This window comes from Prevotellamassilia timonensis (genome assembly GCF_021531665.1).
Lineage (GTDB): Bacteria > Bacteroidota > Bacteroidia > Bacteroidales > Bacteroidaceae > Alloprevotella.
Genome location: NZ_JADYUH010000004.1, coordinates 1 through 100,359 on the forward strand (window position 1 = coordinate 1; position 100,359 = coordinate 100,359).

General features: G+C 53.0%; 74 protein-coding genes, 4 tRNA genes and 1 pseudogene. 52 read left to right on the forward strand and 27 right to left on the reverse strand.

Annotation, left to right across the window (positions count from 1 at the left end):
* The first annotated feature begins 338 nt into the window (after positions 1-338).
* From I6E40_RS01795 to I6E40_RS01815, 5 genes are all read left to right on the forward strand, one after another.
* Positions 339-1,034: a 5'-methylthioadenosine/adenosylhomocysteine nucleosidase gene (locus I6E40_RS01795; RefSeq protein WP_235385143.1), complete on the forward strand. Its 696-nt coding sequence runs from the start codon at positions 339-341 to the stop codon at positions 1,032-1,034.
* Between the two features lie 61 nt (positions 1,035-1,095).
* Positions 1,096-1,575, forward strand: a complete 480-nt coding sequence (locus tag I6E40_RS01800) for an S-ribosylhomocysteine lyase (protein WP_235385144.1) — start codon at positions 1,096-1,098, stop codon at positions 1,573-1,575.
* A 69-nt stretch (positions 1,576-1,644) separates the two neighbouring features.
* The gene (locus tag I6E40_RS01805; RefSeq protein ID WP_235385145.1) at positions 1,645-3,168 is read left to right on the forward strand and encodes an alpha-L-fucosidase; all 1,524 of its coding nucleotides are present in this window, start codon (positions 1,645-1,647) and stop codon (positions 3,166-3,168) included.
* A 19-nt stretch (positions 3,169-3,187) separates the two neighbouring features.
* The gene (locus I6E40_RS01810) at positions 3,188-6,547 is read left to right on the forward strand and encodes a glycoside hydrolase family 16 protein (protein ID WP_235385146.1); all 3,360 of its coding nucleotides are present in this window, start codon (positions 3,188-3,190) and stop codon (positions 6,545-6,547) included.
* Positions 6,548-6,819: 272 nt separating this feature from the next.
* Positions 6,820-8,298, forward strand: coding sequence for a sodium:solute symporter (locus I6E40_RS01815; protein WP_235385147.1), 1,479 nt, complete (start codon positions 6,820-6,822; stop codon positions 8,296-8,298).
* Here the strand turns inward: I6E40_RS01815 and I6E40_RS01820 are convergent.
* Positions 8,205-9,320, reverse strand: coding sequence for a DUF4435 domain-containing protein (locus I6E40_RS01820; RefSeq protein ID WP_235385148.1), 1,116 nt, complete (start codon positions 9,318-9,320; stop codon positions 8,205-8,207). The genes I6E40_RS01815 and I6E40_RS01820 overlap by 94 nt on opposite strands.
* Before the next feature lie 115 nt (positions 9,321-9,435).
* Positions 9,436-10,263 carry an AAA family ATPase gene (locus I6E40_RS01825; protein ID WP_235385149.1) on the reverse strand — a complete coding sequence of 276 codons (828 nt, stop codon included), beginning with the start codon at positions 10,261-10,263 and terminating at the stop codon, positions 9,436-9,438.
* Positions 10,264-10,729: 466 nt separating this feature from the next.
* Between I6E40_RS01825 and I6E40_RS01830 the strand changes: the two genes are divergently transcribed.
* The 15 genes from I6E40_RS01830 to I6E40_RS01900 all read left to right on the forward strand — a co-directional run bounded on the left by I6E40_RS01830 (position 10,730) and on the right by I6E40_RS01900 (position 35,029).
* Positions 10,730-13,927 (forward strand): outer membrane beta-barrel protein, encoded by a 3,198-nt coding sequence (locus tag I6E40_RS01830; RefSeq protein WP_235385150.1) that lies wholly within the window; start codon positions 10,730-10,732, stop codon positions 13,925-13,927.
* 189 nt (positions 13,928-14,116) lie between these two features.
* Positions 14,117-14,365, forward strand: coding sequence for a hypothetical protein (locus I6E40_RS01835; protein ID WP_235385151.1), 249 nt, complete (start codon positions 14,117-14,119; stop codon positions 14,363-14,365).
* Complete coding sequence (locus I6E40_RS01840) at positions 14,332-15,258, forward strand: magnesium transporter CorA family protein (protein ID WP_235385152.1); 927 nt, start codon at positions 14,332-14,334, stop codon at positions 15,256-15,258. The genes I6E40_RS01835 and I6E40_RS01840 overlap by 34 nt, the downstream gene beginning before the upstream one ends.
* Before the next feature lie 375 nt (positions 15,259-15,633).
* Positions 15,634-17,667, forward strand: coding sequence for a DUF349 domain-containing protein (locus I6E40_RS01845; protein WP_235385153.1), 2,034 nt, complete (start codon positions 15,634-15,636; stop codon positions 17,665-17,667).
* A 63-nt stretch (positions 17,668-17,730) separates the two neighbouring features.
* A complete protein-coding gene (gene gpmI / locus I6E40_RS01850) occupies positions 17,731-19,260 on the forward strand; it encodes a 2,3-bisphosphoglycerate-independent phosphoglycerate mutase (protein WP_235385154.1) in 1,530 nt (509 codons plus the stop codon).
* Positions 19,261-20,034: 774 nt separating this feature from the next.
* Positions 20,035-20,997, forward strand: coding sequence for an agmatine deiminase family protein (locus I6E40_RS01855; protein WP_235385155.1), 963 nt, complete (start codon positions 20,035-20,037; stop codon positions 20,995-20,997).
* A 57-nt stretch (positions 20,998-21,054) separates the two neighbouring features.
* Positions 21,055-21,603, forward strand: a complete 549-nt coding sequence (locus I6E40_RS01860) for a hypothetical protein (RefSeq protein WP_235385156.1) — start codon at positions 21,055-21,057, stop codon at positions 21,601-21,603.
* Entirely contained in the window at positions 21,600-21,992 is a 393-nt protein-coding gene (locus tag I6E40_RS01865; protein WP_235385157.1) for a 4Fe-4S cluster-binding domain-containing protein, read from the forward strand. The genes I6E40_RS01860 and I6E40_RS01865 overlap by 4 nt, the downstream gene beginning before the upstream one ends.
* Positions 21,993-22,100: 108 nt before the next feature.
* Complete coding sequence (locus tag I6E40_RS01870) at positions 22,101-23,507, forward strand: MATE family efflux transporter (protein WP_235385158.1); 1,407 nt, start codon at positions 22,101-22,103, stop codon at positions 23,505-23,507.
* Between the two features lie 59 nt (positions 23,508-23,566).
* Positions 23,567-24,193 (forward strand): AAA family ATPase, encoded by a 627-nt coding sequence (locus I6E40_RS01875; RefSeq protein ID WP_235385159.1) that lies wholly within the window; start codon positions 23,567-23,569, stop codon positions 24,191-24,193.
* 187 nt (positions 24,194-24,380) lie between these two features.
* Positions 24,381-25,052: a hypothetical protein gene (locus tag I6E40_RS01880; protein ID WP_235385160.1), complete on the forward strand. Its 672-nt coding sequence runs from the start codon at positions 24,381-24,383 to the stop codon at positions 25,050-25,052.
* 58 nt (positions 25,053-25,110) lie between these two features.
* A complete protein-coding gene (menA, locus tag I6E40_RS01885) occupies positions 25,111-25,983 on the forward strand; it encodes a 1,4-dihydroxy-2-naphthoate octaprenyltransferase (RefSeq protein ID WP_235385161.1) in 873 nt (290 codons plus the stop codon).
* A gap of 136 nt (positions 25,984-26,119) precedes the next feature.
* On the forward strand, positions 26,120-26,806 hold the full coding sequence (locus tag I6E40_RS01890) for a zinc metallopeptidase (protein ID WP_235385162.1): 687 nt from the start codon (positions 26,120-26,122) through the stop codon (positions 26,804-26,806).
* 441 nt (positions 26,807-27,247) lie between these two features.
* On the forward strand, positions 27,248-31,081 hold the full coding sequence (locus I6E40_RS01895; RefSeq protein ID WP_235385163.1) for a beta-N-acetylhexosaminidase: 3,834 nt from the start codon (positions 27,248-27,250) through the stop codon (positions 31,079-31,081).
* A 66-nt stretch (positions 31,082-31,147) separates the two neighbouring features.
* Positions 31,148-35,029: a TIM-barrel domain-containing protein gene (locus I6E40_RS01900; RefSeq protein ID WP_235385164.1), complete on the forward strand. Its 3,882-nt coding sequence runs from the start codon at positions 31,148-31,150 to the stop codon at positions 35,027-35,029.
* A gap of 1,079 nt (positions 35,030-36,108) precedes the next feature.
* Here I6E40_RS01900 and I6E40_RS01905 read toward each other — a convergent pair.
* Positions 36,109-36,179 (reverse strand) — tRNA-Gln (locus I6E40_RS01905).
* A gap of 229 nt (positions 36,180-36,408) precedes the next feature.
* On the opposite strand from I6E40_RS01905, the gene rsfS reads away from it, so the two are divergent.
* Genes rsfS through I6E40_RS01920 form a run of 3 tightly spaced genes read left to right on the forward strand, consistent with a single transcriptional unit; the run spans position 36,409 to position 39,727 of the window.
* Positions 36,409-36,768: a ribosome silencing factor gene (rsfS, locus tag I6E40_RS01910; protein ID WP_235385165.1), complete on the forward strand. Its 360-nt coding sequence runs from the start codon at positions 36,409-36,411 to the stop codon at positions 36,766-36,768.
* A gap of 17 nt (positions 36,769-36,785) precedes the next feature.
* Positions 36,786-38,882 carry an ATP-dependent zinc metalloprotease FtsH gene (gene ftsH / locus I6E40_RS01915; protein WP_410897025.1) on the forward strand — a complete coding sequence of 699 codons (2,097 nt, stop codon included), beginning with the start codon at positions 36,786-36,788 and terminating at the stop codon, positions 38,880-38,882.
* A complete protein-coding gene (locus tag I6E40_RS01920) occupies positions 38,879-39,727 on the forward strand; it encodes a phosphatidate cytidylyltransferase (RefSeq protein ID WP_235385166.1) in 849 nt (282 codons plus the stop codon). Before ftsH ends, I6E40_RS01920 begins: the two co-directional genes overlap by 4 nt.
* A 187-nt stretch (positions 39,728-39,914) precedes the next feature.
* Here I6E40_RS01920 and I6E40_RS01925 read toward each other — a convergent pair whose 3' ends face one another.
* From I6E40_RS01925 to I6E40_RS01985, 13 genes are all read right to left on the reverse strand, one after another.
* On the reverse strand, positions 39,915-41,825 hold the full coding sequence (locus tag I6E40_RS01925; protein ID WP_235385167.1) for a PspC domain-containing protein: 1,911 nt from the start codon (positions 41,823-41,825) through the stop codon (positions 39,915-39,917).
* Between the two features lie 55 nt (positions 41,826-41,880).
* The gene (locus I6E40_RS01930) at positions 41,881-42,279 is read right to left on the reverse strand and encodes a PadR family transcriptional regulator (RefSeq protein ID WP_235385168.1); all 399 of its coding nucleotides are present in this window, start codon (positions 42,277-42,279) and stop codon (positions 41,881-41,883) included.
* Between the two features lie 355 nt (positions 42,280-42,634).
* The gene (locus I6E40_RS01935) at positions 42,635-42,997 is read right to left on the reverse strand and encodes a hypothetical protein (RefSeq protein ID WP_235385169.1); all 363 of its coding nucleotides are present in this window, start codon (positions 42,995-42,997) and stop codon (positions 42,635-42,637) included.
* The gene (gene tilS, locus I6E40_RS01940) at positions 42,994-44,310 is read right to left on the reverse strand and encodes a tRNA lysidine(34) synthetase TilS (protein ID WP_235385170.1); all 1,317 of its coding nucleotides are present in this window, start codon (positions 44,308-44,310) and stop codon (positions 42,994-42,996) included. Before tilS ends, I6E40_RS01935 begins: the two co-directional genes overlap by 4 nt.
* A 28-nt stretch (positions 44,311-44,338) precedes the next feature.
* Positions 44,339-45,112, reverse strand: a complete 774-nt coding sequence (locus tag I6E40_RS01945) for a radical SAM protein (protein WP_235385214.1) — start codon at positions 45,110-45,112, stop codon at positions 44,339-44,341.
* Positions 45,113-45,217: 105 nt separating this feature from the next.
* Positions 45,218-45,583 (reverse strand): 50S ribosomal protein L19, encoded by a 366-nt coding sequence (gene rplS, locus I6E40_RS01950; protein WP_235385171.1) that lies wholly within the window; start codon positions 45,581-45,583, stop codon positions 45,218-45,220.
* A 131-nt stretch (positions 45,584-45,714) separates the two neighbouring features.
* The gene (locus tag I6E40_RS01955; protein ID WP_235385172.1) at positions 45,715-46,347 is read right to left on the reverse strand and encodes a thymidine kinase; all 633 of its coding nucleotides are present in this window, start codon (positions 46,345-46,347) and stop codon (positions 45,715-45,717) included.
* A gap of 304 nt (positions 46,348-46,651) precedes the next feature.
* Positions 46,652-46,876 (reverse strand): hypothetical protein, encoded by a 225-nt coding sequence (locus tag I6E40_RS01960; protein WP_235385173.1) that lies wholly within the window; start codon positions 46,874-46,876, stop codon positions 46,652-46,654.
* Between the two features lie 220 nt (positions 46,877-47,096).
* Positions 47,097-48,368 (reverse strand): O-acetylhomoserine aminocarboxypropyltransferase/cysteine synthase family protein, encoded by a 1,272-nt coding sequence (locus I6E40_RS01965; protein WP_235385174.1) that lies wholly within the window; start codon positions 48,366-48,368, stop codon positions 47,097-47,099.
* 46 nt (positions 48,369-48,414) lie between these two features.
* Positions 48,415-49,524 carry an acyltransferase family protein gene (locus I6E40_RS01970; protein ID WP_235385175.1) on the reverse strand — a complete coding sequence of 370 codons (1,110 nt, stop codon included), beginning with the start codon at positions 49,522-49,524 and terminating at the stop codon, positions 48,415-48,417.
* Positions 49,525-49,540: 16 nt separating this feature from the next.
* Complete coding sequence (locus I6E40_RS01975; RefSeq protein WP_235385176.1) at positions 49,541-49,987, reverse strand: biotin/lipoyl-containing protein; 447 nt, start codon at positions 49,985-49,987, stop codon at positions 49,541-49,543.
* Between the two features lie 59 nt (positions 49,988-50,046).
* A complete protein-coding gene (locus tag I6E40_RS01980; RefSeq protein ID WP_235385216.1) occupies positions 50,047-50,319 on the reverse strand; it encodes a hypothetical protein in 273 nt (90 codons plus the stop codon).
* A 100-nt stretch (positions 50,320-50,419) separates the two neighbouring features.
* Positions 50,420-51,973, reverse strand: coding sequence for an acyl-CoA carboxylase subunit beta (locus I6E40_RS01985; protein WP_235385177.1), 1,554 nt, complete (start codon positions 51,971-51,973; stop codon positions 50,420-50,422).
* 2,097 nt (positions 51,974-54,070) lie between these two features.
* Here I6E40_RS01985 and I6E40_RS01990 point away from each other — a divergent pair.
* The 10 genes and pseudogenes from I6E40_RS01990 to I6E40_RS02035 all read left to right on the forward strand — a co-directional run bounded on the left by I6E40_RS01990 (position 54,071) and on the right by I6E40_RS02035 (position 66,029).
* Positions 54,071-55,513: an amidophosphoribosyltransferase gene (locus I6E40_RS01990; RefSeq protein ID WP_235385178.1), complete on the forward strand. Its 1,443-nt coding sequence runs from the start codon at positions 54,071-54,073 to the stop codon at positions 55,511-55,513.
* Positions 55,514-55,573: 60 nt separating this feature from the next.
* Positions 55,574-56,341, forward strand: a complete 768-nt coding sequence (locus I6E40_RS01995; RefSeq protein ID WP_235385179.1) for an ABC transporter ATP-binding protein — start codon at positions 55,574-55,576, stop codon at positions 56,339-56,341.
* A 63-nt stretch (positions 56,342-56,404) separates the two neighbouring features.
* Positions 56,405-58,477 (forward strand): DNA topoisomerase 3, encoded by a 2,073-nt coding sequence (locus I6E40_RS02000; RefSeq protein ID WP_235385180.1) that lies wholly within the window; start codon positions 56,405-56,407, stop codon positions 58,475-58,477.
* 239 nt (positions 58,478-58,716) lie between these two features.
* Complete coding sequence (locus I6E40_RS02005) at positions 58,717-59,556, forward strand: SGNH/GDSL hydrolase family protein (protein WP_235385181.1); 840 nt, start codon at positions 58,717-58,719, stop codon at positions 59,554-59,556.
* A gap of 67 nt (positions 59,557-59,623) precedes the next feature.
* Positions 59,624-61,075 carry an MBOAT family O-acyltransferase gene (locus I6E40_RS02010; protein ID WP_235385182.1) on the forward strand — a complete coding sequence of 484 codons (1,452 nt, stop codon included), beginning with the start codon at positions 59,624-59,626 and terminating at the stop codon, positions 61,073-61,075.
* A gap of 32 nt (positions 61,076-61,107) precedes the next feature.
* Complete coding sequence (locus I6E40_RS02015; protein WP_235385183.1) at positions 61,108-62,577, forward strand: DHHW family protein; 1,470 nt, start codon at positions 61,108-61,110, stop codon at positions 62,575-62,577.
* 20 nt (positions 62,578-62,597) lie between these two features.
* Positions 62,598-63,401, forward strand: a complete 804-nt coding sequence (locus I6E40_RS02020; protein WP_235385184.1) for a TrmH family RNA methyltransferase — start codon at positions 62,598-62,600, stop codon at positions 63,399-63,401.
* 49 nt (positions 63,402-63,450) lie between these two features.
* Positions 63,451-64,674: pseudogene (locus I6E40_RS02025) on the forward strand (S-adenosylmethionine:tRNA ribosyltransferase-isomerase); the annotation flags it as partial.
* A 99-nt stretch (positions 64,675-64,773) separates the two neighbouring features.
* Positions 64,774-65,169 carry an NUDIX hydrolase gene (locus I6E40_RS02030; protein ID WP_317207391.1) on the forward strand — a complete coding sequence of 132 codons (396 nt, stop codon included), beginning with the start codon at positions 64,774-64,776 and terminating at the stop codon, positions 65,167-65,169.
* On the forward strand, positions 65,166-66,029 hold the full coding sequence (locus tag I6E40_RS02035) for a DNA/RNA non-specific endonuclease (RefSeq protein WP_235385185.1): 864 nt from the start codon (positions 65,166-65,168) through the stop codon (positions 66,027-66,029). Before I6E40_RS02030 ends, I6E40_RS02035 begins: the two co-directional genes overlap by 4 nt.
* 100 nt (positions 66,030-66,129) lie before the next feature.
* Here I6E40_RS02035 and I6E40_RS02040 read toward each other — a convergent pair whose 3' ends face one another.
* Both I6E40_RS02040 and ung read right to left on the reverse strand, forming a co-directional pair.
* On the reverse strand, positions 66,130-66,714 hold the full coding sequence (locus I6E40_RS02040) for a DUF3109 family protein (RefSeq protein ID WP_235385186.1): 585 nt from the start codon (positions 66,712-66,714) through the stop codon (positions 66,130-66,132).
* 11 nt (positions 66,715-66,725) lie between these two features.
* A complete protein-coding gene (gene ung / locus I6E40_RS02045; protein ID WP_235385187.1) occupies positions 66,726-67,388 on the reverse strand; it encodes a uracil-DNA glycosylase in 663 nt (220 codons plus the stop codon).
* 260 nt (positions 67,389-67,648) lie between these two features.
* Here ung and I6E40_RS02050 point away from each other — a divergent pair, with 260 nt between their 5' ends.
* From I6E40_RS02050 to rpsU, 4 genes are all read left to right on the forward strand, one after another.
* Positions 67,649-68,506, forward strand: a complete 858-nt coding sequence (locus I6E40_RS02050) for a L,D-transpeptidase (RefSeq protein ID WP_235385188.1) — start codon at positions 67,649-67,651, stop codon at positions 68,504-68,506.
* A gap of 236 nt (positions 68,507-68,742) precedes the next feature.
* Positions 68,743-69,351, forward strand: coding sequence for a C40 family peptidase (locus I6E40_RS02055; RefSeq protein WP_235385189.1), 609 nt, complete (start codon positions 68,743-68,745; stop codon positions 69,349-69,351).
* Positions 69,352-69,847: 496 nt separating this feature from the next.
* Positions 69,848-70,711 carry a mechanosensitive ion channel family protein gene (locus I6E40_RS02060; protein ID WP_235385190.1) on the forward strand — a complete coding sequence of 288 codons (864 nt, stop codon included), beginning with the start codon at positions 69,848-69,850 and terminating at the stop codon, positions 70,709-70,711.
* A 135-nt stretch (positions 70,712-70,846) separates the two neighbouring features.
* A complete protein-coding gene (rpsU, locus tag I6E40_RS02065; RefSeq protein WP_235385191.1) occupies positions 70,847-71,041 on the forward strand; it encodes a 30S ribosomal protein S21 in 195 nt (64 codons plus the stop codon).
* A 104-nt stretch (positions 71,042-71,145) separates the two neighbouring features.
* Here the strand turns inward: rpsU and I6E40_RS02070 are convergent, their stop codons facing one another.
* Positions 71,146-73,044 (reverse strand): right-handed parallel beta-helix repeat-containing protein, encoded by a 1,899-nt coding sequence (locus tag I6E40_RS02070; RefSeq protein ID WP_235385192.1) that lies wholly within the window; start codon positions 73,042-73,044, stop codon positions 71,146-71,148.
* Positions 73,045-73,239: 195 nt separating this feature from the next.
* On the opposite strand from I6E40_RS02070, the gene I6E40_RS02075 reads away from it, so the two are divergent.
* Positions 73,240-73,313 (forward strand) — tRNA-Asp (locus I6E40_RS02075).
* A gap of 279 nt (positions 73,314-73,592) precedes the next feature.
* Here the strand turns inward: I6E40_RS02075 and I6E40_RS02080 are convergent.
* The 3 genes from I6E40_RS02080 to I6E40_RS02090 all read right to left on the reverse strand — a co-directional run bounded on the left by I6E40_RS02080 (position 73,593) and on the right by I6E40_RS02090 (position 75,188).
* Positions 73,593-73,665, reverse strand: a tRNA-Lys gene (locus I6E40_RS02080).
* Between the two features lie 267 nt (positions 73,666-73,932).
* A tRNA-Pro gene (locus I6E40_RS02085) sits at positions 73,933-74,005 on the reverse strand.
* A 121-nt stretch (positions 74,006-74,126) separates the two neighbouring features.
* Positions 74,127-75,188 (reverse strand): DUF1573 domain-containing protein, encoded by a 1,062-nt coding sequence (locus I6E40_RS02090; RefSeq protein WP_235385193.1) that lies wholly within the window; start codon positions 75,186-75,188, stop codon positions 74,127-74,129.
* A gap of 220 nt (positions 75,189-75,408) precedes the next feature.
* Between I6E40_RS02090 and I6E40_RS02095 the strand changes: the two genes are divergently transcribed.
* The 12 genes from I6E40_RS02095 to I6E40_RS02150 all read left to right on the forward strand — a co-directional run bounded on the left by I6E40_RS02095 (position 75,409) and on the right by I6E40_RS02150 (position 88,387).
* The gene (locus tag I6E40_RS02095) at positions 75,409-76,167 is read left to right on the forward strand and encodes an exodeoxyribonuclease III (protein ID WP_235385194.1); all 759 of its coding nucleotides are present in this window, start codon (positions 75,409-75,411) and stop codon (positions 76,165-76,167) included.
* A gap of 95 nt (positions 76,168-76,262) precedes the next feature.
* Complete coding sequence (gene sppA, locus I6E40_RS02100; protein WP_235385195.1) at positions 76,263-78,032, forward strand: signal peptide peptidase SppA; 1,770 nt, start codon at positions 76,263-76,265, stop codon at positions 78,030-78,032.
* A 5-nt stretch (positions 78,033-78,037) separates the two neighbouring features.
* On the forward strand, positions 78,038-79,090 hold the full coding sequence (gene lpxK, locus I6E40_RS02105) for a tetraacyldisaccharide 4'-kinase (protein WP_235385196.1): 1,053 nt from the start codon (positions 78,038-78,040) through the stop codon (positions 79,088-79,090).
* Positions 79,062-79,871, forward strand: a complete 810-nt coding sequence (locus I6E40_RS02110) for a purine-nucleoside phosphorylase (RefSeq protein ID WP_235385197.1) — start codon at positions 79,062-79,064, stop codon at positions 79,869-79,871. The genes lpxK and I6E40_RS02110 overlap by 29 nt, the downstream gene beginning before the upstream one ends.
* A 200-nt stretch (positions 79,872-80,071) precedes the next feature.
* Positions 80,072-80,947 (forward strand): electron transfer flavoprotein subunit beta/FixA family protein, encoded by an 876-nt coding sequence (locus I6E40_RS02115; RefSeq protein WP_235385198.1) that lies wholly within the window; start codon positions 80,072-80,074, stop codon positions 80,945-80,947.
* 3 nt (positions 80,948-80,950) lie between these two features.
* Positions 80,951-81,973 carry an electron transfer flavoprotein subunit alpha/FixB family protein gene (locus tag I6E40_RS02120; protein WP_235385199.1) on the forward strand — a complete coding sequence of 341 codons (1,023 nt, stop codon included), beginning with the start codon at positions 80,951-80,953 and terminating at the stop codon, positions 81,971-81,973.
* Positions 81,974-81,983: 10 nt separating this feature from the next.
* Positions 81,984-83,693, forward strand: a complete 1,710-nt coding sequence (locus I6E40_RS02125; protein WP_235385200.1) for an acyl-CoA dehydrogenase family protein — start codon at positions 81,984-81,986, stop codon at positions 83,691-83,693.
* Between the two features lie 74 nt (positions 83,694-83,767).
* Positions 83,768-84,052 carry a hypothetical protein gene (locus I6E40_RS02130; protein WP_235385201.1) on the forward strand — a complete coding sequence of 95 codons (285 nt, stop codon included), beginning with the start codon at positions 83,768-83,770 and terminating at the stop codon, positions 84,050-84,052.
* 36 nt (positions 84,053-84,088) lie between these two features.
* Positions 84,089-84,508 (forward strand): acyl-CoA thioesterase, encoded by a 420-nt coding sequence (locus I6E40_RS02135; RefSeq protein WP_235385202.1) that lies wholly within the window; start codon positions 84,089-84,091, stop codon positions 84,506-84,508.
* 56 nt (positions 84,509-84,564) lie between these two features.
* Entirely contained in the window at positions 84,565-85,614 is a 1,050-nt protein-coding gene (gene aroB / locus I6E40_RS02140) for a 3-dehydroquinate synthase (RefSeq protein WP_235385203.1), read from the forward strand.
* Positions 85,615-86,035: 421 nt separating this feature from the next.
* Entirely contained in the window at positions 86,036-87,214 is a 1,179-nt protein-coding gene (locus I6E40_RS02145; RefSeq protein WP_235385204.1) for an FMN-binding protein, read from the forward strand.
* A gap of 279 nt (positions 87,215-87,493) precedes the next feature.
* Positions 87,494-88,387, forward strand: coding sequence for a DMT family transporter (locus I6E40_RS02150; protein WP_235385205.1), 894 nt, complete (start codon positions 87,494-87,496; stop codon positions 88,385-88,387).
* Between the two features lie 191 nt (positions 88,388-88,578).
* Here I6E40_RS02150 and I6E40_RS02155 read toward each other — a convergent pair whose 3' ends face one another.
* From I6E40_RS02155 to I6E40_RS02170, 4 genes are all read right to left on the reverse strand, one after another.
* On the reverse strand, positions 88,579-89,463 hold the full coding sequence (locus tag I6E40_RS02155; protein ID WP_235385206.1) for a carbohydrate kinase family protein: 885 nt from the start codon (positions 89,461-89,463) through the stop codon (positions 88,579-88,581).
* A gap of 17 nt (positions 89,464-89,480) precedes the next feature.
* Positions 89,481-90,635, reverse strand: coding sequence for an MFS transporter (locus I6E40_RS02160; protein ID WP_235385207.1), 1,155 nt, complete (start codon positions 90,633-90,635; stop codon positions 89,481-89,483).
* A gap of 263 nt (positions 90,636-90,898) precedes the next feature.
* Positions 90,899-92,791 carry a GH32 C-terminal domain-containing protein gene (locus tag I6E40_RS02165; RefSeq protein ID WP_235385208.1) on the reverse strand — a complete coding sequence of 631 codons (1,893 nt, stop codon included), beginning with the start codon at positions 92,789-92,791 and terminating at the stop codon, positions 90,899-90,901.
* A 28-nt stretch (positions 92,792-92,819) separates the two neighbouring features.
* A complete protein-coding gene (locus I6E40_RS02170) occupies positions 92,820-95,153 on the reverse strand; it encodes a TonB-dependent receptor (protein ID WP_235385209.1) in 2,334 nt (777 codons plus the stop codon).
* Positions 95,154-95,488: 335 nt separating this feature from the next.
* Here I6E40_RS02170 and I6E40_RS02175 point away from each other — a divergent pair, with 335 nt between their 5' ends.
* Positions 95,489-98,257: a substrate-binding domain-containing protein gene (locus tag I6E40_RS02175; protein ID WP_235385210.1), complete on the forward strand. Its 2,769-nt coding sequence runs from the start codon at positions 95,489-95,491 to the stop codon at positions 98,255-98,257.
* Positions 98,258-99,092: 835 nt separating this feature from the next.
* Here the strand turns inward: I6E40_RS02175 and I6E40_RS02180 are convergent.
* Positions 99,093-99,368, reverse strand: coding sequence for a hypothetical protein (locus I6E40_RS02180; RefSeq protein WP_235385211.1), 276 nt, complete (start codon positions 99,366-99,368; stop codon positions 99,093-99,095).
* Between the two features lie 618 nt (positions 99,369-99,986).
* Here I6E40_RS02180 and I6E40_RS02185 point away from each other — a divergent pair.
* On the forward strand, positions 99,987-100,359 hold a 373-nt coding region (locus tag I6E40_RS02185), incomplete at its 3' end, for a hypothetical protein (protein ID WP_235385212.1).

The window sequence follows — 100,359 nt, forward strand, 5'->3', positions numbered from 1 at the left end:
GTGTAGGGTTTGAAGGAAATGCATGTACCCTTGAAAAACGTATAGGTTTGAAAGGTGAAAACGCGCGCCTCGCGCGCGGAGCCTATTTCATATTTTTTCCTGCGTTCCTTTTTGAGAGCATTCTGGCACAGTTTTTGCTGTAAGCCGCCATCAAGTCGGCGCGCGGGAGTGACGAAGCGCCTTGCCGGACTGCCTTCACTTCATCCCAAGACCACACTTCTTGCGATAATAATTAAATTTTCAAGCACAAAGCGCAACAAACATAAATTAGACTCAAATAATTTCCTATCTTTGCTGCGCAGAATGATGCACTTTCTCAACGAGCCCATCCAACAACCATGACCTTTGCCTTCATCAACGCCATGCACAAAGAGCACGAACAACTCGTGCAACTGCTTTCCAACACCAAAGAAAAGGAACTCGGACCGTTCCGAGTGGTGGAGGGAAAATATGGGGCGTGTGACGTGGTTCTGATGGAAAGCGGCATCGGAAAGGTGAACGCAGCCATCGGAGCGGCAGAGCTGCTCCACAACTACCGACTGAACGCCATCATCAACACCGGCGTCGCCGGCGGCATTGACCCGACGGTCGGTGTGATGGACGTGGTGGTCGGAAAGTCTGTGGCTTATCATGACGTGGACTGTGGTCCCGAAAACAAACCCGGACAAGTGCAGGGTTTGCCGCTCTTCTTTCCCGCTAGTCTTCGCCTCCTCCAAATTGCCACGGAACTGTCCGCACCGGAAACGAAGATTCACAGCGGACTCATCTGCAGCGGCGACCAGTTCATCACCGACCCCGCAACACTGCAAACCATCAAACAACGTTTCCCCGAGGCTTTGGCAGTTGACATGGAAAGCGGGGCTCTGGCACAGGTCTGCCACCTCTACCACATCCCCTTCCTGAGTTTCCGCATCATCAGCGACACACCGGGCGTGGAGAACCACTTTGACCAATATCTCAACTTCTGGGACACCATGGCGGACCGCTCCTTCAGCGTGACAAAAGCACTTCTGGAAGCCGTCTCCAAATTCTGACCTCTCCACGATGGCACCCGCCCAAACAGTTCTAAGACCCTCAAACACCATTCATCAACCCTTGGAAAAGATTGCAAGTTTCACCATCGATCATCTCCGCCTGAACCGCGGTATCTATGTCTCCCGCAAAGACAAAGTGGGCGAAGAGACCATCACGACCTTTGACATCCGAATGAAACTCCCCAACCGCGAGCCGGTGCTGGGACAAGGCGCAATTCACACCATCGAACACCTCGCCGCCACCTATCTCCGCAACCGCCCCGACTGGAAAGACCGCATCGTCTATTGGGGTCCCATGGGTTGTCTGACGGGAAACTATCTGCTCATGCGCGGCGACCTCTCTCCGCGAGACATTCTCCCACTGCTCTGCGACACCTTCGCCTTCATCGCTGATTTTGAAGGAGAAATCCCGGGAGCCACCGCAAAAGACTGCGGCACATGGCTGCTGCACGACCTGCCCATGGCGCGCCTCGAAAGCCGAAAATTCCTTGAAGAAACCCTGCTGAAGGCAACGGAAGAAAACCTGAACTATCCGGAGTGAACCAGTAAGGCTACATATATAAGTATTGTCTAACTCATAGAAATCTCATATAATCTAAAAATCCAAACTATGAAAAAACTTTTCCTCTACGCTTCTGCCCTCGCCTTGACAATGGCATTGCCGGGCACCGTCATGGCGCAAGGGCTAACGATGACGAACGAGGTTCTTCCGAATCCGGAAAACGAACCGCGCCCCGTCTTCCCCGTTCCCACCGCACGACAGATTGCTTGGAACCAAACCGAGTTCTACGGTTTCTTCCACTACGGCATGAACACCTACACCGGTCTGGAATGGGGCAACGGCAACGAAGCTGAAACTCGCTTCGCACCCACCGCAGCACCGAACCCTCGTCAATGGCTCGAAGCCATCAAAGCCGCAGGAATGCGCGGCGGCATCGCAGTCGTGAAACACCATGACGGCTTCTGCCTCTGGCCCACCGCCACCACCACACACAACGTCACAAACTCAGGCAACGAGTTCGGACGCAACACCAACATCCCCCGAGACTTCGCTGCCGCTGCCAAAGACCTCGGCATGAAATATGGCTTCTACATCTCTCCCTGGGACCGCAACTCTGCCTACTGGGGCACAAAAGGAGCCGACGGTTTCTACACTTCGGACTATGCCGAGAAGGTTTTCCTCCCGCAGTGTGCCGAAATTGCGAAATATGGCAACGACCAGTTTGAAATGTGGTTCGACGGTGCCACCGGCGCCAGCGGCTACTACGGCGGCGCCAATGAAAACCGCACCATCGACAACGCCACACGCTACTATGACATCCCCAACCTCCGCGACTCCATCCACAACGCTTGCCCGCACATCATCATGTGGGGCGTAGGCGGCGAAGCACGCTGGATTGGCAACGAAGCCGGCTGGGCAGGCGAAACCTGCTGGTCCTACGGCAACGGCACCTCCGGCGATGAAAACGCTTGGCAATGGTTCCCCGGCGAGAGCGACGCAAAAGCCACCACTGCCGGATGGTTCTGGCACGAGGGAGAAAGCGTGAAATCCGCCGAGACGCTCTTCAAAATGTATCTCGAAACAGTCGGACGCAACGCCACTCTCATCCTCAACTTCCCGCCCGACAAGAGCGGAAGTCTCCCGCAGGCTGACGTGGACGAACTGAAGAAACTCGGCGACATGCTCCGCGCACGCCTCGGCACAGACTTCGCACGCCTCGAAGGCACCACCATCACTGCCAACGTCACTCGCAGCAACGGTGCCACACGAACCTACAACGCCTCCAACATGATTGACGGAGATTCCACCACCTACTGGGCGGCTCCCGACGAAAACAACACAGCCTCCTTCACCATCACCCTGCCCGAAGTGAAAACCATTCACTATGTCGCTCTGCAAGAGTACATCCACCTCGGACAACGAATCAAAGGCTTCGAAATCGAAATCAGCACCGACGGAACCACTTGGACCAAGAAGGGCACAAACACCATGACCACCGTGGGCTACAAGCGCATCATCCCGCTCAACGGAAGTACCTCAAACTACGGTGACGGCTTCTCTGCAAAATACGTCAGAATCAACATCACCGACAGCAAGGCTTGCCCCACACTGCACACCGTTTCTGTTTTCTAACCTCTAACACGTCAATCTCATGAAACTACATACTCTTCTCGGTCTCGCCGCACTGGCGCTCCCGCTCACAGCCAACGCGCAAGCCACCGTCAGCATTGACTTCGAGACCGCCGACTCCTACAAGTCCATCGGAGTCTATGACACCTGGGAAAACTCTCCCTTCCAAACCGGAGCACTCACCGGCAACGTCGCCGTCGTGGACAACCCCTACAAGGTCTCCGACGACCTCCTCGGCGACATCAACAGTTCCGACAAAGTGCTCGGCTTCCAGCGCTCACGCTATGGCAGCAACACCTTCGGCGCACGCATCGAACTCAACACTCCCCTCGATCTCACTCCGAAGACGGTCTATGCACACGTCAAACTCTACCGTCCCAAAACAGGACGCGTCATGCTCATCGGACTCGGCAAACGCGTGGATCGTCCCAGCCAGCCGGAAACAGTCGTGCAGTTCAACCAAATCTCCACAAATGCCATTGGCACAGACAAATGGTATGACGCCGTCTTCCCCATCAGCGCTGCAAAAGGCGTGCAAATTCACAGCTTCGTCGTCGTCACCGACTGCGAATCCACCCACAACCTCAACGCAGACTATGTCGCCTACATCGACGACATCGAAGTCAGCAACTCTTCCCTGCCCCGCGTGCAGTATGAAGACTATCCCTATAACTACAACGAAAGTTCAACCATCACACACGAAACCCGCTCCACCTCTGCCGTCAAACTCACCGATTCCAAAGGCGTGGTGCAGCAGGTGACCACCAACCAGGCAAGCAGCCGCAGACTCTATTTCGCCAAATTAGCTGACCAACTCCAAGCCATGGCAGGCGAAGTGGTGACACCGGGTCTCACCAGCTCTTTCTCCAACTGGATGCACACCTATGTCTATCTCGACCGCAACCAGGACGGACGCTTCAACATGGGTATCAACGAAAACGGAACGCCCACGGACGAGAGCGACATCATGGCATATTCCTACTACAACGGAAAGAACAGCAAGGGACAGAACGCCGGAGAATCCAACTCCCTGACGCCTCCCTCCTTCACCGTCCCCGCCGACCTCGCACCGGGCTTCTATCGCATCCGCTACAAAGTCGATTGGGATGACCTCGACGCCGGCGGCAGCGTGGTGGAAGGCAACACGATTCTCAAGAACGGCGGTATCATCGTGGACACTCGCTTGAACGTTCACGGCAGCAAAGTCACCGTCACTCGCGGACAAAACGCGGAAGGAACCAACGGTGAAATCCTCGATGCAAACGGCGTGGCACTCGACAACACGCAAGCCGACTTCGGCAAACCCTTCACCATCAAGGCAAAACCGGGCGACGGATTCTTCCTCAAACAAATCACCATCCGCCACGGCTATCTGGACAAAGATTCACTCGTTCACTCCACCCCGCAGTATGAAGACGTCGTGGTGCCCGCCATCCAGTTCAACGATGACCTCACCTACACCATTCCCGCCAAATGGATGGACGGCGACGTGCGCATCACTCCGGTCTTCGTGGACCGTGACCCCTCCGACGAAGCACACGGCTATGCCCTCAACTTCGCCGAAGACCTCAAAATCACACGAAACGACAGAAACCTCAACAGCTTCACCGTCACCGGTGCACAAAGCGGCGAGAAAGTTTTCACCCTCACCGGTACAAACTACGTGTTTCGCAACCTCACGGACCAAACCAAAGGCGTCATCGCCGGTGAAAACATCAACATCGCGGTGAACTACACCGGACGTGCCATGCACACCTACTTCTACATCGACCGCAACCACGACGGCGTCTTTGACTGCCTCCTCGGCGACAATGGCATTCCCACCGCAGCAAGCGAACTCATGGCATACTCCTGCTACAACAACAAGAACAGCCTCGGAGAAGCCATCAGCGCTCCGGGAAATGTGCCCGTGAATGCAGTGCCTCAGTTCACACTCCCCGCAGACATGCAGCCCGGTGTCTATCGCGCACGCTTCAAAATTGACTGGAACAACATCGACCCCGCCGGACAGTGGTCAGAGAACGGCAGCAACAAGATTAATGAAAATGCAGGCTACGTCGTGGACTTCATGCTCAACGTCTATGACGGCGAGGGCAAACTCGAAGTGCTCACTTCCAACGGTTCCGTGGTCGGCAACGGCGTGGCAGGTCTTCCCAAGACCGTCCCCTTCGGACAGGCTCTGACCGTACGCCCCATTGCTGCTGCTGACGGCTATGCCGCCGAACAGGTCATCATTCGCCACGGCCACAACCTTGACGGCAAGCAATACTACAACGGCAACCGCCAATGGAGTGAATATGCCGTAGCAGCCGATGCCTCCATCACCATCCCCGCCGACAGCATTGACGGCGACATCCGCATCTCCGCAGACTTTGAACCTTCCAACCCCGACTATCAGCTCGTGTGGTTCGATGAATTCGACGGCGAAGACGGCACACAGCCCGACGCCGCCAAATGGCGTCGCGACAGTCGCGCCAACCCCACTTGGAAACGATTCATCGCACAGAGTGAAGACGGAAAAGCTGCCACCGGCTACATCCAAGACGGCAAGTTCGTCGCACGCTGCATCGCCACTCCCGCCGCCATGGCAGAAGCGGAAGGAAATGTCGCCATGATTTCCGGTGCCATCAACTCCTCCAACCTCTTCAGCTGGACCTACGGCAAGGTGGAAGGACGTCTCCTCACCCTGCCCCACACCGGCAACTTCCCCGCTTTCTGGATGATGCCGCAGGACAACTCAAAGGGCTGGCCCTACGCCGGAGAGATTGACATCTGGGAACAAATCGACGCACAAAACACCTCCTTCCACACCATCCACTCCGGTTGGGCGAACGGTGCCGGCGACGGAGGATTGGGCAACTCCAACAACCCGACCAAGGGCGGCACTAAATCCGGTGTCACCAATGGCTACTACCACACCTTCGGACTCGAATGGGAGGAAGACCTCCTCTCATGGTATGTGGATGGCGAGAAAGTCTTCTCCTACGCCAAACTGAAGAACAACGCCGACGCACTCTCCAAAGGTCAGTGGCCCTTCGACGCTCCCTTCTACATCATCCTCAATCAGAGTGTGGGCAACGGAAGTTGGGCTGCCAACGCCGACACCAACTTCGCCTACGAAACCCTCTTTGACTGGGTACGTGTCTATCAGAAAGAAGGACAAATCCACCAAACGGGCATTGGCACTGTCAGCAAGAAACTTCGCCTTGACTTCTTCGCCGCCCCCGGCAGACTCACCATCGTGGTGCCCGACGCCACTCAGGTGCAACTCCACGACGCTACCGGTCGCCTCGTACTCAACCAACGTCTCCAAGGCAACAAAACGGTTCACCTTCCCGCCGGAGTCTATGTCCTCAACGGTCAGAAGGTTCTCGTGCCGTGATGCACGCCTCCGCTCCTGAGGTCTGCGGTCTCAAAGAGTTCAACACCGCGCCCCTCTCCTGAGCGAACCCACCACACCCGCGGGACTGTGTCTTGAAAACGACGCAGTCCCGCGCTGCGTGAAAAGGATTCGTTTCTTCTCGCTCAGCTTCCGCTGATTGGTTTTGAAGAAATATGCCGCAAGTTTTTGCGCCGCTCGGAAATACGTTTGCTACGTGAATACGTTTTGACTGCACGCCACTACTCACTCCTCACTCCTCACTATTTATATATATGCTGACTTTCGGAATGCCTGCCACTCTGCTGGTTTACTTTTTCATTCTCCTTCTCATCTCCCGCCACACCTCCCGCCGTGGGGGCACCGGAAACGACGCGTTTTTCAATGCGAAGCGGAGTTCGCCATGGTGGCTCGTGGCGTTCGGTATGATTGGCGCCAGCATCAGCGGCGTGACGTTCATCAGCGTGCCGGGATGGGCGGGCGCAACAGGAATGACCTATCTGCAGATGTGCTTGGGATTTATTCCGGGCTATGCAATTGTGGCTTTCCTTCTGCTGCCACTCTACTATCGCCTCAAACTGACGAGCATCTACTCCTGGCTCGGGATGCGTTTCGACCGCACGACACACCACACGGGCAGCACGTTCTTCATCGTGAGCAAAATCCTCGGCGCTGCGGCACGCCTCTACATCATCTGTGTCGTACTGGAAATGTTTGTCGTGACACCGCTGCTTCACCTTGAGGGCGTCGCGGCATTCGCCCTGACTGCCGGCACGGTGCTGGCACTCATCTGGCTCTACACCCGCCGAAGCGGCATCATGACCATCGTTCGCACCGATGCCCTGCAAACGCTCTGCCTTCTGCTGGCTGCGGTGGGCATTCTGTTCGCTGCCATGGAGCAGCTCCGCCTTGACTTCCCGGGATTGATGAATCTCGTGAAAGAAAGTGACATGGGAAGAGTGTGGGAATGGGATGCTTCAAGCCGACAAGCTTTCTGGCGACAGTTCATCAGCGGCGCGTTCATCGTCGTGGTCATGACGGGACTGGACCAGGACATGATGCAAAAGAACCTCACCTGCCGCACGCTGAAAGACGCACAGAAGAACATGATGGGCTACGGGCTCTGCTTCCTTCCGGTCAACGCACTGTTCCTCATTTTGGGCATCGTGCTCTACACGCTCTGTGCACAACAGGGCATTGCCGCCTCCGGCGACCGTCTCCTGCCGACACTCGTGCAGAGCGGCTGCCTGGGAGAATGGGTGGTCATTCCCTTCACGATTGGCATCGTGGCTGCCGCTTTCTCCAGCGCGGACTCAGCACTGACGGCGCTGACCACCACCATCTGCATCGACCTGCTCCACACCGACCAAGTTCCGGACGCTGAAGCGGAGCGAAAAAGACGACGCATTCACTTGGCACTGATTCCGGTCTTCATGGTCTGCCTCATCGCCCTACGGCTGGCGGGCGGCGACAACATTTTGAACACCATCTACGTGATGGCGTCCTACACCTACGGTCCCTTGCTCGGACTCTTCGCGTTCGGGTTGTTCACCCGCAGAAAATGTGGAGGGAGAAAAGTGTGGCTGGCGTGTCTCGCCGCACCTGCCATCTGCGGCGCACTGGACTTTCTTGCGCCGCGTCTGTGGAACTACACTTTCGGCTATGAATTACTCTTGCTCAACGGCACACTGACCTTTGCCGGACTCTGGCTGCCGGGCTGCTCCGGAGTCGATTTGCCCAAGAAGAAATCCTGACGCTGTGGCACCGCCGGTGCGTTGCCGTGGTCAATGCGGTCCAAAAGTCGGGCGACATCATCGATGATGCGTTGATAGAGCGGTGCGGAAACATAGTTCGTGTGTCTCCGAAGCATTTCTTCGACGGTAGAAACAGCGTGCTGATAGGCGGCGAGTTCGTTCTGCATTTGCACCTGATGATTGGCGAGACGTCTGATTTCTCGCTCCCGCTCCCTGTGGAGCACCTCGCAAACACTGTTCAGAAGCGGTACCACGACACCGTCGAATAGGTCGTGGCCACGCATGAAAAGATAGGTCGTTTCGGGGGTGACGCCCAACGTTTGAAGTTCTTCGCGCAACGGCTTGTAAGTTTTCTTTGCCGCAGGAAAGGTCTTCTGCAAACGCGCCATTTTTGCATTGACCAAATGGCGGAGAGAATCCAGCGTGCGCTCGGGATGCCGAAGATCCACCTGCTCAAGCCGCACGAAGTGATAGAAGTCAAGCATGGAGAAATTCTTGTATTCTCCAAAACGATAGCACCAAACGTTCCAGATGAAAAGAGGGTAAATGACGGAGGAATATTGGGCAAGAAAAGTCTCAAAGTCAAAAATGCTGCGGTCGTTGAGCGTCGTCATCACGCAGACATTATGGAGCGCCGGGGCGTAGCATTGAAAGTTCTCGATGGCGTAGGCGTAGGTGTGAAAGATATAAGGGTTCTTGCACACCGCTTCCGACAAAGGCGTGACGCCTTGCAGCAAATAGTCATAGTCCGCATCGACACAGGCAATCATGCAACTGCCCAAACGCGCCCCGAGCGAATTGGATAGCGCAATCTTCTTCCCCTTTGACAACGTGGTGCGCGAAGGGAGCATCACCTCAAAATAGCGCGACGGTGTCTCCAACGTGCGCAACAGGGTGCTCCAGAAAAAAATGTCCTCATAACTTTCCACATACGCCACCACACGCTGACGCCCGTTCTTTCCGCTGAGACGATTCATCGCCTCAACATAACGGGAATCTGCATTTCGAACCAGTTGTTTCATATCTGTGGTGCTAAAGAAACGGATTCATTTTCAACTTATTGGGCAAAAGGAAAGTAAAAACTTTACGCCTTCCCCCTACCCTGCTATTCACAGCCGGCGTCGCTTCCCCTCTTCTTTACACCGTAATCTCGCTCACCTCCGTCACGGCATCTTCCCAACCGTCCATGATGAGAGCCGGAGAGTGGGTCGTCAGCACGAGTTGCGCATTGGGATTCAGTTCGCGAATAAGAGTGATGAGTTTCTGCTGCCACTCGAAATGAAGGCTCGCCTCGGGTTCATCCATGAAGATGATGTAGGGTTGCAGATCTTCTGTCAAGACGGTGAGCAGGATGAGCAACATTTGTTTTTCGCCGCTGGAGAGGAGGTAGGGCGAGAGCGGTTCGCCATATTGAATGAAGGAAAGTTCGTTGCTCTGTCGGTCAATCTTCTTGCCGGTTTCGGCGAAGAGAGAATCCACCATGTCCAAGAAACGATTTTTGAGATTAGCCGCCTCCGTGGCTTTCTCCTTCCCTTCGGGGTCGCCGCTGGTGAGCAAAGCAATCATGCGGTTACCAATATTGACCTGATAGTCCAAATATCTCCGCTGCACCAAATAGAGTTGCCAGTCCAGCTCCGTCACGATGCGTGCGTCGCCACTCACCCCTTCTGAGCCGGTCACCACCATCTTGCGGTCAAAACTCCGCAACACGTCATAGCGAATGCCGGTGGCGTCACACGGGCTGAACTCCACCTTCACACCGAAATGCGTGACGGCGGAAAGTTCGCCGGTGGTGGGCAGCGAACGCAGGTGGTGAATGAGTTTGTTGAGAATGGTGGATTTGCCTTCCCCGTTTCGTCCGCTCAGGACGTTCACGTCGGGACGTAAGTTCCAAACAATGTGCTTGTGTCCGCTCCACAAACTTGAAATCTCGATGCGGTTGATTCGTTCTGCTAACTTCATCATGGTCGTTTATCCGCAAGGGTATGGTTGCTATTTGAGACTAGAAAGCAGGTGCTCGCTTATAGAACACGCCTAAAGTCTTGTTCAAAAGAGACATGGCGAAGGTAGCAATAAAACCAAAGATACTCACCGCCTGCAGCAAAATATTTTGTGGCTGCCGCTAAAAGTATGAAGATTGAACCGCAGATAACCGTCAAAACAAAGTCAGAGACTGCCGGAAAGTTTCACTGGAAAAGCGAGTGAACCGAGGCGTAGAGAAGCCGTTCGTGGGCAAAATCAGCAAGTTTATCAATAAAATCACACAAAGATGATGGTCATGTTAAACCTTTGTCGGACATTTGCATCAAAATAGATGAAAAAACGGGAAAACGATGCCGAACTCGCCGGCAACACCGTCAAAGACTTTGGCAACTACACGCAACCCTCCGCCTTCCCGAATATCTATTTACTCCTTTTATATTAAATGTACATGAGCACTTCACTCTTCCGCTTGCAACGTTTCGCACTCATTCTGCTTCTTCTGTGCGGAAACTTCTCCCTCATGCAAGCGCAGCGCTTTCTCATCACCGGCACAGCCCAAGAAGAGAAGACAAACGCAGCAGTCGAATTTGCCAGTGTGGCACTCCTCCGTCCGGACAGCACGGGAATCAGTGCCGTCACCACCGACGAAAACGGAAAATTCACCATCAAAGCTCGCGAGGCTGGAAAATATCTCGTGAAACTTTCCTTCGTGGGCTTCACTCCGGTCGTCAAAGCGGTGGAACTGACTGCTGAAAATGACTCCGTCGGTCTCGGCACCATTGTCATGAAAAGTTCTGACAACATTCTGAAGGGTGCCACCGTTTCTGCCGTTGCAGCCAAAGTGGAGCAGAAAGACGACACGACGATGTTCAACGCCTCTGCCTACAGAGTGCCGGAAGGTTCCACCCTTGAATCACTCGTCAAACAACTGCCGGGTGTGGAGGTGGACGACGACGGAACCATCAAGTGGAACGGAAAAACCGTCACCGAGTTCCTCATCAACGGCAAAGACTTCTTCAAAGGCGACACGCAGACTGCCATGAAGAACCTGCCGACGGATTTGGTGAATAAGATTAAGGCGTATGACAAGAAGAGTGACTACGCCGAACAGACCGGCATCGACGACGGCGAAGAGACCACAGTGCTCGACATCACAACAAAGCGCGAGCTGAATGAGTCATGGATTACGAACGTGGATTTGGCTTATGGTAACAAAGACCGCTACTCCGGTCGTATCTTTGCCACCCGCTTCACGGATCGCACCCGCGTCACCGTCTTCGGCGCTGCCAACAACACAAACGACCAGGGTTTCGGAGGTCCGAGAGGCTTCGGACGTGGACAAGGCGGACTGACCGCTACCAAGAACGCAGGACTTGATTTCTCTTGGGAAAGCAAAAAAACAAAAAAGGAAAACGGACACATCGAAGTGGGCGGAAACGTGCGCTACAATCACTCGGACAACGACCTCATTTCCACTTCCAACTCGGAAACCTTCCTGACCTCGGGCAGCACCAGCTCGTTCTCCAACAGCCGCAATTTTAGCTCCAGCGCGAGAACCAACGTGTACTCAGCATTCCGTCTGCAATGGAATCCCGACACGATGACGACCATCACGTTCCGTCCCTCCTATACCTACTCCAAGAGCCGCAACAACGGCAACAACAGTTCTGCGACGTTCAGCGATGACCCCTACACGAAAACCACGGGCGACCCGCTTGAAGAAATCTTCAGAGAAAATGTCATTCAGAACAATCCCGAACTCTACGCACTCCTCGTGAACACCAACGAGCGTCAGTCACTCGGCGAAAGCGAAAATCACAGCCTCAGCGGAACACTCAACATCGTGCGCAAACTGAACTCCAAAGGTCGTAACGTCTCTTTGAGAGCACGCGCCGGCTGGGGCAAGAGCGAATCTGAATCGTTTTCCATTTCCAGCATCAATTTCAACGAATCAACGGGCAAACCTTCCTCCTTCCTGAATCAATATAGTAACACGCCGGGCAAGAACTGGAACCTTAGCACCCGCCTGGGATATGTTGAACCCCTCGGAAAGAACTGGTACGGGGAACTGCGCTATCAGTACAGCTACAAATACACAGACTCAAACCGCTCGCGCTACAATCTCAACGAACTTGCCTCCGACGCTTTCCGCCAGGAACATGCAGACCTCTTCGCTGAAGACCCCGAACTGGAAGAAGAACTCGCCGGCTTTGGCTCCACCAACAGCTATCCCATCGGAACGCTGCCCACACGAAACGACTTGCTGAATTATGTTCGCGACCTGAACAACTCTCAGTATGCTACCTATAAATACTTTGAGCACACAGCCACGGCAGGCGTGCGCTACAATTCCGAGAAAATCCGCTTCAACGCCGGCGTGGATTTCAATCCTGAGAAGACAAAGATGCGCTACAACCGCCCCGGTCAGCACATTGACACGCTCATCACTCGCGACGTCTTCATGGTTTCACCGCAAGTGCGCTTCCGCTATAAATTCTCAAAGACAGCGAACCTTGACATCAACTATCGCGGCTCCGCTTCTCAGCCTTCCATGACTGACCTCCTCGCCGTGGTCGATGACTCCGACCCGCTGAACATCTCCATGGGTAACCCGGGGCTGAAACCTTCTTGGAACAACAACCTCTTTGTGCGCTACAACGGCTACAACCCCACTCGCCAACGCACCATCATGGCAGGCATGCACGCAACACAGACCATCAACTCCGTGTCTAACAACATGGTCTATGACCCCGCAACCGGTGTGCGCTACGTTCGCCCCGAGAACATCAACGGCAACTGGAACGCCCGAGCCATGTTCATGTTCAACTCTGCACTCGGCGCCAAGAAACTGTTCAACATCAACAACTTCCTGGCATTCAGATATGACAACTCCGTGGGCTACATTTCCACGAAGACCGCTTCCGCAACGCCCACACCCACCCCCGTGAACATGATTCTGAAAGAAGCAGCCGTGAGCGGGCCTGAAAACGAAGAAGGTTCCTACAACTACTACAACCGACTCTTCAACGCTGCCAGCGCAGCCTCTGAAAAGAACACCACTCGCACACTCGGCTTCGACGAGAACTTGAACCTGACCTATCGCGCCACTTGGTTCGACGTCAGTCTGCTCGGTCGCCTCAACTACCAACACGCCCGCGCCACCATCCAGGAAAACGCCAACATGGACACGTGGAACTTTGCCTACGGCGCTTCGACCAACGTGAACCTGCCCTGGGGCATGAGCATCTCAACCGACATCCGCATGACGTCACGTCGCGGCTACTCCGACCAGTCCATGAACACCAACGAACTGGTTTGGAACGCCCAGATTGCTCAGTCTTTCCTCAAGAAAAAGGCTGCCACCATCAGCATTCAGTTCTATGACATTCTCCACCGTCAGAGCAACGTGAGCAGAACGCTGACCGCCACGCAGAGAACCGATACTTGGAGCAACGCCATCAACTCCTACTTCATGGTGCACTTCATCTACAAACTCAACATCTTCAACGGCTCCGCCGGCAACAAATCCGGCGAGAAAGAAGGAGTACGAATGGGACCTCCCAACATGCAGGGTCCCGGTGGAATGCCGGCAAGACCTATGGGACCGCCGATGGGCGGAGGCATGGGAGGCGGCAGATACTTCTGAGAAACCATGCACTCAAGAATGAATCACACACTCATTTTATAAATAGAAATCTTTCTACTGACAAAAAAGACACATTGTTCTCTCTCTATACATCTGTTTGGAAGGTCTTCGCAGGGATGCGCGGACCTTCCGCTTTTTATGGAATAAGCCCAAAACATGGCTCCATCCGAAAACATTAGGCACACTTGAATGACTGTGCCTACTCCCGCAGAGAGAAGAACAAAGCGGCAAGAGAGAAAAACAAAGCAGGGAAAGAGAGAAAAACAAAGCGGCAAGAGAGAAAAACGGAGCGGCAAAAAGCAAAAAGAAGAAAATATTTGTACTTTTGCCGCGGTTTCAAGACATCTCCCCCTCGGAGAAGCCAAATTGAACGCTCAGAACGCACTCAAAAAAGATTCGGTTCGATGCGCACCTACTGGAGTTACAACAAATCTTTGAGAACACTCGAAACCTGGCAGCCAGATTGCTGGGTGCAAGTCACATGTCCCACTCCGGAGGACGAAAAGTTCCTGCTGGAAGAGCTCAAAGTGCCGGACTACTTCCTTGACGACATCCGAGACAAAGACGAACGCTCCCGCTACGAATACGACGAGGGGTGGTCGCTCATCATCCTTCGCATCCCCTATGTTAAAGAAGTCGCCAGCCGTACGCCCCACACCACCATCCCGATGGGCATCATTCTCAACAAAGGGGTTTGCATCACAGTCTGCAACTACGAGACGAACATGATGATTGACTTCGTCTCCTATCAGCAAAAGCGAAACCAAGGATTCACCGACTCCGTGGACCTCGTCTTCCGACTCTTCCTTTCCTCTGCAGTGTGGTATCTGAAACGCCTGAAACAAATCAACGTCTTGATTGAAGAGGCAAAAAGGAACCTCGACCGACAAATCGACAACGAAGACCTCATCGGACTCTCACGTCTGCAAGACAGCCTGACCTATTTCATCACCTCCATCCGCGGCAACGAAACCCTGCTTTCCAAACTGAAGTTCAAACTGCCCGTCGATGAACTGGACGCCGACCTCATCGAAGACGTCACGATTGAGATGAACCAGGCAAGAGAGACCACCAACATCTACGCCAACATCCTTGACTCCACAATGGAAACCTACGCCAGCATCATCAACAACAACATGGCGGGTGTCATGAAACAAATGACGAGCGTTTCCATCATCCTCATGTTCCCCACACTCATCGCGAGCATCTTCGGAATGAATCTCATCAACGGCATGGAATCCTCTTGGTGGGGCTTCCCCGTGGTGATTGTGCTCTCCGTCATAGTCACCGGACTCTTCTATGGCGTCTTCCGATGGAAAACCTGGATTTGACAGCGCTTTTTCAAGAAAGAAGACCCCAAAACACGACTCAAATCAGCAAAAACATACGGAATGACTAAGTTTTCGCCCCGAAAACTTGGTCATTTTTCTTAAAAGCACTTCATTTGCGTGATTTAAAGTGCGTCATCTCTCCCCAAAAGAGGGATTCTATAAATTAGCTGGAGTGGAGTTTTCTTAAAGATGCACCTTTGTCACTAAAGGAAGGAGCATAGCGAACTATGTGACTGACGAGACTGACAAAAGGGCGCGCGAAGAAACTAACCAAAACATAAACTTTCTTTTGAGCGCTCCTTATTCCATAATTTATAGGTCCCAAAAAACTCTTCGGGAGAGAAAATGACATAGACCCTCATCCAAAAACCTGTTATGGACGAAATCAAGAACCTCGCCGGAGCGGCAGACGCAACAGCCTCTGCCCCCGAAGCTGCGCCTGCCCCCGCAGAAGCAGAAGAAAAGTTGGAAAATGCCGTTGCTGCCGAAGCACCCGAAACCAGCGCACCCGAACCGGAAGTAAAAGAAACTTCCGCTGAAGAAGTGCCCGAAAAAGAGGCAGCACCGGCTGAAGAAGTGAAATGCGAAGCCGCCACACCCGAAACTGCTGAAGAAGCAGCACCGGCTGAAGACGCTCCCGCCACTCTCGAAGCGGAAGGCGCCGAAGAAGCTGAAGAAATGGGAGAAGGTGCCGATGCCTCCGCCCCGCTTCCTGCCAACAAACAAGAAGTCATCGAAAGACTGAAAAACATTGTCTATGATAAAGAAAACGTGGAGCGCCAAGAGTTGGAACGCTTGAAAATGCTCTACTATCGCTACCACAACGCCGAAGTGCTCGCCGCTCGCGAAGCATTCCTCGAAGGCGGAGGCGAAGCCGAAGCTTTCATGCCGCCCGCAGACCCCACCGAAGAGGACTTCAAGGCGCAATATGCGCTCATCCGAGAAATGCGAAACCAAGCCGCACGCGAACTGGAAGCTGAAAAACAAAAGAATCTGGAACGCAAACAGCAAATCATTGAGCGTCTGAAAGAACTCGCCGCTTCACCCGAAGCAGCCGACAAAGGCTTTGAAGAGTTCAGCAACCTCCGAAACGAATGGAAAGAAATCAAAGTCGTGCCGGCTGAAAACGCCACCGAACTTTGGAAGAACTATCAACTCTACGTCGAACAGTTCTACGACCAGCTCCACCTCAACCACGAGATGAGAGCCTATGATTTCAAAAAGAACCTTGAAATCAAAACCCACCTCTGCGAAGCCGCCGAGAAACTCGCTGACACGGAGGACGTCATCTCTGCCTTCCACCAACTCCAAAAACTTCATCAGGAGTTCCGTGAGACAGGTCCCGTTTCCAAAGAACTGAGAGAAGAAATCTGGAAACGCTTCAAAGAAGCTTCCACCGTGGTGAACAAACGTCACCAAGAACACTTTGAAAACCTGAAAGCACGCGAAGAAGAAAACCTGCGTCTCAAGACCGCACTCTGCGAAAAGGCTGAAGCCATTGACTTGGAAGCCTACAGCAATCACGCCGCTTGGGAACAGGGAACACGCGAAGTCATGGACTTGCAGAGCGAATGGAAAACCATCGGCTTCACTCCTCGAAAAGTGAACGCGGAGATTTTCGAACGCTTCCGCACTGCCTGCGACCGCTTCTTCCAAGCAAAAACTGCCTGGTTCAAAGCAAACCGAGAGAAACTCGCCGCCAACCTCGCTGCCAAAACCGCACTCATCGAAAAAGCGGAAGCACTGAAGGAGAGCACAGACTGGGGTGCCACCACCGCAAAGTTTGTGGAACTCCAGAAGGAATGGAAAACCATCGGTCCCGTGGCTCACAAAGTCTCCGACAACATCTGGAAACGTTTCAACGAGGCTTGTAACTTCTTCTTCGAGAAAAAGAACGAAGCCACTGCCGGACAACGCAAGGAAGAAGAAGCCAACCTTGAACTGAAAAAAGCCGTCATCTCCGAACTCGCACAAATCGCAGAAGAACCCGTCGAAAACCAACTGCAAGCCGTGCGCGACTTACAAGCACGCTGGAGTGAAATCGGTCACGTCCCCTACAACAAGAAGGAGAAAATGTACCGCCGCTATCGCGAACTCTGCGACAAAATCTACGATGCGCTCCACGAGACTGCCGGACGACGCCGCATGGATTCCTTCCGCAAGAAGGCTGCCGAGAAAGAAGGCTCTGAACTTGCACGCGAACTCACACGTCTGCAAAACGCACTCGAGGCTAAGAAGCAGGAAGTCAAGAACTACGAGACCAACCTCACCTTCTTCCGCTCCTCTTCCAAAAAAGGAAACTCCATCGTGGCTGACATTGAAAAGAAGATTGAGCGACTGAAACAGGAAGCCGCTGAAATCATTGAAAAGATGAAAGCAGTCAAAGAGGCTGCCGCCGGACAAGAATGAAAAAGCGTTGAGTTTACACATTAATATATATATCGTTTCAACACAAAACACAGTATTAGAAAAATGAAAGCACTTCTCATGATACTTGACGGCTGGGGAATCGGCAATCATTCCCACAGCGATGTCATCTTTGAGACTCCCACTCCGTTCATGGACAAGCTTGAAGCCGAATATCCCAACTCTCAACTCCTCGCCTGCGGCGAAAACGTCGGACTCCCCGACGGTCAGATGGGAAACTCGGAAGTCGGTCACCTCAACATCGGTGCCGGACGCATCGTCTATCAAGACCTCGTCAAAATCAACCGCGCCTGCGCCGACGGCTCCATCCTCACGAACCCCGAAATCGTCGCTGCCTACACCTACGCCAAACAAAACGGCAAAAAACTCCACCTCATGGGACTCACCTCCACCGGCGGCGTACACTCTTCCTTGGACCATCTCTTCAAACTCGTGGAGATTGCAAAGGAATATGGCATTGCTGACAACACCTTCGTACACTGTTTCATGGACGGCCGCGACACCGACCCGAAAAGCGGAAAAGGATTCATCGCTGACCTCCAAAAAGTCTGTGACGAGAACGGCGCACACATCGCCTCCATCATTGGACGATTCTACGCCATGGACCGCGACAAACGATGGAACAGAGTCAAGATTGCCTACGATCAACTCGTCCACGGAAAGGGAAAGGAAGTCGCTGACATGGTGGAAGGCGTGCAAGGATGCTATGACTCTGACAGCGAGGACCACAAAAACACCGACGAATTCATGGAGCCGCTCGTCAATGCCAACGTGGACGGACGCATCGGCGAAGGAGACGCCGTCATTTTCTTCAACTATCGAAATGACCGTGCCAAAGAGCTCACCGTGGTGCTCACCCAGCAAGACATGCCGGAAGAAGGCATGACCACCATCCCGGGGCTGCACTACTGCTGCATGACGCCCTACGATGCTTCCTTCACCGGAGTACACATCCTCTTCCCGAAAGAAAACGTGGACAACACGCTCGGCGAGTATCTCTCCTCAAAAGGTCTCAAACAACTCCACACTGCTGAGACGGAGAAATACGCCCACGTCACCTTCTTCTTCAACGGAGGACGCGAAGCACCCTACGAAGGCGAAGACCGAATCCTCGTGGCATCACCCAAGGTCGCTACCTACGATCTCCAGCCCGAAATGTCCGCCTTTGAAGTGAAAGACAAACTCGTTGCAGCCATCAAAGAGGACAAATATGACTTCATCGTCGTGAACTTTGCCAACGGCGACATGGTCGGTCACACCGGAGTCTATGAAGCCATTGAGAAGGCGGTCGCAGCAGTGGACAAGTGTGTCGAAGAAGTCGTCACCGCAGCCAACGCCACAGGCTATGAGACCATCATCATCGCCGACCACGGCAACGCCGACAATGCGGTGAACCCCGACGGAACGCCGAACACCGCCCACTCACTCAACCCCGTGCCCTTCATCTATGTCACCGCGAACAAAAACGCCAAGGTGAAGGACGGCGTCCTCGCCGACGTGGCACCCTCCATTCTCCACATCATGGGACTGCCGCAGCCGAAGGAGATGACGGGCAACAACCTCATCACCGACTGAAAAAACAAGGCGCTGTGTCATAATGCACATTTTGGATACACCGCCTTGAAGGTGCGTCAGAATGGCTAAGATGCAAGGCGCTGAGAATGAGGGCGCAGGGAGTGTACTGAAATACATGACCAAGCCCGAATCCGATAGCAACGAAGCAGATTGGCTATTATGATACACCGCCACAAGATTTTTGGGAAAGGCTTCGGAAATCCAAACCCCTAAGACTTCTTCCCTTCCCCACCCTTCATGAAAACCCGCTCGTACCGTTTTGGTGCGAGCGGTTTCTTTTGGATTTCGTCGCAATCCGGTATATGAGTCTTTTGAAGTTCATTGCTGTTCGGTATATGTCTTTTGAAGTTCATTGCTGTTCGGTAAAGTTTTGTTTGTCTCAGCCAAACTTCCACCGGACAGCAATCGTTGTTTGAGGACACACCTTGACACTGCACTATACGTAAATTAAAGGGGGCCAAACTTCACAACTCCAACCACAAAGACACGCGTGTTCAGCGCGCCCACCCCTAATTTTCAACAAATTATATTTGGCAAACTTTGATTTAAACAGATGACTCTTGAATCTCTCAACCATCTGACTCCCAAGGTTCTAAAAAGCAACAATAAAATACAATAAAAACATAATATAATATATTGATAATCAGTAAATAAATACTCAGAAAATCTTAACCCGATTTAACGAAAAAATTTTGTTTTTGAGAGGCAACGGGAAGTACCTTTGCACCGTGATTAGTCGACGAATCATCATATTTAATTTTAATAAAAAACAATATGATTATTCCAGAAAAAGATAAGACCAATGTGATTTTCTCAAGTCTGTTCATTTCACATTATCCAGAGTTGTACAAACAACTTAGCGATATTATGTGGAATTACCACAAGGGCTATGGTGCTGTATGCCACACAAAAGACTATTGGGTAAGAGATTTCATGCCTGTACAGGTGGATGAAGATGTGTTCGTTAAGTTCATTTTTTACCCTGACTACCTTCAAGACAAGAAGAAATATATAACAGACGTGGACAAGGTAATTAAACATTGTCCTTTCGCGCAAGAATACAAGATAGTAAACCTACCTATAATACTTGATGGTGGCAACTTGGTGTTCTGTATAAGATATGACTGTCTGGATGAAACGGCATTCGTCGTTATGACCGAAAAGGTGTTAGCTGAGAATCCACGACTCTGTAAAAAGCAGATAGAAAAGCTTTTCAAAGACGCATTTCTGGAACCCAATCTGATTATTGTATGGCTCCCTTGGGACATGGAAGACACTTTCGGACATACAGATGGTATCGTTAGATACGTTGGCTACAATACGTTGGGACGACCCAAAGTCTTGGTTAACCTTGAATTGTATGACGAGGAAATTGCAGAACAGATGTACGATGCTCTCAGTGAACATTTTGATGTTATCGAACTGGAGATTAGTGAATATGACGATTTGAGCTGGGCTTATATCAACTGCCTACAGACGCAAGACTTTATCATCATTCCTGGCATAGGCAATACCATCACGGACGCAGAAGCCTTGAAGCAATACAAGGAGTTATTCCCTGAATACAATGGTCATATCTATCAGGTGCAGATGCGTGAGTTCATTAAGGAACATGGAGGTGCATTGAATTGTCTGACATGGACGATCAGGGAGAACTACCAGAAGAATCTTTGCAAGGGTGCACAAATACCATTAGCTGGTCTTGAAGACAATAAGGATTGTCCTCATTATCAGTAAGAGAAAGATGACATACTCAGAGAAAACTTTTAGGAAAAATAAAAACATATTACAGCAATGAAAGAATTAATGAAAAGACTCATTGAAGTCCACAAATTATTGAATGAATCTGAACTTGATGCCTTGTTCCCAAATTTGGCAAAGTTCTTTATGGGTAACTATTGCATCAAAAGTAAGGGCAACAAGTATTTCATAAACGAGATTGAGTTTTACTTCTATGGTGCTAATTATGATGATCTTAGAATAAACAAAAAATCGATCATTACCTACCCAAGAAATGCTAATGCTGGTTGTTGGTACATACATGATTATGGCGTTGACTTGACTTTTGAAAGTAATGAGAAACAGAAATTTGGTGGTGGCATTCTCATAAGAACAGTTGAAGACAATTATGGCAATGTCTTTGACGGTCCTGTGAAATGCGTCAATGAAATATGGGAAGAAGCTGTTTGCGCATTTACGGAAACTGCCCCAAACCCTGTAGTTATTCCAGAGAAACGAATAATAGAACTTGACGAACCTACACTTCGCATAGCTGTTGGTAAAGATGACTCTCACAAAAAACTTTGGCGTTTCACAGTAAAAGGAAAGAAAGTAAGCAAGTGAAATCATCTGTTCTCATAGGACTTAGCAGGCATCGAATCGGCGTGGATGACGAAGGTGTGACAACACTTGTGGCATTCCACGGATGCCCTTTACGATGTCAGTATTGCCTGAATCCTAAGGCTCTATCTCCAAATGGGGTATGGAAGAGATATACTCCCGAAGAACTGTACAATCATGTGAAGCAGGATGATCTCTATTTCCGTGCAACTGGAGGCGGAGTGACATTCGGTGGTGGTGAGCCATTGATTTCATGCAAAAAGTCTGAGCTGCGTTACCTGATGGAATCCATTAACCAACGGAAGCAGGAAGGGAAACCTGTTGTTGTAGATGGAATGATGAGTGAAGCGGAACTGCCTCAAGCATTTGACATCGAACCAAAATTGGGATAAAACGGGCGGAGCAGACTTAAAAGATGTAACAACCACGGCGCGTAAACGGCGGGGCAACAGACGAGAACAGAATAAATTCGTAAATTTGCCCTTGAAAACCAACAGAACATGTCATCTGAAACCAATCAATTTAACGTGCTTGCAGAGAAGCCCGTGGGGAGTCTGCTCTTGCACTACGCCATTCCCGCCATCGTTGCGATGGCTGCCTCGAGCGTTTACAACATCATCGACGGCATCTTCATCGGTCAGGGCGTGGGCGCGGAAGCCATCATGGGATTGGCGCTCACCATGCCCATCATGTCGCTGACCGCAGCGTTCGGCGCGATGGTTGGCGTGGGCGCAGCCACTCTCATGAGCGTGAAACTGGGACAGAAGGACTATGACACAGCCAAGTCCATCCTCGGCAACGTGGTCATCATGAATTGCGTGCTCGGCGTGGGGCTCGGTCTGCTTCTTTTGCTCTTCATCAACCCGATTCTTCGTTTCTTCGGCGCAAGCAACGAGACGCTGCCGTTCGCCCGAGACTTCATGACCGTCATTCTGCTCGGAAACGTCGTGACTCACCTCTATCTCGGACTGAACGCGATGTTGCGCTCCACAAACCGTCCGCAAAAAGCGATGATGGCAACGATTGGAACGGTGGTTTTGAACTGCATCCTTGCGCCCATCTTCATCTTCGTCCTCAACTGGGGAATTCAAGGGGCTGCCCTGGCGACCATCACGGCTCAGGCGGTGATGCTGCTCTGGCAAATCCATCTTTTCTCCGACAAGCGGGAATTCATCCATCTGAACCGCAACATCCTGCACTTGAAATGGAAAATTGTGTCGGAATCCCTGCTCGTCGGTCTGCCGCAGTTTCTCATCAACCTTTGTGCCTGTCTGGTGGCTGCGCTGATGACCCGTAGTCTGACGACCTACGGCGGCGACACTGCCGTGGGGGCGTTCGGCATCTCGAATCGCCTGATTTTGTTTGTCGTCATGGTCGTCATCGGACTGAACCAAGGCATGCAACCCATTGCGGGCTACAATTTCGGGGCTCGACACTACGACCGCGTCATCGGTGTTTTGAAAATCGCCTTGGTGGCAGGCACAGCCATCACGATGATTGGCTTCTGCGTCGGAACGTTCTTTTCCACTCCGTTTGCCACCCTCTTTGCCAAAGGTTCTCCGGAACTGATTGAGATGTCTTCCCACGCACTGAATTGTTTGGTGATGATGTTCCCCATCGTCGGAATGCAAATCGTTTCCACCGCTTTCTTTCAGAGCATTGGCTATGCGGGCAAGAGCATTTTCCTTTCCTTGACACGTCAGCTGATTTTCCTCGTGCCTTCCATCCTCATCCTGCCACATCTTTGGAACGAACCGCTGGAAGGACTCTGGCACGCCGCACCGCTGGCAGACGGTCTCGCCTCGGTGCTGGCGGGAGTCTTACTCTTCAAACAGGTGAAGAAATTCCGCACACTCACCGCCAAGACGCCTTTGGCAGGACCTAAAGAAAACAACGTCGGGAACTGATTCCCACACCCATCCCCCCTTAAGTACTCTTCCCCTTTTCCAAACTAAACTCCGCCAAAATGGAACCTTTTGTCATCAACATCGGACGCTCTCTGGGCAGCGGCGGACGCGCCATCGGCAGACTGCTGCAAAAAGAACTGAACATCGCATACTATGACCGGGAAATTCTCAATCTCGCCGCAAAAGAAAGCGGACTCTGTGCCGAGGTTTTCGAACACGCCGACGAAAAAAACCGATTCCTCCGCACGCTCGGAAACATGATTCCCTTCATCGGCGGGAGCGAAAGTTTCTATCCCGGTGAACTCTCGGAAGAGAATCTGTTCCGCATCCAAGCCGACGCCATCAGAAAAGCGGCTGCGGACCACTCCTGCATCTTCATCGGACGCGGAGCGGACTACGTTCTGAGAGACTTCCCGCGCTGCGTGAACGTCTTCGTCACCGCTGACATGAACGACAGAATCCGGGCAGTTTGCCAACATGAGAACGTCAACGAACAGAAAGCACGAGAAAGAATCGAACAAGTGGACAAGGAAAGAGCCCGCTTCTACAACTTCTTCACCTCCGGCACCTGGGGAGCAGCCGCCACCTACGACCTCTGCATCAACTCCTCCATCCTCGGAATGGAAGGCTCAGCGGACTTCATCAAACAATTCGCACTGAAAAAGCTTGAAGGCGGTGCTCCATGAATGAGGCTGAGTTGGTTTTGATTTCTTAGATATGAGATATTGTCCGTGAAGTGAGTTGTGTGACTGACGAAACCTACAAAAGCACACGCTAAGAAACGAATTACTCATAAAGACTCTGCGACCAAAACGTAATCACTTCCTTTTGAGCACTCCTTATTCCATAATTTATAGAACCCTCTCCATAATAATGAAAAAGAAAGTTCTCAGCAAAATGGCGAGACTCCTGATCTGTCTGTTCCTGATCTTCACAACGGGACTGCCGGCAGCCGCACAACAAGCGCAACAACTGAAACGCAGCAAAACGGTCTTCGTCTTTCCGGAATTTCAAGACGCAAAAATCAAACAATCCTTCGGACGCTTCGCAAAAGCCAAAGCCAACATCTTCCTCAAAGACGGCTCGCTCTGCTACATGGATGGAGACAAGGTCATGAAAGCCTACACGGAGGGAATCTTCGGCGTGATCTTCAACGACACCATTGAATATATGAAAGTGGACTCCGCCATGGCGCGCGTCGTGGCAAGAAAGGACTACAACACCCTGCTCCGGCTGACCACGGTCGATATGGCGCGCTACAGAGAAGAAACGGAGGGCGGAGCCAACCTGCCTTTCTTCGAGATTTCCGAAATGAGGCTCTTCCTCCACACGGACAGCGAAACCACCGACGAAGACACGGGGCTACCGCTGCAGGACAAATATTTCTTCAACGTCAGGGGAACAGTGATTCCCGCAAACGAAAGCAGTTTCAAGAAGATTCTCAAGCCTGAGCAAAGACAGCCGTTCAAAGTGCTCATGCAAAACCACTTCTGGAGCTGGAAGGACGAAGAATCGCTGAAAATGCTCCTGGACTTCCTGCCCTGAGAAGGAGGAAGAAGTGAACGACAAACCATTCTACTCACCTAAAAATTCAGTCTTAACTTTGATACGCTACTGGTTCCTTGCCGCCCGTCCCAAGACACTTGCCGCCGCCGTGCTCCCCGTCGGGTGCGCCACGGCGCTCGCCTTCGCCGAAGGAGGAGGCGACTGGGGGGCTGCCCTGCTCTGCTTCCTCTTTGCGGGCATCATGCAGATTGCTGCCAATTTCATCAACGACCTCTTTGACTTCAAAAAAGGAACGGACGGAGAAGACCGACTCGGACCGGAGCGAGCCTGTGCGCAAGGATGGATTTCACCCAAAGCCATGACGGTCGGCATCGCGGTCACCCTCTCCATCGCCGCCTTCACGGGACTCGCCCTGTTGCCCTACGGAGGATGGCAGCTGCTGATTCTCGGAGGCGCATGCTTCGCGGGGGCGTTCCTCTACACCACCCTGCTTTCCTACATGGCTCTCGGCGACCTCCTCGTTTGGCTCTTCTTCGGCTTCGTGCCCGTCGCCGGCACCTTCTACGTTCAAAACCACACCTTCACGCCCTCCGTCTGGCTCTTGGCAGCCGCCTGCGGTTTGGTCACGGACACGCTGCTCGTGCTCAACAACTTCAGAGACCGCGAACAAGACGCGCGAAACGGGAAACGAACGCTCGTCGTCGTGGGCGGAGAGCGTTTCGGCTCTGCACTCTATCTGGGACAAGGCATTCTGGGCTACGTGCTCATCGCGCTGACGGCTCTCAACGGTCATCTCTGGTGCGCCATCCTGCCCCTGCTCTATCTGCTCCCGCACTATCTGACTTGGCGGAAAATGATGGAAATCAACCGCGGACGCGCCCTGAACCGAGTGTTGGGCTTCACGGCTCGCAACATCCTGACTTTCGCCCTGCTGGTCATCATCGCACTTTGCATTGAGGGGGGACTATAAATTACGGGATAAGGAACGTTCAAAAGAAAGTGCTTACGTTTTCAACCTCATTTATAGAACACCCCTAAAAAAGCGGCTGGGGAAACTAAACGCCGCAATTTTCTTCTTCTTTCACACCCCTAAAACTCATCAAGCCATGCCACTCTATCTTTTCATCTTTCTCTTGTTTGTCATCCTCAGTTACATCGTACAAAACAACTTGAGCCGGAAGTTCAAAGCCTATGCAAAAATACCCCTCGTCTCCGGCATGACAGGGCGCGAGGTGGCGGAGAAAATGTTGCGCGAACACGGCATCACGAACGTGCAAGTGACGTGCACAGAAGGCTTCCTCACAGACCACTACAATCCCGCCAACGGCACAGTGAACCTCTCAAAAGCCGTCTATTTCGGGAACTCCGTGGCGGCAGCCGCCGTGGCAGCCCACGAATGCGGACACGCCGTGCAACACGCCACAGCCTACGGACCACTGACCCTCCGCACCGCCCTCGTGCCTACAGTGCAGATCGCCTCAAACTGGATGCAGTGGGTGCTCCTTGCGGGCATACTCCTCATTGAGGTTTTTCCCACCATCCTCCTCATCGGCATCATCCTCTTTGCCCTGACCACGCTCTTCAGTTTTGTCACGCTTCCCGTTGAAATCGATGCCTCCCAGCGCGCCTGCCGATGGCTTTGCGCAGCACGCATCACCTCTCCGCAAGACCAGCCCAAAGCGGAAGCGGCTCTTCGCGCCGCAGCCTACACCTACGTCGTGGCAGCACTCGGCTCCCTCGCCACTTTGCTCTACTACGTGATGATATTTCTCGGCAGTTCCAACGATGACTAAGGAAAGCCTATGGTTTATGGCATAAGCAGCGTTCAAAACGAAGTGCTTACGTTTGGGGCGCATTTCGCCTTTTGTAAGTCTTTTTGTAAGTCTCTGAGAGATAAAAATCGGCTCACCCAACTTTACAAAACACCTCTAAAAGACATGATAACGGAGAAATACTTTGTCCGAAAGCGCGTATGTGCTATCTTTGCCCAATCAATGGACGGAAACAAACGGCGAGAAGTCACACGACACGCCACCGTCTGACTAAGTAATCCTCAAAAAATAACCTGCATCATCTTTGAAAATCTTTTCGGTCCATATTTCCTCCCTCATCAGTCACATAACTACGGCTATGCTCCTTCTTCGGGTGAAAATCTGACCTCGAAAATCTAATTTAAATCTGACGCAACTTATTATTTTCATATTACTAAGAAACAAACCTAAAAATCTAATATTATGCAAAGCAAACTGATTCGATTACTCCTACTGGCTCTGCTTCTTCCGCTTCAAGGAGCGGCGCAGACTTTCGTTAACCTCACACCGCGTCCCAAAACCATGACGGTCGCTCCGGGAAGCGTGGCTCTTCCCACTGACTTCAAAATCAGTTCCGTCGAACTCGACGACGAAATGAAGGCAGAAATCAACCGCTTCGCAGCAGACTTCAACGCCGCCACCGGCTACACCGTTTCAGCCGTTGAAAACGATGCCGAAGCGCTGATGAAGGTGACACTCGCCACACGAAACGACCTCCGCGAAGATGGCTACACCATCTCCTCCACCGACGGCGTTTCCATCCAAATCACGGCGAAAACGGCACTCGGACTCTACTATGCCTTCCAAAGCGTCAAGAAAATTCTGCCGGCGAACGTCATGGCGGGAGTCAGAGACGAAGCCATCACCACCTACTCCTTCCCGAAACTCTTCATCCTCGACGAGCCGCGCTATGACTATCGAGGTTTCATGCTCGACGTCTCACGTCACTTCTTCACAGTCGAAGAGGTGAAAAGAATGATTGACGTGATGGCGTACTACAAGATGAACCGCTTCCACTGGCACCTCAGCGACGACCAAGGCTGGCGCGTGGAAATCAAAAAGTATCCGCGACTCACCACCGTCGGAAGCATCGCCCCGAACTCACGCTTCACCGACATGTACACTTGTTCGCAATATTGGATTAACAAGCCCTACGGTCCCTACTTCTACACCCAGGAAGAAATCAAAGACGTCGTGGCTTACGCCAAGAAGCAACACATCGAAATCGTTCCCGAAATCGACATGCCGGGACACTTCGTCGCCGCCATGGCTGCCTATCCGGAATATAGCTGCAGCCCGAACGCCACTCACACGATTTGGTCAGACGGAGGCATCTCCTCAGACGTCATGAACGTGGCTAATCCCGAAGCCGTTCAATTTGCAAAAGACATTCTCGCTGAACTCATCGAAATCTTCCCCTACGAAGTCATTCACATCGGTGGCGACGAATGCCCGACCACGGCTTGGGAAGGCAACGCACTCTGCCAGGCAAAGTATGCTGAACTCGGCTTGACAAACTACCGTCAACTCCAAAGTCACTTCATCAAAGAAATGGCGGACTTCGTGCAATCCAAAGGACGCAAACTCGCCGTCTGGAACGAAGCCATCACAGCCGGAAATGCGGACACGGAAACCGTGAAATCCACCGACGCACTCGTCTATTGCTGGACAGGACCCGAAGCTGCCGCCGCAAAAGCGCAACAACTCGGACTGAAAAACATCTACACGCCCTGGGGACCCTACTACATCAACCGCAAACAGGGCAACTCGGCACAAGACCCGCCCGGAGCCGGCGACGGAACTGACAACGTGAAGAAAACCTACAACCAAACCGTTCCCGCAGCCACAGACTACGGCGTGCAAGCCACTTTCTGGTGTGAACACGTCAGCGACCGAGACTACATGGAATGGCTCGCACTGCCCCGACTCCTCGCAGTCGCCGAAGCAGGCTGGACACCGGCGGAACGCAAAAACTGGGCGGACTTCCAACTCCGCATGACCGCTGACACCGTGCTGCTGAACTACAACGACTACAAGTATTGTAAGTATTTCATGACCGAAGAAGAAACCATGGTCATGCCGCACGTCAATACGGCTGAGGACAAATACTACTATCGCATCGTCTCCGGTTGCACCGACGGGCGAAGTGGACGCTGCTGGGAACTCCTCTCCGCCACTTCTCCGCTCCTGGCCACTTACTCCGCCAACGGAGCGCTGGAAGGCAGAGTCTGGACCAACGCACAGGCTGCCGAAACCGATGAGAACTACGACTACCAGTGGTGGAGTCTGGAGGAAGACCCCGCCAACCCCGGAAAATATGCGCTCGTCTGCAAAGCCGTTCCCGAAGGCTCGGTGAACCCCTCTCCCACCGCAAACGGCACCGGAGGACGATGGTCCTACGACAACACGGGAAAACACTATAACTTCATCCTCGGAAGCAATGGCTACGGCCCCGTAAACGAAAACTATTACTACTCCATCACTTCCGATGCACTCACCAACCTCTATGCGAACTCCTCACAGAACGGACAGGGCTATGCCGTGAACGTTTACGGAAATCCGGCTGACGGACGAGGCGGACTCTGGGAGTTCTCGCCGAAAGAGAACTACGACCCCGTTGCGCCACCCGTTGAATTCGTGAAAATGGAAGTCGGAAAGACCTACCTCATCACCAACAACGTGGAAGGATATGAAGCCACCGCACTCGCCGATGACGGCACGCAACGCTATCTCCAACACTCCACCGACCCGTTCGCCAACAACGCGTGGACGGTGACCGAAGTCGCAGACAACGAAGACGGAACGCAAAACGTCAAACTCAAAAACGTTGCCACCAACCGCTTCATCGGAACCGCACTGACCTACACTTCAAGAATCGGACGACGCGTCCAGATGAACGCAAGCACCGCCGCAGCTCTCACACTGACCTATAATCCCGCAGAAGAATGCTACCGATTCAAACAAAGCGGCACCTACAGCCTCAGCCCCACGACTGACGGGACCATCGTCGCCGGCTCTAACGTCACTGCTGACGACTATGACGCACCGCGTCTCCAAGGCGCTGAATGGAACTTCAGGGAAGCGCGCGTCGTCACTCTCGTCTGCATGGACAACGAAAACCACGAACTCGGAACCTTTACTCGCACCGTACCTGCCGACGTGACAGAAATCACAGAAGAACTCTGCCCGACCTTCAAAAACATGTCTTTCTTCTCAAGCGAAGAAATGGGCGAAGAGAATCAATATCTCATCGTTTACACTCGTTCTTCCTACAACGTCATGCTGCGCTGCGTGGATGAAAAAGGAGCCATCCTGGCAGAAATCGACAACGCCGTGCCCGTTGGAGAAAGATTCACCATGTACACACCCGAAATCCCGCACTACACCAAAGAAAGTGCAGAAATGGCAGACGGTGTCAGCTACACTCCTTCTTCTGACTTTGAGTTTTATGTGTACTACGCGACCAACGCCTACACGGGCATCAAAAAGTTGGGAAGACTTGTGACGAAGTTGAACGACGAAAGAAGCTACGCTCTCTACGACGCCAGCACCGCCGACAACGGCTCGCGAGCCGGTTTCCGCCGCATCGTGCCCGGAACCTACAACATCAACCGACTCACTTCCGCTGAGAACGCTGATCCCGGCGCCGTCTGGATGCTCGAAAAGTCCGGAGATAAATACAAGGTGAAGAATGAATACTACGGACTCTACGTACCCGCTCTTGCTCGTTCTGCGGCAACCACCGCTTCCGCCACGGGAGACGCCTTCAACTTCTCACTCAACAGCGACGGTGAAAGTTTCAAAGTGACAGGCACCAACGGAATGTTCTGGGACGGCGTCGCCAACGGAGACCTCGTGGGCTGGAACTCCGGCAACGGTCACCCCATCAAAGTCTATGAAATCTGGGCATCACCCTTCTTCAAACTCCAGATTCGCTGCATAGACCAAGACGGAAACGTGCTCCGCACCTCCGAAAAACTCTTCCCCGCCGGAGAAGCCTACCCCCTCATCACACCGGTCATTGAGGGCTACGACATTCAGAACATCAGCGGAGCTGAGAACTTGGACGGATTCATCAACGATAACTACGAAGTGGTCATCACCTACATCAACGAATCAAGCGGCATCGGAGAAGTCACCACGAATCCCGATGAAAGCAAGAAGAGTGGCATCTATGACCTGATGGGACGCCGACTCTCTCGCATCACTACGCCCGGTCTCTACATCGTGAACGGCAAAAAAGTCTTGAAGAAATAAATCCCAGTGTGGAAAGGTTCGCCTCCAAACGAATCTTTCCACACATTATTTTTATTAAAAGTAATCATGAAGAAACATCTTTTCCATGAGAAAAGCAGACTCTCACAACTGGCTTGCGCGCTCCCGCTGATGGCTGCCGCAGCCGGTTTTTTGATGGCTCCGCTTCCCTCCCACGCTCAAGCGACCCAAGCGGTCACCACAAGCAGCACACCCCAAGCCGCTTCCATCGCCCGGGCAAAACTCATCAATCCGACGACCGTCCAGGTGGACTACTCCGACGGGCACATCCTCTACATCGATTTCTACGGAGACAACATCTTCCGCCTCTTCCGCGACGACAACGGAGGCATCATCCGTGACCCCGAAGCCACACCGCCAGCCAAAATCCTCGTCAGCTCGGCGCGCCGAGCCACGCTCGGAGTGAAAGTGAGGGAGGACAACAGCAACGTGGTCATCGAAACGCCGAAAGTGGAAATCGTCTTCCAAAAGGAAAGCGGTCTCTTCAATGTGAACGACAAAAAGAACGGCACGCAGCCGCTCCGGAGTCTCTCCCAAGTGCGCTTCGACAGTGAGGGCACCACACTCACCTTCAAAGCAGAAGACAACGAATACTTCTTTGGCGGCGGCGTTCAGAACGGACGCTTCAGCCACAAAGGAAAGAAAATCGCCATCGTCAACACCAACAACTGGGTGGATGGAGGCGTTTCCTCGCCCACTCCATTCTATTGGAGCACAAAGGGATATGGCGTGATGTGGAACACGTTCAAGCCGGGAAACTATGACTTCGGAGAAGAAGAAAAGGGAAAGGTTACGCTCAACCATTCCGAAAACTATCTCGACGCCTTCATCATGATAAACAAGGAGCCGGTTGAACTCCTCAATGATTTCTATCAGCTCACCGGACATCCCGTCCTGCTGCCTAAGTTCGGATTCTACGAAGGTCACCTCAACGCCTACAACCGAGACTACTGGACCGAAAACGAAAATGGCTACATGCTCTACGAAGACGGGAAACGCTACAACGAAAGCCAAACTGACAACGGGGGCTTCAGGGAAACCCTCAACGGCGAGAAAGACTATCAGTTCTCCGCCCGCGCCGCCATCGACCGCTACATCCGCAACGACATGCCGCTCGGCTGGTTCCTGCCAAACGATGGCTACGGCGCAGGCTACGGTCAAACCGGAACCTTGGACGGCAACATCCAAAACTTGAAGGAGTTCGGCGACTATGCTCGCTCCAAAGGCATTGAAATCGGTCTGTGGACACAAAGCGACCTCTACCCGAAAGAGGGCATCGAAGCACTCTTGCAGCGCGACATCATCAAAGAGGTGAAAGACGCCGGAGTACGCGTTCTGAAAACGGACGTCGCCTGGGTCGGCGCCGGCTACTCCTTCGGACTGAACGGGGTGAGTGACGTCGGAGAAGTCATGCCCTACTATGGCAACAACGCCCGCCCCTTCATCATCTCTTTGGACGGCTGGGCAGGCACGCAACGCTACGCCGGCATCTGGAGCGGCGACCAAACAGGCGGCGACTGGGAGTACATTCGCTACCACATCCCGACCTTCATCGGCAGCGGACTCTCCGGGCAGCCCAACATCACGAACGACGTCGATGGCATCTTCGGCGGAAAGAACCTGCCCGTCAATGTGCGCGAGTACCAATGGAAAACTTTCACCCCCATGGAACTGAACATGGACGGCTGGGGAAGCAGCCCGAAATATCCGGAAGCACTCGGCGAGCCGGCGACGAGCATCAACCGCTGGTACTTGAAGATGAAGAGCGAACTCATGCCCTACACCTACAGCATCGCCCGCGAAGCAGTTGATGGAAAGCCGATGATTCGCGCCCTGTTCTTGGACTATCCCTCCGACTACACGCTCGGCACTGCCACGCAATATGAATTCCTCTTCGGACCCAGCATCCTCGTGGCTCCCATCTATCAAAACACGAAAATGGATGAGGAAGGAAACGACATCCGAAATGAAATCTATCTCCCCGAAGGCAAGTGGGTGGACTACTTCAACGGCGATGTCTTCGAAGGCGGAAAACTCATCAACAACTTTGACGCGCCGCTCTGGAAACTTCCCGTCTTCGTCAAGAGCGACGCCATCATTCCGATGACAAACCCGAACAACAATCCCTCGCAAATCCGAAAGGACTATCGCGCCTACGAAATCTATGCCGACAAGGGCGGGGCTGCCTTCACGGACTACGATGACGACGGCGCCACTCAGGAATATCTCAACGGTCGTTGCACCCGCACGTTCTTGAACACTTCCCTCAAAGGCGACCGCCTCTCCGTCACCATCCAACCTGCCGTGGGCAACTTTGAAGGATTTGAACCGGAAAAACAAACGGAACTGCGCTTCAACGTGACTGCCGAACCCAAGAAGGTGGTCGCCAAAGTGGGCAAAAAGAGCGTAGCCCTCCGCGCCGCTTCTTCCTTGAAGGATTTCGAACAAGGAGAAAACGTCTATTTCTACCATGCCCGCCCGAATCTGAACCGCTTCAGCACACCCGGCACTCCTTTCGCAGAAAAAGAAATCATCAAGAACCCGAAGTTACTCGTCAAAATCGGCAAAACGGACATCACCGAACAAGCCATGGAAATCACCGTGCAAGGGTTTGCCTTTGCGCCTGCCGACCGACTGCTCCAACACAGCGGAACACTCTCCGCCCCCAAAGCCGCCATCCACGAAGAAGACTGCGCACCCTTCGCCATCACACCGTCTTGGAATGCGGTGGAGAATGCGGACTACTACGAAGTGGAGTTCCAAGGCATGAACTACTCCACCATCCGCGACTGCTCCTTCACCTTCGGAGGTTTGAAGGCAGAAACGTCCTACGACTTCAAGGTGCGTGCCGTCAACAAGGACGGTGTCTCGGCTTGGACTTCACTCCACGCAACGACCAAGAGCAATCCGCTTGAATTTGCACTGCGCGGCATAAAAGCACAAGCCACTTGCGAAGACCAGCCCGGTCAAGGTATTGACAAACTCTTTGACTTTGACGAAAAGTCCACGTGGCACACGAAATATGGCAAGGGCGAAGCCATTCCCGGCGAAGTCATCGTGGATCTGCGAAGCGTGAACCAGCTTGACCGTCTGGACTATCTCCCCCGCGAAGACGGCAGCAATGGAACAATCATGGAAGGAACCATCTGCCACAGCACAGACCGTCAGAACTGGAGCGAGCCTCAGCCCTTCTCTTGGAAAGCCGACGGTCAGGTGAAAACCTTCGCCTTCGAAGGTGCGCCCTCCGCACGCTATCTCAAACTGCAGCTGACCAAAGCCGTCGGAAACTTTGCTTCCGGTCGCGAACTCTATGTCTTCAAGAAAGCCAAGACGGAATCTTTCGTTCAAGGCGACATCAACAAGGATGGCCGCATCGATGAAAACGACTTGACTTCCTACATGAACTACACCGGACTGCGACGCGGCGACGGTGACTTTGACTACGTCAGTGTGGGCGACGTCAACGGCAACGGTTTGCTCGATGCCTACGACATCTCCTGCGCAGCGACCGAACTCGACGGCGGCGTGAGCAAGTCAAACGACAAAGTCAGCGGCAGCCTCGTCCTCACTGCCGACAAGAAACAGTATGCTGCCGGCGAGGAAGTGCGCATCACCGTCAGCGGCAAGTCACTTCACTATGTCAACGCGCTCAGCTTTGCGTTGCCCTACGATGTGGCAGACTTGGAATATGTGGGCACGGAACTGCTGAACATGAAGGAAATGGTGAACCTAACCAACGACCGACTCCACACGAGCGGAGTAAAGGCTCTCTATCCGACCTTCGTCAATCGTGGCAACAACTTCCTGCTCGAGGAGGGCGACTCAGACCTCTTCGTCATCAAGTTCCGCACGAAGCGTGCCTGGAAGTTCAACCTCAAAGCCCTTGACGGCATCCTCGTGGACCGCAACTTGGGCAGCGTGACCTTCTGATTTGAAACGGACCTTCGGGTCTGCCGATAAAAAAATCCCGCATCACCGCAGGAAACGGATTCTTCCGAACTTCCGAACGGTGATGCGGGTTTCATTTTTGAAATATAGGCTGTACGGTAAGTAATATGAAAATAATAAGTTGCGTCAGATTTGAATGACATTTTCGAGGTCAGATTTTCACCCGAAGAAGGAGCATAGCCGTAGCTATGTGACTGATGAGGGAGGAAATATGGAACGAAAAGATTTTCAAAGATGATGCAGGTTATTTTTTGAGGATTACTAAGCACACGTAAGGGGTGTTCTAAGAATTAGGCTGAAAAAATAAGCACTTTCTTTTGAACGCTCCTTTTTCCTTTATTTATAGAACACTCTCTGAAACAGCTCAACCAGATTTTTAGACAGCATCATACTTTTGCGCACCGTGCCAACGATTTTTCCTTAGGCTTTGTCAGGCTTTCCCGCCGATTCGTCACTTTTTCTTAGGGTTCCGTCACGCTTTCCTTAGGCAGCGTCACTCTGTCTTAGGAGTTGTTACTTGCCGCTCGGCGAGCGGTAAACTTACCACTGGGCGAGCGGTAAACTTACCACTCGTCGAACGGTAAACTTACCACTCGTCGAGCGGTAAGTAACGAATCGGCACGCAGGAGTAACGAATCGGCGAAAAAAAGTGACGAATCGGCGCGCGGGTGTGACTTGAATCCACAAAACTTTTTGCGGACAGCCACGTTTTTTCCTTAGGCTCAGTCACTCCTGCATGCGCACTCCGTCATTTTTTTCTAAGGCTTCGTCACTTACCGCGGCACGGCGGTAAACATGCCGTCCTTCGGGCGGTAAACATGCCGTCCCTCGGGCGGTAAACATGCCGTCCTTCGGGCGGTAAGTGACGAATCGGCTTGCAGTTTTTCTTTTCCCCTTTATTTACGTATCGTGCAGCGTGAAAACGAAAACCCTACACAGCAAAAAATGCGATTCCGCGGCTGTGTAGGGTTGGCTTGACTTTTCAAACTTTTGCGTCCGAGCACATCAAAAAAAACTGCGCTGAGACGTGAATCTCAACGCAGTCAAACTTTGTGTTCTTGTTGGGGTACCCGGACTCGAACCAGGAAAGGCAGGACCAGAATCTGCAGTGTTACCATTACACCATACCCCAAAGTCGGGAGGCTGGAGCACTTAGCTCCAAAACACGGGTGCAAAAGTAGGGCTTTGCGAACAACTGACAAAATGTTTCGTCTCTTTTTTTATTGTCAAAGCGTATGTTATATTTATTTCAGTATAGAAAAAACGAGCCACTGAAGAAAAGGTTTTAACTTTGCACAATCTTAGGTGACCCACACGTTTCCCCAAAATTTCAGAACAATCTTTTACACAATCTTTTTTTTATGGAACAAACAAAATCATTGATAGAAGCAATCATCCAAGGAATACAGGAAAAGAAAGGAAAAGAAATCACCACAGTGGACCTGCACCACATCGTCACGGCACCGTGCGCTTGTTTCGTCATTTGCACCTGCGGCTCTCCCCAGCAAGTTTCTGCCGTCTGTGACTCCGTCGAGGAGTTCACCCGGAAACTGGTGCAGCAGAAACCATCTGCCATCGCCGGCCGTCAGAACGGTCTCTGGGTCGCCATGGACTATGGCACCGTCATGGTGCACATCTTCCTCGAAGAGGCGCGCGGCTACTACGAACTCGAGAAACTGTGGGACGATGCGGAGCTTACGCAATATCCTGACATTGACTGACCTACCCTAACAGAACCATAGACGTGAATAACCCCTACAAGAAAAATCCCTCTCCCAAGAAGCCCGGAAAACCATCGGGCTTCAACCTCTCGTGGCTTTATCTGGCACTCATAGCCGGTCTGGTCTATATGCTGTTCCAAGACAACAGCGAAAACGCCGGCGGCATTGACAAAGAAATCAGCTACACCACCTTCCGCACCTACGTGAAACAAGGCGTAGGCTCGGAAGTCGTTGTCAACAAGACTGACGGAATCGCAAAAATGGTCGTGAAGCCGGAACACATCCGAGAAATCTTCAAAAACGGAACAGACCAAACAGGAACAAAACCCACAGTCTCCACGCGCTATCCCAACATCGAATCCGTCAACTCCTTCCTCGACGAGAACTTCCCAGGAGGCAACGTGAAATATGAGGAAAGCAGCCACTTCTTTTCTAACCTCGTCACTGCCATCCTTCCCATCCTGCTGCTCGTCGGTCTTTGGGTCTTCATCATGCGCCGAATGGCTGGCGGCGGAGGAAGCGGCGGAATTTTCTCCGTCGGAAAAAGCAAAGCCAAACTCTATGACAAAAACGGCACCAATTCAACCCACATCACCTTCAAAGACGTAGCCGGACAAGAGGGGGCAAAACAGGAGATTCGCGAAATTGTCGATTTCCTCAAAGCTCCAAAGAAATACACTGACCTCGGCGGAAAGATTCCCAAAGGTGCCCTCCTCGTGGGACCTCCGGGCACAGGCAAAACACTGCTGGCAAAGGCTGTGGCAGGCGAAGCTGACGTCCCGTTCTTTTCCATGGCTGGCTCTGACTTTGTCGAAATGTTTGTCGGCGTGGGAGCAAGCCGCGTGAGAGACCTCTTCCAACAAGCCAAGGAGAAGTCACCCTGCATCATCTTCATCGATGAAATTGACGCCATCGGACGTGCACGCGGCAAAAACATTCAAATGGGAAGCAACGATGAACGCGAAAACACGCTCAACCAACTCCTGACCGAGATGGACGGCTTCGGAACAAACTCCGGCGTCATTGTCCTTGCAGCCACCAACCGCGTGGACATCCTGGACCCCGCCCTGCTTCGTGCCGGACGATTTGACCGTCAGATTCACGTGGACCTTCCCGAACTTTCCGAACGCGTCGCCATCTTCAAAGTGCACTGCGCACCGTTGAAAGTGGACAAAAACCTCGACCTCGAAATGCTGGCGCGACAGACACCGGGCTTCTCCGGCGCAGACATCGCTAACGTCTGCAACGAAGCGGCGCTCATGGCTGCACGCCACAACCGAAACGAAGTCGGAAAACAAGACTTCATGGACGCCGTGGACCGAATCATCGGAGGACTCGAACGCACAAGCAAAGTCATGACCGAGGACGAGAAACGCACGATTGCCATTCACGAAGCCGGACATGCCGCCGTCTCGTGGCTCTTGCAGTATGCCAACCCGCTCGTGAAGGTCACCATCGTGCCGCGAGGACAAAGCCTCGGCGCCGCATGGTACATGCCCGAAGAACGCTCCAACACCACACGCGAACAGATGTTGGACCAATTCTGCTCCATCCTCGGAGGACGCGCTGCGGAAGAACTCTTCATCGGACACATCTCCTCCGGAGCACTCGACGACCTGCAAAGAGTGACGAAGGGAATCTACTCCATGGTCGTTTACTACGGAATGAGTGATTCGCTCTACAACGTCAGCTACTACAACCCTCAGCAGGACTACGGATTCACAAAGCCCTACTCCGAGGCTACGGCTGAAAAGATTGACAAAGAAGTGGCTGACATGATTGCCACTGAATTTGAGCGCGCAAAACAAATTCTGCTTGAACACAAAGAGCAACACAACGAACTCGCGAAGTTGCTCATGGAACGCGAAGTCATCTTCACCGAAGACGTGGAACGAATCTTCGGACCGCGCCCCTGGAAAAGCCGCACCGACATCCTCATGGAAGAGGAAGCACTCAAACTCGCAGACCAACGAACCCGACAACTCGAAGCTGAAGCCCAAGCAAAAACTGAAGCCGAAGCCAATGCCGATGCCGAAGCCAATGCCACCGAAATCACCGAAGACAGTGACAACGGAAACGCCACCGAAGTTGCCGAAGAGAACAAACCATCATGAAAAACCTTTTGACACGCACCCTCACAGGACTGCTTTTCGTCGCCGTGCTCATCGGCGCGACCGTCAGTTCTGCACAAAGTTTCGTCATTCTCTTTGCCGTCGCAACGGCTCTGACAGTTTGGGAATTTAGCACCGTGGTCAATCTCCATGCCGGAGCTTCGGTGAATCGCTTCATCAACACCGTCGCCGCCGTCTATCTCTTCTTCTGTTTTGCCGGCTACAGTTCCGACCTCGTGCCCTCAAAGGCTTTCGTGCCCTATCTCCTTTCCCTGCTCTATCTTCTCATCAGCGAACTCTATTTGCAAAAGCCTAATCCGCTGAAGAACTGGGCATTTGCGTTTGCCTCACAAATCTATATCGCCCTGAACCTCTCTCTGCTGAACGTCCTGGCGTTTCAATATGACGCACTGACGAATTCAACAAAGTTCTACTGGCAGTTCCCCTTGGCTGTTTTCATCCTCCTTTGGGCGAACGACACGGGGGCTTATCTCTGCGGCTCCGCACTCCACAAACGCTTCCCCGCAAAACTTTTTGAGCGCGTCTCACCCAAAAAATCGTGGGTCGGCAGCATCGGAGGCGGCGTGATTTGTCTGACCGTGGCAGGCGTGTTCGGCAGTTTCTTCCCCGACCTCCTCAGTCTGTGGCAATGGGTCGGCATGGGAGTCGTCGTCTGTCTGTTTGGCACGTGGGGCGACCTCGTGGAAAGTCTGCTGAAACGACAACTGGGCATCAAGGACAGCGGCACCATGCTCCCCGGACATGGCGGCATGCTCGACCGCTTTGACTCCTCGCTGCTCGCCATCCCCGCCGTCGTGCTCTACCTCTACACCCTCTGCAACTTTTGAACTGAACATTGTCCGAAACATTTGAAGCCTGAACAATAAGGGGCGTTCTAAGAATTACGGTTTTCTTAGGACGCCTCTTTTCGCTCCATCTCAGCAAACACAAAAAGGACTGTCGAAGCGGAAAATAAATTCCTCGACGACAGCCCAATGACAACTACAATGCTAATATAATGATTTCTTCTCTGATTCAGGCAGCGGTTTGCTTTTCCTTCGCTGCGCCACTCTGTGGCTTGCTCTGTTCAGCCGGATTCTTTTCCGTCTTCTTCACGGACTTCTTTACCGATTTCTTTACCGAAGCCGGCTTTTTCGCTTGGGTCGATTTCGAGGCTGAACCTTGGGTGGCGACAGTGTCTGCAGCCTGACCGGCATCGGCGCCCGGACCGTCGCTGACGATTTCCAGACTATAGAACTCCAAATCCGACACGCCGGAGCGACCTGCCACATTGCCCGTCGCTTCGGGCAGAGTGGTGAAACCGAACGTCAATGTGCCGCCCGCGTGGTGGAAAGAGGGAGTGCGCTGGAAATCCCATTCTTCCAAACGCTCACGCACTTCCGAACTGCGACTCAGCGGGCGCGATTCGTTGCGAAAAGCGTAAACTTTCTCCAACTCATCGGGACTGAGCGACGCCATGTTGCCCTTGCCGTCGTAACCTCTGGAGGTCATGGAATACACCAAAGCCGAACCGTCGGCACTATCGAAAAAGAGACTGGCGCCCTTTCCCTCCAATTTGTAGATAGCCTCAATGTGGTAGTCCCCGGCGGGGAGATCGACTTGTTTTTGTCCCTTCGCAATCATCGCATATCTCCTCATGTCGCGCTCCAATTCCAGCACAGGCACATCTTCTCCCGTGAAAATGGACTCTTCCCAATGGAAGACGTCACCATCATCCGAGACGTTTCTCAGTTCCAGCAATTCCAAGCCCCAGTTGTCGAGTTCTCCCGAGCTTCTTGCAGACAAAAACGAAGCGATGTCCAGATTCTCCGACTGCACTTTTTCTTGGCGGAAATGCTCTATCTGGCCACCGGCAATGACCAAGAACGTGATGGAAGTGGCAAAGCTGAGCACGAAGGCAATGATGAGCGTCACGCGCGACGCCACGGAAAGGCGGCGTTCCGGAGATTTGACCAGCAAGGAGCGGAGCAAACCAAAGAGCAACAAACAGATGGCAATCCAGCCCGCAATGCAAGCCAACCAGAAATAAAGTTCAATGGCAGGGTTCGCCAAAAGAGCATTTTGGAAAAATTCGTTTACTGCGCCGGAGGAAACCAAAACATTCCAACCCACAAAGGTGCCGATGATGAGGAAGATGGTGAAAATGATGCCTCCAATCGCCAGAGGAATCAGAATCAAGAGCAGGAGGAGTTTGATGCAGAAGAGGAGGATTTGTCCCAGCGTGCCGAAAAAGGAACGCGCCGAGTTCTGCACGCGCGGCGAATTGACGAACTGCTGCGCCTTGTCGGCGGCACGCATGATTTCCTCGTTGAGAGTGGTGGGATTCACGGGCTGACCGTGGAGCTGAAGCCGCTCCTCGGGCGTCACGGCTTCCGGAACGATTGCCCAAAGGGCGAGATAGACGACAGAAACCGTCATGAAACTGAAAATGGCAAGAATGACCAAAAGAATACGCCAAGGAAGCGGGTCATTAGCTCCGAAATAGTGGCAAAGACCCGACATGACGCCGGCAATCATTTTGTCATCGGGGTCGCGATAGAGCTTACGAGAGAAGAAACCCTTCTTGTTCTTTCTGACGGTAGCATTGTCGGCAGCAGCATCGGCATTGGCTGAAGTCCCCTCACTTTCGGGAGCACTTGCATCGGCTGGACTATCGTCAGTTTCGTTGTCCATCTGCTCCGGATTTCCAATTCGGGAAATGATGTCTCGAACATGCTCAATCGTGACTGCCTCCACGCCTTTCTCTCGCAATTCAGAGAAAAGTTCCGCAACACGATGTTCAATGTCATCAGCAATCTCATCGCCACCATCGCGGCGACTGAAATAGTTTTTCATGTTGTTGAGATAGGTCTCAAGCAACTGGCAGGCGTCTTCGTCAATGGCGTAGAGCGTGCCAAAAAGGTTGATGGTGATATTCTTTTTCATAGTGTGAAGTTTTTCGAGGTTTTGGAAAAGAGATATGACATCCGATTTCACGGAATCAAAGAGCGGAAGGCGTTTCTTCGGCATCACTTGCCGCGGACGACACAGGCGGAGGTGGCGGGAGTTGAGGTAACATGCTCTTCAGCAGACTGATGGTTCGTGCCAGTTCGTTCCAGGCACTGTCCATGCCACCAAGGAATTCTGTCCCGGCATCGGTGAGCGCGTAGTATTTTCTGGGCGGTCCCTGAGTGGACTCGCGCCACTCGTAACTGAGGAGCCCGTCCTTTTTCAGACGATTGAGCAACGGGTAGAGCGTTCCTTCCACGACAATCAGCTCCGCTTGTTTCAAGCGAGTAATGATGTCGTTGGCATAGCACGACTCCCGGCTCAGCAGAAGGAGAACGCAGTAGTCAAGCATTCCCTTTCGCATCTGTGATTTAGCATTTTCAATGTTCATGGTTACTTATGTTTGTTTCTTTCGCGGAAGAAGTGATGGACGAGAAAGAGGAAAAGTTCGCGGCGGAAACGGGATGAATCGCGGCGGAAACGAGATGAATCGCGGCGGAAACGAGATGAATCGCGGCGGAAACGCCCCACCCTGTTTCTTCAAAGCCGATGTTTCACGCCGCAAATGTAGGCAATACTTTAGTACCTTGCCAAGCAAAGTACTAAACTTATGCAAGTATTTAGGAATATTTAAGGAAAAGCACAGAAGAAAGAAACGGCAGTGCCTTCGTTCGGATTCTCCGTTTGCCCCGAAGAGCAAAGAGACACGAACGAAGGCACTGCCGGTGCAAGGCGTAACGACGTGGTCAGGGTTTGGTGAAATAGATGGTATCGCCGTAGGACGTTCCCATGCCGTTGCGGGCGAAGGCAACGGCATAATAAACACCTGCGCCGAGCGAATCAGTCACTGCGATGAAATCTTCAGACGGCTCCGTTGCTAAGGTGGAAGCCTGCAGCGTGTCATTCCCATAGCTAAAACCGCACTCACGCAACGAGCTGTTCGGAGAAGAAGTCACGACACCATGAAGCAAAGCCGAGTCACCGACGATGGTGACGCCGAAGCTTTCAACAGTGGGAGGGAACGGCTGTTCGCCGCTGCGATCTTCGCCACAGGAGAGCAGACAACCTGCGAGCCACACCAGGAACAAAAGAGGAAACAGATATTTCATGGGAAAAGAACGTACTTGAGATGAATCATAGAATGGGTTTTGTCTGTCACGGCACAGCGTGCATCAATGGTTTGGTTGACGAGCCAAAGAATGCCGTCATCGTCGCACACCGCAAGGGCAGCGAGTTTGTCGATTCGCGAGGCGTGACGATCCGTCAGATAGTCGCTGACAAGTTTGGAACCTTTCATGCCGAAAGGTCGGAAGCGGTCGTTCTGCCGAATGCTGCGAACAAAAAGTTTGCCGCGGACGGTGCTTGCATCCAACCACGCCTCGGTGGGCGAGAAGCGAAGTGCACTCACGGAAGAGAACGGAACTTCCTTCATTTCAATGCCCGCCGGCGAATCCGAGCGCAAGGTGTTCACTTTGAATGTAAGTTCACACGGAGCAATGACCACCGGCAGATGCCGCACTTCGATGGCATCGTGAGTCCGAGTGCAAAGATAGTCATTTGCTTCCAACAGCATCCCCACCCGCCCCGTCAAAAGCGCTTCGCTCTGCGTGCGAGAGAAACCATACTCCGACAACCACATCTCCAAGAACAGTTCCGGCACAGGGAAGGCGAAGAGGTCGGCGAGCAGAATGCGTTCGCCGTCAGGCAGACTTGTCACATGCTCCCGGCGGAAGCGGTTCACGACGGAATCGCAGAGTTCTGCATACCGACGGAGCCGCTGCGCCATTCTATGAAGTCCGTCGGAAATGTGCCTGTTCATGGAGCGTAACAAGGGCAGAACTTCGTGACGAATTTTGTTTCGCGTGAAGTGTGTGTCGGAGTTGGAACTGTCTGTGACGTAATCTTGTCCCCTACTCTCCAGATATTTTAAAATGTCTTCCCGAGAAGCATTGAGCAACGGGCGAACGATTCCCTCTCGTTGGGGAGGAATGCCACAGAGTCCGCGAAGACCGGTGCCGCGAATGAGATTGAGGAGGACGGTCTCGGCATCGTCATCAAGGTGGTGAGCCACCGCAACGGCGTCGGCATTCAACTCTTTTCGTAAAGAATCAAACCATTCGTAGCGAAGACGCCGCGCTGCCATTTCGATGCTTTCCCCACAGGCTGCAGCCTCAGATTTTGTGTCAAAACGGGCGACACGGAAGTCACAGCCCCAACGCCGGCACAACGTCTCGACGAAGTGTTCGTCGCGTTCGCTCTCCTCACCACGAAGTTGGAAATTGCAGTGGGCTACAGCCACAATGTTGGCGTGCATCTCCTTCAGGAAAAGAAGCATGGCGACTGAGTCGGCACCACCGCTCACGGCAACGATGAGACGCTGAGCAGGAGAGATGACCGGAGGAAGAGAGTGAGGAAATGCCATGGGAAAAGGAAACGAAAGGAAAAGGAAATCAGTAGGCAACCTCCACGTCAAAGCCCTCGGCGCGGAGAAGTTCTGCGATGCGGTCGAGTTCTTCGGGCGTTGCCTTGAGCAAAGCGGTGTCGGGAGTCGGGCGGTCAATGGTGTAAATCATGATACGCGAGGGACGGATACGACGCAACGCCGCCAGCCAAGGCAGCACGAACTTGTCGCCTGTGTTGTCCACGTCATGTTCGCCGACCTTTCCTTTGAGGAACATGGTCTGAATGATGACGTGTCCGTCAAATATTTCCAAAGCCGAAAGCACCTGGTTGAGGTCGTAGGCACCGGTGGGCCGGTCCACGAGCGAGATGTAGTCGCCGGAGACAGTGTCGAGTTTCTGAATGTTGTTATCAACCTTCATCAGTGCGGCGTGTACTTCCGGTTTCAGGAGGCGGGTCGCATTGCTGAGCACGGAGACCTTGGCTTCGGGGAAGTAGCGGTTGCGCAGCGCGATGGTGTCTTCAATGATGGCGGGAAAGTCCGGATGGGCAGTAGGTTCTCCGTTCCCGGCAAAGGTGAGGACGTTGGGTGCGGTTCCCTCAGCCTTCATTTCTTGAAGTTTCTCCTCTAACTTCTGCGCCACCTCTTCTCGGGTGGGTCGAGGCAAGGAAGGGCGATGTTCAGCGTTGAAGCCGCACTCGCAGTAGATGCAGTCAAAAGTACAGATTTTTCCGTCGGCAGGCATGAGGTTAATGCCCAAAGAAATGCCGAGTCGGCGACTGTGAACCGGTCCGAAAATGGGAGAAGGATAGACGATGCCAATCATGTTGAAAGGAGTGAAAGTTAGGATTTACGTCAGAAAAGATAGAAAAAAGAGGCTTCCCGAAGTGGAAAACCTCTTTTATCATTTCGGGTAGCAAACCGAAAATTAGTCATTCTTGGCTGCGGTGCGTTTTTCTTTGATGCGAGCCTTCTTACCCGTGAGTTTACGGAGGTAATAGAGCTTAGCGCGACGCACTTTACCCACTTTGTTCACTTCGATGCTTTCGATGTTGGGAGAATCAATGGGGAAGATACGTTCCACACCGACAGTTCCGGACATCTTGCGCACGGTGAAGTGCTTTTTGTTCTGATGACCATTGATTTTGATAACAACGCCGCGATACAACTGGATGCGCTCTTTGTTACCTTCGACGATTTTGTATGCCACGGTGATGGTGTCGCCCGCTTTGAACTTGGGGAACTCTTTGCCGGTGGCAAAAGCTTCTTCAGCAATCTTGATTAAATCTGCCATGATTTGATTTTAAAAGATTTGTTGTCCGTCCCTACCCAGCTTAACGGGGAACTCTCTACATCCCGACAGCGGCTGAGCGGAAAAGCGGGGCAAAGTTACAATCTTTCTTTGAAACGGCAAGTGCTTAACTATTATATTTTCAAACTTTTTCCGCCTTCTTCCTCACATTCACCCCCGCAGGAGCAGGGAGAAGGCTTCGTTTTCTGAGTTTTTTCGTAGCAGCAGCGGCAGAGGGGTTCGTATTCAGTTTGTTCGCCAAGCAGCACGATTTGTTCGTCCGCCACTTTGCGATGGCTGACGTATGCCAAACCACCGCAGCGCACGCAGATGGCGTGGACTTTCGTCACTTGCTCGGCAACGGCACAAAGCGCGGGCATCGGACCGAACGGGACTCCCTGAAAGTCCATGTCCAAGCCGGCGACTATCACGCGCTTGCCGTTGCGCGCCAATTCGTTGCATACATCCACCAGCGACGCGTCAAAGAACTGCGCCTCATCAATGCCGACCACCTGAGCCTCGGAGGCGAGGAGCAGAATGCTGCGGGCGGAATCGACAGGTGTGGAAGCGATGGAGTTGGAGTCGTGGGAGACAACGTCTTCGTCGGAATAGCGGGTATCGATGGAGGGTTTGTAGATTTCCACCTTTTGGCGGGCGATGCGTGCTCTCTTCAGGCGTCTGATGAGTTCTTCTGTCTTACCGGAAAACATGGAACCGCAAATGACTTCGATGCGACCTTGGTGAATGTGGGGTTCTTCTTGATACATGGATTTTGGAGTCTGAGAGTTTTCAATGTGATGCACCTATTATGCAGTTCAGGCAGAAGCCTATAGGAGTGTTCTAAAAATTAGGAAAACGTAAGCACTTTCTTTTGAACGTTCCTTATCCCGTAATTTATAGAAACCCCTATATAATAAGGAGTGCAGAATCCGCTTCCCACAGGCGGGAGCGGCTTTCGGGGCGTAAAATTACAAATAAAAACCGACAGACAGAAAAAGGGGATTGCTTCGGAACATTAGCGTTCGGAAACAATCCCCCAATTTTTGGTTTTGTGAGGAGAGAAACTCCGTCTTATTTCTTTTCAGCCATTTTCTTGCAGCATTTCTTCATTGCTTCGCACTTCTTGCCATCTTTGCAAGCCTTGATTTTTTTGCAACACTTCTTTTGGGCTTTGTCGCAAACTTTCTCACATTTTTCAGTCTTAGCTTTTTTGCAGCAAGATTTCTTCACGGGTTCCTGTGCAGCTACGTTGAGGGCGAAAACACCCATGCACAGAAGGAGCATAAACTTTTTCATGATGTTTCTGTTTTTAGTGTTATGGAATGATGTATCTTATCGAAAGGTTGAAGCGCCTCTCTATTTGGTTTGACTGGTCTGAGGCGCGACGGTTTAATCCTTCGCCTGCAAATGTAAGACAAAATGCAATTTTGTACCTTACAAAGCACACTTAAAAAACATTATTTGTGCTCAATATTTGTGCTCAACACATTGTCTTGCATGGCGGGAATGCTGTGTTTCACATGTTGTCAAGCGCTTGACGGATGTCGGCAAGGATGTCTTCGATGTCTTCAATGCCGACGCTGAGACGGATGAGGTCCGGGGCGACACCGGCTTCGCGCAGTTGCTCATCGGAGAGTTGGCGGTGAGTGTGGCTCGCGGGATGAAGAACGCAGGTGCGAGCGTCTGCGACATGGGTCACGATGGCAATCATCTTCAGACTGTCCATGAAACGGATGGCGTCCTCACGGGAACCTTTCAGTCCGAAGGCAATGACACCACAACCGCCGTTGGGAAGATATTTCTGACCCAGCGCATAATATTTGTCCTCGGGCAGTCCGGCATAGTTTATCCAAGCCACGCGTTCATTGTCGCGAAGGAACTCCGCCACCTTTTGGGCGTTCTCGCAGTGGCGTTGCATTCTGAGGTGGAGCGACTCGAGACCGAGGTTGAGGAGGAAGGCATTCTCGGGACTTTGGATGCTGCCGAGGTCGCGCATGAGTTGGGCTGTGGCTTTGGTGATATATGCCATTTTTCCGAAGCTTTCGGCATAGGCAAGTCCGTGGTAGCTTTCATCGGGAGCGCAGAGACCCGGGAATTTGTCGGCATGTGACATCCAGTCGAAGTTGCCGCTGTCCACGATGCAACCGCCGACGGCGCAGGCATGACCATCCATATACTTCGTCGTTGAATGCGTCACAATGTCTGCGCCCCATTCAAACGGGCGACAGTTGATGGGCGTGGCGAAGGTGTTGTCCACGAGGAGGGGCACGCCGTTGGCATGAGCAAGGCGGGCGAAGCGTTCGATGTCAAAGACGTGGCCGCCGGGATTCGAGATGGTTTCACCGAAGACACACTTCGTGTTCGGGCGGAAGAGCGCTTGGATTTCTTCGTCGGACGAGTCGGGGTCAAAGAAGGTGCACTCGATGCCCATCTTTTTCATCGTCACGCCAAAGAGATTGAACGTGCCGCCGTAGATGGTTTTGGAGGAGAGGAAGTGGTCGCCGGCTTCGCAGATGTTGAAGACGGCATAGAAAGACGCAGCCTGTCCGCTGGAGGTCAGCATCGCACCGACGCCGCCCTCAAGCGCAGCAATCTTGGACGCCACGGCATCGTTGGTCGGGTTCTGAAGACGCGTGTAGAAATAGCCGCTGTCCTTGAGGTCGAACAGTCGCGCCATCTGCTCGCTGTTGTCATATTTAAAGGTGGTGCTTTGATAGATGGGAAGCACGCGCGGTTCTCCCTTCTTGGGCTGCCAGCCCGCTTGCACACAAAGAGTGGAGGGTTTCATGAGTGATATAATAATGAATAAGGTTTTTCTAAACTTAGGAGATTTTCTATATTCCCAACGCCCGGCTCACGAACTTTGGCAGGACGCGTTGCAGGACACGATAGCCGACGAGACAGACGGCGACAGCGACGACAGCGCTACCGATGAACGCCGCGAGAGCCACGAGCGGCGGCTGTCCGAGCGTCAGTTTGTGCAGCACCACAGTGACGGGGAACAGAACGATGGTGTGGAAAGCATAGACAAAGAAACTACTTTTGGACAACCAAGGGTGCGGGGCACGACGTCGGGTGTAGGCTCGGGCGGCGTGGAGGAGCACCACCATGGCAGAGAGATTGTAGAGATGACAGGACATTCCATTCGGAAGGAGGTCGGACAGCAAGCCAAACATCTTCTCGGGCAACGTGTTCCAGACCAGCATGACTGCGGCAACGATGAGTGCCGGGCGAAGCAGACGCCGGGTTGTTTCGATGGGACAGAGTCCACGAACAGAAAAGAACGCGCCGAGGGAGAAATAGAACCAGCCTGCCATTCTCATTCCCAACGGATTCTGCCAAAGTTGAAGAAGTCCGACCACGCTCAAAACAAAAAGGAAGAGGAAGGGAACGCGCCGCAGGAGGAAGTGAAGCAGAGGAGCGAAGAGCACAACAATCATCAAGTCCCTGATGAACCACAACTGATCCAACTCAGGATAAGAAGACACCCACACAGTCATTCCCCACAAGTTGGCAGACGTTTCAGCGGAGATGTCACCCCAAAAGATTTCAAGAGGGGAAAAAGTTTGCAATGCCGTTTTCCAATCACCGCCTTGAAGCAGTGTCTTGAGCGGAGCCAGCAGAAACGCCAGAAAATTCCAAACGATGTAGGGAAGGAGAAGTGTGACGCAACGTTTCCGGAGTTTTTCCCTTTGGTCAGCAAGCGTGAACGTCTGCTTTTGATAGAAGAAGAGGAAACCGGAGATGGCGAAGAAGAGAGGCACTGCCACGGCAGGGAGACTCCTTGACAAAAAATGGACAGGCACGCTGAACCACAAGGAATCCTGTGCTTCGGCTGCCTGCCAGATTTTGTTTTGCGTGTGAATCAACACCACCAAGAGCGCCAGCGGAAAGCGCAGCGCGGTGATGTAGGAAGTGGGAGCCATGGATGTGCTTCTCTGCATCTTCTCGGACAGGGTCTCAACCAATGGTCAGCAGGGTGGTTCCCTCCTTGACGCTGTCGCCGGGAGCCACGCAGATGCCGGTGATAGCACCGTCGCATTCGGCGTTGATGTTGTTCTCCATCTTCATGGCTTCGAGCACGAGGACGGTTTCGCCTTTCTTGACGGCTTGTCCGTTCTGCACGAGCACTTTGGTCACCACGCCGGGGAGCGGAGCCTTGACGGGTGTGCCGGCACCGGCTGCCCCTTTGGCTGCAGGAGCTGCGGCAGGTTCTGCGGCGGGAGCGGCAGGGGCGGCTGCACCTTCGGTTGAAACGGTGGGGAGGTCTTCTTCCACGAGGGAGGAGCCGTGCATGGTCACTTCAAAAGGAATGCCGTTCACTTCCACCTTGGCTTGAGAACCGTTGATGCTGTCGATGGTGACATCAAACTGTGTTCCGTTGATGGTATATTTATATTGTTTCATTTTGGAGATTATGTTTGCTTTTGGAGCTCACCGACGCGCAAGCGTAGCGAGCGTGGAGGTTAGACAAGAGGCAGAGGGTTGATGAGACTGGTGGGCGCGTTCCAGTTGGAAGCTACGGGAGTGACGGTGATGACTCCCGGTTCGTCGTCGTGAACCACCTCTACTTCATACTCGATGAGTGCAAGGGCGATGACGGCAGCGTAGGCTTGCATGTCTGCTTCTGACACTTCGGGGTGCGCTCCGTCGATGAGGAGTTCGGCGATAGTGCCCTGCTTTTCGTCCAAGCGAATGGAGAGCACCTTGTCACCGAGGTGATATTCAAATGTTTTCACTGTGAGAATCTTGTTTGCGGTTTGAAATGCTTCGCGGGAAAGGGGGAGGCACATACCATATTATATATATGCTTCGCCTCCCCTCTTTTAGTCCGTGAGATTAGAGAGGAATGTTGCCGTGTTTCTTGGCGGGGCGTGTTTCTCTCTTGTTCTCCAACTGCGCCAAGGCTCTGCAGATGCGGAAACGAGTGTTGCGCGGTTCGATGACGTCATCGACATAGCCAAACTCGGCAGCCTTGTAGGGGTTCGTGAAGAGGTCGTTGTATTCTTTCTCTTTCTCTGCGAGGAACGCCTTGGGATCTTCCTTCGTCTTGGCTTCTTTTCCGTCGAGGATGGCGACCGCACCGGAAGCACCCATCACGGCAATTTCTGCGCTGGGCCAAGCATAGTTGAGGTCAGCCTTCAACTGTTTGCAACCCATGACGATGTGGGAGCCGCCGTAGCTTTTGCGCAGGGTGACGGTGACTTTGGGCACAGTGGCTTCGCCGTAGGCATAGAGCAACTTGGCTCCGTGGTCGATGACGGCGTTGTATTCCTGACCAGTTCCGGGAAGGAAGCCCGGCACATCAACGAGCGAAACGATGGGAATGTTGAAGCAGTCGCAGAAGCGCACGAAGCGAGCCGCCTTGCGGGAAGCGTTGCAGTCAAGCACGCCGGCATAGACGGAAGGCTGGTTGGCAACCACGCCGACGCTTTGTCCGTTGAAGCGGGCGAAGCCGATGATGATGTTGCGGGCAAAGTTGCGCTGCACTTCCAAGAACTCGCCGTTATCCACGACGGCACCGATGACCTTATACATGTCGTATGCCATGTTCGGGTTGTCGGGAATAATCTCGTTGAGAGAATCTTCCTTGCGGTCAATCGGGTCGGTGCATTCGACGCGTGGTGCGCGTTCCATGTTGTTTTGGGGAATATAGGAGAGGAGTTTGCGAATCAACTGGGCAAATTCCTCTTCGCTTTTGGCGGTGAAGTGGCAGACGCCGGATTTGGTGGAGTGAACGCCGGAGCCGCCGAGGTCTTCCTGGGTCACCTCTTCGCCGGTGACGGTCTTCACGACTTTCGGACCGGTGAGGAACATGTAGCTCACGCCTTCGAGCATGACGACAAAGTCAGTGAGTGCGGGAGAATAGACAGCACCGCCGGCGCAGGGACCGCAGATGCCGGAGATTTGGGGAACAACGCCGCTTGCCTCGATGTTGCGTTGGAAGATGTTGCCGAAACCAGCCAGGGCGTTGATGCCTTCTTGGATTCGTGCGCCGCCGGAGTCATTGAGACCGATGCAGGGGGCGCCCATCTTCATGCTCTGATCCATGACCTTGCAAATCTTTTCTGCCATGGTCTCAGAGAGAGAACCGCCGTTGACGGTGAAATCTTGAGCAAAGACATAGACGAGACGTCCGTTGATGGTGCCGCTACCGGCTACCACGCCATCGCCCAGATATTGTTTCTTCTCCATGCCGAAATAGTGGCAGCGATGAAGTTTGAACATATCCATCTCTTCAAAGGAGCCTTTGTCGAGGAGGAGGTCGATGCGTTCACGTGCCGTGGCTTTGCCTTTGGCATGTTGCTTTTCAATGGCTTTCTCGCCACCGCCCAGGCGGGCTTTCTGGCGAAGCTCTACGAGCTGTTTGACTTTTTTCAGTTGTTCACTCATATTGAAAGGAATGTGTTTGTTTGTTCTTTCTGAGAAATGATGTCTTCTTCAAAGAATGGTGCAAAAGTAGTGATAATCTGTGGGAAAATGGGGAGAAAAAGGCAGAAAACACCTATTCTTTGGGAAGAAAGTCGGCGGAGACCGTGCGAAACCACCACTAAGTAATATGAAATTAATAAGTTGCGTCAGATTTGAATTAGATTTTCGAGGTCAGATTTTCACCCGAAGAAGGAGCATAGTCGTAGTTATGTGACTGATGAGGGAGGAAATATGGACCGAAAAGATTTTCAAAGATGATGCAGGTTATTTTTTGAGGATTACTAAAAACCACAAATGCGCGGGAGTTTCGTTCCCGATGTGAAGAAAGATTACTCGGCTTCATCAAAGGGTGTTCTTTGCCAACACACGAAAGGAGAATGAGGGAACATGTTGTCGCGTAAAAACTTTACATTTTGTATAGGACAAGTCCCCTCGCAGTTTTCATCTCAATGAAGTGATTCTATATACCATATTACAAGGGCAAGAAAAAACTATGCAAACTATACACAAACCCTACATTAAACCATGCATCTATCTGATTTCCCGTGCGTTACGAAATGTATAGTTTGTGACGCAAACCCTACACAAACCATACATTGAACTATACACTGAGGCGTTTCAAACCCTACACAAAAACTATACATGAAAGCCTACACCGCCACACGAACCCTACACAAAAAAATATACACAAAACCCTACACTGCAACCCTACATTGCAACGGCACGCAGTTTTACTTAGGAGCGCACCCAGGAAAAACTAGGAGCGCACCCAGGAAAAACTAGGAGCGCACCTAAGAAAAATTAGGAGCGCACCTAAGAAAAACTTGGAGCGCACCTAGGAAAAATTAGGAGCGCACCCGGTTAAAATTTGCCTTCTTCAAATTTTTATTTCCCTTCTTCAAATTTTTATTTCCCTTCCTCAAATTTTTATTTCCCTTCCTCAAAATTTTCTTTCCCTTCCCCAAATTTCACTTAGCCTTCCCCTAATTTTTCTTAGCCTTCCCATAGTTTTTCTTAGCCTTCCCATAGTTTTTCTTAGCCTTCCCATAGTTTTTCTTAGCCTTCCCCTCTCCCACTCTTCCTCTCTTTGTCTCTTTGTCTCTTTGTCTCTTAGTCTCTTTGACTCTTAGTCTCTTAGTCTCTTTGACTCTTAGTCTCTTTGTCTCTTAGTCTCTTTGACTCTTAGTCTCTTAGTCTCTTTGACTCTTAGTCTCTTTGACTCTTAGTCTCTTTGACTCTTAGTTCCCATGTAGGGTTCAGTGTAGGGTTCGTGTAGGATTTTTGGTTCAAACCCTACACAGCGCAACGAGCGGATAATCAGCGAGATACGAATGAAATGTAGGAATTTGTGTAGGGTTTGCAGGATTTTTATTTCCCCTTTATTTATGTATGTAGATGCTGCGTGTCGGTGCATTATTTCTCGGTGACGAGTTTCAGTGGTGCGCCTCTACTTCCGCAGCTATCATTGAATTTGAAACGCAATCCTAAGGGGTGTTCTATAAATTACGGGATAAGGAACGTTCAAAAGAAAGTGCTTACGTTTTGGTCGCTTTTCGTTTCTTAGCGCGCCCTTTTGTAAGTTTCGTCAGTCACATAGCCCGCTATGCTCCTTCCTCAACTGACAAAAGTTCATCTCTAAGAAATCAAAAATCAACTCAACCTAATTTTTAGAACACCCCTTAAATGAAAGAGCCGTGGTTTTACGTTCTGTCCTTACTGAAAAACATGCTTTTCTTACCACCGACTCGTCACTCCTTCCCGCGCGTCTCATCGGACTTTCCTTAGGCTTCATCACTTACCGCGGCGCGGCGGTAAGTGACGAATCGGCGCACAGGAGTGAGGAGTTGGCGGGAAAGAGTCACAAATCGGCGGGAAGTTTTAGGTGCGTTTTATGTGCGTTGCCCGCAACTTGCCTGTGGCACGGGGTCGGAAGATTGAGGAAAAAGGCGTAAATTTGCAGCCGCAAAAACTGAGACTCCAAACTTGGGACGAGAGCACGACACACGTGCTTTCGACCCATCCAAACTTTTTCATTCACTACATAATCATTTCATTTCCATGGGAGGCTTTTTCGGAACGGTTTCGCAGAAAGAGTGCGTTGCCGACTTGTTCTATGGCACAGATTACAATTCTCACCTCGGCACGAGAAGAGGCGGTTTGGCTGCCTACGATTCCCAAAACAAAAATTTCACGCGCTCCATCCATAATTTGGAGAACGCCTATTTCCGCTCCAAATTTGAACCGGGCTTGAGCCGCTTCGCCGGAGCAACCTCCGGCATCGGAGTCATCAGCGACACGGACGCACAGCCCCTTGTCCTGCACTCCCACCTGGGGCGCTTTGCCATCGTCACCGTGGCGAAGGTGAACAACATTGAGGAACTGGTGCGACAACTCCTGAACGAAAACTGCCACTTCGCCGAACTCTCCTCGGGAAAAATCAATCAGACGGAACTCGTCGCACTGCTTCTGATTCAAGGAAAGACCTTCCGTGAGGGGATTGAGAACGTCTTCCGCCACATCGACGGCTCCTGCTCCATGCTTCTCCTCACGGAGGACGGAATCATCGCCGCACGCGACGAATGGGGCAGAACGCCTATCGTCCTCGGCAAAAAGGAGGGGGCATGGGCTGCCACCTCCGAAACCACAGCCTTCCCCAACCTTGACTTTGAAACCGTCAGAGACCTCGGTCCGGGCGAAATCGTCAGACTGAGAGCCGATGGAGTCGAAGTCATCAGACCTGCCTCCAACCACCAACAAATCTGCTCCTTCCTCTGGGTCTATTACGGTTTCCCAACCTCCACCTACGAAGCACGAAACGTGGAGGACATGCGCTACGAAAACGGGCGACTCATGGCGGAAGAAGACAACGAGGCAAACGATGTGGACTGCGTCTGCGGCATTCCGGACTCGGGAGTGGGCATGGCGCTGGGCTACGCCGCCGGACTGAAGAAACCCTATCGCCGAACCATTTCCAAATATACGCCAACTTGGCCGCGCTCCTTCACTCCCTCCAACCAGGAGATGCGCTCCCTCGTGGCGAAGATGAAACTGATTCCGAACCGCGACATGCTCCGCGGAAAGAAAGTCCTCTTCTGCGACGACTCCATCGTGCGCGGCACGCAACTCCGCGACAACGTCGGTGTGCTCTTTGAAGACGGCGCGAAGGAAGTGCACATGCGCATCGCCTGTCCGCCACTCATCTACGGCTGCCCCTTCATCGGCTTCACGTCCTCAAAGAGCGACATGGAACTCATCACGCGCCGCGTCATCCAGGAACTGGAGGGAGACGCCCACAAAAATCTGGAACGCTATGCCGACGTCTCCACTCCGGAGTACGAGCGCATGACGGAACTCATTCGCCAGCGACTCGGACTGACTTCACTCAAGTTCAACAAAATGGAAACGCTGGTGAAGGCTATCGGACTGCCCAAATGCCGTCTCTGCACCCACTGCTTTGACGGAACAGGCTGCTGCGGACTGAAAGAGGAGACGAAAGAATAAAAAAAAGGGCGTCCTATAAGTTATTGGAATAAGACATTCCCCCGAAAGAGAAGACAAGAAATGACTCCGAACCCCTCACTTGCGTTCCACGCCCTCACAACGGGCTACTGCCACGGCTCACGACAGAGCATCGTGGGCAGAGGATTGGAAGGCAGTTTGCCGCGCGGCACGCTGACCGCACTGCTTGGAACAAACGGGGCGGGAAAGAGCACGCTGCTCCGCACGCTGGCAGGACTGCAACCGCCGCTGGCGGGCGACATCTTTTGGGAAGGAAACAGCCTCGCATCGCTCACGCCGGAAGAAAGAGCGAAACGTTTGAGCATCGTGCTGACCGTGCGCCCCGAAACGGGAAATCTGACAGTCAGAGAGGTGGTGGCACTGGGCAGACTGCCGCACCGCCAAGGACTTTGGGGCAGCCGAAACGCCGCTGCCGACGCCGAAGCGGTGGAGAGAGCCATGCGGCTGACCACGACAAGCGCTTGGAGCGAACGCCCCGTCAGCCGACTGAGCGACGGAGAACGCCAAAGGGTCTTCATCGCCAAAGCGCTGGCTCAGGAAACACCGCTCATCCTGCTTGACGAGCCGACTGCCTTTTTGGACTATCCCTCACGCGTGCAGTTCTTCAACCTGCTGAAGCGTCTGACAAACGAAATGGGCAAAACCGTTCTGCTCTCCTCCCACGACGTGGAACTTGCCGCCGCACACGCCGACCGCATCCTCCTGCTCTCCAAAGAAAGCCTCTGCCTCGCACCAACTGAAGCCCAAGAGAGAAACCACGCCATCCGGGACTTCTTCCAACTCGATGCGGAAACACTGCACGGATTCTGATGCCCCCGACTATATATACCTTATTATATATTACGCTACTCCTTATTATATACTCTCCAAGACGTGATTGTTTGCATCGCTGAAAAGCCAAGCGTGGCGCGCGACATCGCAAAAGTGCTCGGCGCCACCCAACAGAGACAGGGCTACTGGGAAGGGAACAACTACCAAGTGACTTGGACCTACGGTCATCTCTGTGAACTGAAATATCCCGAAGACTACACACCGCTTTGGAAGCGTTGGTCGCTCTCCTCGCTGCCCATGATTCCGCCCCGCTTCGGCATCCGCCTGAAAGAAGATCGTGGAGTCAAGGAACAGTTTGCCGTCATCGAACGACTCATGAAGAACGCAGAACGCATCGTGAACTGCGGCGATGCCGGACAAGAGGGCGAACTCATCCAACGATGGGTGATGCAAAAAGCACAGGCGCAATGCCCCGTGGACCGTCTTTGGATTTCCTCGCTGACGGAAGAAAGTATCCGAGAAGGCTTCGCCGCACTGAAACCGCAGGAGGACTATCGCTCACTCTACGAGGCAGGACTCTGCCGAGCCATCGGAGACTGGGTTCTCGGCATGAACGCCACACGCCTCTACACCTTGAAATATGGAGACAACCGCGCAAGCAATCGACAACCGCTCTCCATCGGACGTGTGCAAACCCCAACGCTGGCACTCATCGTCAAAAGACAAAAGGAAATCGATGAGTTCAAACCCGAGCCCTACTGGGTACTGACAACGGTCTATCGGCAGACTGTCTTCAACGTCGTGCTGAATGACAACGACGAAGCGGAAGGCGCACCCGCCAAAGGGAACGCTGCCATGAAAAGAGGCTTCGCCACGGAAGAGGAAGGCCGCAAGGCACTGGAACAAATCAAAGACACGGAGTTCACCGTCACCGCCGTCGAAAAGAAAAAAGGAACGGAAGCACCGCCTCGACTCTTCGACCTGACCTCCCTGCAAGTGGAGTGTAACAAGAAATTCGCCTACTCCGCAGAACAGACGCTGAACTTCATTCAGTCGCTCTACGAAAAGAAACTCACCACCTATCCGCGCGTCGATACGACCTATCTCTCAGACGACATCTATCCCAAGTGTAAACAGATTCTGAACGGCATCGCCGGCACCTACGGCGAACTGCTGGCACCGCTGCGGGGTTCCGTCCTGAAGAAAAGCAAGAAAGTCTTCGACTCCTCCAAGGTGACAGACCACCACGCCATCATTCCGACAGGCGTGGCTCCGGACGCACTGCCCGACACGGAACGGAATGTCTATGACTTGGTGGCGCGGCGCTTCATTCAGTCGTTCTATCCGGACTGCCGCTTCGCCACAACGACCGTGGAGGGAGAGGCGGCAAACATTCCCTTCAAAGCGACCGGTAAACAAATCCTCGAACCGGGCTGGCGTGCCGTTGCTGCTTCGGCAGCAAGACCCACGTCCCACGAGGCGGAGGAGGAAGCCGACAAAGACGGCGAACGCGCACTGCCCGACTTCGTCAAAGGAGAACACGGACCTCACTCGCCGGAACTGGCACAGAAAACAACACAACCGCCAAAGCCCTACACCGAAGCAACCCTGCTGAGAGCCATGGAAACAGCCGGAAAACTGGTGGACAACGAGGAACTTCGAGACGCGCTCAAAGAGAACGGAATCGGAAGACCTTCCACCCGAGCAGCCATCATCGAGACGCTCTTCCGACGCCGCTACATCTTCAGAAAGCGCAAAGCCATCCTCCCCACCGAAACGGGCGTGCAACTGATTTCACTCATCCGTGAGGAACTGCTGAAAAGCGCAGAACTGACAGGACGCTGGGAAAAGAAACTCCGACAAATCGAGCACCACGAATACAGTGCGCCGCAGTTCGTAGAAGAACTGAAACAGATGGTGCAGGACTTGGTGATGGAGGTGCTCCGCGACAACACGCACCGACAGGTGACTTCCTCTCCCGCCGAAATCGAAGAAACTCCCGCCAAAGCGCCTGCCAAAGCCGGTGTTAAAGCCGCTGCCAAGCCCAAAGCGAAAATCATCCGCGCCGGAAGCGTCTGCCCGAAATGCGGACAAGGCAAAGTCATCAAAGGACGCACTGCCTACGGCTGCTCACGCTGGCAAGAAGGCTGCGACTGGCGGAAACCGTTCAAATGAGACATGAAAATCTTCATTCAGAAACGATTCCCTTGAATTTCAGAACTTTTAGTAATCCTCAAAAAATAACCTGCATCATCTTTGAAAATCTTTTCGGTCCATATTTCCTCCCTCATCAGTCACATAACTACGGCTATGCTCCTTCTTCGGGTGAAAATCTGACCTCGAAAATGTCATTCAAATCTGACGCAACTTATTATTCTCATATTACTTAAAAAAGCGCACAGCGCCACAGAAACTTGAAACGACACATTCTTCCCATCATTCTTTCGCTCTTCCTGCTCCCGTTGCATCTCTTCGCCCAAGCCCCGGAGAAACTGGAGTTGCTTCCGCAAATGAGTCACGTTGTCGTGCTCGGCGACTCCAACACCTGGCTCGGCGGTGACGAATGCGATGACGAAAAGGGCTGGACCTTCCACTTCAAACAGACCGTGCGCCCTGCCTCCTGCCGAAGTTACGCCCGCAGCGGAGCCACCTGGTCACACACGGAGAAAACCTGCGCCGACACGGAGGAAGAAGTGGAAGTCATCACGGACAACAACGTCATCTACAACCAATATCTGCGACTGCGCCGGGACGTGCTTCAAGGGAAGCAGCCCCGCCCCACCCTGCTTCTGATTGCTGCGGGAACCAACGACGCCTGGTTCTCCCAAAAGCAGCGTAAAGGGTGTTTGGACAATTTGAAAAAAGCCAACGACAACGCCAAAGTCAACGCCGACAGCCTTCTCGCTCTTGACCTTTCAGAACTGACGGGACTGCGCGAAGCCGTGCTCTTCAACTGCCTGACAATTCGGCGTGACTTCCCGCAGACGCGAATCGTGTTGCTGACGCCGCTTCAGTCCGTTCACGCCGGACTACGCCCCATCACCTTGGCTGGCGACTGCATTGAAGCGTGTGCCCGACAACTCGACATTGAATGCTTCCGGCAGGACAAAGAATGCTGCGTGAAAAACCTCACGGAACAAAAGACGAAGACCTACACCACCGACGGCACTCACCTCAACCCCACCGCCGCCCGTCTCATCGGGCAGCAACTTGCCAAGGCGCTCTTTCCGGAAACGAACGGATTCACACATTGAAGAGGTGTGCACGTGGTCTGTTCGACATACATGCATCATATTTGCAAAAACAAAAAAATCATAGAAAATGGTTTTCTCCGACCTATTCTTTCTTTTCGTATTCCTCCCCTCCTTCTTCCTTATTTACATAGCCGCGTGGGGAGTGGACAAGATGCGCGCCCAAAAACTCACTTCGTCTGAGTGTGTCAGCCGAACGACTTGGCGCAACGCCGCACTGATTGTGTTCTCCCTGCTGTTCTATGCCTGGGGCGAACCAATCTATGTGTTCCTCATGCTGGGCAGCGTGGCAGTGAACTACGTCGCAGGACTGCTCATCGACCGCAGCCACCGACACCGTCGGCTGGCTCTCGCAGCAGGACTCTGCTGCAACGTAGCGATTCTCGGTACGTTCAAATATGCGGACTTCATCGCCTCGTCTCTCTCCGCCATCGGCGTGCCCGTCCCCGCTCCCCACATCGCACTTCCCATCGGCATCAGTTTCTACACGTTCCAGTCCATTTCCTATCTCATCGACGTTTATCGCCGTCAAGCACCCGTGCAGAAGAAGTTCGGCGGCTTGCTGCTCTACATCTCCATGTTCCCGCAACTGATTGCCGGACCCATTGTGCGCTACGACCTCGTGGCAAGAGAAATCAACGACCGCCACGTGACCGCCGCAGACCTGCGCGAAGGGGTTTTCCGCTTTCTCATCGGCTTGGGCAAAAAGGTAATCCTCGCCAACCAGTTCTCGGAAATTGCGGGACAATTCTTGGATGGACCGATGAAGGAACTCTCCACCACCGGTGCCTGGCTCGGCATCCTCGCCTTCACGTTCCAAATTTTCTTTGACTTCTCGGGCTACAGCGACATGGCGATTGGTCTGGGACGCTGCCTCGGCTTCCACTTCGCAGAGAACTTCCGCCACCCCTACTGCTGCCGCAGCATCACGGAGTTCTGGCGTCGCTGGCACATCTCGCTGGGCAGTTTCTTCCGCGACTATGTCTATATTCCCATGGGCGGCAACCGCCGCCACCAAGCACTGAACATTCTCGCCGTCTGGTTTCTGACAGGACTCTGGCACGGTGCAAGTTGGAACTTCGTCCTTTGGGGACTCTACTTCGGCATCATTGTCACGCTGGAGAAGTACACACTGCTCCGCGTCGCCGACCGAGTGCCGCGCGTGCTGCTTCATCTCTACAGTCTGCTGCTCGTGGTGGTCGGCTGGGGCATTTTCTATTTTGAAGATTTCAGTCGCATGGGCGAGTTCTTCAGTGTCTTCACAGGACACGGTGCTCCTTTCCACGACTTCACCGTGGAAAGCGCCTTCTTCAGCAATTTCTGGCTGTGGGTGACAGCCGTCGTCTTCTCCATGCCGGTCTATGACACCATCACACGCCTTGCCGGGAAATGGTGTCCTGCCTCTTGCATCGGCTTCCTCGCCCTGACGGTTCGCCTGCTGCTGAGCATCGCCCTGCTGGCTCTCAGCGTCTCCCTCCTGGTGGGCGCAACGAACAACGCCTTCATCTACACTCGCTTCTAAATTCTTCTCCTATTTATTCCGAAAGATAATTCATGAAAAAAGACAAGACATATCTCTTCCTCCTCAGCCTCGTCTATGTCGGCTTCGTCATCGTCTTCTGCTTCTTTCCGCGAAGCACCTTCTCTGAGTTGGAAAAGCGCGAACTGACGTCCTTTCCGGCGTTCACCGCAGAGAGTTTGGCGAACGGAAGCTTCACAACGGGTGTGAACCACTGGTTCAGCGACACAGAACCATTCCGCGACTTCTTCATGAAGACCAATCTCCAACAAAAGAAACTGATTGCATGGACCTTCCCCCGCGGAGACGAAGAGGAGGTGGTGTTTCACGCCACGAACGACGGCGCTGCCGCAGCAGAGGGAACCAACGCCCCTACCGACCTCGGCGAACTCACCGCCGACGACAAGGCGAAGATTGCAAACAACGGCATCATCATCGTTGGCAGCGGCGACAAAGTGCGAGCACTCATGGCGTATGGCGGCGGACCGAACGGTGGCGTCAGTTATGCCGAAGCGGCGAATGCCTATCACAACGCCTTGGGCTCGGCAGTCCGCGTCTATTGCATGGTGATTCCAACCGCCGCGGCGTTCTACTGCCCCGAAAAGGCAAAGACAAAAACACGCGACCAGGAGGCAACCATCCGAAACATCCACAACCATCTCGAACCGGGCGTCGTGGCTGTGAACGCCTTCTCCGCTCTCAAAACGCACGCCGCAGAAAACATCTATCTCCGCACCGACCACCACTGGGCGCCGCTGGGTGCTTTCTACGCCGCACAGGAGTTCTGCCGCATGGCGGGCGTGCCGTTCAAACCGCTCTCCGCCTATCAACAGAAAGTCGTCCACCGTTTTGTCGGAAGCATGTATGGCTACTCCCAAGACCTCAGCATCAAGGAGCATCCGGAAGACTTCGTCTATTACGTCCCTCAAGGATTGAACTATCAGGTTTGGTTCACGGACTATGAGATTAACAAGAACTACGAGGTGGTGGCGGAGAAGAAACCCTACAAAGGGCGCTTCTTCCAGCACTACCCCGACGGACACGGCGGAGCCTACTGCACGTTCATGGGCGGCGACACACGCATCGTGAAGGTGGTGACCGGCACAAACAGTTCGCGCCGCGTGCTCATCCTCAAAGACAGTTTCGGAAACGCCATCCCGGGTTATCTCTTCTATTCCTTCGGCGAGGTACACGTCGTGGACTTCCGCTACTTCACTCACAACATGAAACAATACGTGCAGCAGAACGGAATCACCGACATCCTCTTCGCACACAACATCTTCAACGCCTACTCGCCGCACGTCGGGAAACGCTATGTGAAATATCTGAAGCAGGCAAACGGCACTTTTGCACCACGCACTGACAAGAAAACTGCCGCTGACTCTCTTCACAAAGAACACAAGACAAAACCTGCAGAAGAGCATAAGGCTAAAACTCCGGAAGAACAGAAACCTGCCGAAGAAAAGAAAGAGCAGGAGAAACCGGAAGAAAACCCCAACAGTTAAACGACTCTGCCACACCCGCTATGCCCATCATCCGTCTCACCTCCACCGACGTGCCCGAACTGGACGTCTATTGCCGTCTCACCGAAACGCAATTGCGCAACCGCCTGCACTCCGAGAGCGGAGTGTTCATCGCGGAGAGCCCGAAGGTCATCCGAACCGCCCTTGGCGCCGGCTACGAACCTCTGAGCCTCCTCTGCGAAGAACGTCATCTGACCGGCGATGCCGCCGACATTGTGGAACGTCTCGGCGAACGACCCATTTTCACCGGCTCAAGGGAACTGCTCGCCGAACTCACCGGCTACACCCTCACGCGGGGCGTGCTCTGTGCGATGCGTCGTCCGACGGCTCTCCCGGCAGAGGAAGTGTGCCGAAACGCACGGCGCGTGGCAGTCATCGACAGCGTGACGGACACAACCAACATCGGCGCCATCTTCCGCTCTGCGGCGGCGTTGGGCATGGATGCCGTCCTGCTGACCCGCACCTCCTGCGACCCGCTGAACCGCCGTTCCATTCGCGTCTCCATGGGTTCTGTCTTCCTGGTTCCCTGGACGTGGATTGACGATGCAAACGATGACCTGCACCGAATGGGCTTCCAAACTGCCGCCATGGCACTGAAAGCGGACTCCATCCCGCCGCGCCACCCCGCCTTGCAGCAGGCGGAGAAACTGGCGGTCATCCTCGGCACCGAGGGAGACGGACTGGCACAGGATGTGATTGATCGCGCCGACCACACGGTTTGCATCCCCATGGCACACGGTGTCGATTCGCTCAACGTGGCTGCCGCCGCTGCCATCATCTTTTGGGAAGTCGCCGGAGGACGGTAACGAGTTCCTCGACGCACTCATATTCCATATTATATATATACGCTCACGAATGAAATCTCCTCAACACATACGCATCGCGGACTATGCCTATCCGCTTCCCGATGAACGCATCGCCAAATATCCGCTGGCGCAGCGGGACCGCTCCAAACTCTTGGTATATCGTCAAGGCAAAATCTCCGAAGACGCTTTCTTCCACCTTCCGGACTACGTGGCGAAAGGGGAACTGATGGTTTTCAACAACACCCGCGTCATTCGCGCCCGCCTTCACTTCCGCAAAGCCACCGGAGCCCTCATCGAAATCTTCTGTCTGGAACCTCTCGAGCCTGCGGACTATCAACTGAACTTCGCCGCCACTGGCTCAGTCGCATGGACTTGTCTGGTGGGCAACTTGAAGAAATGGAAGGAAGGGGAACTCTCCCAAACCGTAAACGTGGGAGGCAGGCAACTGACACTGACCGCCCGACGAGAAGGTGTGCACGCCACGGGGCACGTCATTCGCTTTGACTGGAACGACTCCACCATCTCTTTCAGCGAGGTCTTGGAAGCCATCGGTGAACTACCCATCCCACCCTATCTGAACCGAGCCACAGAGGAGGCAGACCTGACGACCTATCAGACGGTCTATAGCAAAGTGAAAGGCTCCGTGGCTGCTCCGACCGCCGGACTGCACTTCACACCGGAGGTGCTGCAAGCCCTGGACGAGAAAGGTGTGGAACGCAACGAAGTGACACTCCACGTTGGCGCCGGCACATTCCGCCCCGTGAAGAGCAAGGAAATCGGAGGACACGCCATGCACTCGGAATGGATTTCCGTGAACCGCAGCACACTGGAGCGGTTGCTTGCTCACGGCGGGCGCTGCGTGGCTGTGGGCACGACGTCGGTGCGCACGCTGGAGAGCCTCTACTATCTCGGCATCATCGTGCATCGCACACCGGAGACTGCACCCGAAGAACTGCACGTACCGCAGTGGATGCCCTACGAGGAAGAAGACGGCACGCCGGAGCCGGCTGCCACGGAGGCGCTGCAGTGGTTGTTGAACTATATGCTCGCTCACGAAATGGATGTTCTGCACGCCGACACGCAAATCATCATTGCGCCGGGCTACAACTACCACATCGTGCGAGCCATCGTCACCAACTTCCACCAACCGCAAAGCACACTGCTCCTGCTCGTCTCCGCCCTCGTCGGTGAAGACTGGCGACGCATCTATGACTACGCCCTAAGCCACGACTTCCGCTTCCTGAGTTACGGCGACAGCAGTTTTCTGGAGCCTTCTCCCGAACTGCTTCCTCTTGTCGATGAAGATGGGAACGTCATCGGCAGTGCCACGCGCCGCGAATGCCACAGCGGGAGCAAACTGCTCCACCCCGTCGTGCATCTTCACGTGTTCAACCCAGCCGGCGAACTCTATCTGCAACGGCGTCCGCTTTGGAAAGACATTCAACCCGGGAAATGGGATACAGCGGTCGGAGGGCACGTGGACTTCGGCGAGGAGATTCTCTCCGCCCTGCTGCGCGAAACCCGCGAAGAACTGGGATTGACGGATTTTGAACCGGAGTTCATGCAGAAATATGTCTTTGAATCGGAGCGTGAAAAGGAACTGGTTCACGTCTTCCGAATCGTGACGACACAAACGCCACATCCGACCGATGAACTGGACGGCGGGCGATTCTTCTCAGAAGAGGAAATACGCCAACGACTCCAAACGAACTTCTTCACCCCTAACTTTGAACAAGAATGGAAAAGGCTCTTCGATGCCAACTCATGAATCACGTGCTACTCGCCGCACTCTGCTTTCTCTTCCTCAGTTGCCACCGGCAACCTTCCTCACAGTTCGCTTCTGCCACTGCACACGCAGAAGAGCCCACCGTTGCTGCCTCCCACAGCGAAACCGACGAGTCCTTCTCCTCCGACGGCGAACTGACCCAAGAGGACTTTGACCGAGTCACCCCCGATGCTTCAAAAACGACGGAAAAGACAATGTTGTTGAAGCGCTACTCCTACGTCACCGCCTACAATCCCGAGACGCGCTGCCCGGCATGGGTCGGTTGGACGCTGACGGCAGCCCACACCGACGGTCCCTATCCGCGTCTGAAAAAGTTCTTGGAAGATAAGGACGTGCCGCAGCCTCGCGCACTCTACAGCGACATCCGTGAAAGCCGGTGCGGCTATCAGCGAGGTCACATGTGCCCTGCTGCCGACAACAAATGGGCGGAGCAGGCACAGCACGATGCTTTCCTCATGACCAACATCTGTCCGCAGGACGGCGACCTCAACCAGAACGACTGGGAGGAACTGGAGGAGAAATGCCGCGATTGGGCGAAGGCATATGGAAAGGTTCACATCGTGGCAGGTCCCATTTTCATCCATCAACCGCGACGTACGGTGGGCGAGAACCACGTGGCGGTGCCGGATGCTTTCTTCAAAGTGGTGCTCGTCGGCGAAGGAAGCAAAGCAAAAGCCATCGGTTTCTTCTATGAAAACGAGGACGGACGACACCCCATGAGTCACTACGTCAGAAGCGTGGACGAAATTGAAGACTTCACCCGCCTCGACTTCTTCCACCACTTGGACGACGAAACGGAAAACCGAATCGAAGCCCGCAGCGACCTCCGCGACTGGAGGTGAAAACCCTAACTTATGGATGAATTCTTCATTTTCCTCGCCACGGCTGACAAACATTTTGTCCGCCGTGGCGAGGAAAATGAAGAAAGTTGTTTTAGGTTGTTCATTGCTCCGTTTCAAGGAAGTGGTGTGCGGCGACGCAGAGTTCGTCATACCATTCCTTGCCGAAACGTTCAATGAGCGGTTCGCGAAGAAACTCGTAGATTCGCAAGTTCAGTTCGCGTCCTTTGCTGATAGCGTCGTGGCAAACCGCCCAGCGATGATATTGCAAGCCGACTTGCCCGTTTCTGAATCGCTTTTCCCGAATCGGGTAGAGGGCACAGGAAATCGGCTTGCGCCATGAAGTCTTTCCCTCTCGGAACGCTTTGTCCGCCGCACAGAAACAGCAACCGTCAGAGTTGTAGCACGTGAAGACGCAATCTCTGCCATCCACAATGCTCGTGACGAGGTCGCCGTCGGCATCCGTGCAGGCGACGCCGTGGCGGTCAATCACCGACTGCGCCTTCGCACTCAAGTCCTGCCAAACGTCGTCCAGCACATTTTCCATCTCAGCCACCTCTTCCATGAGGAGAGGAGCGCCGCTGTCGCCTTCCACACAACAAATGCCTTTGCACTTCTCAAGATCGCAGCAGAAAAACTCGGTGATGATTTCGGAAGTGAGAATCACCTCCCCAATTTGAAGTATCATAGTGCAGTTGATTACCAGTTAATGGGAATAATGCCGTGAGCAATGAGGTAGTCGTTGCAGCGGCTGAAATGATGATTGCCGAAGAAGCCGTGATAGGCAGAAAGAGGGGAAGGGTGGGCTGAGCAAAGCACCAGATGACGCTCGCGGTCAATCACGCGTCCCTTCTTCTGTGCGCTTGCTCCCCAGAGGATGAAGACGAGGTGCTCGCGGGAGGCGTTCAATCTCGCAATGACGGCGTCCGTGAATGTTTCCCAGCCGTGGTTCTGGTGAGATGCCGCTTGGTGCGCCCGCACCGTCAGCGTGGCGTTCAGAAGCAAAACCCCTTGCTCCGCCCAGCGTCGCAGACTGCCGTGCGTCGGTTGCTGCCGCCCCGTGTCAGCCTCTATTTCGTTGAAAATGTTTACCAAGGAAGGCGGCAACTTCACACCTTCCTTGACGGAGAAGCACAAACCTTCCGCTTGTCCTTCGCCGTGATAGGGGTCCTGTCCGATGATGACCACCTTCACTTTGTCAAAGGGACAAAGGTTGAAGGCGTTGAATATCTCGTTGCCGGGAGGGAAACAAGGACCTTGGCGATACTCTTCTCTGACGAAGTCGGTCAAGGTCTTGAAATAGGGTGCGTCAAACTCGGCTTGCAGTTCTTGCTCCCAAGATGGGTCTATTTTCACTTTCATGTTTGCAAAATTACGTTTTCGACGCCACTTGAGCTTCACCGTTCCTCAAAAAAACACGCTTCGCTCACAAGAACGGCATTAAAAGCGCAAAGAAAAGTTAGGAAACAAGGTAAAAACAGCCTCTTCGGCGCAGTTATTCTTTTCAAAGTGAAAATAAAGTGCCATCTTTGCAACCTAAATTCACATTTCAAGACTCCCGCGCAAAGAGTGGGGAGTAGCTCAACCCGAGAGAGCAACCTAAAACGCGCACTACGTCCTACATGTTCACAGGTAAGCCTATACATATTATATATTGTCTCCCGATTCTTCTCGTTTCGGTTTTTTTCGGCTGCTCTCAGAAAAAAACGCACATTGACGAAGAAGCATTGCAGGAACTGACCGACTCCCTTCCCGAAGCACCGGAAGACCAGGTCAAAGCACTGACCGAGGTGGAAGACCCTGACAGCGTGGACCCCGCCGTGCTGGGCAGAGCGGAAGGAACGTATATCTATATTTCCAAACCCAAAATGCGCCTCTACGTCGTGAACCGAAAAGACAGCGTGCTCTTCTCCTGCGGCATCGCCTGTGGTGCGAAAAAAGGAAACAAGGAAGAACATGGAGACTATCGGACGCCCGAAGGCAGATTCCGCGTCGTGGGCATCTACGAAAGCACAGACTGGATTCACAAAACTCGCGACGGCAGAAAGGTGAAGGGATGCTATGGTCCCTACTTCCTCAGTCTCGCCACCGGAAAGTTTGCCGGCATCGGCATCCACGGCACCAACGCGCCGAGAAGCATCGGCAGAAGAGCCTCCGAGGGCTGCATCCGGGTCAACACGAACCACATCATCTATTTGAAAAAGAACTATGCCTACTGCGGCATGAGGGTCATCATCTCCGGAGAAACGGAGCGTTTGCCCGAATTCATCGGACTCGGCGCAGAAGACCGACTCACTCCGGCGCAGATTGCGCGCCTCATCGCAGACTCCATTGCCCGCGTCGCCGAGGCAGACAGCCTCAGACGACTGGACTCCCTCGCTGCCGTAAAAGTGGCAGAAGAAAAAGTAGCCACCGCCGACAGCCTTGCTGCCACCCGCATTGCCGCTGACAGCCTTTCCGCCACCCGCGAGGAAGAATGAACCGTCGCTCGCCACACAAAAAAAGTCTTCGTGTGCAACACCTCGGGTCAAATTTTCTCTCAATCAAAAAAGTTCTTAATTCACTTGTCTGCAAGAGAGTAAAGTGCTAAATTTGCAGCAGTTAAAGAGAAAAGAGCCTCTTTTGAAGTTCTTTTGCCCTGTTTCCAGGCTCTCTGTCTTCCGGAACAAAACGCGTTTCCGGTGTCTTTTTTTGTTTTATATTAAAATCAACATCTGTGTTACTAAAGAAATATGCTGTCTGTGCTGTGATGGGTCTGCTGGGAATGCTCTCAGCAGGTGCGCAGGACCTCATCCCCGAAGCACTCCCCAAACACTCACGAGCAGAAAAGAAGGTGATTGAAGTCAAAGCCGTTACACTTCCCGACTTCTCCGTGACACCCGACTTCATGAAACCGGCATCGACTGCCGCCACCACCGCCTCCAACAACTCCTTCGGAGAAAGCGTGGTGAAAACAGCACTCCAATATCTCGGCGCGCGCTATCGCTCCGGAATGCAAGGTCCCAACGCCTTCGACTGCTCCGGCTTCACCAGTTTCGTCTATGGAAGAGAGAACGTCAAAATTCTTCGTTCTTCTCGTTCGCAATACACCCAAGGCACTCCCATCAGTCAAATCGCCGACTTGAAAAAAGGCGACCTCGTCTTCTTCGGAGGCAGAGGTAGTCATCGAAGCGTCGGACACGTTGGTATCGTCACGGATGTTGATCCCGAAGGAAACAAATTCTCCTTCGTTCACGCTAGTTCCAGCGGCGGAGTTCGCATCTCCTCCTCCAACGAAACCTACTACAGTCGCCGCTACATCGGAGCACGCCGCATCGTGGAGTGAGAAAAAAAATACGACGCAACCCGCAGACTCGTCTCTTCACAAAAACCATAAGTGCCGCCTTCCCCAAGACGGCATTTTTCATGTCTTTCAAGGCTGTCCTATCCATCAGGTTTTGTTGTTACTGATTTCTCAGAGATAAACTTTTGTCAGTAAAAAAAGCATGGCGCATTATGTGAATGACGAGACTTAGTAATATAAAAAATAATAAGTTGCGTCAGATTTGAATGACATTTTCGAGGTCAGATTTTCACCCGAAGAAGGAGCATAGCCGTAGCTATGTGACTGATGAGGGAGGAAATATGGACCGAAAAGATTTTCAAAGATGATGCAGGTTATTTTTTGAGGATTACTTACAAAAGGGCGCGCTGAGAAACAAAAAGAAACCAAAACGTAAACACTTTCTTTTGAATGCTCCTTATTCCGTAATTTGTAGAACTCTCCATAATTTGTAGAACACTCCATAATTTTTTAGAACTCCCCTCAATCCTCTCTTCTTATGTTCACCATCCTCAACGCAGAAATCAGTAAGCTCGACCAACTCATCACCAAACTCATCGACCTCTCCATCACCACGGGAAAACATCTCATTGCTGCTTTCCTCATCTATCTCGTCGGAAGTTTCATCATCAAACTCATCAACCGTCTCGTCGGTTCCATGCTCGAACGCCGCCACGTTGAAGTAAGCGTGCAAAGCTTCCTCAAGAGTCTGGTGAACATCCTCCTCACCATCCTGCTCATCATCTCCGTCATCAGTGCCCTCGGCATCAACACCACCTCCTTCGCTGCGCTGCTTGCTTCAGCCGGTGTCGCAGTCGGCATGGCACTCTCCGGTAACCTTCAAAACTTCGCAGGCGGTCTCGTCATCCTGCTTTTCAAACCCTATCGTGTCGGAGACTGGATTGAGGCACAAAACGTGCAGGGACGCGTTCACGAAATCCAAATCTTCCACACCATCCTCATGACCGCCGACAACAAATTGGTCTATATCCCCAACGGAAGTCTCAGCACCTCCGTCGTCGTGAACTATTCCAAGATGGGCGCACGCCGTGTGCAGTGGACCGTCGGCATAGACTACGGAGAAGACGTGGAAATGGTGCGTCGCAAACTCCTTGACCTCTTTGCCGCCGACGCCCGCATCCTCCAAGAGCCCGACGACAGACTCCCCTTCGTCGGAGTGGACAACCTCGGCGACAGCAGCGTGAACCTTGTCGTGAGAGTGTGGGTCAAGACGGAAGACTATTGGACGGTCTATCACGAGGTGCAGCAACACATCTACGAACTCTTCACCCGCGAAGGCATCAACATTCCCTATCCTCAACAAGTCGTGCATCTGGCGAACGACGCTCAGCCCGCCTCCTGACTGAAGAACAAGAAAATGAGATAAGTCTGCGAAAAAACAACGAAATCTTGGCGGTAATAAAATAAATGCCTACTTTTGCACCTCGCAAGCACTATGCAAATTAAGTAATAACAAAATAAAATCACAAAACAAACAATGATTGTAGTACCCGTAAAGGAAGGCGAAAACATTGAACGCGCCCTCAAGAAATTCAAAAGAAAATTTGAACGCACCGGCATCATCAAGGAATTGCGTGCTCGTCAGCAGTTCGACAAACCCAGCGTGCTGAAGCGTTTGGCAAAAGAACACGCTGTGTATGTTCAGAAACTGAACCTCAGCAAGGAAGACTAAGTCCTACGCCGCGTCCCTTCCCTTTCACGGGTGCGGTTCGCAAAACCGTCCGACCATTTGACTTTGGTCGGACGGTTTTGCGTTTGTTTGATTTTTGGCTCTCTCTATCTTACTTCCGTGGCGGGCTGAAGGTCGCAGTCCTCACAGTGTTCTGCCTTGATTTCTTCTTGGTTGAAGTGAAAGGGGGTGTAGGCGTTGGATCTTTTGAGGCGATTGCGACGAAAGACGAGCCCCTGGGTGGATTTCACGTAGAGCAGCGGTTTGTCAAACGTTTCAAAGTTGTTGTCTTCAATGAGAATCGAGCCGCGTTTGCCGCCGTGGAAACAACGTTTCTGGTTGTGGAACTCGGGAATCTCGGGATAGATTGAAATCACGGCGTTTGTGAACTGGTAGAGCGAAGTCAGCGCGTTGGTGAAAGTGTTGCGGCGAATGATGAGGTCATGCACCGAACCGCTTTCAAACCATCCGTTGCAGTCACCGCAAAGCACGATGGCAGCGCCGGAGGTGTGGTCAAAATGATTGTCCTCGCAGACCGTGCGACGCGGAGAACTGAAAAGTGCGCCTCGGGCGCGGTTGTTGCGAATGATGTTACGCCGAAATGTCACGGTGGGCGTAGCACTGAGGTTTTCAATTCCCCAAAGTCCTCCGTCCTTCAGATTCTCCGGCAGTTCTTCGTGAACCGTGACGAGCATCTCTTTCACGCCCTGGAAAGAAGAGCCTTCGATGGGACGAACAGACTGAATGACGCAGCGAGCCGGATGTTCTTCCATCGTGCTGGATTGCACGAACAGAACGGTGTCGCCCGCCGCTCCCCAGTCAAAACCGTAGGATTGCCCATGCTCATAACGACAGCGCATGGTGTGCTTGTCAATCACCTCTTTGATGCGGAGGTAGATGCCGTGAACATTGATGGCGTCATCCATGGCGTGTTCATAGAGTCCTCCTTCCGATTGGATGTGCCCACTGCACTGCGAGAAATGTGTGGCGTCAGCCTGCGTTGTGAAGTAGCGCGGGTCACCGGCGCTACGAAGTGCTACATCAAAACCTCGCAGGGTGATGTCGTGACAGCGCTGGGCAATAAGTCCCATGCCTTCTGCATAGTGTATGGTCACTTTCTCCAAAACCGTGGCAGTGTCGTTCGCCATGAAGATGCCGGGACAGGGGCGCCAATAACTTCTCATCGCCACAATGGTGCCCGGGACAAGTCGTTTGTCCTTCCAGTTCGGTGCGAGGAGGTGGTTTCCGCCAAGGTCAATGAAGTCGCGCGTGTCAATCCAGAGATCTCCGGTGTTGAAGACGATGTGGCGAGTGTCTTTTTCAAAGGCTATGCCCGTTTGGGGCTGCATTGTCCAATCTTCGCCGTAGGTTTCCAGTGCTCCATGACTCCCTTTGCGCCACTTCACCCACGGTGCCACTTCAAAGGTGATGCCCTCTTCGGTGTTCTTCACCACTTGAACCTGGGCGATTTGCGGATTGTCGGAATCCACGCTAATTCTTTTGAGCGTGCAGTTTTTCCCATTTCGCAGGACGATGGGCAGCATGCGTCCGTGACAGCAAATTTCTGCTCCTTGTCCATCCACAACGAGGTTCTGCCATCTGTCCAGCATGATGCCGACCGCTTTCGGCTGGTTTTGGTCATGGTTGGAAATGAAGAGCGTCTCTTTGCGGCAGTCGGCGGAGTAAAAGTGATAGACGCCTTTCTCAAGTTTCAGTTTCAGCGTTTCGCCCGGTTTCTGTTCGCTGCGCAGAACACGGAGCACGCTGTCCAGGCGTGAGGCGAGCGTTTTGTCGTTTGCGGTGTTGGGACGGATGCCTCGGTCGGCGAGTTTCACGGTTCTGCTCCCCGCGTTCGCGGTCAGCGAAACCGTTAGAAGCATACAAACCAAGGCAAGAGGATGCAGAGATTGGGTGTGACGAGAAAGAAAAACTTTCGCACTTGTGATGGCGTTTTTCATGTCGGATATAAAAGAATACTTGGAGGAGGGTTTAGGCGTGTTTTTCATGCGTTGTCGCCCCTTGAACGTGGAGTGAGTTCCTTTTTTCTTCTGCGAAGTTAGACAATGAAGTCAGATAATATCATACGTTGCCATGCGTTTCATAGAGATTTATTGGTCTGTTTCAAAAAAAGACACGAAAATGTTTGCTGGTTTCGCGGAAAGTCCTACCTTTGCACTCGCTTTCCGAAAGGAACGCTGATTGGTGCGTTAGTTCAGCTGGTTAGAATACATGCCTGTCACGCATGGGGTCACGGGTTCGAGTCCCGTACGCACCGCACTTTTTAAAACGCAAAAGTCTCAAAGCAGATGCTTTGAGACTTTTGCATTTTGTTTGTTAGCGCCCGCCGTGGCCATGAATAGATCTTGTAGAAATCAATACTCATAAAGGTATAAAAATAAAACGTCCCCCGATTTGAGCATCGTTGAGAGGCTTGGGGGGTTCTCTCTCAGTTCGGTGACGGTGCTGTGACGGTGCCACGGCGTGTCATGGTTTCCAGAATCCCTCTTGTTTTTTCAAAGAAAAAGGTTGCAACGTGAAGTTGCAACCTTGTCCGTGATCCGCTTGGGGCTCGAACCCAAGACCCCAACATTAAAAGTGTTGTGCTCTACCAGCTGAGCTAGCGGATCAACTCTATTGCTGTTAAGCGGGTGCAAAGATAGGAACTCCTTTTCATATAGACAAGCCTTTTCTATCTTTTTTTCAGGAAATGTCCAAAAAAACGTTCGAATGAGGCTCCGTTTGCCTTCCGATAAATTCCCGTTTGCCTTCCGTTTGCCTTCCGACAGGTTCCCGTTTAGCTTCCGTTTGTTTTTCCGATGTTATGGGAAATATACAAAAAACAAGCGATGCACCCCAATCAGAGCACATCGCTTGCAAATCATTTTCAAAACGGGTCGGAAAGAGGCGACTCGAACGCCCGACCCCTACGTCCCGAACGTAGTGCGCTACCAACTGCGCTACTTTCCGATTTCACGCTGCAAAATTAGGGTGTTTTTTCCGAACTTCCAAAATCTTTTTGAGAAAAGTGAGTTTTGGGCATCACAAAGGCGCTTTCTGCTGTGATGGCTAAGGCTGTTTGCGTTGCGCCTCACTTTTTCACTATCACGTCAATGACGACTTTGGCGTGTTCGGGGTCATTGGTGATGAGAAGAATTCTTCTTCTTCCTTTGAACTTGTCAGACATTTCGCTGACGGAGATTTTGAGTTTTTCAACGGCGCCGGGCTTCAGCGTGCGTTTGCCAAGGCTGACGGAGATTCCGGGATTATAAACTTGCAGTGCCTTGACAACGAGCGGCGAGTGTCCGGTGTTGCGAAGCAGGATTTGTCCGCTTGCCTTGCGGCGTTTGTCGGATGCGGTAAGCACGATGGTGGTGCTGTCAATGGCGAGTGAGGGTGCGAGTTCTGTTTGTGGCGGCAGGTCGGTGAAGTCCGGTAGCAGTGTGGTGGAGACGTTGATTTCGTTTTCTTTGTTGACGCGGTCTCCTTCGAAGCGACTGAGGTAGATGCTCGTCTGCGTCAGCCCCATGTTTTGCAGTTTTTCGCTGTTCAGCGTGACGTAGAGGCGCCCCACGCTGCCCGGGCGGATGACTTCGGGTTCGGCAACGGCGGAAAGATAGCGCGGGAGGTGCATGAGTTGCGGTCGGTAGGACATTTTGCTGCCGTTATATACCTGCAAGGCAAAGACGGGTCGGTCGCCGCGGTTCACGTCGTCAAACTCAATGTCGTCCGTGTTGAGGTAATAGTCGCCAATTTGGAAGGGGAACTGGTCAGAGTTTTCAACCATGGTTTGGGAAACATTGCCCATGATGCGAAGGTAAACGGGTTCTTTGACGCCTTCCACATAGACAGCGACAGACTTGGAGAAGTGTCCGAGAAGTTCGGCATTATAGGAAACGCAGATTTCTCCCGTTCCGCCCGGTTCGATTTCTTCTTTCGGGAAGGAAACGCTGGTACATCCGCAGTCAGTTCTCACGTTGGTGATGCGGAGAGGGTTGGAAGACTTGTTAGTCAGTTTGAAAACAGCGGTTTTCGGTTGTTCCCAGAGAATTGTTCCCATGTTGCGGGTGGTCTGCTCAAAGACAAGCAGAGGTTGTGCCTGCAAAACGGAAAAGAAGGAGAGGAAGGAAAGGAGGAGTAACGTCTTTTTCATAAATATGTGCTAAAGAGCGGTCTTTCAATGAGTGAAAATGAGGAGTAAAGGCGGGGCGCCACACATGGAAAGTGGCGTTTCGCCGCCGCGAAGTTAAGAAAAAATGCCGAAGAGTGTCGCTTTTGAGGATATGTTGCTAAATTTGCTTCGTTTAAAGAGGCGTTTTTCTTCTTGAATCGTCTTTTCTTACGTCTTTGTTTTTGTGACGTCTTTTTTACTTATGACAAAATTCATCTCTTGGAACGTCAATGGGCTGCGCGCCTGTGACAAGAAAGGTTTCCGCGAAATTTTCACTCGGCTTGACGCCGACTTCTTCAGTTTGCAGGAAACCAAAATGCAACCCGGTCAGTTGGACATGGAGTTCCCCGGCTGGCATTCTTATTGGAACTCGGCTGAAAAGAAAGGTTATTCCGGCACTGCGGTCTTCTGCAAAGAGGAACCGTTGAACGTCACCTATGGTCTCGGCATTGAGGAACATGACCACGAAGGTCGCGTCATCACACTTGAAATGCCGGACTTCTTCCTCGTCACGGTCTATGTGCCGAACTCGCAGGAGGAACTGCGACGCTTGGACTATCGCATGACTTGGGAAGACGCCTTCCGTGCCTATGTCAAAGGGCTTGACGTACAAAAACCGGTTATTGTCTGCGGCGACTTGAACGTGGCGCACCAAGAAATTGACCTCCGAAACCCTGCCACCAACCATTTCAGTGCAGGCTTCACCGACGAGGAAAGAGGAAAGTTCACGGAACTCCTTGAAGCGGGGTTCACTGACACTTTCCGTCACCTTCACCCGGAAACCGTCGAAGCCTACTCCTACTGGTCCTACCGTTTCAAAGCGCGGGAGAAGAATGCAGGCTGGCGCATTGACTACTACGTCGTCAGCAACCGCCTCGCCGACCGCATTGAAGACGCCTCCATCCTCGCCGATGTCTTCGGTTCTGACCACTGCCCCGTCAGCCTCGTGCTGAAAGATTGAACGTGCTGCGACTTTCGTCCTCTCTGTGTTTGTAACGAGAGGAACATATACTTTTAGAGGAACATATACTTTTATAAGAAATAAACGCATTCAACATGAAAGATTTTTTCAAGTACACTCTGGCGACCGTGCTGGGCATTGTGATTGTGCAGGTCTTTGCAGCCATCCTCGGCTTCATCATGCTCATCGCCATTTCCGTGGGTTCACAAACCACCCCGACCATTGAGAAAGGCAGCGTTCTGCGCATCAAACTGACAGGCGAACTCTGCGAACGCGCCACCGAAAACCCGTTTGCCGAACTGATGGGCAACGAACTCTTGACCTCCCAAGGACTCGACGACCTCCTCGCTGCCATCAAAGTTGCCAAAGAAAACGACAAAATCAAGGGAATATATCTTGAAGCCGGTGTGATGCAGGCTGACTATGCTTCCTTCCAGGAACTACGCAAGGCTCTCCTTGATTTCAAACAAAGCAAAAAGTTCATCGTGGCATACGGCGACAACTACTCGCAAGGAACCTACTGGGTGGCAAGCGTCGCTGACAAGGTGCTGCTCAATCCCTCCGGCATCGTGGATTGGCACGGCATCGCCGCGCAGCCCATCTTCTACAAAGACCTTTTGGAAAAAATCGGTGTGAAGATGCAGGTCTTCAAGGTCGGTACGTTCAAAAGCGCCGTCGAACCCTACATCCTCACTTCCATGAGCGAAGCCAACCGCTTGCAGGTGCAGTCCTACATTGACGACATCTGGAGCGGCGTCTGCAAGGACGTGGCGGAAGCGCGCAAAGTCTCCGTGGACAGTCTCAACGCCTATGCCAACAACTATGCAAGACTGAGTTTGGCTGAAAACTATGTGAAGATGCAACTCGTTGATTCGCTTGCCTACATCGACGGCGTGCGCGACCGTCTGCGCGTCCTCTGCGACAAAGAAAAGGAAGTGAAGTTCGTCAGTCCTTCCGAACTCGCCAAGCTGGACAAACCCTCCTCCGCAACAGAAGAAATCGCAGTCTTCTATGCCGAAGGCGACATCGTGGATGAAGCCGCACAGAATCCCTTTGGCGGAAACACCTCACAAATCGTTGGTTCTGAAGTGGTCAAGGAATTGGACAAACTGATGAACGATGAAAACGTCAAAGCCGTTGTTCTCCGAATCAACTCCGGCGGTGGAAGCGCCTATGCCTCCGAACAAATGTGGCGCGCCATTCAACTCTTGAAGGCAAAGAAACCCGTGGTCGTCTCCATGAGCGGACTCGCTGCTTCCGGCGGCTACTACATGTCCTGCGGAGCTGACTACATTATCGCCGAACCCGCCACGCTGACGGGCAGCATTGGCATCTTCGGCATGGTGCCCGACGCTTCGGGACTGCTGACCGAGAAACTCGGACTCCACTTTGACGTGGTCAAGACAAACACTTCCGCAGACTTCGGCGCTATGGGACGTCCTTTCAATCCCGAAGAAGCCAACGCGATGCAGCAATACGTAAACAACGGCTACGCACTCTTCCTCAAACGTGTGGCAGAAGGTCGCGGCATGAAAGTGGAAGACGTGGACAAAATCGCACAAGGACGCGTCTGGACCGGCAACCAAGCTCTCGGCATCAAACTCGTGGACAAAATCGGAACGCTCCAAGACGCTGTGCAGGAGGCTGCCAAGAGAGCCAAACTCAAAGATTATGCCGTCACCGCCGCACCCGCCAAGGCCGACTGGATGGAAAACCTGATGAAACAGGCAACCCAGGACGACTATCTGGAACAGAAAATGCAGTCCGTGCTCGGCATCTACTACCGCCCGCTGCAATTCGTCGGTTCACTCGGACAACGTGCACAAATCCAGGCACGCATCCCCTACGAACCTAACCTCTTCTAAGCGGCATGAACCCCTCCCTCCTTCTCGCTCCGCTGACCATCCCGCTGTCGTGGGCGTATGACGCCGTGACAACGGTGCGCAACCTGCTGTTCGACCGAGGCGTCCTTCCCTCCGAACGTTTTCCGCTGCCGGTCATCGGCGTGGGAAACCTTGCCGTGGGAGGTACGGGGAAAACGCCACACGTGGAACACATCCTGCACCTCCTTCACGAACAGGGACTCCGCCCGGCGATGCTCTCGCGAGGCTACGGCAGAACGACCCGCGGCTTTCGTGCCGTCGAAGAGGGAGAGACGGGAGCCACCTGCGGCGACGAACCGTTTCAGGTGAGCCGCAACTGCCCCTTTGCCCACGTGGCGGTTTGCGAGGACCGAAGGGAAGGCATTCGCCGACTGCTGGCGCGCTGGCAGGACACGGATGTGGTCGTTTTGGACGACGCCTTTCAGCATCGCTACGTCCGTCCGGGGCTTCAGGTACTTCTGACCGACGCAGCACGCCCCTTCACCAAGGACCACGTGATGCCGTGGGGACGGCTCCGAGAAAACCGTCGGGGAGCAAAACGTGCTGACGTGATTGTCGTGACGAAATGTCGCGACGGGCAAACGCCCTCCGTCCCGCTCGCTCCGGGACAGCACCTCTTCTTCAGTCGCATCGTCTATGCTCCGCTCCGCCCCTTCCTCGTTGAGAGCGCCGAGAACGTGGAGACGAAAGGCAAGCGCGTGCTGCTGATTTCCGGCATCGCCAACCCACGCCCTTTGGCGGAACATCTCCGCCGGACGGGAGCGAAGCAGGTGGAGCAACTGGACTTTCCTGACCATCACCGCTTTACGTCGCAGGACGCAGCACGCATGGCGCGAGCCGGCAAAGAAGCGGAACTCATCGTCACCACCGAAAAAGACGCCGTGCGCTTGAACGCCGTGGCGCAGGAACTTCCTTCCGACATACTTCAAAAGATATATGTGCAACCCATCACCGTGAGCATGGCTCCCGCAGAGGGCGAAGCACAAACTTTCCAACAAATCATTCAAGACTATGTTACAGCAAATCAAAGAAACCGCTGAATGGATTAAGCAGCACACCGCGATGCGCCCGCTGACCGCCATCGTGCTCGGCACGGGACTCGGACGCCTGGCGCAAGAAATTGAAATCGTTGAAGCCTTCCCCTATCAAGACATTCCCAACTTCCCCGTCAGCACGGTGGAAGGACATTCCGGAAAACTCATCTTCGGACGTCTGGGCGGCAAAGACGTCATGGCACTTCAAGGACGCTTCCACTTCTACGAAGGCTACAACATGAAGCAGGTGACCTTCCCCATCCGCGTCATGTATGAACTGGGCATTCAAAACCTCTTTGTCAGCAACGCTGCCGGCGGCATGAACCCGGACTTTGAAATCGGCGACTTGATGCTCATCACAGACCACATCAACTTCATGCCGGAACACCCGCTCCACGGTCCGAATTTCCCGACCGGTCCGCGTTTCCCGGACATGCACGAAGCCTACGATCACCAGTTCCTCGACATGGCACGCGCCATTGCCAAAGAAAAAGGCATTCGCACCGTTGAAGGCGTCTATCTCGCCACACAGGGACCGACGTTTGAGACGCCGGCGGAATATAAAATGTATCACATCTTCGGTGCTGACGCCGTGGGCATGAGCACCGTGCCGGAAGTCATCGTCGCTCACCACTGCGGCATCCGCGTCTTTGGCGTCAGCATCATCACCGACCTCGGTGTGGAAGGCAAGATTGTCGAAGTCAGCCACGAAGAGGTGCAGAAAGCCGCCGATGCCGTGCAACCGCTCATGGCTGAAATCTTCCGCGAAATGGTGAAACGCATCTGACTCCCTCTCACCGGAGCATCGAACCAAAACCACGTTCGACGCTCCGGTGATTTTGTCTAAAAAACAAAAAAACGTACTTTTGCCACGCGACTTAAGATATTAACGCCGCTCCGACACCTTATTATATAATAGGCGTTACTTCTCGATTATATAATAGGCGTTACTTCTCAAAATCAATACTATCAAAATCACATACCAACATGAGTCTTAAAATTGTTGTACTTGCCAAGCAAGTGCCCGACACTCGGAATGTCGGCAAGGACGCGATGACGCCCGAAGGAACCGTCAATCGCGCCGCCCTGCCTGCCATCTTCAATCCCGAGGATTTGAATGCGCTGGAACAAGCGCTGCGTTTGAAAGAATCTCACCCCGGCACCACCGTGCATCTCCTGACCATGGGTCCTCCCCGCGCCACGGAAATCATCCGCGAAGGACTCTATCGCGGTGCTGACGGCGGCGTGCTCCTCACCGACCGTGCTTTCGCCGGCGCTGACACCCTCGCCACCAGTTATGCACTGAGCCAAGCCATCAAGAAGATGGGCATGCCCGACATCGTTCTCTGCGGACGCCAAGCCATCGACGGCGACACCGCACAGGTCGGACCGCAAGTGGCACAGAAACTGGATTTGAACCAAGTGACCTACGTGACCAACGTGGACTCCGTTGCCGATGGAAAAATCACGCTGACCCGCAGCATTGACGGAGGCATCGAACGCGTGGAAGCTCCGCTGCCCATCCTCTTGACCGTCAATGGCAATGCTGCGCCCTGCCGTCCCCGCAACGCCAAACTCGTCATGAAGTTCAAACGCGCCACCGCGCCGATGGAACGTCCCGCCGACGGCAACATCCCCTACGCGGAAGAATATGAGAAGAAACCTTGGCTCACCGTCTCCCAGTGGAGCGTTGCTGATGTGGACGGAGATCTGCAGCAGTGCGGTCTCTCCGGTTCTCCCACCAAGGTGAAAGCCGTGCAAAACATCGTCTTCAAAGCCAAAGAGAGCAAACATCTCACCGGCTCGGACAACGATGTCGAGAGTTTAGTCAAGGAATTGTTGGACAGCCATACCATCGGATAAATCATGAACAACGTATTTGTATATTGCGAAATAGATAAGTTTACCGTGGAGGAGGTCTCCTTCGAACTCCTCACCAAGGGTCGTAAACTTGCCAACGAACTCGGTGTGCAACTCGAAGCCATCGCCGCAGGCAGCGGCATCACGGGTAAAGTGGAGAAGGACATCCTTTCCTACGGCGTGGATAAACTTCACGTCTTTGACGGAGAAGGACTCTATCCCTACACCTCCAAACCGCACACCAGCATCCTCGTCAATCTCTTCAAAAAAGAACAGCCCCAAATCTGCCTCATGGGTGCCACCGTCATCGGACGTGACCTCGGTCCCCGCGTCAGTTCCTCGCTCACCAGCGGTCTGACTGCCGACTGCACCGCCCTTGAAATTGGAGACTATGATGACCGCAAGAGTGGCAAACACTATGAAGGTCTGCTCTATCAGATTCGCCCCGCTTTCGGCGGCAACATCGTTGCCACCATCGTGAACCCCGACAATCGCCCGCAAATGGCAACCGTCAGAAGCGGCGTGATGAAAGCGGAGAAAGTGGCAGAATACTACAACGGCGAGATTGTCTATCATGAAGTTGCCGAGTTTGTGCCCGACACGGACTATGTGGTGAAGGTCTTGGAACGCCACGTTGAAAAAGCCTCCAACAACCTCAAGGGTGCACCCATCATCGTGGCAGGCGGCTACGGTGTGGGCAGCAAGGAAGGCTTTGACCTGCTCCGCAAACTCGCAGAAGAACTCCATGGAGAAGTCGGTGCAAGCCGTGCCGCCGTTGATGCGGGCTTCTGCGACCACTCCCTGCAAATCGGACAGACCGGCGTCACCGTGCGTCCCAAGGTTTATATTGCCTGTGGTATCAGCGGCGCCATCCAGCACGTGGCGGGAATGAAGGAAAGCGGAATCGTCATCTCCATCAACACCGACCCCGAAGCGCCCATCAACCAAATCGCTGACTACGTCATCACAGGCAGCGTGGAAGAAGTCGTTCCCAAATTCATCAAGTCCTACAAAGCGAACAGCAAATAATCCAAGAAAAATGGCTAACAACTATACTGACCATCCCGAACTGAAGTTTGAGTTGAACCACCCGCTCATGAAGCGCATCGTGGAACTCAAAGAACGCGATTTCCGTGACAAGGAAGACTATGACTACGCGCCGCTCGATTTCGCCGACGCCATGGATAACTATGACCGTGTGCTCGACATCACCGGAGAATTGGCAGGAACCACCATCGCCGACAACGCAGAAGGCGTGGACCTTGAAGGACCGCACCACGTCGGTGACCGTGTTCACTATGCTTCCGGCACGCAAGCCAACCTCGACGCAATGGTGAAAGCAGGTCTCAACGGCATGACCATGCCGCGACGCTACGGCGGTTTGAACTTCCCCATCACGCCCTACACCATGTGTGCAGAACTCGTCGCAGCCTCCGACGCCGGCTTTGGCAACATCTGGAGTCTGCAGGACTGCATCGAGACACTCTATGAGTTCGGAGACGAAGACCAGCACTCACGTTTCATTCCCCGCATCTGCGCCGGAGAAACCATGTCCATGGACCTCACCGAGCCCGATGCCGGAAGTGACCTCCAGAGCGTCATGCTCAAAGCCACCTACGACGAAGAAGCAGGCTGCTGGCGTCTGAACGGCGTGAAGCGTTTCATCACCAACGGCGACGCTGACCTTCACCTCGTACTGGCACGCTCGGAAGAAGGAACGACCGACGGACGCGGACTCTCCATGTTCATCTATGACAAGCGCGACGGAGGAGTCAACGTGCGACGCATCGAGAACAAACTCGGCATCCACGGAAGTCCGACCTGCGAGTTGGTTTATAAGAACGCCAAGGCAGAACTCTGCGGCAATCGAAAATTGGGTCTGATTAAGTATGTCATGGCACTCATGAACGGTGCCCGCCTCGGCATCGCCGCCCAGAGTGTCGGTATCTCGCAGGCCGCCTACAACGAAGGACTTGCTTATGCTCGTGACCGCGAACAGTTCGGCAAACCCATCATTCAGTTCCCCGCCGTGCGCGACATGCTTTCCAACATGAAAGCAAAACTCGACGCCGGTCGCGCCCTGCTCTATCAGTGCGCCCGCTATGTGGATATCTACAAAGCACTCGACGACATCAGTCGCGAGCGCAAACTGACGCCCGAAGAACGTCAGGAGCAGAAACTCTACAGCAAACTTGCTGACTCCCTCACGCCCCTCGCCAAAGGCATGAACTCGGAATATTGCAACCAGAACACCTACGACGCCATCCAAATCCACGGCGGTTCAGGCTTCATGTTGGACTATCCCATTCAACGCTACTATCGCGACGCCCGCATCACTTCCATCTATGAAGGAACGACGCAGTTGCAGGTGGTGGCAGCCATTCGCTACGTCACCAACGGTTCCTACCTCGCTCAGATGAGAGAGTTTGAACAGGCGGAAGTCAGCGAAGAAATGCGTCCGCTGCTGGAGAAAGCAAAGGTCATGGCTGACAAGTTTGAGGAAGCCGTTGAACACGTGAAGAACGCTGCCGACCAGCCGCTCCACGACCTCTGTGCCCGTCACCTCGTGGAAATGGCTGCCGACATCATCATGTTGCACCTCCTGCTCCACAACGCCACGGCTGACGCCGACCTCTTTGCCAAGAGTGCGAAGGTCTATGCCCGTCTTACCGAATCAGAAATTGCTCGCCACCACACCTACGTCATGGGAACTACGCCCGAGACGCTTGCAGAATATGTGGAGGCATAATCATTCAAACTTTTAGTCTTTTCAGCGGGTGTGCAGGGCTTTCTCCCGCACACCCGCCTTTTCACTCTCGCCTCATGGATCTCCTTTCCGACTTCGCGAACGCTTTGGAGCGACACGTTGCCGAACGTCTTCGCCTCTGCGAAGACAGTCCGGACTATGTCTGCGAAGCCGTCCGCATCGCTGATGCCCACAACCTGCTCTTCATCACCGTCGAAGGCGGAACAACGGACGAGGAACACAACCTCTTCGCGCTCCGCGACCTCTGCCACCTCGACGACATGACGCTGAACTACGTCCCCGACCGGCAACGCATCGAGCGACTCGCCCGCCATCTACTCCTGCCCGGAGGGGCGGAGTGAATACATTGAGAGGACAATAAATTATTATAAATACTCATGGAGAAAGAAAGTTTTCACCACCGTCTGCCCGTACAGATTCGTTTCAACGACGTGGACAGTTACGGTCACGTCAATAACAACGCCTATTTTGCCTACTATGACCTCGGGAAGCAGGACTATCTGACCACCGTTCTCAAGGTGGACTATCGTTCCTCGGAAGTGGTTCCCGTCATTGCACACATCAGCGCCGACTTCATCGCTCCCGTCTTCTACGGCGACCCCATAGAAATCGAAACTCGCGTCTCCCACGTCGGCAACAAGAGTTTCACGCTCGAGCAAAGAGCCATCAACACCAAACGCGACGAGATTGTCTGCACCTGTACCACCGTCATGGTCTGCTTCAATCTCAAAACACAACAATCTGCCGACCTCCCGCAAGCCTATCGCCAAGCCATTGAGGCTTTTGAGATGCAGTGACTCACGTTTGCCGGATTTTCAGACACATTCTCTCCTAACATTAGACTTTTCACACCATGTCGCAACAGATTCGCTTCACCCCTTCCCCTGCCGCCGAGTTGGACTCTCTGCTCGGCAAACTCAACCCCGACCGCGTCTTCGTGCTCACCGACACGACTACCCACGCTCTTTGCCTGCCCCTGCTGAAAGAGTGCGCCGCCTTGCACGACGCACCCTGCATCACCATCGAAGCGGGTGACGTCCACAAGCATTTGGGCAGCCTCACCAGCGTCTGGTCCGCCCTCTGCGACGGACGTGCCACACGCCACTCGCTGCTCGTGAACCTCGGCGGCGGCATGGTGACGGACCTTGGAGGATTTGCCGCTGCGACCTTCAAACGCGGGATTCGCTTCATCAACGTACCGACCACCCTGCTCGGCATGGTCGATGCTGCCGTGGGCGGAAAGACCGGCATCAATTTCAACGGTCTCAAAAATGAAATAGGAGCGTTCCGCGAAGCCGATGCTGTCGTGGTGAGCACGGCTTTCCTCCGCACCTTGGACAGCGGTAATCTTCGCTCGGGCTATGCAGAGATGTTGAAACACTCGCTGCTCGAAAACCGAGAAGTGTGGTCTGCCCACTTGAAGTTTAATCTTGGAAATCCCGACCTTGCCACACTTCAGGAACTGGTGCGTCTCAGCATTGAAGTCAAGACGCGCATCGTGACGGAAGACCCTTGTGAGAAAGGCATCCGCAAGGCTCTCAACCTCGGTCACACCGCCGGTCACGCTCTCGAAAGTCTCGCATTGGAAAAAGAGAAACCCGTGTTGCACGGTTTTGCCGTGGCTTGGGGCATTGTCTGCGAACTCTTCATGAGTTGTGCCGAGGCAGGCTTCCCCGAGGAGGTCATGCGCCAAACCGTCGGTTTCATCCGCGAAACCTACGGTGTGCCCGACATCACCTGCAAGGACTACGACCGCCTCTATGCGCTCATGCTCCACGACAAGAAAAACGTCGGCAACGACATCCGCTTCACCCTCCTCTCCGACATCGGAACTCTGCGCCTTGACAGTCTCGTTCCCCAATCCCTCGTCTTTGAAAGTTTTGACTTCTTGAGAGAAGGTTAAACCGGTCAAACGGCAGGATGTGTCAAAATGCACATTTTGGCTTCACCCTCGAAGGTGCGTCAGAATGGCTAAGATGCAAGGCGCTGAGGATGAGGGTGCAGGGAGTGTACTGAAGTACATGACCAAGCCCGAAACCGATAGCAACGAAGCAGATTGGCTATTATGACACACCGCCGTCTGCTTATGATAATAAATCAAAGAAATATTTGAGGGGTGTTCTATAAATTACGGGATAAGGAACGTTCAAAAGAAAGTGCTTACGTTTTGGTCGCTTTTCGCTTCTTAGCGCGCCCTTTTGTAAGTTTCGTCAGGCACATAGCCCGCTATGCTCCCTCCTCAACTGACAAAAGTTCATCTCTAAGAAATCAAAAATCAACTCAACCTAATTTATAGAACACCCCTTGAAGCATAACCTCTGTCCATGCCGTCCCATTTCGCCTCCCGTCTGCTCTCTTTGGCACTTGTTTTTCTGATGCTCTGCGCTGCTGCCGCATGGTCGGGCAGTCTGTTGGGGCGTCCCTTGCAATCTTCTGCCGACTCCCCGACGCCGGCAGATTCTTTGCCGCCTGCCGATGTGCTCGCCCGCTTGTCGCTCACGGCGGACGACTTCCGCTTGGAGAAGACGGACAGTGCGGCGTGGGAAGTTTTTGATGCCGAGGGCGAAGTTGCGGGCTATGTCTTCGCTTCTGCGCCCTACGCCCCCAACACCGAAGGCTTCGCCGGACCAACGCCGCTCTTCATTCGCGTGGATTCCGACCTACGCATCGTTGCCTCCACAGTGGGCGAAAACGAAGAAACACCGGACTTCCTAAAAACTGCTTTCAGCGGCATTGCTCCCGCCTTCCAAGGGAAAACGCTCGCAGAAGCGACCGCCGTGCAACCCGATGCCGTCAGCGGAGCGACCTATACGTCTCATGCGCTCATTGAAAACTACCGGCTGACACTCTCCGCCCGTGCTGCCTCCGCCGCTTCGTCTCAGCGCACTCCCGCCCTCGGTTGGATTCGCACCGCCGCCGTGCTCGCCACGCTTCTCTTGGGAGTGGTCGTTTCCTTCCGCTTCCGCCGTGTGCGGTGGCTGACGACCGTCGTGCGCCTTTTGAACGTCGGTGTCTTGGGCTTTTGGTGTGGACAGTTCTTGTCGCTGACGCAGTTGCGCGATTGGGTGGCGCACGGTCTTGACCCCGTGGTCAGCCTTGCCGGGTTGGTACTCTTGCTCGTTGCCCTGCTCATGCCCTTCCTCGGTCGTCCGCACCACTACTGTCACTTTATTTGTCCGCTGGGCAGTGCACAAGCCTTGCTCGCCCAACTTCCTTTTCCAAAGATACGTGTGGGACAGAAGACGGCGCTCTTCTTCTCGCGTCTTCGTCTCGTGCTTTTCGCCGCCCTCATGGTGGGACTCTGGGCAGGCGTGGCGGTTGATATTCTTGACCTTGAACCCTTCTCCGCCTTTCAGTTCCACGTCGCCGCGCCCGTCGTCATGATTCTCTGCGGCGTCATTCTTTTCATCTCCTGCTTTGTGCCGCGCCTTTGGTGCCGCGCCCTCTGTCCGCTTGGCGAACTCCTCACCCTTGCGGAAGGCTCCCGCTTCAAGAAAAACTGAGTGTACGCGACACATTACCACCTTGCTCCTTTGACAGAAGCGATTCTTTGTCTCTTTGTCTCTTCATCTCTTCGACTCTTCATCTCTTCGTCTCTTTGTCTCTTCATCTCTTCATCTCTTCATCTCTTCGTCTCTTCATCTCTTTGACTCTTTGTCTCTTCATCTCTTCGTCTCTTCATCTCTTTGACTCTTTGTCTCTTAGTCTCTTCGACTCTTCATCTCTTTGACTCTTCATCTCTTCGTCTCTTCGTCTTTTTGTCTCTTTATCCTTAAATCTCCATGACATCGCAAAACAAACACGTGCTTCAAGGCATCGCCGCCGGACTTATCGCCGCCGTATGCTATGGCTTCATTCCCCTCTTCACGCTGCCTTTAAAGACCGGTGAGGGTGTTGAAAGTCTTTCAGATTCCACCATTCTTTTCTACCGTTTCGGACTCGCCGCCCTCATCATAGGCTTCATCATGCTGTGGCGTCGCGCCGATTTCCGCATCACTCGCGGGGAACTCGTCACGCTGACCTATCTCGCCTTCCTTTCCGACGGTTCCGCCCTCTTCCTCATTGATGGCTATGACTATCTCTCCTCCGGCGTAGCCACCACGCTCCACTTCATGTATCCCGTGATGACAGCCATCATCATGATGTGTTTCTACCACGAAGCGCGCCGTGTGAGCACGATTGCTGCCATCGTCATGGCAGTTGCAGGCGTCGGCATTCTCTCTTGGGATGGCGGACAGGAAGGCAGTCTCCACGGCGTCGCCGTTGAACTCATCTCCGCGTTGTGCTATGCGTTCTATCTCATCCGTGTCAATCGTTCTCGTGCAGCCCACATGGACACGTTGCGCCTTGTTTTCTACATTCTCGCCATTGGTGCGGTCATTTTCCTTTTTGACGCGCTTCGAGAAAACGCGCTTCGTTTGCCCGCTTACGGTTCACAGTGGGTGGACCTCGGCTCGCTTGCGCTCATCTGCACCGTGGTCACGAACCTCTGTCTCGTTGTTTCGGTGAAACGCATCGGTAGCACGATGACCGCTGTCATTGGTGCACTGGAGCCACTGACGGCAGTGGGCATCGGTTGTCTTCTTTTTGCCGAGCCTTTCACCTGGCAGGTGGCACTTGCCATTGCGCTCATCATCCCCGCTGTCGTCATCATCATTCTGACTCGTCACCGCTGAACTGCCGAAGGAAGTGATAAGTATATCGGTCGCTTTGGTTCGCCCAGTCGCTTTGCTCATGCTGCAAACGGCTGGGCGCTTTTGTGTTTTCAGCACGCAGGAGTGACTTGCCACACATTGCGGGGCTGCACCTCAAAACAAAGATGCAACCCCGCAAACTGCAAATCACGTAAAACGCAAAACTATTTCAACTACATGCGCAGCGAATCGGGCCATTCAGCCATCGCCCCCTGCTGCGTGCAAACATAGGCAGCCACCTCCACTGCATGCTCGTGAGCCACGCCGACGGGAGTATTCCGCAAGAGTTCGCCCACCAGCGTGGCGGTGAAACTGTCGCCCGCGCCCACCGTGTCAGCCACCTGAACTTTCGGTGTGACGCGATAGGACGTTTCAACCGGCGTAAAGACGTAACTTCCGTTGGCGCCGCACGTGAGCACCAGGATGCGGAGACCGTAACGCTCCATCAGACTTCGGCACAGCACTTCCGGACTTCCGGCTCCGAGGCGCAGCAATTCGCTCACGAGGACCAATTCTTCGTCATTTATCTTGAGCACATTGGCGCGGCGACATGAGGCTTCGATGATTTCAAGCGTGTAGAACTGCTGCCGCAGGTTGATGTCGAACACCTTGAGACGTTCTTCGTCTGAGGGCATGGCATCGAGGAAACTGAAAATGGTTTTACGAGAAACCTCGTTGCGCTGTGCCAGCGAGCCCCAGCAAACAGCCTGAGCCTGACTCGCCAGATTTGCCAACGCCGGTGTGAAAGGAATGTTGTCCCAGGCGACTCCCTCGCAGATGTCATACTGCGGGATGCCTTGTTCTCCGAGCGAAACGTTCACCACACCGGTGGGAAAGTCCACACGTGCCACAGCCTCGATGTTAAGTCCTTTTCCTTCTAAAGTGGCAAGTGCTTCTTCACCCAAAGCATCATTTCCGACGGCACTCACCACGCGGGAATCCATGCCAGCCTGTCCGGCGTGGAATGCAAAGTTAGCGGGCGCACCGCCTATTTTTTTACCATCGGGCAGCACATCCCAAAGTGCCTCGCCCATGCCTACAACAATTGGTTTATTCATGATAGTATGTCTTATTATTATTTTTTCAATTTCACTGCCAAGGCAACAAGATAGCAGGCTGCCACAGCCATGACAATCACTGCTCCCTGCTGTCCCACGGCATCAGAGGCGATGCCCATGAGAAGCGGAAGAACCGTGCCTCCAAAGAGTCCCATAATCATCAGTGCACTCACGGCATTTGCTTGTTGCTCTTCACGCTGCAGGGCTGATGCAAAGATAATGGGAAAAACGTTGCTGTTGCCAAAACCAATCAAGCCGATGCAAACGTAGAGTGCCATCTCGGTGCGAATCACCATCATGCCCGCCAGGGCAAGCAGCATCATCACACTGCTCACCGTCAGTACGACACGGGGTGAGAGACGCTGCATGAGTACGCTGCCCAAAAGACATCCCGCCGTGCGGCAGACAAAATAAACACTGGTGGCGAATCCCGCGGTGGCAAGGCTGAGTCCGGCATAGTGCATGAGCAGACGAGGAGCGGTGGTGTTGGTGCCGACGTCAATGCCGACGTGACACATGATGCCGCAGAAAGCGAGCAGAATGAACGGATTGCGCAGCAGGGAAAGGGTGGAACCCACGCTGCAGGTGGTGGAGGCAGGCCGCTCTTCAATGGGAGTCGCTGCAAGTGCCAACACTGCCAGCACACCCACCAAACCATAGACAAGAAAGAGGACTCTCCACTCAAGCCCCAGCATCGGCAGTCCGCCCATGGCGCCCCATGCTGCCAAAAGCGGTGCCACAAACGAGGCGATGGCTTTGACGAACTGACCGAAGGTGAGCGTGGGAGTGAGTTGACGACCCGACACGATGTCTGACACGAGAGGATTCAGCGATGTCTGCATGAGTGCGTTGCCGATGCCCAGCAAAGAGAAAGAAACGAGCATGAGCACATAGCCCTCTCCCAAGAGCGGCAACACAAGAGAGAAAAGAGTGACCACGAGCGAAAGCAACACCGTGCGCTTGCGTCCGATGCGATTCATGAGAATGCCCGTGGGAACGGAGAAGAGCAGAAACCAAAAGAAAACGAGCGAAGGGAAGAGATTTGCCTGCGAATCTGTCAGATTCAGGTCGTGCTGCACATAGTTGGTGGCAATGCCGACGAGGTCCACAAAACCCATGGCAAAGAAACAGAGCAACACGGGCAACAGGCGAAGAAAGGATTGTCTTGACATAAGAAAAAAAGGATGAAAGAGGATTCTGAAAAGGGAGGAACAGGGAGGGAGCATTCAGTCGCCTGCCCCAATGAGAAAGAAAGCGAGACCTGCCGAAGTGCGCTTTTTTACGCATTTCCTTCATGTTTCACCTAACCTTTGTGACAGCGCACTGCTGGCAGGCCTCGCTTAAGGGGTGTTCTAAGAATTAGGTTGAGTTGATTGAACGTTCCTTATCCCGTAATTTATAGAACACCCCTTATATATAGAAGTGTGTGTTGGTTCTATTTGGCATCCGTCATAGCGGCGTTCATGGGATAGAGCACTGCCTGCTTGACTTGTGCGTTTTCATCACTGAAGAAGCGGAGACGATCGTAGGGTTTGGTGGGGAAAACAAGGTTCGTCATGGCAACACGTCCACCATCCACAAAGAGTTCGATGGAACTGCGGTCTGCGAAGATGCGCACTTCGTGTGCAGCGGTGAGGTCAGGCACCGGAGCCCAAGTGGCATGGGCAAAGTCATTGACGAAGTGCAACAACCCATCCACGCAGGCTCTGCGGCTGGAACTGGTTTCCAACTGGTGCGGCTCAATGTCCTTGCCAAAATCCACTATGCCGCTCTCCGCACGGTCCATCACCACACGGTGGTTTTCAGAGTCAAAGTAGATGACGGTCTTCTCGCCCTCGGCGTTGCTCAGTTCCACGCCGGTGCGACCTTTGGCAGCGGGCTGCATGTGGAATTGGAGTTCAAACGCGCCATTGTCTGCCACGTGTTCCACGCGCTTCTCTCCCAGATTGAAGTCACCGATTTTCTCTTCCTTTCCGCGCAGGGAGCTGAGTTCCTTGACCGGCGCAGCGCTGAGCAGCAACTGACCGTCGGCAGCGGTGTAGAGATTCAGTTCACGCGGCAGCGCATTGGCGGAGCGATACTGTCCTTTGCTGGGCGTGAGATTGGCATATTGCCAGTTGCTCATCCAAGGCACGGCGATGGTGCGGTCGCCGGTGTTGGAGAAGCAGACCGTAGCATAGTGGTCCTTTCCCCAATCCAACCATTTCACGCAGTCGGGCTTGGTGTCGCAGGTGAAGCGATGACCGTCGAAGTCACCCACGAAATACATGGTACCGCTTCCACCATAGACGAAGCCGGGATTGATGTTCACAATCATCACCCACTTCATGCGTTGCTTGTCGCCATCGACGGGCAACTGAACGAAGTCGGGACACTCGAACTGATTGGGTTGCGGTCCGTAGCCTTCGCCCCACTCGCTCATGTAGGTCCAGTCTTTGAGATTACGGCTTTCGTAGAAGCGCATGTTCTTGTCGGCGCTGACAATCATGACCCACTTCTCCTGAGGAGCATACCAGAAGACCTTGGGGTCGCGGAAGTTCTCCAATCCGTCGAAGGGTGTGATGATGGGGTTACCCTCATACTTGGTGAAGGTGCGACCGTTGTCGCTGCTGTATGCCATGCACTGCACCTGACGCTGATGACCGGGTTGCATGTTGCGATGCGAAGTGTAGAAGGCGATGATGTTGTTGGTTCCCGTGCCGGCATCGTTGCGGGCATCCACCACACACGAGCCACTGAAGATGTGTCCCATGGTGTCGCGCTCAATGGCTACGGGCAAGTGCTGCCAGTGCACGAGGTCGCGACTGACGGAGTGCCCCCAGTGCATGTTGCCCCACACTGAGCCGTAAGGATTATACTGGAAATAAAGATGATACTCTCCGTCTTTGAAGACCAATCCGTTGGCATCGTTCATCCAGCCGTAAGCCGGTGTGTGATGATAGACGGGACGGAAGATTTCGCGATTGGTGATGTCAAACGTGTCTGCCACCTGGAGGTTCTCCCAAGCCAAAGCGTTGGCTGCAAGACCGCGAATCACAATGGAGTCACCGGATTTCCCGCTGAGAGGAAAGGGCACGGTGTAGTCAATCTTGCCGACGGCAAGGCGCACGTCCATCGGGACATCGCCCAACATCACCTGAGCCTCAGCCTCCTTCTCCTCGATGGGGAGCAAGAGATATTTGGCATTGGTTTCGATGTGTGCCACGGTAAGGGAGTCGCCTTGATGCGTCAGATGGATGAGTTTCTCCTGTCCTGTGCAGGCACCAAGGGTGACGAGGGTTGCGCTCATAAGGCATCCCGTGAGAACCTGATTCATTACGTTTTTCATGGATTTTTATATTTTTGGATTTATAAGGTTAGAAAGTGATTTTTGCGGAGAACTCCACGGTGAAGGGACGGATGTAACTGCCCGCCATCCAAGCACCGTTATACTGTGCGGCATCAGCCTTGTCCACCAGTTCTGCTCCGGCAATGCTTCCCTTCGCGCCGGTCTGGTTGAGGAAGTTGATGACGGTGGCGCCCAACGTGAAGTGCTTGTTGGCTTTCCATTCCACGCCGCCGAAGGTTTCCCAACGACCGTTGAAATAGTAGGCGTTCTTGATGTTAGCGTAGGTCTTTGAGAAATAGCGGAACGAAGCCCAGATGCGCAGAGCATCGCCCAGGAAGGTGTAACTTGGGTCAATCTCGACCAGCACTTTGGGAATCTCAGTCACGATGTTGCCCGTGGCGTTGATGCTGCTGACGGTGCCATCGCTGAAGGTGACGCTGGTTTCATAGCGTTTGTATTTGGGCATCTGATAGGTGAAGAGCAGGTGCAGGTCGAATCCCTTGAAGGGTTTGAGCACAGCATCGGTGGTCCAGCCAATGGTCTGAATGTCGTAGGTCAGTGCCGATGCTTTCACATCGTGGCTGTCGTTGGGATTGATGAGGTTGAGCGTGGAGTTGTTGTTGGTTTTTCCGATGTAGGAAACGAGGGAAGTGAGGCTCACCCATTTGTTGTTGTAGTAGATGCCGGCGCGTCCCAAGGGAATGCTGATGCGTCCTGTGTTCGGCATCTCGGCAGGTGAGAAGTCGTTCATTTTGGGACGCTGGGTGTTGTAGGTGAAGTCGGCGGTCAAACCGAAGTTCTTGTTCACCTTGTAGGTCAGCGCTGCCGTGAAAGCCATGTTCAACCAATCATATTTGAAGGGTGTGGGCGCAATGACGGTTCCGTCGGGAGCCGTGGCACCAAGATGATAGCCGGCGAAACGTCCGACGTAGTTGCCGTCGGCATTGCGGACAGCGGCATTCTGACCCTCGACGTGTTGCCATTCCAAACGGGCGCCGTAGTAGGTGTGCCACTTCGGCGTGATGTCCCAATCGTGAGTGGCATAGAGCGCCAGTTTGTTCTCCTTCCCTTTGTAATACTCCGACGCGTTTTGGTTGAAGTTGTAGTAGGGCGTATCGCCATAATAGTGTGTCTTATCGTTGGACGTGCCGTAGAGCATGCGGGGCATCGCCTCGACGGTGTGGTCATACATCGTGGTACTGGAGGAATAGTCCACATCATAGTGCCATTGGTTCAGTCCCACGCGCCATGTCATGTTTTTGCTTTTGCGTTGCAGTTCTGTGGTCAGGAAAGACTCGTCGATGAAGCCGCGGTTGAAACAAGACATGCGACTCTGCACATGACCGGCGTAGGGGGTGTGCGTTCCGTCAGCCTCACGCAGCGTGTAGCCTGCCGTGGCGTCCACCTCGCTCATCGCCATAGGAGTCTGATAGAGATAGGAACCGAGGGCGTGGTCATATTTCAGACGTGTGTTCCACTCCCAACCTTTTCCCCAGCGGTAAGTGTTGAGCAACGTGATCTGATTGCCACGGCTGGCGGTGCCGTCGTAGAGACTTATTTCCTTGACGCGACCGTCGCGCATGTCCATATAAAGGATGTTCGACTGGTTGGGAAGATAGGAACTCGTGCCCAAAGCAAAACCGGGAATCTCCCTCACGGAACCATCGCCGACATAGATGAAAGGCGCACCGGTCGTGGCGTTGGAGAGCCAATGACTGTTGCTGTAATGATAAATCGCAGAAAGGCGACCACGCCCCTTGGCATATTCCTTGGTGAGTGCAAACTTATAAATCTCCGTACGGTCTTGATACTGCGCAAAACGCAACTTAAAAGTTCCGGGGTCAAAATTCTGGTAAGCACTACCGCTGTAGGACCATCCCTTGCCCAGCGCGCCAAAGACATTGACGTCAAATTGTTGCTTGCCGAAGTGGTTCGTGTTGTAGTTCACCACGCCGTTGAAAGGACGTTTGGTGTCCGTACCGAGTTGTCCCCAAGAGTTCACGGCGTAGCCGATGTTACCCGTGGTGATGGCTGTTTCTGAAATCTTGAGCAGTCCGCTGTGTTGCAAACTTCCGTCACCGCGCCAGTGCGTGTTGACGTTGTGCGGATTGGAGTTATAGACCACAGGCAATCCATTCTCAAGCACGTTCACATCGCCGCCCGGCAATCCGATGGAAATTTCGCGCGGACCATTGGCGCTGGCAGCATTGAGCATCACGTTGCGACTGTTCTCCTCTGTGTCACTTGTCCGCAGCGTGTCGTTCTTTTCACTTTGTGCACAAGCAGGCAACGCCAAGAGCGCACATGCTGCGAACGACCATACTCCTTGAGACAAGAACGGAGTGTGTTTCCGGTTTTTCATACGATTTAAGGTAAAATTGTAAGGTATAAAGAATGAGTGATTTTACGGTCATCCGCGGATTTGGAACTGCATGCCGGAATGGGAGCGGCAAGAGCAAAGCATCCGGTGGTGCGATGACGGTGCAAAAGTAGAGCGGTTGCGCGGCGACATACGAAAATTCTGTTGCATAGACATGTAGGAATGTTGTAATGCAACATAATTGATAGGAAATGCAACATTTGTTGCCTCTCGGCGGCAGCGTGGGAGTGCTTATTCCGAAACTTTTTTTACATTTGTTGCGAAAAACACTCATTTTCTTTTCTCTCCTATCTCTCTCCCATCTCTCTCCTAACCTTATGTCTTCACATATTTCTCCTCCTCTTCGTTCATTTTTTTGGTTGGCACTTTGCTTCTGCTGTCTGCTGACGACCGGCTGCCGCAAAAAGAATTCCGGACTGCGCATTGGCGTGGCACAATGCAGTGACGACTCCTGGCGGAAACAAATGAACAGCGAAATGCAAACCGTGGCAGCCACACGACACGACGTGGAACTTCACTTCAGACACGCCCACGACGACAGTCAACTGCAAATGGCTCAAATCGACAGCTTCGTCAGTGAAGGCGTGAACCTCATCATCCTCGCACCGAACGAAGCAGACGCAGTCTGCCCCGCTGTGGAACGGGCATGGCGTGCCGGCATTCCGGTCGTTGTCGTGGATCGACAAGTCAACACGCCTCACGTTGCAGCCTATGTGGGAGCCGACAATTTCCGAGTCGGACGAGAAGCGGCCCAATGTTTAGCAGCCAAACACCCGGAAGGCGGCGTCGTCTGGCAAATCACGGGACTGACAGGCAGCACACCGGCGGCGGAACGCACCCGCGGATTTGCCGAGGAGATGAAACTGCATCCGCAATTTCGCTTGCTGACACCCGCCGACGGAGGCTGGAAAGCAGACAAGGCGGCACAGGCAACACGACAACTGCTGGAAAAAGGAGAGAAACCTGACTTCGTCTTTGCCCACAACGACCCCATGGCGGCTGCCGTGCACCAAGTGATGCAAGAGCACGGACTGAAGCCGGGCATCATTGGGGTGGATGCACTTGACGGAAACGGATTGGGTTTGGACCTTGTCGAACAGGGGAAACTGGAAGCCACCATGTTCTATCCCACCGCAGGCGACCACGTGCTTGACCTCGCACTTCGTCTTCTCGACGGAAAACCATACGACACCACTGAGAGGCTGGCAACCGCACTGGTGACAAGCGACAACGTGGGAATTTTCCGCCGCCAAGCACGCGAAATGGCGGAGCGCGAACAACGCATCAATGCGCTCGCCTCCATTCTGAATCAGACGCTGAGCGAGTTTCAGTCACAACGCCTCCTACTCTTCGTCGTGATGGGTGCCATCTTGCTCATGCTCGCCCTCTTTGCAATGGCACTGCGCGCATACTGGCAAAAGATTAAGTGGACGCATCGTCTGGAAACTCAAAACAAACTCCTTGAACAACAGCGCGACGAACTGGTGCGCATGTCAAGACAGGTGGAGGAAGCCACGCAATCAAAACTGAACTTCTTCACCAATGTGTCCCACGATTTCCGCACACCACTCACCCTCATCGCCAGCCCCATTGAACAGTTGCTGAACACTGCACCCGAAAACTCGGAGACCAAACAACTGCTGCAGACGGCACAGCGAAACGTGGCAGTCATGTTGAGACTCGTCGGACAAATCCTTGACATCCGACGCATTGAATCAGGACGGATGCCCATGCACCTGAGTCGGGTGCCCGTCGTGAAGAAAGTGAAGGAATGGACACGCAACTTCGAACCCATGGCAGCCTCACAAAACATACAACTAACTATAGACACCGAAGGCTGCGCCAACACGTCGGAGGAGTTCTGGCTTGACGAGGAAAAGGTGGAACGTATTCTCTTCAACCTGCTCGGCAATGCCTTTAAATTCACACCTGAAGGTGGGAAAATCAGCGTCAAAATCTCCGCCACACTCGAACAACAAACACGATGGCTCACACTGCGCGTCGCCGACTCGGGACGAGGCATGACACCACAAGAAGTCGGACGCGTGTTCAACCGTTTCTATCAGACCGATGACTGTAACGGCGGTTCGGGCATCGGACTCACCGTGGCTCAAAACTTCGCACAACTGCACGGCGGGGACATCACTGTCGAGAGCAACGGAGAAGGACAAGGAAGCACCTTCACCGTCACACTCTGCGAACAGCCCGCACCCACCGATGGGCAGGAAAGTGCTGCCGGAAAAGGCGCACTGCACATCAATCCGGTGGAGATTATGCCTGCCCCTCAAACTTCTTCGCACAATGACACTGCCTCAATCCACGATGACACTGCCTCCCGCCCGCTGCTGCTGGTCATTGATGACAATGCCGACATACGCTCCTATCTGACAAGTATGTTGCAAAATGATTTTCGCACCATCACTGCTGCCGATGGAGCCGCCGGACTTGCAGCGGCACGCAAGCATCACCCCGATTTGATTGTCTGCGACATGATGATGCCCGTCATGGACGGCATGACTTGCTTGAAAAGCATCAGAAACGATGAAGAACTCAGCAGCACACCCGTGGTGATGCTCACGGCTTGTGCGCTTGACGAGGAACGTGTGGCAGGATATGAGGGCGGTGCCGATGCCTACATTGCCAAGCCTTTCAGCTGTGCGGTGCTGCGAGCCCGCCTGCTGAACATTTGCGAGAACCGACGCAGACTGCGCGAACTTCTGTCTCGAGGCACGGGACTGCCGCCGCAGTTGGCAGTGCCCGACACCGACAAAGACTTTGCCACCCAACTGCGCCGATGCATGGAGCAGCATCTTGCCGACACGGAATACGGAGTGGAGCAAATGGCTAACGACATGGCATACAGTCGTACGCAACTCTATCGAAAGGTGAAGGAACTCACCGGACTTTCTCCCTTGGAAATCATGAAAAAAGCCCGACTGAACCAAGCCCGCGAGATGCTCCTTCGTGGTAAAACACCGGCTGAGGTGGCTTATGCCACAGGTTTTTCCTCTCCCTCTTATTTCAGCAAATGCTACCGCGCGGAATACGGTCAAACGCCGTCCGAAACAGTTCCTGGAAAATCCTAACCCAAGTTTGATACCATCATAATTCTTTCAACTTTCTTTGGACTATTTGTGGGATTAACTCTCTGTATATCCATGAATGTCAAACTTGGGTTAAGATGATGACCGGTTTTTATTGTCCTCTGAACACTCCACTATACGTATATTATAGGGAAATAAAAATCCTGCAAACCCTACACAAAACCCTACATCCCCTTTGTATCTCTCTGATTCTCCGCACGTTGCACTGTGTAGGGTTTGCAGCGAAATTCCTACACAAACCCTACATGGAACCCTACATGGGAACTAAGAGTCAAAGAGACTAAGAGACTAAGAGACAAAGAGAGGAAGAGTCAAAGAGACTAAGAGAGGAAGAGACAAAGAGAGGAAGAGTGAAAGAGAGGAAGGAAAAGTGAAATTTGAGGAAGGGAAATTAAAATTTGAGGAAGGGAAATTAAAATTTGAGGAAGGGAAATTAAAATTTGAGGAAGGGAAAGAAAAACTAGGGGAAGGCTAAGAAAAACTAGGGGAAGGGAAAGAAAAATTTGAGGAAGGGAAAGAAAAATTTGAGGAAGGCAAAGAAAAATTTGGGGAAGGGAAAGAAAAATTTGAGGAAGGCAAAATAAAATTTGAGGAAGGCAAATTTTAACCGGGTGCGCTCCTAGTTTTTCTTAGGTGCGCTCCCAGTTTTTCTTAGGTGCGCTCCTAGTTTTTCTTAGGTGCGCTCCTAGTTTTTCTTAGGTGCGCTCCCAGCAAGAAATGTTTCTCCATTAATGCCCAATAATTGTCTCATTAATTCTGAACAAATCGTGAACAATTCGTGTTCAAACAATCAATTCATGGTCAATTCGTGAACAATTCATGAACATTCATGTTTCAAAAAGACGACCTTTCGTCTTTTCGTCCTTCGCCCTCTGTCTCTTCCACTCCTTTCCTCTTTCTTCCTCTCCTTTCCTCTCTCTTCCTCTCCTTTCCTCTCTCTTCCTCTCTTTTCCTCTCTTTTCCTCTCCTTTCCTCTCTCTTCCTCTTTCTTCCTCTCCTTTCCTCTCTTCTTAAGTTTTTTTAATGCCCACTCCGCAAAACCCGCCAACTCCCTAAAAACCAAAGACTTAAGAAAAAGACACTTTTGACTCAAATTTTTGAGTCATGGGAAACCGCTAAGACTCAAAGCGTTAGGTGAAAAATTCGCCCAATCATTTGCTCACTTCCCCGCCGACCCTACACTCCACACGCCGCCGAAACTGACCCTACATGCTCCGCCGCAAAACCCTACATCATGTAAGGTTTTATGTAGGATTTGCCGACCCAATCCTACACACCTAACCACTCTGATAATCAAACTTTCAACCCGCTTTGTGTAGGGTTTGCCGAGAGTGTATGAACCCCTTGAAAACCGTATAGGTCGGAAAGGCGAAAACGCGCGTTTGCGCGCGAATCCTACTTACTTTTTCAAGTTGTGCGGTTTTTGTCGTTATAATGATAGTAATTTAAAACTTCTTGACAAATGAGCAAAAGAAAATAGTGGGCAAAAAACTTGCATTCGCCTTTTTCGGAACGTATATTTGCAAACGGATTCGGGTAGTATGACCCACTACTGTAATAGGTTTGCAAAGCAATGGGATTCCATCTTGACACTTCGGTCAAGACAGGGTGAGGTATTACCTTTTCCGAACGGTTTCCGAACGCCTTTTTGAACGGTTTCCACATACTACTCCGAACCACTCAGTTCCGTAACAAACTCAAAAAAATATATATGAAAACCAAGAATTTGAAAGTCCTTTTGGCGAAGAGACTGATCAAGGACATCTTCGCAAATCTCGGGGAACTCTGCGCGTTGATGGCGAAGGGTCCCCTCCCGATGAGAAAAGCATCCGAGTGGCAGACCCCCGACTTCTTTGCTACCCCTCCGGCGTCGCATGTGCAGAAAGTACAAGAAGCGCAAGAAACACAAGAACCGCAGGCAGCACAGGCTGTCACTCAGCCCCCAAAACTCGCTCAGCCTCAAAAATCCCCTCAGACGCAAGACGTTTCAAAGAAAAAAGCCGGACGCACAGCAGATTTCTACGTACGCCCGAGTCAGGTGAAGGAAGTGATTGAGGCACAGTGGGACGTGCGCTGCAACGCCA

Bases quoted from the DNA above. Each gene is read 5' to 3' on its own strand.
- rsfS (WP_235385165.1), top strand. From the start codon at position 36,409: ATGGAACAAACAAAATCATTGATAGAAGCAATCATCCAAGGAATACAG.
- I6E40_RS02110 (WP_235385197.1), top strand. From the start codon at position 79,062: ATGTTACAGCAAATCAAAGAAACCGCTGAATGGATTAAGCAGCACACC.
- I6E40_RS01845 (WP_235385153.1), top strand. From the start codon at position 15,634: ATGGACGAAATCAAGAACCTCGCCGGAGCGGCAGACGCAACAGCCTCT.
- I6E40_RS02060 (WP_235385190.1), top strand. From the start codon at position 69,848: ATGTTCACCATCCTCAACGCAGAAATCAGTAAGCTCGACCAACTCATC.
- I6E40_RS02035 (WP_235385185.1), top strand. From the start codon at position 65,166: ATGAATCACGTGCTACTCGCCGCACTCTGCTTTCTCTTCCTCAGTTGC.
- I6E40_RS02120 (WP_235385199.1), top strand. From the start codon at position 80,951: ATGAACAACGTATTTGTATATTGCGAAATAGATAAGTTTACCGTGGAG.
- I6E40_RS01960 (WP_235385173.1), bottom strand. From the start codon at position 46,876: ATGAAAAAGTTTATGCTCCTTCTGTGCATGGGTGTTTTCGCCCTCAAC.
- I6E40_RS01975 (WP_235385176.1), bottom strand. From the start codon at position 49,987: ATGAAACAATATAAATATACCATCAACGGAACACAGTTTGATGTCACC.
- I6E40_RS02145 (WP_235385204.1), top strand. From the start codon at position 86,036: ATGCCGTCCCATTTCGCCTCCCGTCTGCTCTCTTTGGCACTTGTTTTT.
- aroB (WP_235385203.1), top strand. From the start codon at position 84,565: ATGTCGCAACAGATTCGCTTCACCCCTTCCCCTGCCGCCGAGTTGGAC.
- I6E40_RS01985 (WP_235385177.1), bottom strand. From the start codon at position 51,973: ATGAGTGAACAACTGAAAAAAGTCAAACAGCTCGTAGAGCTTCGCCAG.
- I6E40_RS02070 (WP_235385192.1), bottom strand. From the start codon at position 73,044: ATGAAAAACACGCCTAAACCCTCCTCCAAGTATTCTTTTATATCCGAC.
- I6E40_RS01855 (WP_235385155.1), top strand. From the start codon at position 20,035: ATGATTATTCCAGAAAAAGATAAGACCAATGTGATTTTCTCAAGTCTG.
- gpmI (WP_235385154.1), top strand. From the start codon at position 17,731: ATGAAAGCACTTCTCATGATACTTGACGGCTGGGGAATCGGCAATCAT.
- I6E40_RS01875 (WP_235385159.1), top strand. From the start codon at position 23,567: ATGGAACCTTTTGTCATCAACATCGGACGCTCTCTGGGCAGCGGCGGA.
- I6E40_RS02175 (WP_235385210.1), top strand. From the start codon at position 95,489: ATGTCTTCACATATTTCTCCTCCTCTTCGTTCATTTTTTTGGTTGGCA.
- I6E40_RS01935 (WP_235385169.1), bottom strand. From the start codon at position 42,997: ATGAAATATCTGTTTCCTCTTTTGTTCCTGGTGTGGCTCGCAGGTTGT.
- I6E40_RS01810 (WP_235385146.1), top strand. From the start codon at position 3,188: ATGAAACTACATACTCTTCTCGGTCTCGCCGCACTGGCGCTCCCGCTC.
- lpxK (WP_235385196.1), top strand. From the start codon at position 78,038: ATGAACCCCTCCCTCCTTCTCGCTCCGCTGACCATCCCGCTGTCGTGG.
- I6E40_RS01925 (WP_235385167.1), bottom strand. From the start codon at position 41,825: ATGAAAAAGAATATCACCATCAACCTTTTTGGCACGCTCTACGCCATT.
- I6E40_RS02165 (WP_235385208.1), bottom strand. From the start codon at position 92,791: ATGAAAAACGTAATGAATCAGGTTCTCACGGGATGCCTTATGAGCGCA.
- rplS (WP_235385171.1), bottom strand. From the start codon at position 45,583: ATGGCAGATTTAATCAAGATTGCTGAAGAAGCTTTTGCCACCGGCAAA.
- I6E40_RS01830 (WP_235385150.1), top strand. From the start codon at position 10,730: ATGAGCACTTCACTCTTCCGCTTGCAACGTTTCGCACTCATTCTGCTT.
- I6E40_RS01930 (WP_235385168.1), bottom strand. From the start codon at position 42,279: ATGAACATTGAAAATGCTAAATCACAGATGCGAAAGGGAATGCTTGAC.
- tilS (WP_235385170.1), bottom strand. From the start codon at position 44,310: ATGGCATTTCCTCACTCTCTTCCTCCGGTCATCTCTCCTGCTCAGCGT.
- I6E40_RS01870 (WP_235385158.1), top strand. From the start codon at position 22,101: ATGTCATCTGAAACCAATCAATTTAACGTGCTTGCAGAGAAGCCCGTG.
- sppA (WP_235385195.1), top strand. From the start codon at position 76,263: ATGAAAGATTTTTTCAAGTACACTCTGGCGACCGTGCTGGGCATTGTG.
- I6E40_RS02040 (WP_235385186.1), bottom strand. From the start codon at position 66,714: ATGATACTTCAAATTGGGGAGGTGATTCTCACTTCCGAAATCATCACC.
- I6E40_RS01815 (WP_235385147.1), top strand. From the start codon at position 6,820: ATGCTGACTTTCGGAATGCCTGCCACTCTGCTGGTTTACTTTTTCATT.
- I6E40_RS02020 (WP_235385184.1), top strand. From the start codon at position 62,598: ATGCCCATCATCCGTCTCACCTCCACCGACGTGCCCGAACTGGACGTC.
- I6E40_RS02095 (WP_235385194.1), top strand. From the start codon at position 75,409: ATGACAAAATTCATCTCTTGGAACGTCAATGGGCTGCGCGCCTGTGAC.
- I6E40_RS01840 (WP_235385152.1), top strand. From the start codon at position 14,332: ATGCGCACCTACTGGAGTTACAACAAATCTTTGAGAACACTCGAAACC.
- I6E40_RS01955 (WP_235385172.1), bottom strand. From the start codon at position 46,347: ATGTATCAAGAAGAACCCCACATTCACCAAGGTCGCATCGAAGTCATT.
- I6E40_RS02050 (WP_235385188.1), top strand. From the start codon at position 67,649: ATGTTCACAGGTAAGCCTATACATATTATATATTGTCTCCCGATTCTT.
- I6E40_RS01860 (WP_235385156.1), top strand. From the start codon at position 21,055: ATGAAAGAATTAATGAAAAGACTCATTGAAGTCCACAAATTATTGAAT.
- I6E40_RS02090 (WP_235385193.1), bottom strand. From the start codon at position 75,188: ATGAAAAAGACGTTACTCCTCCTTTCCTTCCTCTCCTTCTTTTCCGTT.
- I6E40_RS01900 (WP_235385164.1), top strand. From the start codon at position 31,148: ATGAAGAAACATCTTTTCCATGAGAAAAGCAGACTCTCACAACTGGCT.
- I6E40_RS01920 (WP_235385166.1), top strand. From the start codon at position 38,879: ATGAAAAACCTTTTGACACGCACCCTCACAGGACTGCTTTTCGTCGCC.
- I6E40_RS02015 (WP_235385183.1), top strand. From the start codon at position 61,108: ATGAAAAAAGACAAGACATATCTCTTCCTCCTCAGCCTCGTCTATGTC.
- I6E40_RS01990 (WP_235385178.1), top strand. From the start codon at position 54,071: ATGGGAGGCTTTTTCGGAACGGTTTCGCAGAAAGAGTGCGTTGCCGAC.
- I6E40_RS01820 (WP_235385148.1), bottom strand. From the start codon at position 9,320: ATGAAACAACTGGTTCGAAATGCAGATTCCCGTTATGTTGAGGCGATG.
- I6E40_RS02160 (WP_235385207.1), bottom strand. From the start codon at position 90,635: ATGTCAAGACAATCCTTTCTTCGCCTGTTGCCCGTGTTGCTCTGTTTC.
- I6E40_RS01995 (WP_235385179.1), top strand. From the start codon at position 55,574: ATGACTCCGAACCCCTCACTTGCGTTCCACGCCCTCACAACGGGCTAC.
- I6E40_RS02170 (WP_235385209.1), bottom strand. From the start codon at position 95,153: ATGAAAAACCGGAAACACACTCCGTTCTTGTCTCAAGGAGTATGGTCG.
- I6E40_RS02125 (WP_235385200.1), top strand. From the start codon at position 81,984: ATGGCTAACAACTATACTGACCATCCCGAACTGAAGTTTGAGTTGAAC.
- I6E40_RS02115 (WP_235385198.1), top strand. From the start codon at position 80,072: ATGAGTCTTAAAATTGTTGTACTTGCCAAGCAAGTGCCCGACACTCGG.
- I6E40_RS01795 (WP_235385143.1), top strand. From the start codon at position 339: ATGACCTTTGCCTTCATCAACGCCATGCACAAAGAGCACGAACAACTC.
- I6E40_RS02135 (WP_235385202.1), top strand. From the start codon at position 84,089: ATGGAGAAAGAAAGTTTTCACCACCGTCTGCCCGTACAGATTCGTTTC.
- I6E40_RS01895 (WP_235385163.1), top strand. From the start codon at position 27,248: ATGCAAAGCAAACTGATTCGATTACTCCTACTGGCTCTGCTTCTTCCG.
- I6E40_RS02150 (WP_235385205.1), top strand. From the start codon at position 87,494: ATGACATCGCAAAACAAACACGTGCTTCAAGGCATCGCCGCCGGACTT.
- I6E40_RS01890 (WP_235385162.1), top strand. From the start codon at position 26,120: ATGCCACTCTATCTTTTCATCTTTCTCTTGTTTGTCATCCTCAGTTAC.
- I6E40_RS02010 (WP_235385182.1), top strand. From the start codon at position 59,624: ATGGTTTTCTCCGACCTATTCTTTCTTTTCGTATTCCTCCCCTCCTTC.
- I6E40_RS01835 (WP_235385151.1), top strand. From the start codon at position 14,117: ATGACTGTGCCTACTCCCGCAGAGAGAAGAACAAAGCGGCAAGAGAGA.
- ung (WP_235385187.1), bottom strand. From the start codon at position 67,388: ATGAAAGTGAAAATAGACCCATCTTGGGAGCAAGAACTGCAAGCCGAG.
- I6E40_RS01880 (WP_235385160.1), top strand. From the start codon at position 24,381: ATGAAAAAGAAAGTTCTCAGCAAAATGGCGAGACTCCTGATCTGTCTG.
- I6E40_RS02130 (WP_235385201.1), top strand. From the start codon at position 83,768: ATGGATCTCCTTTCCGACTTCGCGAACGCTTTGGAGCGACACGTTGCC.
- I6E40_RS01825 (WP_235385149.1), bottom strand. From the start codon at position 10,263: ATGATGAAGTTAGCAGAACGAATCAACCGCATCGAGATTTCAAGTTTG.
- rpsU (WP_235385191.1), top strand. From the start codon at position 70,847: ATGATTGTAGTACCCGTAAAGGAAGGCGAAAACATTGAACGCGCCCTC.
- I6E40_RS02155 (WP_235385206.1), bottom strand. From the start codon at position 89,463: ATGAATAAACCAATTGTTGTAGGCATGGGCGAGGCACTTTGGGATGTG.
- I6E40_RS01805 (WP_235385145.1), top strand. From the start codon at position 1,645: ATGAAAAAACTTTTCCTCTACGCTTCTGCCCTCGCCTTGACAATGGCA.
- I6E40_RS01970 (WP_235385175.1), bottom strand. From the start codon at position 49,524: ATGCAGAGAAGCACATCCATGGCTCCCACTTCCTACATCACCGCGCTG.
- I6E40_RS01965 (WP_235385174.1), bottom strand. From the start codon at position 48,368: ATGAAACCCTCCACTCTTTGTGTGCAAGCGGGCTGGCAGCCCAAGAAG.